The sequence below is a fragment of the Dolichospermum planctonicum genome, from assembly GCF_005402965.1.
GTDB lineage: Bacteria > Cyanobacteriota > Cyanobacteriia > Cyanobacteriales > Nostocaceae > Dolichospermum > Dolichospermum planctonicum.
On sequence record NZ_BJCF01000002.1, the window covers coordinates 56,174 to 171,516 of the forward strand.

Below are 115,343 nucleotides of genomic sequence, written 5' to 3' on the forward strand. Positions count from 1 at the left end.
TATTCTCGTAGATTGCAAGTCCAAGAAAGACTAACTCGACAAATTGCGGAAGCACTGCAAACAGTTCTCGAACCCAAAGGTGTTGCTGTGGTCATGGAAGCTAGTCATATGTGTATGGTGATGCGCGGAGTGCAAAAACCCGGTTCTTGGACAGTGACTAGTTCCATGGTGGGTGTATTCCAAGAAGAACAAAAAACTCGTGAGGAATTTTTCAACTTGATTCGTCACCAAGCGTCCTTCTTTTAGTGAAGAATGGGTAATGGGTAATGGGTAATAGGTAACAAAAATTTTCCCATTACCACTGACTACTGACTACTGACTACTGGCGAATTAGCAAGCCTTTCAAACAATAAAGCCACTTTAGCTAAATTTTTGTGACCTGGTGAGTGTTCGACACCACTGGATAAATCAATACCATTGGGTTTAATCTGCGCTAACGCAGTCAAAATATTATCTGGTGTGAGTCCTCCCGCTAAAAACCAAGGAAGACTGGGACTAAATTCCTGATTTAACTGATACCAATCTAAAGTTTGTCCTGTTCCTCCTAGTTGTTGTGGATGGTAAGCATCAAGTAGTAGAGTATCTACATAATCGGTGTAATTTCTGGTGGTTTGTAGATGCTCTAAACTGCGGACTCGGAAAGCTTTGATAATTTCTACTTGGGGGAGAAATTGACGTAATTGATGGCAAAATTCTGGTGTTTCTTCTCCATGTAACTGCACACCAGTCAAACCAGACTCCGTAACTACTTGACTAATTTCTGAAATAGTGGTATTGGCAAAAACGCCGATTTTATCAATATTTTGGGAAATGGGAGTAATAGCGGTCTGAATTTGAGCTATAGTAACGTAACGAGGAGAATCAGGAACACAGATAAATCCTAGTGCAGTTGCACCCAGGGACGCTATGGCTATAGACTGCTGTGGTTGAGTAATGCCGCAAATTTTAACACGCATTTAATAGTGAAGCAAAGGCTTAATATCTGAAAAGTTACAAATAATCACAAATGTATATTAATTTAACTTAAAAAGTTTTGCTTTGTCTGATGTAATTTTATAATTCTGTAATATTCATTTTTTCATTGAGGAGAACACACCTTCATGTCATCAATCTTATTAGCCGCAGCATCTGTTCCTGTTACACCGGTGTGGAGTCCTACAGTAGGCATCATTATCAGCGCCAGCAGCGCAGTTGTGCTTTTATTCACTTTTGCACTGAAATCTGCTAAAGTTGGACCTGGGATGCCTATATTACCTGTAAGTGTACCAGGATTCATTGGGGCAATGGCTTTTGGTCATGTAATTGGTATTGGTATTGTGTTAGGACTGACTAACATTGGTCGTTTGTAATTGGATTAATATTCTTTTTTGTCATCAGCAATAGGTAATGAATTTACTTGTTGCTTTTTTGAACAAGATAAGATATTGATCTCCCTGACTTCTCAGAGAAGTCGGGGGTTGAAACGGATATATGGCTTTCTCTATAGTGATCAAAATCGGGAAATTGTCTATCCTAGAGTTAAGTAGGTTGGCGTGAAAAATTGTCGTTATGACAAGGGAACAGGTAACAGGTAACAGGTGACAGGTAACAGGTAACAGGTGCTACGCCACGGGGACAGGGAACAGGGAACTCTTAACTGGGAACTCTTAACTGGGAAGAGGTTTTGGGCAACTTGACTTTTCGTTACTTATGTCGTTTTTTTTCCGTTCACCTACTTATACCTACATTTCTGACTATAAAAAAATTTCTGGAAATATCTAATAATGCAAACAAATTGGCAAATAGGTTCTTTATTTGGCATTCCTTTGTTTTTAGACCCCTTATGGTTTCTAATTTTGGGGTTAACAACTCTCAATTTTGGTTTAACTTACCAACAATGGGGGACTGTCGCGGGTTGGGGTGCTGGTTTAATTATGGCACTGCTGTTATTTGTTTCCGTGTTGCTGCATGAATTAGGACATAGTTTGGTGGCACAATCCCAGGGAATTAAAGTTAATTCTATTACTTTATTTTTGTTTGGGGGAGTTGCGGCCATTGAGGAGGAGTCGGAAACTCCAGGACTGGCTTTTCAGGTAGCGATCGCAGGTCCTGCGGTAAGTGTGATTCTATTTTTTCTACTGGGTCTAATAGCGACTGTAATTCCTGATAGTAACCTCCTGAATGAAATGACGGGAGATTTATCGAGAATTAACTTGGTTGTGGCTTTATTTAATTTAATTCCTGGTTTACCTTTGGATGGAGGACAGGTTTTAAAAGCTGCTTTATGGAAAATTACAGGAAACCGTTTTCAAGCAGTACATTGGGCTGCAAGGTCTGGACAAATTTTAGGTTACAGTGCGATCGCTTTAGGGTTTATTATTGATTTTTTGACTGGGGAATTTATCACGGGTTTATGGGTGGTTTTGATTGGCTGGTTTGCGGTTCGCAATGCTAACAGTTATGACCGTTTAACTACATTGCAGGAAACGCTACTAAATCTAGTAGCAGCTGATGCTATGACTCGTAATTTTCGGGTTGTTGATGCTAATCAAACTTTGCGACAATTCGCTGATTTATATCTTTTAGAAACGACTGTACCTGAAGTTTATTTTGCTGCTGCTGATGGTCGTTATCGCGGTTTGGTGGGGATTAATGATTTGCGAACTACGGAAAGAAGTGAATGGGAAAATCAAACTTTACAAACTATTGTTCATCCATTAACAGCAATTCCAACTGTTGTGGAATCTACTTCTTTAGCGGAGGTAGTTAATAAACTGGAAGCTGAACAGTTACCCCGAATTACCGTTCTTTCTCCTGCTGATACTGTTGCTGGAATTATTGATAGGGGGGACATTGTTCAAGCATTAGCACAAAGGTTAAATTTACCTATTACTTCATCGGAAATCAAAAGAATTAAGGAAGAGGGTAATTTTCCTCCCGGTTTACAATTAGGGATGATAGCGAAATCTGTGGAAAAATGAAATTGTCTGCATCAGGATAACCAGGATTTAAGGATTTTCAGGATGAAATATCAAAAATTAAACGCAGATCAACGCAAATAAACGCAGATAATTTTCTCTTTGTTCTCTTTGTTCTCTTTGTTCTCTTTGTTCTCTTTGTTCTCTTTGTTCTCTTTGTTCTCTGTGTTCTCTGTGGTTCGATAAAAAAAAGAAATTGTCTGCATCAGGATAACCAGGATTTAAGGATTTTTAGGATGAAATATCAAAAATTAAACGCAGATCAACGCAAATAAACGCAGATAATTTTGACATTTTCTCTGTGTTCTCTGTGGTTCGATAAAAAAAAGAAATTGTCTGCATCAGGATAACCAGGATTTAAGGATTTTCAGGATTTTTAGGATCAATTACATCCTGATTCTGACCAGAAAATGCTATGATTAAAATATAAATACTCCATGACTATATCAATATCAATTTTTACTATATCAATTTTTCAACTATGTCCAGACTCCTCGTTACTCAATACCAAGCGGAAGTAGAAAAAATCATTCAATATGGTGGTTCTCGCAAAGAAACATCCATTCGCGTCGCTTTCCAAAACCTCTTAAACGAATATTGTAAACCCCGTGATTTTCTCCTCATTCCCGAACTAGATTACAAACTACCAAACGGGAAAATTGTTTATCCCGACGGGACAATCAAAGATGCTTTGCGTTTAGATTGGGGTTACTGGGAAAGTAAAGACCAATACGACAAATTAGACGAGGAAATAGAAAAAAAATTAAATAAAGGTTATCCCGATAGTAATATACTATTTGAAGACTCTCAAACTGCGGTTTTAATTCAATCTGGACAAGAAACCCAGCGCGTGACTATGCGCGATGCTGACGCGGTAGATAGTATTATTAATAACTTTATTAATTATGTCCGTCCTGAAGTGCGGGACTTTCGGGAAGCAATAGATACATTTAGGCAGGATTTACCCATTATTTTAGATTCTCTCAGAAAGTTGATAAAATGTCAAGAGGGTAATAATATATTATTTGAAAACGCCAGAGATAAGTTTTTTAATATTTGTCAAAAGTCCATAAATCCTGAAATTACTTTGTTAGATATTCAGGAAATGATCATCCAACATATTTTAACAGAAGACATCTTTATCAATATATTTAGTGAGTCACAATTTCATCAAGAAAATAACGTTGCGCGGGAATTACAAGGGGTAATTTCCACCTTTTTTACTGGAAGTTTAAAGAGAAATACCTTAGGAAGTATTGAAAGATATTATGCAGTAATTAGACGCACTGCTGCGAATATTGTTAATCATCAAGAAAAACAGAAGTTTCTCAAAGCATTGTATGAGAACTTTTATAAAGCTTATAATCCCAAAGCTGCGGATAGGTTAGGAATTGTCTATACTCCGAATGAAATTGTCCGGTTTATGATAGAGAGTACAGATTTTTTAGTACATAAACATTTTGGAAAGTTGTTAGCAGATAAAGATGTGGAGATTTTAGATCCTGCGACGGGAACGGGGACTTTTATTACGGAGTTAATTGATTATTTACCAACCCATAGTTTACAGCACAAATATAAACATGAGATTCATTGTAATGAGGTGGCTATTTTACCTTATTATATTGCGAATTTGAATATTGAATTTACCTATAAGCAGAAAATGGGGGTGTATGAGGAGTTTGAAAATATTTGTTTTGTGGATACTTTGGATAATACGTCTTTTGAGGGTAAGCAAATGGATTTGTTTGCTATGACTGTGGAGAATACTGCGAGAATTAAAAGACAGAATGATAGAACTATTTCTGTGATTATTGGTAATCCTCCTTATAATGCTAGACAAGATGATTTTAATGATAAAAATGCTAATCGTTATTATACTGCTATAGATAAGTTAATTAAGGAATCTTATATTAAATATAGTAAAGCGCAGAATACTAATATTGTTTATGATATGTACACTAGATTTATTAGATGGGCTGCTGATAGACTAGGTAAAAATGGGATTATTGCGTTTATTACTAATTCATCTTTTATTGACGCAAGAGCATTTGATGGTTTTAGAAAAGCGGTAAGTGATGATTTTAATTATATTTATATTATAGATTTACATGGTGATGTGAGGAAGAATCCCAAACTTTCAGGAACTACACATAATGTTTTTGGGATTCAAACTGGTGTCGCTATTATGTTTTTAGTTAAGAAACATAATAGTGATTTTAATAATTGTCAAATATTTTATATTCGTCGTCCAGATTTTGATACAGCAATTGAGAAATTAAGATTTTTATCTCAAACTAAATTTAATCAAATTCCTTTTGATCATATTAAACCCGATAAAAACTATAATTGGATAAATCAATCTGATAATGATTTTGAACATCTTTTACCTTTAGTTGATAAAGATGTGAAAGCGGGTAAAAAAGAAGAAGCTGTATTTAAGTTATTTTCTTTAGGTGTAGCAACGCACCGAGATGAATGGGTTTATGATTTTTGTCAAAATTCGCTAGAGGAAAAAATAAAATTCTCAGTTAAAATTTATCAAGAAAGTTTAAAAGATTCCAAATATCAAGATAAAGATAGAATTAAATGGGATAGAGAATTAACTAAATATTTAGAGAAAAAAATAAATAAAAGCTTTCAAATCGAGCAAATTATAAAAGGATTATACCGTCCTTATAATCAACAATATTTTTATTTTGATAAGCATTTTAATGGGATGACTTATCAATGGTTCGATATCTTAAATAAAACGGACAAAGAAAATAAGTATATTGTCGTACCAGGATTTTCATCGCCTAAAGATTTTCATATTCTAGCCTCACAAGCTATAATTGATTTGAATTGTCTGTCCGCAGGTTCTCAATGTCTCCCCCTCTACCGTTACGACAAAGAAGGAAAACGCATTGATAACATAACCGACTGGGGACTAAAACAAATTCAAACCCATTACCAAGATGAAACAATTACCAAAATAGACATCTTTCATTATACCTACGCAGTCCTACATAACCCAGCTTATCGCACCAAATACGAACTCAACCTAAAACGGGAATTTCCCCGCTTACCCTATTATGAAAACTTGCGAAAATGGGTTAATTGGGGAAAACAACTCATGGAAATTCATATTAACTATGAAACAGTTACACCTTATAACCTAACCCGTCTTGATATTCCCTTAAAAGACACCCCTTCGACTTCGCTCAGGGAACGTCAGAAAACTATTAAAGTTAAATTGAAAGCAGATAAAACCAAAGATAGTATCATCTTAGATGATGTCACCACATTATCAAACATTCCTAAAATCGCGTGGGAATATATGTTAGGTAATCGTAGTGCTTTAGAATGGATATTAGATCAATATAAAGAGAAAAAACCAAAAGATACCACCATTGCGGAAAAATTCAATACCTATCGTTTCGCAGATTATAAACAACAGGTAATAGATTTATTAATGAGAGTTTGTACCGTGAGTGTGGAAACGATGAAAATAATTAGAGAAATGTCTGAATCAGGATAACCAGGATTAAAAGATGTACAGGATGAAATATCAAAAATTAAACGCAGATGAACGCAAATAAACGCAGATAATAATGAATTGCCTTTTTCTTGGTCGGATTTGGAAAATTGAGGATATCCAAACTGTACCCTGTACCCTGTACCCTGTACCCTGTACCCTGTACCCTGTACCCTGTACCCTGTACCCTGTACCCTGTTACCTGTACCCTGTTACCTGTTCCCTGTTACCTGTTCCCTGTACCCTGTACCCTGTTACCTGTTACCTGTTACCTGTTACCTGTTCCCTTGTCATAACGACAATTTTTAATGCTAACCTACTTAATATTCATTAATATCTAATTCTCGGATCTACATAAGCATTGAGAATATCAATTAAAATACTCGCAGTGACAACAATTGCACCAAAAAATACTAACACACCTTGAACTGTGGGATAATCACGGTCAGAAATGGCTTGATATAAGCGATTTGCTAAACCTGGCCAGGAAAATGTGACTTCTGTTAAGATTGCTCCACCTAATAAGGAAGCAAATGTTAATCCTAAGACGGTTATTACGGGGATTAAGGCATTCTTTAAGGCGTGGGAGACTAAAATCTTATTTTCAGAGATTCCCCGCGCTCTAGCGGCTTCTACATAATCAGCCTTTAATGTTTGTTTTAAATTAACTCTGACAATGCGCTCAAAAATTCCACTGAGTAAAATTCCTAAAGTTAAACTTGGTAAGGCTAAATGATGTAAAGATATGAAAAATTGACTTAAATTCCCACTTAATAAACTATCAATTGTATATAAGCCAGTGATATTTGTGGGTGCGGGAAGGTTAGGGGGAAAGCGATTAGAATTGGGAAACCAACCGAGTTGAACTGAGAAAATTAATTGTAATAACATACCCGCCCAAAACATGGGTAGTGCATAAGTAATAATCCCAAATAAACGCCCGCTAACATCAAAAATAGTTCCCGGACGGGAAGCGGAAATAGTACCAACTAAAACGCCGACAATTAAGGCTACGGCCATACTAGCAAAGGCTAATTCTAGGGTGGCTGGGAAATATTGACCGATGATTTCGCCAACATTTTGGCCGCGACTGGTTAAGGAAGTTCCTAAATCAAAGTGAAGTAAATTACCTAAATAATTGAGATATTGTAACCAAATTGGTAAGTCTAAACCAAGTTGTTTTCTTAGTTCTTCTTTCGCGCTTTCTGGCGCTCTTCCTCCTAAAATTGCATCAGCAGGATCTCCTGGTGTGGCTCTTAATAAAAGAAAGACAATGGTAATAATAGTTAATAGTTGCAATGGCGCAAATAGTAACCGAGAAACTATGTAATATTGTAATGCTTTGGAACGCGACATATTTATTAATTAAAAATTCATTAATTAAAATTTCAAAATTCATAAAAACCTCGTTCCTGGTCTCTGACAAGGAATGCAGTTTTGAGGCTCTGCATCATATTATACATATTACAGCAAGTTCAGCTTGAGTGAGATACACTTTATGCGGGCAAGATGCCCGCACCACAAGAGTTTTATCATTAATATCTGTACTTCATAATACTGGGAACTGCTGTATCATATAATTAACAAGAGACAGAGCCTTAAAATGGCTTTTAAATGGCTTTCCCAGCCGGAGTCGGGGAACGAGAACAACTACTTTTTAATTGTTTGATAAATCAGGTTTTGGGTGGGATCAAGTTTAACGTTATTTACGCCTTTTTGAGCAAATACATAATCTTTATTTTGCCATAAGGGTATATAAGGAAGATCAGTTAAAACTTGGGTTTGAATGTCAGTAAATATTTTTTTCCGGGCTTGGGGATTTTGTTCTTTGCGTTGTTGATCTATGAGTTTATTCATGGTTTCACTATAATAGAATGAACCCTGAGATTGACTACCACCGATTTCACAACCTTTAGTAACTGAACCTTTTTCACAGGCTAAAAATGGCTGTACATAGTTATCTGGATCTAAAAAGTCTGGATACCAATCAAGTAAAGCGACTGGATATGAACCTTTGGAAATTTCTTTAAAGAAGGTAGCGCCTTCTACATTTTGAATTTCTAATTGTAATATACCATCCATTTTAGTATCGGCCAGGGATTTTAGGGTTTGTGCAGTTAAACCGCGAGTGGGTGAACTTGCGGGATACCAAACTTGGACTTTAGCAGGATTTTCTTTGGAAAAACCCGCCGCAATTAAGGATTTTTTGGCTTGTTCAAAGTTACCATCACCATATTTGTCTTTAAATAATGGTTGGGAAACGTTGAAGGTTGTGGGAATCATGCTATAAAGGGGATCAGCTTGGGAAAATAATACCCGATTATTTAATAATGGTCGATCAATTAATGATGCGATCGCTTTTCTCACTTCTATTTTATCTAAAGGTTTTTGATTACGATTTAACACCATATAACTAACTACACTACCTTGAGCGGTAATTGCTTGCCAATCTCCTTTTTTAGCACTTGCTTCTAAGCTCTGAATTTGGTCTGGTTGTAAGGATAGGTAAGCCACGTCTACCGCACCAGTTTTAAAAGCATTAAATAGGTTAACTGGACTGGTTTGAATTTGGACATTTACACCTTTATTTTCGGGTTTTGTTCCCCAATATTTATCAAAGATATCAAATCTTAAAGAATCAGTTCCATAGTTAGCTAATTTATAAGCACCAGTCCCTACAAAGGTATTGGGTTGAAATTTCCCAGGCCCAATTTCATAGGATTTTGGTGAAACTGCACAAACTCCAGAAAATGCTAACAAGGAAGGAAAAGCTGCAAAGGGTTTTTTGAGTTTAATTGTTAATTCATATTCTCCTGTGGCTTTCACTGAAGCTATGGTATCAGATAATAAAAAGGACGGTTTACCTTTATTTTCAATGAAACGTTGAATACTAAACTCCATTGCTTTGGCATTGAATGGAGTATCATCATGAAATACTACCTCTTTGCGAATAGGAATAGTATAAGTTAAACCATCAGCGCTAACTTTAGGTAATGCTGTGGCTAATTCTGGTTTAATCTCTGTACTACCTGGTTCATACTTATATAAGCGATCGCTCATATTAAATATTAAACTCAAGGATGATAATTCATACGCATCAGCGGGATCAAGAGTTCTTGGTTTTGCCGTTGTTCCTATAGTGATCCGACCATCACCTACAGGAGTATTAACAATACTAGATGATGGTGTATTTATTTGTTGTTTAGGAGTACAACTAACAACCAAGAATAGACATAAACAGAATAAGGATAGGAATTTTGTCATCCTACCCCACCGTTGTATTAACAGAGAACACCAAGTTATCATGGTCAAAATCTTTTCAATTAGCAGTCAGTCATTGTACCATATAAAGTAATTTTGCCTTCTGCAATGAGAGAGAAAAATTCAAGGAGTACAAACAGCCAGATAATTTGTACCCAAGTCTGGACAAAACTAGCGTAAAGTCTATATATTGGGAGTAGTCCTAATTATAGACAAATTATGGAAGACTCTCATAAGATAATTTCTATAGGAGATGCCGCTAAAAAACTTGGCGTTTCAGTTAAAACAGTGCGAAGATGGGCTGACGCTGGCAAATTGAGATTTGAGCGTAGCCCAAGTGGACATAGACGTTTTTATTTAGCAGACATAACAAGAATTACACCAAGGGATTTTAATCAACTAGAAGACCGCATAACTATTAATTATGCACGAGTTTCTAGTAATGACCAGAAAGAAGATTTAACGAGACAAAGACAGGTACTAGAGGCTTTTAGCAGTGCTAACGGGTGGCAATTTGAAACCATATCTGATTTAGGATCGGGACTTAATTACAATAAAAAAGGACTTCAGAAACTACTAAAACGCATTATGCAAGGTGATGTTGGTCGGTTGGTATTGACTCACAAAGATAGATTGCTTAGATTCGGATCTGAGATTGTCTTTACAATGTGCGAAGAATTTGAAACTCAAGTTGTAATTATCAATAAATCAATCGAAGAGACTACTTGTGAGCAAGAATTGGTAACAGATATGATTGAACTAATTACTGTTTTTTCTGCAAGACTGTACGGTTCGCAAAGTGATAAGAACAAGAAACTACTGGACAAAGTTTCTCAAGCTGTCCAAGAATATAAGTAGGTGAACGGAAAAAAACCGACATAAGTAACGAAAAGTAAAGTTGTCCAAAACATCTTCCCAGTTAAGAGTTCCCTGTCCCCGTGGCGTAGCACCTGTCACCTGTTCCCTTGCCCCAACGACAATTTTTAACGCCCACCTACTTAATTCACATAGTTCAATTATGCAACGCCGGCAATAGTTACCAAAAGACGGTAAAATCCTAAATTGAAAGCCTATAGTGACAATTAATCAAGTTGCTCTTGAGCTTTTATATCTATTTTAAAGCCATTATATCCTGATGTCGGCTGTTGTGATTACTTTAGAAACTCAAGCAAACTCTTCTGATCACTTAATTATTCAGCCACCCCTAGCTGGCCTATCTCTCCAGGGAATTATCCGTGTACCTGGAGATAAATCTATTTCCCATCGAGCTTTAATGTTAGGTGCGATCGCTTACGGTGAAACTCAAATTCAAGGGCTACTTTTAGGGGAAGATCCCCGCAGTACAGCCGCCTGTTTTCGGGCTTTAGGTGCGGAAATTTCGGAATTAAATACAGAATTAGTCACAGTTAAAGGCATCGGTTTGGGCAATTTCCAAGAACCTATAGATGTCTTAGATGCTGGTAACTCTGGAACAACCATGAGGTTGATGTTGGGGTTATTAGCATCCCATCCAGGACGATTTTTTACAGTCACAGGCGACAGTTCTTTGCGATCGCGTCCCATGTCCCGTGTCGTCAAACCGCTACAACAAATGGGGGCGCAAATCTGGGGACGTAAAGGAAATACTTTAGCACCCCTAGCCATTCAAGGACAAGCCTTACAACCGATTCATTATCATTCTCCCATTGCTTCGGCTCAAGTGAAATCCTGTATCCTCCTGGCTGGTTTAAACACTAAGGGAAAAACCACTGTCACAGAGCCGGCTTTATCACGAGATCACAGTGAACGGATGTTAAGAGCTTATGGGGCGGAATTAAGTATAGATTCAGACAGTAATAGCGTTACTATCACTGGTGGAGCGAAACTTTATGGACAAAAGGTAATTGTACCTGGTGATATCAGTTCAGCGGCTTTTTGGTTAGTTGCGGGTGCGATAGTTCCTGGTTCAAATCTGGTAGTGGAAAATGTCGGTGTTAATCCCACCCGCACCGGTATTTTAGAAGCCTTGGAACTCATGGGAGCAGATATTCAACTAGAAAATCAGCGGGAAGTCGCAGGAGAACCGGTAGCTGATATCCGCGTCCGTTCCGGTGGTTTAAAAAGCTGTACCATTGCTGGTGATATTATTCCCAGATTAATTGATGAAATTCCGATTTTAGCAGTGGCAGCAGTTTTTGCCCAAGGCACAACAATTATTAGAGATGCGGAGGAGTTACGAGTTAAAGAGAGCGATCGCATTACCGTGATGGCACAACAACTCAATAAAATGGGTGCAAAAGTTACTGAGTTACCTGATGGTATGGAAATTATTGGTGGTACTCCCTTAATAGGTGCTGAAGTAGATAGTCATACAGATCATCGTATTGCCATGAGTTTGAGTATAGCTGCTCTCAATGCTACTGGTAAAACTACTATTTACCGCGCTGAAGCAGCGGCTATATCTTATCCCAATTTCACCAGCACACTTAGGGAAATTTGTCAATAATTTTTTAGGGACAGGGTAACAGGTAACAGGTAACAGGTAACAGGTAACAGGTAACAGGTAACAGGTAACAGGTAACAGGTAACAGGTAACAGGTAACAGGGTAAAGGGTACAGGTAACAGGGTAAAGGGTACAGGTAACAGGTAACTCTTAACAGGTAACTCTTAACAGGTAACTCTTAACAGGTAACTCTTAACAGGTAACTCTTAACAGGTAACTCTTAACAGGTAACTCTTAACAGGTAACTCTTAACAGGTAACAGGTAACTCTTAACAGGTAACAGGTAACAGGTAACTCTTAACAGGTAACAGGTAACTCTTAACAGGTAACAGGTAACTCTTAACAGGTAACAGGTAACAGGTAACTTTACTTTTCGTTACTTTTCGTTACTTATGTCGGTTTTTTTCCGTTCACTTACTTACAGCAAGTAGCTTTGAGTGAGGTACACCTTGTGCGGGCAAGATGCCCGCACCACAAGAGTTTTATTATTAATATCTGTACTTCATAATATCGGGAACTGCTGTAAATAACCAAATTGTTGATATCTGACGCACCTGACAACAGATTTTTTAGTGTCACAATTGCGTAAGTCCTAATTATCCATTACCTAACTAACTGCATTGCTGAATTAAAAAATTGCCGACATAGGCCTTTAGTAATTAAAATGGTTGTGAATAAGTTTGTGACAGCTACCATAAAAATAATTAAAATTTCGTAGGATACAGCCTCTAGAGGTGTGACACCGGCTAATAATTGTCCGTTGGTGAAGGTTGGTATTGTCACCATACCAATTAACATCATTTGGTTTAAAGTCGGCATAAATGCGGCGCGAATAGCTTCTTTGCGGTAGGGTTTAATAGCCTGTTCGGGAGTTGCACCTAAGCTTAAATGGGTTTCTATTTCCGTAGTAAATTGATTGATGGTAGTAACCAAACGCTCCCCCGCTACTACGGCAGCATTCATAGCATTACCCAACAATATCCCAGCCAGAGGAATCAAATAGCGGGGTTCGTACCATTTATCTGGTTGAATAATTAAAAAGTTGGTGTAAAGCAATGTTAACGCCGTACTCACAAAAATTGCTATCCCAACCAAAGGTAACACCTGGGGGATGTTTCGGCCGATGCGATTACGAGTAATAATTGCAGTAATGGTGAGAATTATTGCTAAAATCCCTACTACTGCCCAAACATTATTCAGGGCAAAAATAAAGTCAAAAATATAACCCAGTACAAGGAGTTGGAGGATAGTTCTACCAGTAGCCACACTTAAATTTAATTCTAGTCCTAATTGTTCCCAGGCCGATATACCAATGGCAATGGCCATTAAGCCCATAGCTAAAGCCAAATCTACCATATCCAGTTTAATTAGTTCTGGCATAGTTTCTGTACCTCTTAACCAATGAAAACTTGACAAACTTATAGCTGTAACCAGTTCTGACGATTAAAAATCGCATACACAAACAAAGTCCGCAAATAAAATAAAAACTCATGATTAAAAGTGTAAATTCCATTCCCGCCTTTGATATTAAACAACAATATGCCACCATTGAAACTGAAGTAAGTGCTTCTGTATTGGCGGTTCTGGCTTCTGGCCGTTATATTGGTGGTCCAGCGGTTACAGATTTTGAACAACAGTTTGCAGCTTATCATGGTGTCAGTGAATGCGTAGCTTGTAACTCTGGTACTGATGCTCTATTTTTAGCATTACGGGCTTTAGGCATTGGTGCAGGTGATGAAGTTATTACTACACCGTTTACTTTTTTTGCTACCACAGAAGTTATCAGTGCTGTAGGAGCAATACCAGTATTTGTAGATATTGATGCCACTACGTTTAATTTAGATGTAGAGAAACTAAAAGCAGCAATTACACCAAAAACTAAAGGGATTATACCAGTACATTTGTTTGGACTGCCTGTAGAAATGACAGGATTAATGGCAATTGCCCAATCCTATAATTTAGCAGTAATTGAAGATTGCGCTCAAGCTACTGGTGCAAGTTGGGAAAATCAAAAAGTTGGTAGTATTGGCCATATTGGTTGCTTCAGTTTCTACCCTACTAAAAATCTGGGCGGTTGTGGCGATGGTGGGGCAATAATCACAAATGATCCAGCGATCGCTACTCAATTACGAGTTTTGCGAGAACATGGTAGTAAAGTGAGATATATTCATGAAGAAATCGGTGTCAATAGTCGTTTAGATGCTATTCAAGCGGTAATTCTGCAAATCAAACTGCGCTATCTCGATATTTGGAATCACAGACGCAAGGAAATTGCTGATTATTATTATCAACACCTGAGTCTAGTTCCTGGTATCACAGCCCCCCAAGAATCTCCTGGAGGGGTTAGTGTCTGGAATCAATATACAATTCGGGTATCTGGAGTAGAACGCAATGGTGGAAGTGGTAAATATCGAGATTGGGTGAAAAATCAAATGCAGGAACAGGGTGTTAATTCTATGATTTACTATCCCTTACCCATACATTTGCAGCCAGTGTATAAAAATTTAGGTTATCAACCCGGACAATTGCCAGTATCAGAACAAGTTTGTCATGAAGTTTTATCTTTACCCATGTTCCCCGAATTAGACCAAGAACAACAAGATAAAGTCATTGATACCTTAAAATCTTGTTTGTCTTGAATTATCGGGGAACATGGGAGTAGGGGAGAAATTTCCTTATTCTCCTGACTCCTGACTCCTAGTTATTACGCAAATATTCGGGTATTGACAGTAGCTAAGGATTCTACTAAACTACGGACAGCGGCAATCATGGCTATTTCGCTATTGAGTTGGTTAATAGCCGAACCGACACCAACACCAGCTGCACCAGAAGCGATCGCCATTGGTGCGGTAACATTAGAAATACCCGAAGCACATAGTACAGGCACAGAAACCGCACGGGAAATTTCATAAGCTGCGGCCAAGGTGGGAGCAGCCTTTTCTATTAATCCCAAAGTACCGGGGTGAATAGGGTTACTGCTAGTACCTCCCTCAGTTTGAATGATATCAGCACCGGCTTTTACCAAATCTTCCGCTAGTTGTACTTGTTGATCTAGGGTAAGGATATGGGGAACGGTTACAGACAGGGTAATTTCGGGCAGCAAGGCACGGGTTTGGTAAGTTAGATCTAAAACTTCCTCTGATTCAAATTTGCGCCCTTGAGCGTAGAAAGAATCGAAATTACCAATTTCAATCAAATCAGCGCCAGCAGCCACAGCCGTTACAAATTTTTCCGGTTCAACAGCAGATACACAAATAGGTAATTTAGTCAAACTTTTAGCCAACTTTACCAAATCTACATCAGCAGCAATATCTACAAAAGTAGCACCACCCAAATCAGCGGCTTTAACAGTCGCAGCGACACTAGCAGCATTGAAGTTATTCAAACCGCTAATTACTTTTAGCACAGGATGGGCGAATGCACGTTGGAAATCAGGATACATAGTCATAATTTTTATGAGAGCAGTTTCTTTCAGTAGGAATATTTTTACATCAAATCTGGCCAGATTTGATTTTGAAAAAAAATTGATGGCGATTAATGTTGCATACTAGAGTATTTATGTTCACTTTATCACTTGCCAACTTTCTATCTATAGTTACTTCTCCCGCCTGTATAATTTTCCCTGGGAGTAATCTAATGCAGTCCATCCTAAGTTTTAGATCATAACTTATATCATAACCTGGTTTTTTCCATTGCTTCTAATTGCATTTTTTTGGGGTTAATAATTCTAATTTATCCTCTAAAATCGTCCCTTTTAGATTTGCTCCCTGAAAATTTGCTCCCCTAATAGTTGCACCTTGCAAATTTGCACCTGCTAAATTCGCACCTTTTAAATTAGCCCAACTTAAATCGGTTTCTGTTAAATTAGCCTCCGTTAAATTAGCTTTAGATAAAAATGCGTTTCCTAAATGAGCTTTAGTTAAATTAGCTTGATGTAGGTTAGCTTGATAAAGTTGAGCATTGATTAATTCTGCTTCATATAAATTAGCTTGACTTAAATTAGCCGTAATTAAATTAACTGCCATTAAATTAGCAAAACTGAGATGACTACGAATAAGTTTTGACCCTGATAAATCCGCATTTTTTAAATTAGCATTTTGAAAATTTGTACCAATTAAATTAGCATCATTAATCATAGCATTTTCTAGATTTGCTCCGCTTAAATCAGCACCAATTAAATTTACATAACTTAAATTTGCTGCGGTCAAAATTGCTCCACTCAAATTAGCAATACTCAAATTAGCTTGACTCAAATTAGCTGCAATTAATTTAGCTTCATAAAAAATAGCATTACTCAGATTTGCCTGACTAAAATTAGTTCGCACTAACAAAGCATGAGCTAAATTGACCTGATTGAAATTTACCCCTGCGAGATTTGCCCCTCGCAGGTTTTCTCCTAATAAATTTGCACCACTAAGATCAATTTCAACTTGAGGATGTTGATTTCTCCATTCTATCCAAATAACTGCCCCAGATCGTAATAAATTAAGATGTTGTTGATTCGCCATTTTTTCCTCCTTGCTCAAAAATTAACAAAAATTAAAGAGTTTCATACCTCATTTGTATGATCAGAAAAAATCTTTAACTTTTAATTTTTAACTTTTAACTGTTTATTCGTTCCGCTTACCTTGAGGATTTTCCCTACCAGGTGAATTTTCAATTGCTGCTAACGCTCCTGCTGCTCCTGCTAAAATATCCTGTTCCGTTCCCCCTAAATAAAGTCGGCCAAAACTACCCACAGCTTGAACTTCCAGAATATTAATTTGTGCTGCCTTTTCCGCTTCATTAGCTGCTAGTGCCGCATAAGCTGCCGGTTCAACTTCTAATACGTACAGAGTTTGCCCCGCTAATAACAGTTGTCCTCGACGAGTACGGTTAATCAATTGAGTTTGATACGCGTCAATATTGCGGATAATCTGACTAGAAACCACACGGGGTTTGAGACATTCCTGCTTTTTCACGCCCAAAAACGCCAAAATCGCATCCCCAGCGGCTCGTGTTTCCCCCTGAGAGCCAGAATGTACCTCTAAAAGTCCGTATAAACGTTCTACTACTTGCACTCCGGGACGGACAGAAGCAGATTTGAGGGCTACGTCCGTAATCTTATTGATTTCGATACCAGGGGAAATCTCAATCCATAAGGATGTATCCCCTGGTAATGGTAAGAAACCCTGGGCTACTGTTCCCATATATGCAGCGTGTTGAGGTTGCAGGTTGTCTAGAAATACGAAACTGCGTAGTTCTATGCCCAAAGTCTTAATTCTCCAGTCATGACGGTAAATGTCTTTTATTGCAACATAAAGAGTTTACCGTGAAAGTGGACTGATTGGGTAATTTCAGCCCCCAACTCCTTGCTTGATAACTCACAAGATGTCTAATAACTCAAGTTGCTAGTTATCTAGTTGAGACTGGTAATAGGTAATGGGTAATTGGTAATTGGTGATAAAATCCCTGTTTTCATCCTGTTTATCCTTTAATCTTGGACATTCTGAAATACTAGAAGTCGGGAATCTAGTTGACTGTAAACTTGATAACTTCCTTACCATCGCGGTTTTTAATTACTCGTGCCGGTACCCCCACCGCTACTGAGAATGGAGGAATATCTTTAGTAACAATAGCACCAGCACCAATAACACTACCTTTGCCGATAGTGACACCATCCAAGACCTTTACACCATCTCCTAACCAGCAATCATCCTCAATTACGATTCCCAGACGAGTAACACCTTGGCTTTTGATTGACTTACTTGGATCTGCAAAATTGTGATTATTAGCGTATATCCCAGTATGGGCTGCAATTAAACATTGCTTGCCAATTTTAATATTTCCAGGTCCAGCAATACAAACACCAGGTCCAATAAAAGTATCTTGACCGATTTCGATATAAGTATGATCAAGTGACCCTATGACAACATTATGCTCAACAATAACTCCATTTTCTAGATGAATTCTATTATTTTCGTGTCCTCTTCCATCTATACGAACTCCTTTAAAAATATAAACTCTATTACCGATTTCAATAGAATCAGTGCCAATAAATTCAATGCCATCTTGAAGATAAACTGAGCTACCTAGCCGATAAAAAATAAATTTATAAAGTAAATTACGTAACTTTACACCACCAAAAATTGTTGGTATATCGCCAATAAAAGTAGTTAAAAAAAGTTCTTGAAGCCGCTTAAACTTGGAAAATATTTGTACTTTGTTCATAACCTTATTGCTGCTAACTAATGTGATATTGGAGATGGGCAGAATTATGAAATGCCTAAAAAATCTCGCTACTATATAACCATATATATTTCTATATCTGCATTTTCATCAAACAGATTTATAGAAAAATAATATGACCAATATGAAAACCCAAGGCAATTTTCAATCTGATATTTACTAACTGGAAATTAGAGAAAATACTTTTTGATGTTTAGAACTGATATACTGAGATTTAATGCTTTAACATCACATCAAATTGCTAACTATTGCTGCACATAATTTAGCAGTTTAACAAGCTATTATAATTCAGATATTCAGTTACAAAATACCAAAATATTTATTTCAATCGAATTACATTTTTTTACGCAATTGCAAAATAGAGGTGAAATTTTATCACTACCATCAAAATGTAATTATTGAATTATTCATCAAATTTCCTGATAAGTACAATCACCTCAAATCAGGGGGGAGTATCTCCAACTTCTGCCATCACATTAAAATTAACCATCGGAGCAAATAAATAAATACTTCCCCGATTACTATAACGGCTTCTTTGCAGCCAATTTTTAGAATCTGCCGCTGTTGTAATCATAGTATGTCAAAAAATTTACTTATGCACTTTTAATTTTCGTATAAAACGCCTTTATAGTGACATAAATAATGTCCTTCTATTATCTTAAAAGACATTTATGAAATAAATATGAAGTAATAGTAAAGTTTAAGGATAAATTATGAAGATTTAAAAATCAACAGAGATTTATCATTAATACAAGTGTAGCGGGAATGCTCTCTAAAAATGTATTTATGATCACAATTTTAATTTCCCAAAATATACTTTTCATTACAGCTTTAAAAAAAAATAATAGGGAGAATGGGGGGCAGAAGAAATAATTGTTTATTTGCTGTTGTGAAATCATGGTAGCTATCTCAGAGAACATTCAGAACCGATTAACTATACAAACTGTAGAAATTGCTCCCAACACCACCGCAATTCGCTCTCTTGATTGGGATAGAGATCGTTTTGATATTGAATTTGGGTTACAAAATGGTACAACCTATAATTCATATTTAATTAGGGGTGAACAAACAGTTTTAATTGATACTTCTCATCAGAAGTTTCGTCAACTTTATTTAGACACTCTCAAAGGTTTAGTTAATCCTAAAAGTATTGATTATATCATTGTTAGTCATACTGAACCTGATCACAGTGGCTTAGTAGAAGATGTTTTACAATTAGCTCCCAGAGCAACTGTTTTAGCATCGAAAGTGGCTTTACAATTTCTAGAAGGTTTGGTACATGAACCTTTTTCTAAACGCATTGTTAAAAGTGGAGATCGAATCAAAATTGGTCAAGATCATGAAATAGAATTTGTTAGTGCGCCAAATTTACACTGGCCAGATACTATCTTTAGTTTTGATCGCAAAACTCAAATTCTCTACACCTGTGATGCTTTTGGAATGCACTTCTGTGATGATCGCACTTTCGACGAAGATTTAGAGGCAATTGAAGCTGATTTTCGCTTTTATTATGATTGTTTAATGGGTCCAAATGCTCGTTCTTTACTAAATGCTATGAAGAGAATGGGTGAACTTGGTAAAATTAAAATTATTGCCAATGGCCATGGTCCATTGCTTTATCATAATCTTGATATTCTGACTGAATTTTATCAGAATTGGAGTCAGAAACAAACGAAAACAGAAACTACTGTTGGTTTATTTTATGTTTCTGGTTATGGATATAGTGATCTTTTAGGACATAGTATTTCTGAGGGTTTACAAAAATCCGGTATCGGTGTGGAAATATTGGATCTTAGCACCGCAGAAAGCCAAGAAATTCAAGAGTTAGCAGGAAGATCATCCGGTTTAATTATTGGTATGCCTCCTACTAGTGCAATTAAAGCACAAGCCGCAATTAGTTCTTTATTAGCAGTTGCTAAAAATAAACAAGTAGTTGGTTTATTTGAATCTTATGGTGGAGATGATGAACCAATTGATACCCTGAGACGCAAATTTATTGACTTAGGTATTAAAGAAGCTTTCCCAGCTATTCGTATCAAAGAAACACCTAATGAATCTATCTATCAACTGTGCCAAGAAGCAGGAACTAGTTTAGGACAATTGTTAGTACGAGAACGCAATATTAAACAAATCAAAGCTCTTGACGTGAATATGGAAAAAGCGTTGGGAAGAATTAGCAATGGTTTATATATTGTCACTGCTAAAAAAGGTGATGTTAGTGGTGCAATGATTGCTTCTTGGGTAACACAAGCTAGTTTACAACCTTTAGGTTTTACTATTGCTGTTGCTAAAGATCGCGCTCTTGATAGTTTACTACAAATCAATGATCATTTTGTTCTTAATGTTCTTGAAGAAGGGAATTATCAAGACTTGAAAAAACATTTTCTTAAACGTTTACTTCCTGGTATTGATAGATTTACAGATGTAAAAATCCAAACTGCTAAAAACGGTTCACCTATTCTTAGCGACGCACTCGCATATATGGAATGTGAAGTTATTAATAGTATGGAATGTAGTGATCATTGGATTTTATATTGCATTGTTAATGATGGCAAAGTTTCTAAACCCGATGGTATTACAGCAGTTCGTCATCGCAAAGTAGGAAATTACTACTAATTACAATAAATAATGGATAATAAACAATAAATAAATTTTTATTATCCATTTTTAATTGCATTTAATCCATTACTTATTTTTAATTGGTAATAATCTATTATCAATTAAAAATTGTTCATTATCTAGATAATTATTTACTCGTTGCAGATAATTAATATGTCAATTCCAGATTCTTTTTCTAACGCTGTTGAATCAGCTAAAAATTGGGTTTCTCAAGTTTTTTCACCTCAACAGGTATCTATGAATGATTCCCGACCCAGAGATGTACAAATTTTACCTATTGGTACTAATACAAAAGTTCTAAGGGCGCGTAGTAAATCACGGCTCAGATTTGAAATTGAATATGCACTAGAACGCGGTACTACTTCTAACTGTTATTTAATAGAAGCAGATAAAACTGCTATTACAGACCCACCAGCAGAAGGATTTACAGAAATTTATTTAGAAGCGTTACAAAAAACAATTAATGTTCAGAAATTAGATTACATAATCTTAGGACATTTTAACCCTAATCGTGTTCCAACGTTAAAAGCAATTTTAGCAATTGCGCCACAAATTACTTTTGTTTGTTCTCTTCCTGCTGCTAATAATTTACGTGCGGCTTTCACTGACCAAGATATTAAAGTTTTAGTTATGCGAGGAAAAGAAACACTAGATTTAGGTAAAGATCATGTTTTAAAATTTTTACCTACTCCTAGTCCTCGTTGGCCAGAAGCACTTTGTACCTATGATCAAAAAACGCAAATTCTGTTTACAGATAAGTTATTTGGCGCTCATATTTGTGGTGAAGAAGTATTCGATGATCACTGGGAAAGTTTTAAAGAAGATCAACGCTATTACTTTAATTGTCTTATGGCTCCCCATGCGACATATATAGAATCAGCTTTGGAAAAAATTTCTGATTTACAAGTGAGAATGTATGCTGTAGGTCATGGACCTATAGTCCGTACTAGTTTAATTGAATTAACAAAATCTTATCATGAGTGGAGTCGCGCCCAAAAAGATAGAGAAATATCTGTAGCACTTCTTTATGCTTCTGCTTACGGTAATACTGCAACTTTAGCACAAGCAATGGCACTAGGATTAACAAAAGGTGGAGTTGCGGTTAAATCTGTTAATTGTGAATTTGCTTCTGCTGATGAAATTCGTACTACTGTAGAACAAGCAGATGGTTTTATTATTGGAACTCCCACTATTGGAGGACACGCACCTACACCTATTCATACTGCTTTAGGTATTGTTCTTTCTACGGGTGATAATAGTAAACCTGCGGGAGTATTTGGATCTTATGGTTGGAGTGGTGAAGCTTTAGATTTAGTAGAAGGTAAACTTAGAGACGCTGGATATCGTTTTGGTTTTGATACTTTGAAGGTAAAATTTAAACCTGATGAGGTTACTCTTAAATATTGTGAAGAAGTCGGTACAGATTTTGCTCAAAGCTTGCGAAAGGCCAAGAAAGTCCGTGTTCCCCAACAAGCAGCAACCCCTACGGAACAAGCCGTAGGTCGGATTATCGGTTCTGTATGCGTTATTACAGCTAAACAAGGGGATTTTTCTACGGGAATGATGGGGGCGTGGGTGTCTCAAGCTACGTTTAATCCACCAGGAATTACGGTAGCGATCGCCAAGGATAGAGCGATCGAATCTTTATTATATCCCGGTGGTAAATTCGCGCTGAATATCCTCCCTGAAGGTATTCACTTGGAATATATGAAACATTTCCGCAAAAATTTCCAACCCGGAGAAAACCGCTTTACTAACTTCCCTACAGCGGAAGCAGACAATGGTTGTACAGTATTAACCGATGCTTGTGCATATCTAGAGTGTTCAGTACAGCAGCGGCTAGAATGCGGTGATCATTGGGTAATATATGCAACTGTAGATAATGGTAAATTACTCAAACCTGATGCGATAACTGCTATTAACCACCGGAAAACAGGCTCATATTATTAATTAGGAGAAGAAGGAAAAAAGTGTTTTCTGGGTGGTTTTAGAAACCCTAATTCTTTGTCTTTAACTCTTGTGGGGTGGGCTTCTAGCCCGCCCAAAAATACATAAACTAGGTGCTTTCTAGGTTAATTAAAGAATAAAAATCCGGTTTGTAATAAACCGACAAAAAACCCTAAAATACCACCTAAGGTTACAATGGCTTGTAATTCATTTCTGACAATTCCTTCAATAGCATCTTCTAGTTCAGCCGGTGATGTAGCTTTTACTCGTTCTACAATTACTTGATCTATAGATAAAATGGGAATTGTTTGCGCTACAATCATTTCTAAATCTTTCTCTAGGTACTTTTCTAAAATTAAGGTCAAATCCCCAGCAACTATTTCTAAAGAAGTATTGACAGCTGGTGAACTACTCAAGCGATTTAGTAATACAATAGAGATCCTTTCCCAGTCAGCGGATTCTGTTAATTCTTTGAGTAAATTGCTACCACTATTTTGCAGGTATTGACGCACATTATCCCTAATAGTTTTTCGCAGTTGACGTACAGTACCGACGGGGAGATTTTGTAAAGATAAATTCTGTAATAATCCCTTAATGCGATCGCGCATTTTTAAATCTTTAATTAATTCTTGTAATCGTTCATTGGTTGCTTCTTTTTCATCTAAGCAAAATGTCCGTAACCGAGTTAGAGTATTCTTTAAACCAAACAAATTTGCAACTACCCAATAAGTACCACTGGTTTTTTCTCGAAAGCTTTCATCAATAGTTTGAATTGTCCGATCTGTTAAGAAATCAATGATAATTTGTCGTAATCTATCAGGAGGTAAAACTATCTCTAATAACCAATCAGCTAACCGGATAGATTGTTCTTCAGTGAGTTGAAATTCTAGTAGTACCTTATCAAATATTTGGTTAATTTGAGTTTCTAAAAATGTTTCTTGTCGTGCTAATACCCTCAAAAGACGGGGTAAAGATTCACCCAATAAATCCCGTAAAATTCCCGCTACAATTTTAGTAGTGCGGGGGTTTTTATCATCTTTAATTTGCTCAAATAGCAAACGTAATAACCAAAGAACTCCTCCTTGTAACCGTTCAGGTTGTAAAAGTTTCCGCGCTAGATTTTGCAGTTCTTCTGGAGTCAGTAACGACTTCATAATCGCATTAGCAATATTTTGTCCTAACCGCTCTTGATTACTAGGAATTAACCCAGGAGTAAATGGTACTTTTTTCCCAAAAATATAAACTGGTTTGTAGGGACGAAACAACATTTTTATGGCTATGTCGTTAGTATAATAGCCAATTAATCCACCTAGAATTGGGGGTGATACATATAATAAGATTTGAGACAAATCCACGGCTTTTGGATTACCTAATTACTACTAATACTCCCATCATACCGTTCGCAATGGGATAGTGTGTAACTTCCTGAAAACCAACTTGACGCGCTAACTCTATCTGCTCCCTACCCGTGGGAAAACGGTCTAAACTAGGGCTAATATAAGCATATTCTTCCTTTAAACCAAGATTAGTGGCTATAGGAACTACACAATTATCTAAATACCACTGTTGCACAGCGCGTAACTGTTGATGACTGGGACGATGAAAGTCTAAAATCGCAGCTTTAGCTCCTGGTTTGAGAACACGGTATATTTCCTGAAGACTTTTGACAATGTTTTTAACATTTCTTAATCCATATCCCATAGTAGCTGCATCAAAATAATTAGTCTCAAAAGGTAAATTTAATACATCGCCCTCTAACCAATTAATCGGAGGTTGAGGATAATAATTTTTGCAGCGTTCTTGAGCATTATTCAGTAAATTAGGGGAAAAATCAACTCCATAAACCTTTCCTGTCATTCCCACACGACGTGCTAAACGAAAGGTTAAATCACCAGTACCGCAACATAGATCTAAGCTAGTATCACCAGGTTTAGCGGCGCTCCATTTGACTGTCATTTCTTTCCAAATTCGGTGTTGTCCTAAACTTAATTGATCATTGAGTTGATCATATACGGGAGCAATGCGGTTAAATATAGTACGAATTTCGTTAGTCATTTTTCAGGAAAAAGCATAATTTTAATTTAAACCTGATCATACCAACTGACGGTTTCAACTGGGGGATTTTTACCTTGTAGGGTGCGTTAGCGACTAGTAACGCATCGTTAATAGATTTAATTTATGAATATTGGTGCGTTATCAACACAGTCCAGGAAAATTAGTAATTTATTTTTTGTCAGTCCCTAATTCTCCATAGTGACCAGCTTTAGTGATATACTCGTATAAGTGACTCAATAATGGCCTATAACGAGTTGTTTAAAACTTATTATACGCAGATTTTTAATTGCTTTTTAATTGAATTATGACAGAAATACAGCCCAATTCTCAAAATCTTGAGGATACAGCTACAGAATTATTAGTGAAGCTGAGACAAAAACAGGGTTCTTGGGTAGAATGGGGACAAGCTATCGCTTACTTGCAAAAAAACGGTTATAATCCTCAGACTATCTTTGAAGCAACAGGATTTGAACCAATTCAACAGAATCAGGTAATTGTTGGCTCTCAAGTTTATGCTTCTATGGAAAAATGTGGAGCATCAGCAGAAACATTAGCATATTACAAGCAAAAAAGCAGTGATGTGTTATATGAATTGCGTGGACTAAATCAAGAAGACCGTGCTAATACCGCTGATTTAACCTTTGAATACAAGCTTGATGCGGATGTAGTCAGGGATATAGCCAAAGCAGTTAAAGATTTTTCTTGGTTTCCTAATTTACCAGAAGGCTTCAGTAAACATCCGGGGGATGCAGTCGCTTATCAATCTTGGAAATTCGCTAAACAAAAATCTGACTTGTCCGAGCGATCGCGCTTAATAGCTAAGGGATTACGTTTTGTCCATTCGGAGAGTGCTAGAAAGCAATTAGAACAATTATTAATGGATTTTAGCGTTGCTCCCAAAGTTGCTCCACCTATCCTCCCCTTTTACCGTCTTGAATCTGATGAAGACTTACCCCGGATTTTACCCGTCATAGGTGAGTTACCATTAACACCAGAAGTCTTAAAAGCTGTACCATTGATTACGGAGATTCAACCATTTCGGATTGTCAAATTTGCCGGGGAACAAGCTTGGGTATCTTTACCTGGGTGGAAAGTGCTATTAAATGCAGAAGATCCCGTTGTAGTCATTGGTAATAGTGATATTTTCCCTAACCCCCATCAAAGCAAAGTTGAAGCGATTATGATTGTCATAGATCGCGCTCAAAGAGAATGGGATATTTCCAACTACTTTGTTTTTGATAATGGGGAGAGTATTGACTTCCAATGGTTTGAAACTGCACCAAAAATTCCCTTATTGGGAAAAATGATTGTTTTAGTTCGGCCAAAGAAAGTTCTAGATGAAGAATTTACCAAAGATGCTTGGCAAATTGATGAATAATTGATCAAGAAAGGTAATAGCTAGGCTAACAAGAATCTACTAAGAAGGATTTAATTTATATACTTGGGCGGGCTAGAAGCCCACCCCACAAGAGAATGACTAATGACCAATCATCTATTATGAAACTAAAAGAAAATATTGCCGAAATTAGGGCTAAATTGCGTCCAGGACAAACGCAAATGGCTGATTGGCAATCGGGTCCATTGGCGGTGGCTGCCGTTCCTGGAGCGGGAAAATCAACGGGAATGGCTGCGGCTGCGGCCATTGCTATTGCTCGTCAATATCAATATTATTTAAATACAGGTAATAAAGAATATAAACAGTTAGTAGTTGTTACTTTTACCCGTTCTGCGACTGCGAATATTAAATCTAAAATTCGGGAAAATTTAAAAAAATTATCTTTACCACAAACAGGATTTGCAGTTTATACTTTGCACGCTTTAGCTTTAATTATTGCTAGTCGTTATCCTGATTTATCGGGTTTACAGTTAGAAAATGCGACCCTAATTACACCAAATCAAAGTCACAGATTTATTCATATAGCGGTAGAAAGATGGATTTTTAATCATCCCCAACTTTATCTTAAATTACTTGCAGGACAACAATTTGATGGAGAAGAAACGGAAAGATTACGTCGTCAGTCAGTGCTGAGAACCGAAGTATTACCAGATTTGGCTTATACTGTTATTCATGAGGCCAAAAGTTCAGGAATATTACCACAAGATTTATTAAAATGGAGTCAAATAAATCCAGATAAATATGATATTTTAACAGTAGCAGCAGGATTGTATACAGAATATCGAGAATTTATGAAATTACAGGATTTTATTGATTACGATGATATGATTTTAGCCGCTTTGAAAGTATTAGAAAATCCTAGCGCTCGTCGGATTGAACAAAATAAAGTTTTAGCTGTTTTTGAAGATGAAGCTCAAGATTCCAGTCCATTGCAAACCAGGTTATTAGAAATACTAGCTAGTCAAGAAACATTAAATTTAATCAGAGTTGGTGATACTAATCAAGCCGTTAATTCTACATTTACCCCTGCTGATCCAATTTATTTTCGGGAATTTTGTCAAGATTGTGAAAGTAAAAATAGACTAGCTAAAATGTCTCAAGCTGGTCGCAGTACACAAATAATTATTGATGCTGCTAACTTTGTTTTAGAATGGGTAAATCATCAGAACTTTGCTAAAAATAACAGCAGACAAACACCATTTATCAATCAGAAAATTTACCCTTTAGATATCAGTGACGGTAAACAAAACCCTGAACCAGTAGGGAGAGGATTAGAACTTTATACCCCCAAAGACATACATCATACAGTTGAACTAATTTCCCAAAGAGTAATTGAGTTATTTACAGAAAATCGTGAATCTTCCGCAGCGATATTAGTGCGAGAAAATCGTCAAGGAAGATGGTTAGCTACTGCTTTAGAACCAATATGTCAAGAGCATAAAATCAAACTTTATGATGTGGGAGAAAAAGAACGACGTTCTCATGTTCCTCAAGAGATTTTATCATTATTACAATTTTGCGATCGCCCTCATTCCGCTGATTATCTGAAAGCCACTTTAGATGTGCTTGTAGAACGTCAATTAATTCCTACCCAAGATATTAACACCCTAGCTATTGTTCCCGAAGAATTTTTATATCCAGGACCTTTAACCCCACTTCAAACAGAAATAGTTCAAAAAGCGGCTCATATTTGTCGGAGTTTACTTCGCGCTTATTTAGAATTACCTTTTTATCAAATAATTTCTTTTTTCGCTTTAACATTAAAATATAACCAAGGAGAATTAGCTACTGCTGACAAACTTGCAGAACGGGTAAATCAGCAAATTTTTAGTAATAGTTCTATGGGAAAGATGATATCAACTTTAATTGAAATTGTCAGTTCCGAAAAATTTGAAACGGTAGAAACAGAAAATATTGAAGAACAATATACCCAAAAAGGACAATTAACAATTATCACCATGCACAAGGCCAAAGGGTTAGACTGGGATTATGTATTTTTGCCATTTCTCCATGAAAACTTAATTCCGGGAAGATTTTGGATTCCCCCCCAGTCCCAATTTTTAGGGGATTTTAGTTTATCAGAAGTCGCACGCGCTCAAATTCGCGCTTTCCTTCATCAAAAACCCATACCTGATATTCAGCAAGCTGGAGAAGAATCAAAATATCTGAAAATTGCAGAGGAATATCGTTTACTTTATGTTGCTATGACGAGAGCAAAAAAACTGTTATGGATGTCTGCGGCTGAAAAAGCCCCTTTTACTTGGAATAAACCGGAGAATTTACAACCAACAACCCCTTGTCCAGTTTTTGCAGCTTTAAAACGTCAATTTATTCAAAATATCTGCAACAATTGACAATTGATAATTATTAATTAATAATTGATTATTAGCAATGAATAACTAACAACGAAATTTTATGGTCGCAACTCCAAGTTATAACTACATATCCCCCACAGAATATCTCCAAGGGGAAGAAAACAGTCCTATTAAGTATGAATACAGGGACGGAGAAGTCTACGCAATGGCAGGTGCTAGTAATACTCATGTAATTATTACACTTAATATTGCTTCAATGTTAAGAAACCATCTGCGTGGAAGTGGTTGTCAAGCTTATATTTCCGATACAAAGGCACATATTGAGTCAATTAATACCTATTACTATCCTGATGTCATAGTTAGTTGTCACCAAAAAGACAAGGCTTTTCATAACTTTCTGCGTTATCCCTGTTTAATTATCGAAGTCTTATCCCCTACCACAGAAGCCTTTGATAGAGGTGATAAATTTGCTGACTACCGAAAATTACCATCACTTCAGGAATATGTACTAGTGAGTCAAAACCGCATCAGTGTAGAAGTTTTTCGTCGTAACTCAGAAGGACAATGGGTACTTTATAGTTATGAACCTGGGGAAAATATTCATTTAGAAAGTATAAACTTTAACTGTTCTATAGCAGATGTGTATGAAGATGTAAATTTTGGAACTGCTGCTGGAGAAGATCTAATTGTTTAAACTTACGTCACTCTTGTGGATTAAAAAGATAAAAATTCATCACTTTAATTGTTGACCACACCTTTTACAAAATTTAGCATCTGTATCATGAAAAGCTAAACCGCAACCTTCACAAATAGTTTCCACCTGATTTGCTGTTTTTACTAATCGTTTAATTAGATCTCCAATTTGCCAAGGAATCAGCGCCACTCCTGTTAAAATCATTAATACTGTCAATAAACGACCTAATTCAGAAATGGGAATCACGTCACCAAATCCCACGGTTGTCATTGTCACAATTGAGAAATAAAAGGCATCTAAAAAAGTGTTAAAATTATGGGGATTAAGTGGATGTTCGACTTGATAAATTAACCCAGAGAAAACAAAAATTATGGCAAATAAAGTAAATAATATTCTGGCAAAAATTACACTATCTTCATTACTAATACTACCAATTAAAAATTTTTTGTCAATAAATCTCAGTAATCGTAAGATACGAAACCAGCGTAATAAACGGATAAAACTAATATCTGCTAATCCGATCAAAGATGGTAGAATTGCCATTAAGTCAATAATTGCATAAAAACTCAGAATATACTTAACTCTATCTTTCGTACTCCATAAGCGCAATAAATATTCCGCAGCAAATATCATTAATATACAAGTATCTAATATTCTTAACTCTAAGTGAGCATCTTCAGGAATACTATAGGTTTCTGCGACAAAAATCCCTGAAGATACTAACACTAATAAAGCGATAGTTAAACTAATTACTTTACCTATAGATGTTTCTATATCTGTTAGGTAAAACTCTACTTTTTCTCGATTTATCACCATTTTTCATCCAAAAAATTATGGGGAATAATTACAATTTTAAATTTAAACAAAACTCTTAGTTAAGTTATTTAGTTATTTGTTATTTTTCCCCAATTACCCATTAACTATTAACCATTACCATTAAAACCTTAAACCCACTCCACCTTGTAAAGATAAAGCCGTACTACCACTATTACGATCAGCATCAAAGGCAATAATAGCATTACCAAAAATCACAGTATTACTATTAGGAACAACGTAATCAATTCCTGGTTGCAAAGCAAAGCTAATTTTATTACCTACAGGAGAAACTGCATCACTACTATTGATGACTAATCCAGCACCTAAATAAGCATCAGTTTGCCAGTTGAGAGGGATATCATAGGAAACAGTAGGTACTATTGCTGTTCCTTTGCCAATTAAGGCTTGAGTGCGGAAAGAAATAGGGGTTTCCAGTAACTTATAACGAAAAGCCAGGACTGCACCTAATTGACTATCCTCCGTCAATCCAACAGTAGGACCAATGCCAACATAACTACCATAGGCTACTTGAGCTTGTGCGGGTTGAGAGTTGACAGCTAAACCCAAAACTGTGACTACAGACATCAGTCCAAACCAATGCTGAATTTTTTTCATCACACCACTCCTAGCAGAATCTAAATACTAAGTTAATTTGTGATTATTTGTATTTATGGACAACGAGAATGTAGTCCACCTTTAGTACAAATTAGGGCTAATTGTTGAGGATCTAAATTTTTAGCTTTACTAAAATCTACTCCTTGAACTGAAGCATTTTGTGAACCAAGATCAGGAGTTTCTACAAATTTGTCTGACTCTTGTTTACCTGTAAACAGAATTGCACCTTGAAAATCCGCTCCGGCTACATTTGCTCCCCGTAAATCGGTACGACTTAAATCAGCATTTCGTAAATTGGCGTTTTCTAAGTTAGCTGATTGCAAACTAGCGCCAGTAAGTCGAGTAGTACTGAGGTTCGCATCACTAAGATTAGCATAATCTAAATAGGCTTCGGATAAATCTGCACCTTGCCAATCAGTTTTAGTTAAATTTGCATAAGCTAATTGTGTACCGACGGCAGAAACACGAACTAAATGAGCCGCATATAAATTTGCTTCTGTTAAATTTGCATCGCTTATATCTGCATTAGTTAAGCTGGCATTTTCTAAGAGTGCATTGCGTAAATCTGCACCTACTAACTGGGCGCTACTTAAATTAGCACCAAATAACCGGGTATAGGATAAGTTGGCTTTGTTAAGAGTAGCGCGACTTAAATCACTTTGATTCATCAAAATACGACTTAGATTGGCATCAGTAAAATTAGTTTGCTTTAACTGAGCGTTACTTAAATCTGCCATGGTATCATCGTAAGTATCCCAACGTCCATCTTCGCCTACACTACGGAAACGACTACCTTGGAAATTGCCTTGGTTGAGATTTGCAGATTTCAAGACAATTCCTGATAAATCAACGTTGTTTAGTACCAATTTGAATGACGAATTTCCCCCAGATCCTTGAGAACCTAATTGAGCATTGCTCAAGTCAATATTGTTAATTTTGCCACCATAGATAGCTAGAATTTTGTTGATTACCTGCTGGGTGAGAATTAACTGATTTTGTCTAAATTCCCAGTTTGAACTTTTCCCCATAGATTCTATTTCCCCAGCTAAAAACTGATTCACGCGCTTTAATTCTGGCATGGCTTTTAGCCCTGTATTAGTTAAAGCTTGTTGAATCGTATCCAGGGTTTGGGGGTCTGTTTCTTTTACCAGTAAATCAACTAGTAATTTTATGGATTGTGTGTCATTCATGCTACCCAATGCTAAAACGGTTTTTTGACGCTCTTCATTGGTAACACCGTTGTTGGGATTAAGTGCTTTAATGAGTTCAACAAACTTTTGGCTATTAGTTTGTTCGCTTCTGCGTTGGCTTTCTTGGGTTTGGATATAGATTTGTGTACCTATTAAAGTTGATAATACAGCAATCATACTAGTCAGCCCCACCAAAAACAGGCTGAAATTAGAATTGCTTCTCTGGGAAAGGCTGGAAATAGATTGTTGACTGGAGAAACTATCTACATTATCTTCATGTATTTTTGATTCTTCACCAGACTGACTGAAAGTGCTTTTAGCGTCTATTGTATAAGTCCGAGCTAATTGGTCATGAAAGGATCGGTGATGCTTTTGTCCAGGCCAACCCTTTGCCTCTGCCAGGATAATTAACATAGTTAAAGATGTAAACAGAGATAAGTTGGGAAAAATAAAGCTGTAGCGCCAGAGCAGATAAGCTGCGGAAACTGGTACAGTCCAGCGCCCTAATCCTTCTCTGACTACTATTGCACTTAATCCGGGGGCTGCTCCTTCTGCATTAACCACCCGCACACCAAACCAACGCTTGGGAATGGTACTACCGGTTTGAGCTAATAAATACAATTGCCACCAGGAAAAGGTGGTGGGTAATAATACAGCTAGAGTCCACAGGATATTAGTCGGCCAGGCTACATTACGAATACCATAATTTACGGGTAATGCTAGAGGTCTAGCGATCGCTTTTTCTGTGACTACTAGGATCGGATTGAGGGGGACTCGCTGGATATCACTACGGGAATCTATATATGCACCCAAAGCATAAGGAACTAACCCACTGGCAATAAAGAGGGTTATTTCCACCGTCCAAGCCGCAAAACGCCTAGCTGTTAGTGATGTAATATTGACTTTTTTCGGTTCTTCTGGGTGGCTAGATTGATTACTGCTTCTCCCCATAATTGGATTCGCCATTGGATAATTACCTATTAGTTTATTTTATACCAGTGTCAGAGTGATGAAAATAGGCTATTGCTTATTTCCCTTTTTTGTCAGCAACAAAAAATTTGTATCCAAGATACACTAACCCCGCCAAAACTGCCAAACTAATTACAGAAGCGACTAAAGCAAATACTGTTTGCAGTATCCAAACAGTTAAAAGCATGACTATACCTGTAACTACCAGCTTTTTAATTGTTGATAAACTATTAAACCAAATTCTGCATCTTTCTAAATATAAGTTCCATTTAAAGAAACTTGTGATAGGTGTCTGTGCCTTTGGTCCTTGGGTATTAACTCCAGTGGACTTGATTTCTGCTTCTAGATTTTGCAGACGACGCTGTAAGTCTTCTTCTGGTTGAGAGTTCATATCACAGGGAGTGGGTAATAGGGTGGAAATTTAGGCGACTATCTAGGTTTAATGATAATTGTATGTTCTCGTCCAACTGATAACCGCTATATTGATTATCACTAATACAATTTAACGTCCAATGATGTTTTACTGAAAAAAGAAATATTCAGAAATTATGATTGGTACTTGGTTGCATTTATTTTGGATCATTTTAGTCGGCCAGATGCCCAGAATACAAGCCTTGACTAAATTGGGAAAATAAAATTTACCTGGGTAACAACTGGGAACATTGACTTTCATGGGAACTTAGGCAGATTTTTCTCCTTTTGACCAGTAAGTTCAGGATGTTTTAATTTTTTCCTATAGTAATTCTATTGAATTTGTCACTATCTGCATAACTACACTTATTTGCGTAGTTGCATAACAGTAATTACCTTTTTACTCATTAGACATCTCCTATTAGTGAGAGAATAAAAACTGGAAATCATCCCTGCTTTGTGTTGCTGACAAACCAAAGGAATCTTAAAAAATGTGCAAAAGAGTTACTTTAATTTTATTATTGCTGTTGAGCTTCAGCATAATTAATCCCAGTTTAGCTGAAGCTGCTGGACTTAAAAGCTTTGTAGATAGTGCTGATGGTTATCAGTTTAATTATCCTAATGGTTGGTTACAAGTGAAGGTTGCTGATGGACCTGATGTGGTATTTCACGATTTAATTGAAGTATCAGAAAATGTCTCTGTTATTATTAGTCCCGTTCCTGCTGGTAAAACTTTGTCAGAACTAGGAACACCTTCAGAAGTCGGTTATAAGTTGGGAAAAGCGGCTCTTGCTCCTGTTGATTCTGGCCGTACTGCTGAATTAATTAACGCGGCGCAAAGGGAAGTAGATGGTAAAATCTACTACTTTCTAGAATATGAAGTTAAACTTCCTAATGGACAAAAAAGACACAATATCTCTAGTGTGGCTGTAAGTCGTAGTAAGCTTTTTACCTTTAATGCGTCAGTACCCCAGAAACGCTGGAAAAAAATACAACGCATGATTGATGAAGTTGTCAGTTCTTTTACTGTGTATTAATTGTGTATTGATAATTAAAAATGGGGACGGGAATAGGGTAAATTACCAATTACTAATGATCAAGACTCAAGACATGAAAATTCCGCAATTTGTCCTTGCTTCTGCTTCCGTTGCGCGTCGTCGTTTACTACAAACTGTCGGTATTGACCCAATAATTTGCCCTAGTGATTTTGATGAGTCGCAAATACAACTCAATGAACCCGGGGAATTGGTACAAACTTTGGCCCAGTCTAAAGCGGAAACTGTAGTTTCCCAATTTCCATCAGCTTTGGTCATGGGTTGTGATTCAGTTTTGGCAATTAATGGTAAAATCCATGGTAAACCAGCAGATGATCAAGAAGCGATCGCTCGTTGGCAAGTAATGCAAGGTAATTTTGGCGACTTGTATACAGGCCATGTTTTGATTGACACTGCACAAAATCGGCATCTTGTCAACTGTCAAGTTACTAGGGTGTATTTTGCTAAAATGAGCGATCGCGCGATTCAAGCCTATGTAAAAACAGGTGAACCCCTCAAATGCGCTGGAGCATTTGCTTTAGAAGGGTACGGGAGTTTATTTGTGGAAAAAATCGAGGGTTGTCATAGTAACGTCATTGGTTTAAGTTTACCTCTATTACGGGAAATGATCGGAGAATTAGGATATGAAGTGACAGATTTTTGGGGATAGTTAGGTAATTATTATTCCCAATTTTTCTCAGAGAAAATGTTAGAAAATAGAGACTACTATCTGAATATGAAATTAGTTTCCGAAAACAAACCATGAGACGAGATGAGGTAATAGCAACTTTAGCAGCACATCGAGAAAAGTTGCAGGAATTGGGAGTAAAATCCCTTAATTTGTTTGGTTCAGTAGCGCGGGATGAAGCTCTTTTAGATAGCGATATAGACTTTTTAGTGGAGTTTAATCGTCCGGGTGGGTTGTTTCAACTTTTGCGAGTGCAGTATTATTTAGAAGATATTCTGGGATGTCCTGTAGATTTGGGAACTCAGGATGCTTTGAGAGAACATTTGCGAAAACCTGTATTCAAGGATATCATTCGTGCCTTTTAGAGATTGGCGGCTTCGCGTTCAAGATATTGTCTTATCTATCAATGAAATTGAACAAAGGACAAGGGATATAACCTTTGAAGAATTTGCAAAAAATCAAACGATTGTCAAAGCTGTTCTCTATGATTTTATCGTGATTGGAGAGGCTACTAGAAATGTACCGAACGATATTCAGTTAAGCTATCCTCTTATACCTTGGCGTTTGATGGGAGGAATGCGAAATGTGGTAACTCACGAATATTTTCAAGTTGATTTGAGTAGGATTTGGGAAACTATTCAAAATGATTTATCCCCATTATTACCACAATTACAAGAAATACTGGAGAGAGAAATATCAGAAGAATAGTTGATCTGGTGCAGATAGTTGTAAACTAACAAATAAATTGTATTTCCTAAATAATATGTCCTTTACTCCTTCCTTGCGCGAACAACAACATCCCCTAATTCGTCAACTAGCTGATTGTATTGAAGCAGTTTGGCATCAACACCTAGACTTATCACCATACCATTTACCTGCGGAGTTGGGATATGTGGAAGGTAGACTAGAGGGAGAAAAATTGATTATTGAAAATCGTTGTTATCAAACTTCCCAGTTTCGCAAAATGCACTTAGAACTAGCAAGGGTGGGGAATATGTTAGATATTCTTCATTGTGTGATGTTTCCCCGTCCAGAATATGATATACCCATGTTTGGCTGTGATTTAGTTGGAGGTAGAGGTCAAATTAGTGCCGCTATTGCTGATCTTTCTCCTGTAAATTTAGATCGGATTTTACCAGATGGTTATAATTCTCAACTGAGGGAATTAACTAAACCCAACTTTTCTCAACCTCGTGAATTACCAGAATGGGGAAATATATTTTCTGATTTTTGTCTGTTTATTCGTCCTACTTCTTCCGCAGAAGAAATAAGTTTTTTATCTCAAGTCAAGTCATTTCTAGAAATACATTGTACACAAGCAATTGCATCTAGTCCAGTGGCACCAGAAAAAGTAGCTCAAATTATTGCTGGACAACATAACTACTGTACAAAACAACAACAAAATGATAAAACCCGGAGAGTTCTAGAAAAAGCTTTTGGTACAGAATGGGCAGAAAATTATATGACTACAGTTTTATTTGACTTACCGTAAGCATTCAGCGGTAAATATTAAGTAGTGTGTGTTACGGTTATAGAATATTTAGGAGTTTGAGATATTAATAATTAGATATTAATAATTAGCCGTAATGCACCGATATATATCAATACATAAACTGCATTAAGCTGGCACTAACACACCCTACTATTTAAGATTACTATTTAAGATTACTTTATAAATTTATAAATCATCTCTGATAGCCAAATACTTGCCATTATTACTCTATTACTCTAACTGTAAGTTGTGTTACGTTTTCTCTCAATCAATAAATGTAGAATTTACATGAAGTGATCACCACTGATACTTCTCGGACGGGAAACTAAAGTTAATCAGCCAAATTTCTAGTTATCTAATTTAAGCCGATAACTAGTGATTATTAATTGGTAAAATTATCATCTATTTCCTGTGCTGTTAGATTTTTTATGTGTTTTGTAGATATTAAATCTTCTTGACGTTCTCACATAAAAGTAAGGGATTAAACAGATGTTTTAAAAAGTGCTAGTCATCTTAAAAAGACTTGCAAATTCTCCTCAATTAACTCTAAAAATCAAAGTTTTAAACTTTAATTTATTAATTGAATAAATTAAGGTCAAAGTTGATAGAGATTAAGATGATCATCATGTAGTTTATCCAAAGTCAATCATACCAATTAAACAATGGTTGTCAAAATCAAGCCATAAAAATGTGGATTTTCCATAGTCACTAAGTTAATCCATAAAGTGACTAATTCCCCTATAGCTAAGTTAATTTTTTTAGTTTCATCACCACAATTCGGATCAATAGGTAACATATCATGTCAACGGTGGATGAAAAATCGAAATTTAAGGTTGAACAACCTAAAGTTTGGTTAAGTGTTGCTGTAGCCTTACCAGTAGCATTAGCTGCCGGTTTACTAGCTACAACCAGAATGGAACAATTGAAAAAACTGACTTCTGCTGTATCTGTAGCACCAATTCCGAATACTATTAGCGCCATAGGACGTTTAGAACCAAAAGGAGAAATTATTAAACTCTCCGCTCCTGCAGGTTTATCAGGTAATTCACGAGTCCAACAACTTCTAGTTAAAGAAGGACAACGAGTACAACAAGGGCAGGTTGTGGCTATTTTAGATAACCGCGATACCAGTATGGCCGTAGTCGAAGAAGCCAAAGCCAAAATGCAAGAATCCCGCGCGAATTTAGCCCAGGTGCGTGCGGGTTCTCCTAAGGACGTTCAAGCCCAAAAATTCATTATTGCCCGATTACAAGCCCAATTGGCCGGGGAAAAGGAAGCTCAACAAGCCATGATTAGCAGAATTGCGGCTCAGTTAAGTGGTGAGAAAATTGCCCAAGAAGCCACAGTTACCCGTTTAGAGGCCGAACTATTGGGACAAAGGGAGTCTTTAAAAGCTACAGTTGAGCGCGTTAGAGCAGAACAACGCAATGCTCAAGTAGATTCTGGACGTTATGAATTTTTATACAAACAAGGTGCTATTTCTCAGCAAGAACGAGATAGAAGACAGTTAAATGCAGTGACAACTAATCAACAATTAATTGAAAGTCAAGCTAGTTTAAAACGGGCAATAGCTACTATAAAACAACAAATTTCTGAAGCTAGAGCTAATCAGGTAAAAACTCTAAATACTTTACAACAGCAGTTAATTGAAGCTACCGCTAACCGCAATAAAACTATAGCCACTTTGCAAAAACAAATAGACGAAGAAAGAGAAAAATTAAATCGTCTATTAGTAGTTAGTCCACTAAATGTTCAAGTAGCTCAAGCTCAAGTTACTAATGCAATTGCCTTAATGAGAAAAGCTCAAGCAGAACTTCGGCAAAGTTATGTTAAAGCTCCTAGTTCCGGTGAAATATTAAAAATTCATACTAAATCAGGGGAAATGATGGGTGTAAATGGGATTGCGGAAATTGGACAAACCGATCAAATGTTTGTAGTCGCAGAAGTTCCTGAAGATAGTATTAGTAAAATCCGTTTAGGTCAAACTGCTACTATTTCCAGTGATAATGGCACATTTAATGGTCAATTAAAGGGTAAAGTTACGGAAATTGGTAGAAAAATTGGCAAGAAAGATGTTCTCAATAACGACCCGGCAGCAGATATTGATGCTAGAGTTGTAGAAGTAAAAATTGCTTTATCTCCAGAGTTTAATAAGCAAGTTTCTGGTTTAACTAATGCTAAAGTTACGGTAGAAATTAATGCTAATTAACTTCCTATTTCTCTGAAAAATATTCAGGTTAAACTACTTAATTAATTGTTTCCAAAATCAAAAAAAGCTAAAAAATGGCAGTGAAAATACCTTTATCTTGGCTACAACTGACAAGAGAAAAAACTCGCCTAGCGGTAGCTTTGTCAGGTATTGCGTTTGCTGATATTTTAATGTTCATGCAATTGGGTTTTCGGGATGCACTCTATTATAGTAACGTCAGAATGCACAGCAGTTTAGCAGGTGATGTGATTTTAATTAATAATCAATCTAATGCTGTTTTATCAATGAAAAGTTTTTCCCAAAGAACTTTATATAAGGCGTTAGATTTACCCACAGTTCAATCAGTACATCCCATATATTTAGACTATACAAGCTGGAGAAATCCCGTTACAGGTCGCCCTCGCAGTATTTTGATTTTCGGCATAAATCCAGAGGTTAATTTGTTTAATTTACCCGGAGTAAATGAAAACTTAAATAAACTTAAACTTCCTGATGTGGTTTTATATGATCGTTCTTCTCGGGTAGAATATGGTCCGATTACTGATAGTTTTAATCAGGGAAAAATTGTCACTGCTGAAGTAAGAAGACGACAAGTTAAGGTGGGTGGATTATTTACTTTAGGAGCATCTTTTGGTGCAGATGGTAATTTAATTACTAGCGATCTTAACTTTTTGCGAATTTTTAATAATCGTCAACGGGGACTAATTGATATTGGGGTAATTAAGTTAAAACCTGGCGCAGATCCTAATCAAGTGGCTCAATATTTGCGAAGTTATTTACCTACAGGTATTAATGTTCTAACTAAGGAGGAATTTGTTGAATTTGAAAGAAATTATTGGGCAAGTAGTACGGCTATTGGTTTTATTTTTACATTAGGGACAATTATGGGTTTTATTGTGGGAACTGTCATTGTTTATCAAATTTTGTATACAGAAGTAACAGATCATTTATCTGAATATGCTACTCTCAAGGCCATAGGTTACACTCAAAATTATTTATTAACGGTGATCCTTCAAGAAGCTTTTTTATTAGCTGTTGTCGGTTATTTACCCGGATTTGCCTGCGCTCTTGTTTTGTACAATGTTGCTAGAGACGCTACTCTTTTACCCATATTCATGAGTTATAATCGCGCTATTATGGTAATCATGTTAACTATTTTAATGTGCTTTATTTCGGGAATGATTGCTATTCGTAAATTGGGTTCTGCGGACCCAGCAGATATTTTTTAATAGGTAATACATAATAGGTATTTAACTTACATATTACCTAAAATTAAAACTCTTGTGGGGTGGTTATCTTAACCGCCCTGGTTATGCTTAAAGGTTTATCAGCCCTGATTATTCCATCTTTCTTCTCAACTTTTCTATTATGATCAACAAAAAACCTGTAATAACTATTAAAAACATTAATCACTACTATGGTAGAGGATCTCTAAGAAAACAGATTTTATTTGATATTAATTTGGAAATATATGCCGGAGAAATTGTAATTATGACCGGTCCATCAGGTTCAGGTAAAACAACATTACTGAGCCTAATTGGTGGTTTAAGATCGGTACAAGAAGGAAGTCTAAAATTTTTAGGTGAAGAACTGTGCGGCGCAAGTCAAAGTAAACTAGTAAAGATGCGTCGTAATATTGGTTATATTTTCCAAGCTCACAATTTATTGGGTTTTTTAACTGCTAGACAAAACGTGCAAATGGCTGTAGAATTAAATCATCGTATTTCCCAATCAGCAGCTATTTCTCAATCAGAAGCTATGCTGAAATCTGTGGGTTTACAAGAACGTGTTAATTACTATCCAGATAATTTATCAGGTGGACAAAAACAAAGAATAGCGATCGCTCGCGCTTTAGTCAATCATCCTCCTTTAGTATTGGCTGATGAACCAACAGCGGCATTAGACAAACAATCAGGACGTGATGTAGTAGAAATCATGCAACGTTTGGCTAAAGATCAGGGAACTGCTATCTTACTTGTTACCCATGATAACCGGATTTTAGATATTGCCGATCGCATTGTGGAAATGGAAGATGGTCTTCTGACCCGTGATGCTCAAAATGTCGCTTTGAATCACGACTCTAAGACAAATAATCATAACAGTCTAATAACGTGAATTTGCTTATTAGTATATTGTCATTACAGGTGCTTTGCGGGTAGTTTTGAATGTCACATTCACCCCTTCACTTAATTGTTCCAGTACAAGCAGCGGCGTAGGTTTCGCCTTTTGATCCCAATGCATATAAACAATCCGACCTTGAATAGTCGGTTGCCAGGTATCGCCATTTTCACTGGGCAGCAGGTAAGTTTCTATACAATTAATTATTTGGGAGATAGTAGTAGAAGTGGCTTGAATTGGTAACTTAATTAATCGAATTTGTATTCGGAATAGTACCCGCTTCACAATTTTCGGTGCTACACCGGTTTCATATTCAATATCAAAAGTTTCATCTATTTGCTTACCATGATTGCTACTGGCAACTCCCACAGATCCTTGTCCCGATTGACCAGGACGCAGCGCCAAAGATATCTTATCTTTAACCTTGATTTTCATTTGATTAATCAGGGCTAAATGGAATACATCCTCTGACATCCGCATTCGCAGATAATCTAGATTAAAATGCCGTGAGTCAGCTAAATCGGGATTATTTTCCAGTTTGCGAATAGTTTCCAAAGCTAACTTCAGTTTTTTGTCTAATTCTTGTGTGCGGAATCTTTCAAAATTTAATTTTTTCTCACTCTGCTGCAATAAAATTTTACTATAAACAATTACACCAATCAGAGCTAAAACCATTCCTCCACTGGCAAATAGTAGCAATGGTGGACTTTGGGATTCATTGACAACTACGGCTTGAGTCGTTTTTGTGATCTTCGGTAAAGAAGATTGATTGAGAAAATTTGTACTAGACATAATTTGCAACCTTTAACTATAAGACTAATATTTGATTGTTGAAATATACCTAGTGCATTGCCAACCTTGGGCTGGTTTTCCAGGCCTGACTACACTACTTAAATTTTTTCAACTATCATTTACGATTGCTATATTAACAGGCTATCAGTATTCAGAATTTAGTTAGGGTAATGTAACATACATTACATTTTTCTTGACATTCCATAACCTACAATCAATGTTATGGTTTCCTCATGGTTATGCGGCTTGGCAAGGGTAAAAGCTGTATAAGTCCATGTTATTGCCAATGTATATGGTGATTATTGTGCAGTTTTTAGACTATTATTGGGATCTCATATATGAGATTACTATATTGAATATCAGAAATCCATAAGCTAATGCTATACCACTTTTATCTTTTCTTTGTTATTTTGTATTGGGGGGAACAGTTATTCCACATAAAGCCCGTTTAAATAAAAATTAGTTCAACTACTTTACCGTTCCTCAAGTTCAGTGCAAATTGCCAAGACAATTTATCATCTAAATGACCAAGGCAAATTTTCATCAATCTCATCTACGGAGGACTTACAACTATGCTGAAAACCAATAGTCAACCAATGATTATCTCTAGTTTTGTTAACCATGAGGAGCAAAACCGTCAAGCTAAAAATCAGTTTAATTTATTGCAAAAATTACGTCAATTTCTGGATGAAATCGAAATTGATAATCGTCAAGTCGCTAAATTGATTGCTAAACTTATTCCTGCCCAATGTCCGTTTGAGCGTGATATCGTGGTTTTTGGTCGCAAAATCGCCCACATTCCCCCTTTATGCAAATTTAACCCCCTGTATGACCAGTTTGTAGGCTTGCGTTTTCGTGCATTATGTTATTTAGTAGATAAGTGTGGAGAAGACATTCAATCTTACTGCTGAATAGAACATTAAATAGGCCATGGAAATTAAAGTCGAACATCAACCAAATCTTGCACATCTCAATCAGTTAGATGTATTCAATTGGCCAATTTGGGAAAAGGAAATATCCAAGTTTCCTTGGACTTACGATGATCAGGAAGTTTGCTACTTTTTAGCAGGTAATGTCATTGTCACTCCTCATGGAGGACAAGCGGTACAAATGGGTAAAGGAGATTTAGTGACTTTTCCTGCTGGTATGTCTTGTGTCTGGGAAATTATCAGCGATGTCAGGAAACATTATCGCTTTGATTAATTGTAATTTATTTTTACTAATTTTGATGCAACCCAAATAATCAATATCTGAGAGATGGGAATTTGATATTTTTTAGCGGGTTGCTATGAAACCATTGATCCTAAAATATCATCTACAAATAAATTATTTTCGGGGAATGCTAAAATTGACAATTTTTCCCCGCGACTTAGTATTTGAATGTCCCTATAACCATTTTCACTAGGGTAGCGATAGACAATAATTACTTGTTGATAAATATCAACTAACCAAACTTCAGTAATACCACTACTAGCATAGAGAGGAATTTTTACGTCTCTATCATATTCAATACTGCTATCTGCAACTTCAATTAATAAGAATATATCTTGGGGTTGGGGGTGTCCAGATTCATAAAAATCTGCACGGGTTTGTAGTAATGCGATATCTGGTTCAGGTTCAGATAAGTTATTCAAGAGAATCGGATTTTGTACCCTAACAATTACTTTTATTCCCAGAATATTGCTGAATAAGCGATTAATTCTGTCAACACAAGCTGCGTGTCTTCTACCAATTGGTGACATTTCTATAATTTCTCCATTAATCAGTTCTACTTTATCATTTTCTGACAAAATACCGGCTTCACTCATTTGATGGTATTGAGAAATATTAAAGCGAAAATTTTTAACCTGTGGTTTTGCTAATTGTAAGGTCATAATTAACTTTCTCCTATTTACCTTTATTTTTAAAATAGCAATAATATCCCCGACTTCTCAACTCAATTGATTATTTAGACTAAATTAGGCGTTTAGAAACCGGGTCTACAGAGACAAAACCCACCTGAGTGGGTTTAGAAAACTGTTTATAAAAAATCAAAAAATACGTCAGGAACTAATCTCAATTCACCAGATTTAAACCGGGAAATATCTATCCATAATGCGCGATGTTGACGTTCTGGTGTTTCTGAAAAAGTTAAACTTTCGATTTGGTAAAATTTGGAATCTGCAAAATCGCATTCATAGAGTTGAATGATTTCATGTCCTTGTTTACCGTTAAAAGTAAATAGGTTTTCGATACAACTTAGATAGCGAATATTGGTTAATTCGGCTTGAATTTCTTCTTGAAACTCTCTAATTAAAGCTATGCGGCTAGTTTCACCAAATTCTACACCACCACCTAAAGCGCGATAAAAGATTGATTGTTTTGTAGGATCATATCCTTCAGAAACAAAGATTCTATTACCATCTCGAATTAGTGCTAAAACAATTACTCGAATTTGACCTTCTTTATTCATGATAGTAATTAATTATAATGATCGTAGATTGAATCGGGGTGACTTTCACTATTTTCTATAGGCCAATCTGAATTTTCACCACCAAGGTATAGTTCTTCGATAGCGACATATTCTTGAGTTAGTTGTGTTAATGCGTTGATCAGAATGTCTAAAGCGATCGCATCACTTGTTCCCAAATCAAACCAACAACGCATCCATTCTCCTTCATATTCAAATTCACCCATATTGTGCATCAAAGCCAGTAAGCTTTTATCATAGCCTTTTGCATCATAATTCATATAGCTGATATCAATTCCTGTATCTTGTATTTGCAGATTTTCCGCATTAAATCCCCCCAATTTACCTAAATAAAACCAGGAATTAAATACTTCTTCTACATATTTTTTTTCTTGCAGAGAGGGAATGGTGCTAAACTTCAACCAAATCCAGACATCAAAAGGATTAAACTCGCGGAATTGAATTTGCATTTTTGTAATGGGTAATGGGTAATGGGTAATGGGTAATGGGTAAGAAATTCTTGCCAATAACTAATAACTAATAACTACTAACAGCTTGACTGCGTTCATATTCAATTTGTTCGACTAAATTAACAGGAAGTTGAGATTTTTTGGCTAATGCTTTGTCAAAATAAACTATTCCTTCCTTAATCAAATCCTGACTTTTTTCCCTTTTTCCTTTTTCCTGAAGAATTTGAGCTTTTAGATAGTAAATTTCTGGGTTGTCAGCAGTTGTTTTTAAAGCGCGGTTGACATAATCTAAAGCCTGAGAATATTGTTTCAAATCTCGATAAGCTAAAGCAATACCCCTATCTACTAAATAACCAGGTGCCGCATTTTTTTGCAACCGTTCAATTGCATCATCTGGACTGGTAAAAGGCAAATTTACAGCTAACATTAAATCCATATAGCCGCGAATTAAGTTTAACTCTGGATCATTGGCAGAAATTTCTTCCGCTCTGTCAAAATATGTATATACTTTTCGTAAGCGACTAAAAGCAGGTCCAGCACCATTGATAGTCCCTTCTCGACCGAGAATTAGCGCCCCCTCTAAAAAATGACTGGCAGCAATGTATAAATTACCACGTAATGGATCACTAGAAATAAGATTTTGTGCAGTTTCCAGAGTTTTTTGACTGTATTTTTCTAAACTGGCCCAATCTTGATCTCTATAAGCTAAACCAGCCTGAATCACATAAATTAAGGGTTCATTGGGTTCGCTAGAAATAGCTGCTTGTAAGGATTTTTTAGCTTTTGGGTAATTTCCCTCTTGGAAAATCGCTTTAAAAACAAATTCCGTATTATCACCAATTTTACGAGTTTCTTGAGTCCGAAATGGATCAGCAGCAAAGGAGGGATTTACAAATAGATTTAAAAGAATTGAAGTAGTAACAGTCACTTTTAAAAATATAGGAAATCGCCAAGATATGATGAATTGAGGAATTAAGAAATGTTTTAACATCGTCATCACGGGAATAATTACGGTTGAAATTGTTTTATCTATTACCTAAAATGCAAAACAGTGAATTATAAATTACGTCTATTGCCACCAAAATTTACCCTAACTTGGTAATCTTAACAGATGCTCTATCTTAGAAATCTAACTTATCACCCCACGGCTTGCCCCAAAGCAATTCTCCAAGCCATTAACTTAGAATTACCACCCCAGAAACTGGGTTTAATAATTGGACCTAGCGGTTCAGGGAAAAGCACCTTATTAGAAATTCTATCTGGACTAGCTGATCCTAGCACTGGTGGGGTTTTTTGGCGAGAGCAGGGACTCATAGCTGAACAACTGCAACAATTAGCAGGTTTAGTATTTCAATTTCCAGAACGACACTTTTGCGGGGGGACAATTTTAGAAGAGTTGCGCTTAGGACATCCAGAACTAGGATTAGAACAGGTTAAACAAGCATTAACAGAAGTTGGATTAAATAATTTATCTTTATCTGTATCTCCTACTAATTTAAGCGGTGGACAACAAAGACGGTTAGCTTTAGCAGTCCAATTAATTCGTCAGCCGAACTTATTGCTATTAGATGAACCCACAGCCGGTTTAGACTGGTCTATGCGTCGTCAACTGGTAAACTTATTAGCTAAACTGAAAAAAGATTGGACATTGTTAATTGTAACACATGATGCCAGTGATATGTTACCAATAGCTGATTATTGTTGGACATTAGATCATGGTATTTTAAAATCAGTTGAGCCGACAACTTTGGGAAATAAAACACAAGGAGTAGTGACTAATTTACCAGATTAATATTAACTTTCTTCTTCGTTGTTCTTCCTTCTTTGCGTCTTCGTGGTTCATTTAATTCATATTTTGTCAAGAAATAGGGAATTTAACCGCAGATAAACGCAGATGAATTTGATATCAATGTTCAAGTAAAAATTGGCTAAAATTAATGGGAAAAAGTGATTTTCAATAATGGATATAGAACCTTTATCTATCGCTAATTTACCGAAAATGGCGGAAATATGGGAAAAGACCCTAAATTGGCAACCGACAAATCTACAAGAAAACCAATTTCAACAACTTTATCAATTAATCATTGCGGGAAATCGCCAAATTAACTTAACTCGCATTACTGAACCTGAAGAATTTTGGGAGAAACATCTTTGGGATTCCTTGCGAGGAATTGCACCAAAACAAATATTTATTCCCGGTATTGACAGGGGAAAACGGATAATTGATATTGGTACAGGTGCAGGTTTTCCTGGTTTACCAATTGCTCTAATTTTTCCCAATTCTCAAGTTACACTTTTAGATTCTACGGGTAAGAAAATTGCTTTTATTGAGACAGTTTTATCAGCACTTACTCTCAATAATGCTAAAACTTTACTTGGGAGAGCGGAAGAAATTGGTCAACAGTATGAACACAGACAAAATTATGATGTCGCTGTGATTCGGGCTGTGGGAAATGTTTCTGTTTGTGCTGAATATAGTTTACCATTAGTCAGAAAAGGCGGTTTGGCGATAATTTATCGGGGTAGTTGGAGCGAAGCAGAAAATGAAAGTTTAGAAACTGCTGTTGAACAATTAGGTGGAGCAGTTGAATTAATTGAAGAATTTTCTACTCCTTGGAGTAATAGTATGCGTCATTGCCTTTATTTGCGAAAAGTCACCAACACACCAATTAGTTTTCCCCGTGGGGTTGGTATACCCAGTCAAAAACCAATTTAATCAGCGAATTTCTCGATTTTAGATTAGATTAGTGATTAGATATCTAATAGCGTGAGAGACTCAACGCTAACAGCGACAATAAACCTAAAATTCCCAAAATCTAAGTGTTAAATTTGTCTCAAAATGGGTGTTCTGTATGGGTTGCTTCTTCAACAGAAAGGCTGCTGACACCAACCGCTGTTGCTCTTGGTAAATTTGATGGTGTTCATCTTGGTCATCAAAGAGTAATTCAGCCAGTATTGCAGTCAGTATGGGGTAAAAGTGGGGAAAATTCAACCGACCCAGACCGAAAAAATCCGCGCCCTTACTCAACCGTTGTTACTTTTGATCCCCACCCCCATGAGTTTTTTACAGGACAACCCCGTGATTTATTAACACCACTGGATGAAAAAGTGCAACAATTGCGATCGCTTGGGGTAGAACAATTGGTATTATTACCTTTTGATAGAGAATTGTCCGCTCTTTCCCCGGAGGAATTTGTGGATAAAATTCTGGTTCAACAACTCCAATGTCAACAAATTAGCGTTGGCCAAGATTTCTGTTTTGGCAAAAAGCGTATGGGTACAGCCCAGGATTTGCAAATACTCGCAGCTAAATACAATATACCCGTGACCATAGTTCCTATAAAAAATGATACAGACAGCTTGTCCACAACAGATGATACTCGTATCAGTACATCCTTAATTAGGGAAAGTTTAGAAGTAGGTGATATTCCTAAAGCAAATCGTCTACTGGGAAGACCTTATACTCTTACGGGTGAAGTAGTAACAGGTCAGAAATTAGGTAGAACTATCGGCTTTCCTACGGCGAATATCCAACTACCAAAGGATAAATTTTTACCTCGTCATGGTGTTTATGCTGTGGAGGTGATGATTCATAACGAAACTCCAGATACAGACTCTATTCCGCAATTAGGGGTAATGAATATCGGGAACCGTCCCACAGTTAATGGTATAGATACTCGTGTAGAAGTACATTTTTTAAATTGGTCTGGTGATTTATACGGAAAAATTTTAGAGATACAACTAGTAAAATTTTTGCGTCCTGAACAGAAATTTCCCTCTTTGGAAGCGCTGAAAGATCAAATTCAACTTGATTGTACAGCAGCTCAAGCAATTTTTAATTCTTAATATTGCGCGGGGAATTTTTAATGTCAACTTAAACATTACAGCGATTTTTAAGTAAATGAACCAAGTTTGAAAATCTTACGCAAAGGAAGAAAGGAATATAAAAACAAAAGTGTGGTACAAGTACATTAAAATTGCTGTAATAAGAAAGGTAAAAAGTGCATCTACAAATAAAAAACCGCTTATTTAATATCAAATATCATGGGAGGTATAACCTCCCAAAAAGTATTTCTATTATATAGCACTTGCGAAAAAATTTTTAGAAGAAGATCATGGTTTTAAACTTTTTGAAATTAATTATAAAATCTGTGATTGAATAATATATTTAAAAGTAAAACCATTTCCAAAAAGCTGTTTTTTGCTTTCCTCTCCTTGTGTCGGTGGTTTAGCAACTTCAGAAATTTTTAATTCTCATGCTAGATTAGAATTTTTACGTGGTAATACTGTAGGAAAGGCTAAACTATTAAACAAGTTTTTAGTCCAAACTCAGAAACAAACCTTCTACATTTCCCCCCAGTGAGAAATGGTTATAATAAATTTATTCAGGACTTACGTATAAAGTATTGATGATTTAAAAAGTACTCAGGACGCACTAAATTCCGTAAATACCGATAAATTAACCAAGCTAAAACTCCTAAACAGAGATTGAGCGTAATATCCCTAATTATAAACCAAAAAATTGCCGGTTCAAACCAAAGTTCCCACCGCAAAGGGCTAATTTTTCTATACAAAATCAAAAATCTAAATATAGAATTTCCACCCAATAAAAACATTAATAATACTAAACCCTTTTGCCAATTACGCACTGAGGATCTATGTCCAGAAATTAACACTAAAGGACTTTTACCCTGTAATTTTCTCAGTAATTTTTCCCACCGCAAAAACATCCATAACAGCAAGGGAAATAAACCATAAGTAAGTAAGTATAAGGGCTGTGGAAACCTGCCAGCAATAGATAAAATATTAACTAAAGCATGAAAAAAGACAGAATTTAACCAAGCGGTAAAAATCAAATTCCGATCTTGATCGCACCTTGTTCTAGTACCAAAATATACCGCCAAAGCGTAACCCCAAGGAGCGGAAAACATCACATGAACTGGTGTACCAATAGTCCTTTCTAAAATTGAGGATGTACCATTAAATAGATAAATCCAGGTTTCTTCTGCTGCAAACCCTAACGCTACTGCTATAGTAAACAAAAATACAGTAGTACATCGCAAATAATACTGACGTTGTAAATAGCAAATGGGCAGAATAACTGCTACTAATTTACAACCTTCCTCAATTGGTGCTATTGCTAATATTTGCCGGAAGATCATACCAGAAAAATGACGCTGTATCTGTTGCCAGTTTAAAAGCCAGTTAGCAGTGTTTTCCAGGGCAAATTCCAGCCCAAGAGCCACAAAACCAGATATAGCGCCAATAATGAACAATATGAGTAAATTTAACACAGGTGGGGCAGCCGGGGTTCTGCGGTAGTAGAACCACAAAAACAGTAAGGGGGGAATCACTGCCCATAGCACTAGTAATAAATTATCCACTCACCTGAGCAATTACAGTACGATGACGGGGACTATTGCTAGTAATAGTAGGAGCGTTAAAGCCGGACTTAATTAAAGCCTGTTCAATGTCCAAACTAAAATATTCGTCTAAATAAGGTTCGGTGCTTTTGAGCAGTGTCAAAATATAAGGTGGCATTTTTTTGTAATTTTCTGCTTTGGGGTTCATGTCCATAATTGCTAAGTGGCCACCTGGACGTAAGATACGTCTAGCTTCAGTAAAAATCCTGTAGTTTGCTGATTGTGGTAATTCATGACACATCAGACAAATAGAAACTAAATCAAAGGTAGCATCTGTAAATCCTGTAGATTCTGCTTGAGCGTGAACCCAGTTAATTTGAGTTTGACGTTCTTGACTACGATAATTAGCTACAGCTAAGAAGTAAGGAGATAAGTCTAAACCGGTAATTTTGGCTTGGGGATAAGCTGATTGTAAGGCAAAGGTACTTAATCCCACCGCACATCCTAAGTCTAATATATTTTGTGGTTGGGGATAAATTTTTTCTTTGAGAATATTGTGGTAACTTTGACGCAGTTTAGTGTCACCTTGAGAACCGGCTTCAGTCCAGATACTAGCATGAACGGTGCGAGCAGCCACTTCTAATTCAAAAGCTGCTGGCCAACTTAAATTTCCGTGTTCGTAGGCATGAAATGGCCGCAAATAGTATTCTGGGTAATTAATTTGAATTTGGGGATTTTCAACTTTTGATAAGTCTTTTACCCAGTCACGCTGTTGCAGTTTTTCTACTTCCTCTGTCCAGGGTACACCTATTTTTTCTGCCCGTTTAATCATCATTTGTCGGGCTTGGTGTTTGGCCAGGTTTGCTAGGGGTTTAATCGCTAAAATGCCATTAATGAAGCGAGAAGCTAAATCAGGGGCATTGTTGATGGTAGTTGTCATAAATCAATTTTGGTAAGTAGCCTTTACATACATTAAAGCCTAAGGATTTGATGAAATTCAATACTTACTTGAAATATAGGAATAATATTTGATTTTTGATAGCTTGCGTGGCGTAGCCATACAAGACTCAGTAGGTATCAATTCTGTCTTTTCTGTTCCCTGTTAAGAGTTCCCTGTTCCCTGTTAAGAGTTCCCTGTTAAGAGTTCCCTGTTAAGAGTTCCCTGTTCCCTGACCACACAAGTAAATTCACAGAATCAAACCGGATTCCTATATTATCTTGAAATATTATCTTGAAATATTATCTTGAAATATTATCTTGAAATATTATCTTGAAATATTATCTTGAAATATTATCAAAGTGGTTGTAATTTAATAAACCTTTAATTTACGTGTTGGTGAATGAAGGTATGAATTTGTCTCACGCAAAGACGCAAAGGCATGAACAGTAAGGAAATAAAGAAATAAGGAAATAAGGTTACACCAGAAATTCTTGATTTTTAAGGATGATTATTACTTCTCAGCTTTTGGGCTGCAAGATAGATTTTAGTCCATTCACTTAGAACTTGATGGGTTTTACGTTGTAGTTTTTGGGCTATTTCTTCTATGGAATTACCAGCTTTACACAGGTTGAGAACTTGCTGGGCTAAAGGGGTTAATTGTTCTTCAAGTTGTTGCCATTCTGTTGCAGTTAACCCTAAGTTATCTTCTTTTAAGGATGTGGAAAGCCAGTTATCTACTAATTCTGGTTGACCTTTAATCGCAAAAATTCGCACAGCATGATAACTAATTTTTTCTCGCAGACGATATACTTCTTTAATAGGTTTATTAAGTTGTTTGGCAATTTGTTCTTGAGATTTACCTTGCAGATATAACTGCAACCAATCTACTGCTAGTCGTCCAATATTTGCTAATAAATATTCTGCAAATTCTTCTTGTACGAGTTGACGGTTAGCTTGTTGTTCTTCTAGATATTGGATTTCTTGATATTGTGCGATCGCTTGATTATCAATTAAGCTAACAGGATTATCGTTATTTTCTGCTATAATCTCCTCGGAAACAAGTCTCACTAATTCACTGGTAGGTACTTGTGTTAAACCCCCTCTCTGGATTCTTCTTAGGTAATTAACAAACCTGTACATTAATATTGGTTGATTCCGAACTGGACGTAAACAATATTCTTCAATACTAGCAAATAACAACATATCTCGCAATCTTTTATCTGTTGTTAATGCGCTAATTTGGCTCATTTGTTGTTGAATATAGGAATCACTTTGTAATAATTCCTGAAGCACTTCTTGAAGTACATCAACAACACTACGTTGACGATCTCTGCTTAGAGATATCCAAGACTGAATTTTATTTCTAATCGTAACTACGCTACCCAAACGACTAATAAGTTGACAATAAGCCTTTTCTCTGCTCATTCCTAAATAGCGTTTGTGCAAAATTCGCCACCGATATTCTATTGCTTGTTTAGCAATTTCTAATTCTTTGGGGTTAAGTAAATTAAACCGGTTTAAATCTATTTCCAACAGCCAGGAAATAATACTTTCTCTATTAGCCTGACTTTGTTCTGGACAGTCTGTAGCCAGTCGTTGTTGCCAATATTCAGCTATATCTACCCCATTTTGTGTCATAGCAATATTGCTCTCCTCGAAATTAGATTTGGCGATTTAGTGGCAATTAATAACTCCTAATTTATTATGTATAAGATTTCTAGAGTGATTGACCGCAGATAAACGCAGATAAGAATAGATGATTTAATAGACATTGCCGGTAAAGGATGTAGAGAGGTTCTTCTGTTAGGGATTCTCGGCTCTACAATCTTTACCGTTAGATGTTTATGAGAGGATGTTTTAAAAGCGAATATAATTCGCTACTACACAAGCCAATTTCACTTGGGTGGACTAATGAAAAACCAAGGATTTCTAACCTGCATAAGCAGGTTTTATCTGTGTAGCCGTGATTGACTATGGCCGATTTCAGTATTAATTTAGACTACTGCATTCATCCTCTTACCCCTTACCCATTGATAAAGTATTAAATTAACCCCTGTTAGAGGCAGCAATGATGGGATTTTCTACGGAATCTCTATACTGTTGTACTTCTGCTGTATAAGCGATTGGCAATACAGCCTCTACGTTTTCATGGGGACGGGGAATAATTACCCAAGATTCTAAAGTACCACCATAAACTTTTTCTACAGCATCTACACCGGCAGCCATAGCGGCTTTCACTTCGGAAACGTCACCACGAATGTTAACTGTAAACCGGGCGCTACCAACTCTGATATAACCAACTAGGGTAACTCGTCCTGCTTTCACCATTGCGTCTGCTGCTGCGAGTACAGCGGGAAAACCCTTAGTTTCTAATGATCCGACAGCCTGTAATGACATTTTTCATCTCCTGTTTTGAATATAAAGTTATGGAGGGCTACAAATTATTTGTATGAAGGAATACTTCAATTTTTGATAGCGCACTTACTTAGAAAATACGGAAAGGTTCGGATTTCGATGTGAAGTGAATGGGTAAGACCGTTTCTACGTTTTCCGGAGGGTTGGGAATAATGTAGTGGGTAATAACCTGACCACCATAGATTTCTTCACCCGCAGTAATACCTGCGGCCACGGCTGTTTGGACTTCGGCAACGTGTCCCCTGACGGCAACTATCAAGCGACCACCTTCGGCGATACCATAGTACACAATGGTGACACCCGCTGCTTTGACCATGGCATCTGCTGATGCTAAAACCGAGGGAAAACCTAATGTTTCAATTACGCCAACTGCCATTGGCATGGGCTGAATCTCCTACGTTAGGGATAATTGATTCTTATTTTACGAGGATTGTGTACCGATTTTTATTTTTGTGGAAATTTTCTTTTTTAATTAATTACTGGGTATTGTTGCAAGTGGTACGCGCTGATGTAAACTGGGTTTTATGTTTCCAAGTTTTCTCCCCCCCGCAGTTGGGCAACTCACACAAACCACATCTATCGCTTTGGCCCAAAATATCCAACGTCAGGCGATCGCTATTCCCTGTATAAATGCAACTACTGATACTACTTATGTCCATCAAGGTCAGGGTGGTACACCGATTTTCTTAATTCATGGTTTTGATAGTTCTGTCCTTGAATATCGGCAAATTTTGCCTTTACTAGCTGAAAATAATGAAGTTTGGGCGGTGGATTTATTAGGGTTTGGCTTTACGGATAGATTACCGGGAATTACTTATAGTCCTGAATCAATTAAAACTCACCTTTTCTCTTTCTGGCAAACCTTAATTAATCAGCCTGTGATTTTGGTGGGTGCGTCTATGGGTGGTGCGACCGCTATAGATTTTACCCTTACTTATCCAGAAGCAGTAAAAAAACTGGTGTTAATTGATAGCGCGGGGTTGAAAGCTAATTCCCCATTAAGTAAGTATATATTTCCTCCTTTGGATTATTGGGCTACGAAATTTTTACGAAATCCGAAGGTACGCGATCGCATTTGTAGAACTGCTTATAAAAATCCTAGTCTAATCTCTGCGGATACTTTATGTTGCGGAGCCTTACATTTACAAATGCCGAATTGGACTCAGGCTTTAATTGCTTTTACGAAAAGTGGCGGTTATGGTGCTTTTAAATTTCCACAACTGGCCAAAATTGCACAACCAACCTTAATTTTATGGGGTGATAGTGATAAAATTTTAGGAACTGGGGACGCTAATAAATTCGCTAAAGCCATTCCTCAAAGTCAGCTAATTTGGATTAAAAATTGTGGGCATATTCCCCATTTAGAACAACCAGAAATTGTCAGTCAACTTATGTTAGAATTTCGGAAATAATCTGATTAACAAGATCCCAGATTTCTTCAAGAAGTCCGGGATGTGATTCCTAATTTTAATCATATAACCAAGTATTTTTAGAAAAATCTTCACTATCTTGATTTGGTTTTTCTTGAAGTCTTTCTATGGATCTATGGGATTTTTTGTATTGAATGGATTTAGAAATTTGACTAGTTTGTTGACTAGGTTGTTTAAAAACTTTGATTTCTTCTAACAACTGAGAATTAGAATCTGCTAATTGTAATGCTGTTTGTTTCGTTTCATAAAGTTCTTCTGTTAAGCGTTCTGTTAATGCTTTTTTTTCAGAAATTACCATTTGTAAAGCATTAATTTTCTGAATGAGAGTAGATTCTTTTTGTTTTAATGTATCCACGGTTTTTTGCAATTCTTTTATAATTGCTTCTAGTTCCGACTGATGATTAATTCTGGTAATGGGAGTCTCAGGAGTTTGTATTTGTGGTTCTAATACTGGTTCAGCAATAATTTCAATTATTGGTTCACCTTGAAGGGGTATAAATTTCTTGCTTTCTTCCTGTGTTAAATTAGAGATATTTTTTTTAGCCATGAGATTATGAACTCCAATTATATCGTTATTATTCCAGTATAAACCTGGAAGTGACAAAAAAACATAGATACCCAACTTCTTCCATAAATATGAATTGATCTGGATTTATCTGACACAGAGTGGTTTCAGGTTGAAATCATGATGACTGTGAGTATCAGCAAGGTTAAATATCAAACTGTCTTGACTTCCAAGTTTTCTGGAGTGATTTCTAAAGTTGATAAAACTTCTTCCTCAAATAATTCTAAATCAAACCAAAAAGTAGTACCAATACCAACCTCACTGACTAAATTAACTTGACTGTGATGTCTGTCAATAATATTTCTGACAATTGATAAACCTAAACCTGTTCCTTCCAAGGTATGAACCCTATTTTCCACGCGAAAGAAGCGGTCAAAAATCGCTTGTTGATCTTCTGGGGCTATCCCAATTCCCGTATCACTGATTTCAATTCTCACTTTACCAGGTTGATGATGAGAATTAGAATTATCATCTAGTTGATAAGCTCTGATAACTACCTTACCACCTGCGGGAGTAAATTTGAGAGCATTACCAATTAAATTACCAAAAACTTGCAATAATAAATCGTAATTTCCTAGAACTAAAGGTAAATTAGGAGTTAATTCCTGGAATAATTCCACACCTTTATCTTTAGCATTAAGTTGATAGGTACGTAATGTTTGTTCTAGTGCTTGTGGTAAATCTACTTTATCAAAATTATAAGTCCGTCCAGATTCAAGTTTTGATAAATCCAAAACGTCATTAACCAAACGGGTAAGTCTGTCAGTTTCATTATTAACTGTTTGTAAAAATTCCTGTCGTTCTTCAATTCCCAAATCTTCGCCATAATCATGTAAGGTTTCAATATAGGTTTTGATATTAAATAATGGTGTTCGTAATTCGTGGGAAATATTGCTAATAAATTGGCTTTTGGCTTCATTTAATTCTACTTCACGAGTAATATCCTGGACAGTAATAGCGATACCTTTAATACTTTCCCGTTGTAGGTTTAAAACAGTTGTTAAAAGAATGCGAACTGTGCGTTGAGTTGGTTGTTTAAGTGGGATACGAAATTCAGCACTTTCACATTCACCCGCAGCCATTTCATATAAAGTCCGGGATATTTCCATTTGCACACTTTGGGGTAGATGGCGTAAAATATTATTACCAACAACATTGACATTTTCCCAACTAAAAATACGTCTGGCCGTGGGATTGACTAATATTACCTGCATATTATTATCAATCAAAACTGCACCATCAGCAATGGTAGAAACTAAGGTTTCTAACTTAGCTTTTTCTGCGGTTAATTCTTCAATATTTTGTTCTTCATAGCTTTCTAAACGCTCGGCCATTTCATTAAAACTAAGAATTAGTTCACCTAATTCACCTCCTAATGGTATATTTATGCGTTGTTTAAAATTACCAGCAGCAATTTGTTTGACACCTACGAGTAATTCTTTGATAGGTTTAGTAATAGTTAAAGCATTAATTACCCCCGCTAAAATTACCATCACCCAAATGGTGATAAAAACCGCCAGGGTAACATCACGGGTGAAATTAGTGGATATGACTGCGGTTTGGTTGGGATTAATACCCACCGCTAACAGACCTAAGTATTTTTTATTGACTATCAAGGGAACAAATACATCTGTAACTATCCCGTCAGGAGTATTATGTTGTCTAACCAGAGGCTGATATTCATCACCGGGATAATCTTCTGGTAATTGTATCCGGCGCTTAATACTCAGGGAATCTTCCACTTCTGGCTCCCAAAAAGGAATACCAAAGAAAATTTTCCCAATTTCGTCAGCGTAAAGCAGATAGCGGACGCTAGTGGTGCTGCTATAAAAGCGTTCGGAAAATTGGGCTACCTCAGTCAAATTATGATCAGCAATTAGGGGAGCTACATTAGCTGCTAACAATAACCCTAAATCACGGCCAAAGCGGGTATCATTAAAACGTGCATCTTGTTGAATTGTGTTCACAGCCCAGAAAGTCAAACCACTCATGACCAGGGAAACCGTCAAGGTAGCGACGGCCAGAAGTTTGGTCTGAAGCGTGAACTCTGACCACCAATTAGCGATCGCTTTTGATACACCAGAAGCAAATTCATCTCGGAAATTTCTGAAAAGAGCCAGCATTTTAAAATTCACTTGTTAGTAGTTCCTTGTTTTCTATCCCAAAAACTCAAAATCAAGGGTTAATTTCCTGAAATTTCTAGGAATTGAGGCTGGGGACAGAATATACTTTTTCCTTTACCTCTTCTTTCCTTATTTAACTATGTTTTTGGCCTAATCACGAAAACTCTGATGTTTAGCTTCATTAAATACTCAAATCCCCGATTTCTATGAAAAGTCAGGGATCTATATCACTTTTTCACTTCTTTACTAAAATATAAGCATTTGTATATTCAGGTAATTTATGAATGTACTGCTGAAAATCTTTTTCACTCGCAAAAGTTCCCGCTAAAAAATCAAGTTGATAAAGGTTTGGTAAAAATGCTCCACCTGTATCCGCAATTACGCCCATTTTTAACCGTTTTTTCCCACTCTGATTATCTTCAATCACAATTATTCTCCCTAAACCAATATTCAGAACATCTCCAGCAAATGTTACTCCTGGTTTAATGGATATTTTGGCTTCTATTTTATATCCATAGCCTTTAATTGCATCAACTTCTTTAAAATACCAGTACCGCTTTTGTGAAGTTGCTTTTACTCCCCGAATATAAGACATTCCGTTATTTTTATCTACATTTAAAAATTCTTTAGTTCCATCAGTAAAATTAACTAATACTGTTCCCTGCATTAGTGCTGCTTCTAAACCATTTCTGGTTAAATAAGCAATAGGTTTAACTTTACCAAATTCTTTACCTCCTGGTTCATAAATACCTGACAAAACATCTTGTTTTGTATAATTAGTGTAAAATTTATCCTGGCTTAATTCTTCTTTAAGAGCATAAATTGGTGTATTATATTCAGAGGTTTTTTCTCGAGAACCAGGATGGATAAAAGCCGCATATTTTGTAATTCTTAATTGTTTCTGTTGAGGATTTTCTGGGTTATGCGCTGACCATTTAATCACGCGAAAATTGGCGTTAATAAAATTTGGATCTTGTAACCTAGTTGTGTGATTGTTAGCAATATCTTCTTCTAAAACTGTGATCATGAAATCTAATGTTTTCAGAATATCTTTAACGGTAACTCCTTGAGTTATTAATATTCCCGTTCTTTGAATATCTGGATCTTCTGAACTATATTTCTCAAAATATTCTCTGGTATTTGTGAGTACGGATAATAAATCACCCTGATGAAAATTTATTTGATTATTTGGTAATTTTACCGTCGTTAATACCTGATTAGAATTTATACTATATTGATATTTTTGCCATTCATTGATAACTGAATACAATATAGATTTATTAGATGGTTTTTGAGTCAATAAATTATTAGATAATCCTACAATTGGAGAATCTACTATTGGGGACAATGATAAATTTTCTGTAGTCTGTTGTTTTTGAATTGGCTGTTTATTCATGAAACCAACTACCAATAAAGTGGTAATAAATGCTGTAATTTTGAATTTTTGATTGAATAAGATCCGCATAATTTATCAAGATAAACAATGATTACCCTCTATTCTAACATTGTTCCCTGTTATGGGTTAAGTATTCTCAACCGTCGTAATAATCTAGTCAGTGGTGGTTCGGGTTTGAGTTTAAAGGCTAGAATTTGAGTCTGCTGTAACCCTCTGAAGTTATTATCGCTGATCAGAATTAGTGATTGTTCTCCGTTGGGTAATTTTGCTCCCAGGGTTAACCCTTCAATATTATCTAATGATACATCTAATCTCCGTAAATCTAATAATAGTTCTTTCTCTACTGGTTTAATTTCAGAGGTGTCAACTTTTGCAATGCTCTCGAAATTACGAATATCCGTAGCCTTGTTTAAGGAAATCTGAAATAAGAAAACTGTAAATCCGAAACCTGTAAAACTTCTTTCTATACTGATAAAATGTCCTTGATTATCAAGTGCTAATAAATCTGATAAACCACTAGCAAATTTACGAGTGGGATTAAAGAAAGGTTTGACGGGTTGCGTCTGGTAGAGAAATTCCCGTTCTGGCTGCTTGGTTAAGAGGTTATATTCTAAAATCCGACAAGAAGTACCAATACCGCTTTTAGCTTCCTTACCATCTTGAATTAAAGCGTTTTCAGTCGCTGTAAACAGAAATTTTTCATCAGGTGTTATGGTGAGACTCTCAAAACCTAAGTTACTGCGGATACCTTTTTTCTTTTGTGGATCTGGTAAAAATTTATCTGGTATGGGTAGGGTACTAATTGTTTGTCCAGACGCCAGGGAAAATTCATCAATAAAGGGATTTACTTGATTGTATATATTTCCTTCAGAAGCGACAAATATAGTATTTTTGCTAGTGAATGCAATTCCTTCCGTATCACTAGTGTCTGGTAAGAATGGTTGGTTATTTTTATTTAATAATTTTGTTACATTTACGGGAGTAACGCCATTATCAGTTAATTTACCTTCGCTAAGGTCAATTTTAAATGTATAAAAACGAGGAGGTGCTTTTCTTCCTGTATCATCGGAAATTACGTAATATAAATTATTTTTAGCATCATAAGTAATTCCCGATAAACCACCAATTTCAGTTTTTTGGAAAGATAAGCCTGTGGGTAGGGTGGCTTCTCCAATAAATTCTACACTACTGACGATTAAAGAGGGAGAGGGGAAATGACTAAAGAAAGAACCGATAAGAATGATCACGAGGAACAGTTTCTGGGGCTTGGGGAGACGTATCATAAACATAAAATAATAGAAGTAAAATTTTTTATAGGTTTATTACCACATTACCACAATCACCTGGAAAAAAAACTAACTAGCCAATCTTTGACGGTACGGGTGGCGCGACAGTCATCTTCATTGTACTCTTGAATTATTGATAATAACGTGCGATCGCCTGTTTCTAACCACTGATCATACCAATAAATACATTTAGCTCCATTAGCTTCCTGTTCACGCCATTCAAAACCTAACCAACGAGCGATAGTTTTTAACGCGTAACTATCTATTGGCAAAACTAAGCTTTGAGTTAATTGTTCATATATGTCAATAAACCGATTGAGGACGGGACGGATTTCGCTATAGGGTGTATGGTAAAGTTTCCCAAGGCGTTGAACTGTATCCACTTCATAAGCACAAAAATGATAAATTGGTGCTTGCGGATATTGACTGACTAAAGCTAAAAATTGCTGCCAAATTAATTGTTCTTGATCTGGTGTTTCGGCTAAAAAGGAGTAAAATCGTTCAGTGTTGGCAATTCTATCCACAACTAAAACACCTAAAAGATAATTTAAATTTAAATCTGGCTGGGCTTCAATATCAAAATAAAGTTCAATGGGGGCTACAAAAGTCAGATATTCTGGAGAACAAGGATCAGGAAGGGTTAAAGGTTGTTTAGTTAACACAGATTGGGCTTGAATAACTAATTTACCAGCTATATTACTATCAAACCCTGTCAGGTTTTCTAAGGTGCTGGGCTGGGTACAAGCAAGTGCTTCTAAACTGGTAATATCCAGATTTTGTAGTTGTGTGTAGCGAATAGGTGTTACACCTGGTAATAAAGAAAGGTGTTGTTGAGCTTGAGCGATTCCATAACAGTGATTGTACCAATGACAAAGGTTACATTTTTGCCGGGAAATAAAAACTTCCGGCGGATTTACAGAATCAATTACTTGAGTATATTCAGTGAGAATATCCAACATTTGTGGTATCCATTTATCTAAATCCACCAAATGTGTTTTGTCTTTATTTCGCAATATCAACCCTGCTTTCTCCAAAATTATACCCTGAACCGTGGCTAAAACTTGGGCATGAAAAGCAATCACTACTTGATATTCCTGTTTAGGACGTTTACCCAATTCAATATTTACCGGCACATAGTTCCAGTTTCCAAACCGAGACTTTCCCGGCTGTTTGACAAGTAAATCCGGGCGACTAAGTAAGGTGTATTTTTCATTGTAAGTGGTTAATAGTACACCATGATGAATATAACTTACACCTCGCTGCATTAATTCTACGGTAGCCGCTGCTCCCGCTTGCCAATTTCCTGAAGGATAATCAGGCTCATAGTAACTTAATTTTGTGACTATTCGCTGATGATTCAGGTTTTTGTCTTGTTGTAACTTTAATACCAACTCATTGCGAATATCTCGCTGATGATAATCACCGTGAGTGTCTAAAAAAGAACGTCGCTGACAGCGTTGAAATTGTAGTAAAAGTTGAGCATTAATTAACATCCTTTTAAATTAACAATAATTTAGAGGATATGGAAGTACCTGTAACCGCAAAATTAATTATATTTTTCATGATCCAAGGGAGTGGCTAATGGATAAACTGGAGAATTGATCAATATGTAACAATATGTAAATTTATGATCTATCTCCTGATAAATTATGGTATCATGAAGACTGTATGCGGGTGTAATTCAGTGGTAGAATGTCATCTTCCCATGGTGAACGTCGTGGGTTCGAGTCCCATCGCCCGCTTTTAATAATTACAGCAGATTTGATCAGATAAAAAGTATTAGAATACTGAGGCCTTGGTGAATAAAAGGATGAATTTACCTCACACAAAGGCGCAGAGGCGCAAAGAGTAAGAATTTGAGAAGGGGAATTTTTGATTTTCGCAACTAATTCAGGCGTTGCTGAATTGGGGTATGAAATTGAAAAATCAAAAAAATGAAACTCTTACCCTCTGAGACTGGAGCGCCTCTGCGTGAAATAAAATCATACTCTTAATCAGCAACGCCCTAATTCAATAATGCTAGAAACAGAAACCGAATATCTCATAGTGTTAAAACATCCTCTTATTTCCTCTTATTTCTCTGATTTCATTGTTGCCATTTTTCTATATTTTCGATTATAAGATGCAATACCAAGCTTAAAAGCTTACTGAATAGGCTTTTGATGATTTATTAGTATTTATTTACTAGTAAAGAGGTAGAATTTAGTATTACCAATTAGTGGCATCAAATGGGTAGAATATGACAACAGTATTATAAAGTAGGTATAGCCAGCACGTGAAGATATTCGTATATCACACCCCCGAATTGACCCCCATTGATACAGTACCAGAATGCGCGATCGCTGTTGATGTTCTGCGGGCAACTAGCACAATGGCAACAGTTTTAGCCGCTGGAGGTGAAGCTGTGCAGGTTTTCAGCGATTTAAATAAACTCATGACGGTGAGTGAAGCATGGCCTCCAGAAAAACGATTAAGAGCCGGAGAACGGGGTGGTGCTAAAGTGGCTGGTTTTGACTTAGGTAACTCACCCTTGGATTGTACAGCAGATTTAGTGGCGGGACGACGGTTATTTATTAGTACCACGAATGGTACAAGGGCTTTACAAAGGATAGAGAACGCCCCCATTGTTCTTGCAGCGGCTTTGATTAATCGGGCAGCGGTGGTGAAGTTTCTCTTGGAAAAGCAACCGGAAACAGTTTGGATTGTTGGTTCTGGTTGGGAGGGTAGTTATTCTCTAGAGGATACAGTATGTGCTGGTGCGATCGCTCATAGTATTTGGCAAAAAACTAATTCTTCCCTGGAGGAAATCAGTGGTAATGATGAATTGATTGGTGCAATCGGTCTTTATTCCCAATGGCAAAATGACTTATTAGGACTACTACATCAAGCTAGTCATGGTCAACGATTATTGCGTTTGGAATGTTTAGAAGACCTGAAATATTGTTCCCAAACCGACATTTTAGATGTTTTGCCAATTCAGCAAGAACCAGGTGTTTTAAAAAGTTGGAATCAGTAACCGAAAAATTATTTTTTCTCAAGAATTAATTGATCTGAATTGGGATTTACAAGATTTGAGAATGTCCGGGATTTGATTTAATTATCTATATTTTTTCATCCTGATCATTCTGAAATCCTGGATATCCTGATTCAGACATTTTTATCTATGATATTACTGAATAGTTGACAGCGGTACACCTAACCAACCGACAAAGTTCTCCATTTCCCTAGAAGAGGGATTTTCCACAGATTTAAGTTGATATTTACCAGGAATTGGTGCTGCTAGGGTGATAGAATAAGTCCGCAATTCATCTTGATGGAAAACAGTAACTTGGATCAAATCATTTGCTTGATAATCCTTCAATCGTGCATTTAACTGATTTCCTACCTTAATTCCATCAATAGCTAATAATTCATCTCCCGGATCAATTCCTGCTTTTTGTGCTGGTGAATCTGCTTCCACAAATTTAATTATTTCTCGACCATTTTCGCTATTTATCCTCACACCTAAATAAGGTTCTTCGTTCTTTTCTTCTACTAATTGTAAACCAAAATGTGGCAAATATTGATTAAATGGTAAATCTTCGAGTCCATGAAGATAACGTTTAAAGAAATCTCCTAAATCCATACCTGCTACAGATTCAATTACCTCCTCTAATTGTTCAGGAGTATAACCAATTTCTGCCTTGCCAAATTGCTGCCACATTTGCCGCATGACATCATCTAAAGAACGTTTATTTTCATGATTAACGCGAATTAATAAATCTAACAAAAGTGATACCATTTCCCCTTTTAAATAATAGGAGATTTGGGAATTACCACTATTAGCATCTGGACGATAAAGTTTAATCCAAGCGTCAAAACTTGACTCCGATAAAGGTTGTACTTTGCGCCCGGGAGTCATTAAATATCTGGTAATTTCCTTACTCAAATAGTTTAAATATGTCTGAGTATTATAAATACCTGCCCGTAAAGGAATAATTAAATCATAATAACTGGTTGTTCCCTCACAAAACCATAAAGATGGTGTATAGTTTTCCTGATCATAATCGAATATTTCTAAACCTTGGGGACGAATTCTTTTCACATTCCATAAATGAAAAAATTCATGGGCAACTAATTGTAAAAACGGCTCATATTTATCTGGAGTCTGAAATCCAAATCTTTGATAAATTAAAGAACAAGAATTTTTATGTTCTAAACCACCAAAAGCTTGCTGAAATAAATGCAGTAAAAACACATATCTATCATAAGGTAAACCACCAAACATTTGTGCTTCTACTTCAATGATTTTTTGGAAATCATTAATCATTGTTTGTGGTTGAAAATTACCTTTTCCCCAAATTGCTAACTCATGGGGTTTATCCAAAACCTCAAACTTATATAATTGATGACAACCAATTTCAAAAGGACTATCAACTAAAGTATCAAAATCTGCGGCTAAGAAAGTATTTTTTGTTTCTGAAACAGTTGGTAAAGCAGTGGTTATTTGCCATTGGGGGTGAGGGGGAATCACAGTTATTTTTAAGGGTAAATTCTCCCAATTAGGGAGTCTGAAAAACAGTGCTGCACCATTAAAATAACCGTGAGTGGCATCTAAATGATTTGTTCTTACTGATAGTTCATTGGCGAAAATACGATAAGATATAGTTACCTGAGAAATATCACCTTTTTCTACTTGCCAATGATTTTTACTAACTTTTCGCCAGGGTAAATTTTCAGTATTAGCAAAAGCGGTAAAATCTTGTAAATTTCTTTCATATTCCCGCACCAAATATGATCCAGGTGTCCACACTGGCATTTTTAAATCAAGAATTTCTGAAGGATAATTAACAATGTGTAATGTGACTTCAAACAGATGGATTTCTGGTTGGGACATTGCCACTAAATAATGAATTTGGGGAGATATTTCTGGAAGTTGAGCATTTAAACGTAGTGCGCTTGGTTTAGTCATCTTGTTTCAGGAATAAAATTGTCAACATACACCAAAAGATTTTTAACTCTGTTTCCTATTCTCTATTTCTTGGTGGGGGTAATTCATGAATTACCCCCACTGTTTTGTATAAGTTCTGTAATTCATGATTACGCGTATGAATTAGATAAAATGAGTATTATTTCTCTTTAGCAGGTTTGAGAGAAAATAACATCTCCATTTCAGTCTTTGATTTACTAGGGCTATTCACAGTCACACCAACGCCACGCATAGAAGTTAAGATAGCAGTAGCATCTGGAGTTAGGGGTTGACTTTGGGCGGATAAATGCTCAATTATGGCGGTGGTTTTGTCCATATCTAAATAGAAATAACCACCATTGGGTTTTTGCAAAGAACCCGTAACAGTTTTAAAGGTATCAGTCTGATCAAGTGCTGTACCTTGACGATTTGCTAGAGTTTCCGCAATTGGTCCGCCAATAGCTAGAAATACAGTATCATTATCTAGCCAACCATGGGAAACAAGAGCGCCTTGTAGGGGAATTTGCCATTCTGTAATGTTTTTACCACCGATATTTTTTTGGGCAATATTGAGAGATTGTTGTTTAGCAAGATTATCAAGTTTAGTGAGAGTGGCTTCAGCAGTTTTGCGATCGCTTGTATCTAATACTAATGCACCTCCAAAACCGACATTAGCTAATAAACCTTGATTAGATTTTACAGCACCTAAGCCAAATTCTCCATTCATCCACCCAAAAATATCTTTATCTAAATCAATTTGTGCAGTTTTTAGTTGTGTCCGAGCTTGTTGGATTCCTTGATTTAATTCAGGATAATCTTGAGATTGTTGCACAAAAGTTTGCCAACTTTTACTAATACCTTGTCCACTAGCTAAAGCGAAGGTTTCACTAGGAAATTGTCCCACAATTTTTGCTGAAGTAGTTTGATATTCAAATTTATTCAGTTGGGGATCTAAATTCACAGTTGCTTTTAATCTCAGTCCTGCATCATCTACTCCCATACCTGCTACCAATGATTTCACCTGCTTAATTTGTGCCAGAGATTGGGGAGGTAATTGTTTAGACTGGGAATTTAATTTTTGTATCATGTTGGCATAATCAGGGACATAAATTTGAGCCAGACTATTTTTAACATCCACACCTTGGCTGAGAATATCGTATGCACCTTCCTTAGTTGCAAAGGAAGGTTCACCTTTATAGGTATCAATGGCTTTTTCTACAGTTTGTCTATTTACTGTTAACAGTAAGTGGTCATTATTCAAAACGGTTGTATATTTTGGTTGACCTTGACCTTTGGTTTCGATAATTTTTTCACCTTTATAGTCTGATTCCTTAGCTGTGATGTTTTTTTGATCTTTTAACTTATTAGCAAATTTCAGCGCAGCTATTTTGTCCTTAATACCTACTACTAATAAAATATTTGGTGCAGGGGGTGAGCCTAAGTTAATAGGAGGTGTCTTTTTTTCATCTGGTGGTAGTACCGCAATCATCACACCACCAACCCAAGGTTTGATATCTGCTTCGTAGGAGATATTACTATCATTCCATATTTGTTGGTTAAAAGCCTGTAACCTTTTTGTCAGTAATTTCTGTGCTTCAGGTGTACCGAATTGGTGCAACTTATTCCAGGCTTCAGGATTAGTGTCAATATAAGTTGCCATTAATGCGGTTTGTGGTACTAATTTAGCACTGCCTAAAGGGCTAGAGCTATCTGTATTACTCTTAAGATATATATAAGCTGCTATACCCCCTGCTAAGATTACAGCAGTACCAATTACAGGAATTAAAAACGATGATTTCTTGTCAGACATTGGTGAACTATCCTGATTTTATTGAAATTTGTGACAGATGATATGAAATACTAATGGGTGGCTGGAGATTCCTCCAATCCAGAACAGATGGAAATCAAGTATATTTTCAGATTTTTCTCAGTTTACTTAATGCCAGCAGATATGGTATATTGAGTATAAAAGAGTTAAACACACCCCGATCATAAACACAGTTTACAATCAAGTGGTAGAAAAACTTTAACTCATCGGTTTTCAAGCTTTAACCATTTTTTATGACTAATTTCCGTTAAATTAACCGTATTTACCGATAAAATCTGGAGTTTATGCTCACCAATAAATTGGAATTAGCTTTAAATAATACTCCTCTATGGTTAGAATTGAATCCGCAAATGATATCTTATTGCTTTAGCAACAACTCACATTCCTCTAGACGGTTCAGGACTATAAGGCTAGTAATAATCAATGTCGCAGTTTCATTTTGATATCGAAAAAACCGGACATAAACGGTTTGAGTTACCAGGAGCAAAACCACACTATAACCCTGACCGACCCGGACAGGTAGAACATATTTTTTTGGATCTGAGTTTGGATATCCCCAACCAAAGATGCTACGGAACTTGTAGTATTCGCTTATTACCGATTCGTAATGGTATTGATAGGTTAACTTTGGATGCTGTCAATCTCCAGATTAAATCGGTACAAGTGGATGAAGTTGAGCAAAATTTTGAATATGATGGGGAAAAGCTCTGTATTCACCTATCACAACCTACAAAAATCGGTCTTCGTCTGATAATTGCGATTAATTACTGTGCTGAAAAACCCCAGCGGGGAATTTACTTTATTCAACCAGACAAACACTACCCCGACAAACCCACCCAAGTCTGGACTCAAGGAGAAGACGAAGACTCTCGCTACTGGTTTCCTTGTTTCGACTACCCGGGACAGTTATCAACTTCAGAAATTCGCGTTTGTGTTCCTAAACCCCTAGTTGCTATCTCCAACGGGGAAATAATTGACATGGTAGAAGAAGGAAAACATAACAGCTACCATTGGTCACAACAACAAGTTCATCCTACTTACTTAATGACTTTGGCCGTTGGTGACTTTGCGGAAATTCGGGATGAGTGGCATAATAAACCCGTTACCTATTACGTCGAAAAGAGACGAATTGCAGACGCTCGACGCAGCATGGGTAAAACTCCCCAAATGATTGAGTTTTTAAGCGAAAAGTATGGTTATCCTTACCCTTTCCCCAAATATGCTCAAGTTTGTGTAGATGACTTTATTTTTGGAGGAATGGAAAATACTTCCACCACTCTATTAACTGACAGATGCTTACTAGACGAACGAGCCATATTAGACAACCGTAATACTGAAACTTTAGTCGTCCACGAACTCGCACACCAATGGTTTGGAGATTTGGTAGTCATTAAACATTGGTCTCACGCTTGGATTAAGGAAGGTATGGCTTCCTATTCCGAGGTAATGTGGACAGAACAGGAATATGGTCCCCAAGAAGCCGCATATTACCGCTTATCGGAAGCGCGAAGTTATTTCAATGAAGATAGCAGTCGCTACCGTAGGCCAATGGTAACTCATGTTTACCGAGAAGCCATCGAACTTTATGACCGCCATATTTATGAAAAAGGATCTTGTGTTTATCACATGATTCGGGCAGAATTAGGAGATGAGTTATTTTGGCCAGCTATCCAAACTTTTGTCCAGGACAATGCTCACCGCACGGTGGAAACTATAGATTTATTAAGAGCCATTGAAAAAGCCACTGGACGGAATTTGGCTTTCCTTTTTGATCAATATGTCTTTCGCGGTGGTCATCCTGACTTTAAACTAGCTTATTCCTGGGATAGTGATGCAAATTTGGCTAAGGTGACAGTCACCCAAACCCAAGCTAAAGCCGAAAGTAAGGATTTATTTAATCTCAAAATTCCTATTGGTTTTGGATATAAGGAAAATCCACAGCTAACAACTTTTACCGTGCGGGTACATGACAAAGAACAAAGTTTTTACTTTCCTTTAACAGAAAAACCCGATTTTATTAGTTTTGATGTGGGGAATAATTACTTAAAAACCGTTACTTTAGAATACCCAATTTCTGAATTGAAAGCCCAGTTAGAATTTGATCCCCACCCCATTTCTCGCATTTATGCAGCAGAAGCTTTAGCGAAAAAAGGCGGATTAGAAGCAACTCAAGCTCTATCCTCTGCTTTGAAAAATGATACATTCTGGGGTGTGCGTGTTGAAGCTGCTAAACAATTAGCAGAAATTAAACTAGATCAAGCCTTTGATGGTTTGCTAGTTGGCTTAAATGATCCTAGTCCCTTTGTGCGTCGAGCCGTGATTAGTGCTTTATCACAAATAAAAACTCATAATAGCTATAAGGCTGTAAAGGGTTTTGTCCAGGATGGGGATGAGAGCTATTATGTAGAAGCTGCCGCTTGTAGAACTGTTGGGGCTATAGCAGCAGCGCATTTAGAAGATAAACCCCATGAAGATAAAGTAATTAAACTGCTAAAATCTGTATTAGAGGAAAGAGCGGGTTGGAATGAAGTAGTTCGTAGTGGAGCTATAGCTGGTTTAGCTGAATTTAAAGCCTCGGAAGCAGCTTTAAATTTAATACTAGAATACACAAAAATAGGTGTACCACAACCCTTACGGCTCTCCGCAATTCGCGCTGTCGGGAAAATTTCCACTGGCCAAACTCCTGCTAATATAGAAAGGATTTTAGATCGATTATCGGAAATTGCCAGAGAGACTTTCTTTTTAACTCAGGTAGCAGTTTTGACAGCCTTGGGACAAATGGAAGCCCCAAAAGCGATCGCCATTTTGCAATCTTTAGCGAATCAAACCGCAGATGGGCGTGTCCGTCGCTACGCTGAAGAAGAAATAGCCAAAGTGCAAAAGAATATTGGCACAGACAAAACCCTGAAGCAATTACGGGAGGAACTAGATCAAATCAAACAGCAAAATCAGGAATTGAAAAGCCGTTTGGAAAATCTAGAAGCCAAATCAAAGTAAATAAGCTGTTACCCAGCTAAATTCTACAATCCTGACGTGGCTAAATCTTGTGGTGCGGGCATCCTGCCCGCTATAATTATCGTTAGGTAGTTATTACTTTAAGTGGTGTAACTTTCTTTTTCTTAATCAGGATCACGAAAATGGCAAGGAATCAACTAAAATTCAATTTGACTCCTTGAGATTCCTAAATATATTACTTTATCTATGAATCAATCTAACTTTCCACGTGCCAATACTCTAAAATCTGCTTATAATGCTTGCACTTTAGAACCACTAGAACCTGCGGAAATTTCAAAATACTATGTTGATTTATCAGCAGTACGTAAATCTTCAGCCGTTGAGGGTGTAAGCACAACTTTAGACTTTCAAGAATCTGGAGATTATACCACTATTTTATTTACTGGACATCGAGGTTCAGGCAAAAGTACAGAATTAAAAAAGATTCAAAGTCAATGGGAACAAAACTATCATGTAATTTATTTAGAAGTAAATGAAGAAACAGATATTAATGATGCTAACTATACAGATTTATATTTAATTGTCATCAAACAAGTTGAATTTACTTTGCGAAAATTAGGGTTAAAGTTTGATCAAAAATTATTAAATAGTTTTGAGAATTGGTTTAAGGAAATTACCGAAGAAAATGAAGAAAGTGTAGAAAAATCCGTTAGTGTAGAAGCAGAAGCCAGTTTAGAAGGTGGTGCGCCATTTATTGCAAAATTAATGGTGAAGTTATTGGCACAAATCAAAGGTTCTGATAAACAAAAAACGACAATTCGCCAAACTTTAGAAAAAGATATTTCTCGACTCAAGGCAGATATCAACCTATTGTTAGATGACGCTTCTAATAAATTGAGAAAAAAATATCCAAACTATAAGGGATTATTAATTATTTTTGATAACTTAGATCGCACTCCTCCTCAAGTTGCAAACCATTTGTTTTTTGATTACGCAACCCAACTACAAGAACTGCATTGTACAATTATTTATACAGTTCCTATTTCTGTTTTGTGTTCGCCGAAAAATCCCCTAGCATTGTTTAATGGTAATCCTCACACTGTGTCAATGGTGAATATATACCAATTTGAGCGAAATAGGCGTGATTTAAACTATAATCAAATTGGATTAGATGCCATAGCAAGTTTAATTGAAAAACGAGTAGATGTTGATGCTGTGTTTAATTCCCGTCAGGAATTGCTAGAATTAGCTCAAGCCAGTGGTGGTCATGTGCGTCAACTAATGCAAATGATGAGGTCAGCTTGTCTCACAGCAAGCACGAAGAAGCATCCTAAAATTTTAGCAGAAGATGTGACTTATGCTATCAAACAACAACAATTTAGTTTTGAAAGGTTTATTCCTGAAGAACATTATCCAGTGTTAGCGCAAGTTTATCTGAATAAAGATGTCAGTAAAGATGATAATGGACAGTTAATGCTGTTTAATACTTCTGTTTTAGAATACAATGGCGATAACCGATGGAATTATCCTAACCCAGTGGTGATGCAAAATGAATTATTCCGAAAAGCACTGGCAGAAATTACAACATGATTTTAACGCCGAATTGGGGCAATTTATCGCTCTAAATCAAGATATTTTGGCGGAATTATTGACATTTATAGATTTTTCGGAAAAGTTTACTTTGGGATTTATTGAGATTAATTTCCCTCCTCATGGAGAGTTATTAATTGAGGCATTAAAAACAAATTCCCCATGTGAGGAAATTCAATTTGTAATTCTCAAATTTGCTGATCCTAATTTGCGCTTTTTACGTGATGCTATTATTCAGGAATTAGCAAAAATTGAGAAAGAAGCAAATAAAAAGTTAATATTAATTATTCAAGGTTTAGAAAAATCTATTGGTGTGTTTGGTGAATATCCACCCTTTTTACAAGATTTGAATTTTGTCAGAGACGCTTATAAAAAAACCGTTCCTTATCCTATATTATTTATTTTACCAGATTACGCTATTAACCGTTTAGCTAAATTTGCCCCTGATTTTTGGGCGTGGCGTTCTGGTGTATTTAGATTTAAAACTTTAGAAAAAACTAGAGAAAAAGCGATTACTCAAACTTTAGAATCTCATATAAAAATTGATAGAGTAGAACCACAGGAAAAGCAAGAAAGAATTGAGATTTTACAAAGTTTATTAATGGAATATAAGCCTACTGGTGAGCAAACGAATGATGGTAATTTACGCAGGTATAGCAATATTTTATTAGAATTGGGAACAGCTTATATTAGTCAGCATCAACCGAAAACAGCGAGGGAATATTTAGCAGAAGCTTTGCAAATTGCGGAAAAATTAGCACAGGACGCTTTACACATTACGGAAAAATTAGCAGATGTTAATTTTAAGCGTCAGGTTTTGAATAAAATTGGTGATGCTTTTGCTGAGGAAAGAAAATTTGCAACAGCGATTAATTATTATCAACAGGGTTTAGATATTGCGCGGAAATTAAAGAACCGTGATTATGAAGGTTATGCTTTGTTTAATTTAGGTAATGCTTGTTTCAATTTACGGCAATTTTTAGAAGCTAAAGAATATTATCAACAGTGTTTAGAAATTGCTCAAGAGTTAAATGATCATCGTAAACAAGCCGGAACTTACCACCAGTTGGGAATGGTAGCCCAAGAAATGGGGGAATATGCCCAAGCACGGGACTATTATCAACAAGCTTTAGATATCTTTAGCGAATTTGGGGAAAGATATCACCAAGCCTCAACTTACCACCAGTTGGGAATGGTAGCCCAAAAAATGCGAGAATATGCCCAAGCACGGGACTATTATCAACAAGCTTTAGATATCTTTATCGAATTTGGGGATAGATATTCTCAAGCCTCAACTTACCACCAATTGGGAAGAGTAGCCGAAGAAATGCGGGAATATGCCCAAGCACGGGACTTTTATCAACAAGCTTTAGCTATCTATATCGAATTTGGGGATAGATATTCTCAAGCCTCAACTTACCACCAATTGGGAAGAGTAGCCCAACAAATGGGGGAATATGCCCAAGCACGGGACTATTATCAACAAGCTTTAGATATCTTTATCGAATTTGGGGATAGATATTCTCAAGCCTCAACTTACCACCAATTGGGAAGAGTAGCCCAACAAATGGGGGAATATGCCCAAGCACGGGACTTTTATCAACAATCTTTAGCTATTTTTATCGAATTTAAAGATCGCTATTCTCAAGCTAAAACCTACCACTGTTTAAGCACACTTGCAGAGGCACAGGAAGATTATACAGAAGCTAGAACAAATTTACAAAAAGCGTTAGAGATATTTATTGAATATAAAGATGAATATTGGGGGAATATTGCGAGGGAGAATTTAGAGAGATTACCAGAGTGATGCTAAAAGATAGAGTTTTCAGATTCATTCAGACGCTATCTTTGTGGGATTAACAGCTATTATTTCCGAGTAACGAGCAAAATCCTTGGTGTTAAATGTCAGAATGTGAGTTATCCCATGAACAAGCATTGCAGCTACAAGTTTCGCATCATGCACATTGATACCAATAACAGAATGAGTAATAACAAGCCCTTCCCATTCTGAATAAACTGCTTCGGTGTCTAAAGCAAGATGAAAAATAGTTTTTAATCGTTTTATTTCTACTTCTGCTTCTATTGCTGTACGTCCTAATCCATTTCTCTCAATGGGACGAGTGTAAACATTCCAAAACTCAATTAAGTTTTGCGGGACGATATGTAATGTTTCTCCCTGGCCTAGCAATTTATTGATAGCATTGACAGCATCACTATTCATGGGATGAGATAAATCAACGCTACGTAATAATATATTTGTGTCTATAAGATAAGGCATTTAACCCCTGTCACCATAAATACTTTCGCGGCTGATTGCTTCATCAGAAAGGTTTGGGAAATTCAGATTTTTGTGACTCTCTACCCATGCTTGAAATGCAGCTATCTTTTGTTCTGGAGTAGCAGTTTCATCAACCTGAGTTTCTTGTTGCGGTTTTACCAATTGCGTTAGTATTCTATCTAAATATGGTTTAATTTCTTCAGGATTACGGTTAGTTATATCAACCAAAATTTGAGTGATTGTTTCCAAATCCTGTTTATGTGATTCTTGTAAAAAATGCAAAACGTCTGTATTCATAACTTGAGTTATTTGTGAATATTTTTACCTAAATTCCTAAACTTCCAGGACGGGGAAATCCCGCCTCTACATCATAAATTATTTGGCTGGGGGTAAAGTTCCACCACTAGCAGCCGGTGGTTCAGTGTAATCGCAAAAGATATTGACCCCTATTTTCAGGATATATAAAACTATCACAGTGGCGATCGCCGGATCAAGAGGTAAACCACTGGATGAAGCTAAACCCACTCAGAAAACTATCACACCAGTGAGTAAAGGAGAACTACTGGGATTTTTGGTATATTCTTTGATTTGACCACGAAACCCGTCATCACCACAAAGTTCATTTCGCAAGGCTTTGAGGGTGATTTGTAACGGTGACTTATCTCTCCCCATCATAGCTTGACCATTTTTTGCCTGCCATAAATCTTGAAAAGCCCTTTCCATGTCGCCATTGTGCCTTTCTAAATGATCCATTGCTTCGGGGTCCAGGGGTATAATCGGGCATTAATTCCCGCATAGCTTGGATTTCACTATTAGTGATTTGCATAACTAATTCAGATTTTTTACTGAGTGGTGACAAAATTAACTACATTATAGAAAAGGTTTAGTCATTAAGAAATGATAAAATGTCACCAATATACACAAAAAGTTTGTACTTTTATAAAGTATAATTAAGAAAAATATCAATATATCTAGCTCAAGAGGCTCAGTTAGTTAGCTACTGCTGCTAGATGCGGTTAAAGTTTTTTTCTCAAGAGAAAACTACCGTGATCCTGTACAAACAACTAAGTTAGCACGGGATCATGGCGACGGTGTAAAATTCCCAGTTGGAGAGGCAAATAAAGGCGTGGGTCAGTATCAATCTACTGAATTAAAACAGTATAATCCAGAAGCGATCGCTCGTTACTTTCGTTACCGTCCCTGGCTGGTTTGGGGACGACTACTGAGCATCATCTGGTCTTTTGCGGGATTTGTATTTAGTCTCAAGTGGGACGAATGGCAAGAACAAATCGAAGAAAATCAAGGACAAAGAGCTATTGAGTTAAGAAATTTACTCACCCGTTTAGGTCCGACATTTATTAAAGTTGGTCAAGCTCTCTCAACCCGTCCTGACTTAATCCGCAAAGACTTTTTAGCAGAACTAGTAAAGCTACAAGACCAGTTACCACCTTTTGATAATGCTCTAGCATATCAGATTATTGAAACAGAGTTAGATCGCTCCATTGGCGAGATTTTCCGCGATCTTTCCCCTCAGCCGGTAGCAGCGGCCAGTTTAGGTCAAGTCTACCACGGACACCTGGTCAGTGGGGAAGAAGTGGCTGTGAAGGTACAACGCCCCAATTTACGCCCCTTACTGACAAAAGACCTGTACCTCATGCGTTGGGTTGCCAGTTGGCTCGCGCCCTGGCTACCACTGAATCTCGGTCACGATTTAACTTTAATTGTAGACGAGTTTGGCACAAAGTTATTTGAGGAAATTGATTACATCAATGAAGGGCGCAATGCGGAAAAGTTTGCCCATAATTTCCGTAATGACCCCCAAGTAAAAGTTCCAGGTATTTATTGGAATTATACCAGTAATCATGTTTTAACTCTGGAATGGATTAACGGCTTTAAACTCACAGACACTCAAAATATCCAAGCCGTAGGTTTAGACCCAGAAGCAATTATTCAAATAGGTGTAACTACTGGGTTACAACAACTATTAGAGCATGGTTTTTTTCATGCTGATCCTCATCCAGGTAATTTGTTCGCCATGTCCGATGGTCGCATGGCTTACATTGATTTTGGCATGATGGATCAATTGGAGGAAACAACCAAAGAAAGTTTAGTTGATGCCTTAGTGCATTTAGTAAACAAGGATTACGCCGATTTAGCAGCAGATTTTGTCAAATTGGGCTTTTTAACTGCAAATACCAATATTGCCCCCATTGTACCAGCATTGGAAGCCGTACTAGGAAACGCTATTGGTAAAAATGTCAATGACTTTAACTTCAAAACCATTACTGATGAGTTTTCGGAATTGATGTATGAATATCCTTTCCGTGTCCCGGCGAAATTTGCTTTAATTATTCGTTCTCTCGTGACACAAGAGGGTATTGCGCTAAGTCTCAACCCCAATTTCAAAATCGTAGAAGTTGGTTATCCTTACATAGCACGGCGGTTATTAACTGGAGAATCTCCCGCACTACGGCGGCGGCTATTGAATGTATTGTTTAAAGATGGTAAATTTCAATGGCAACGGTTAGAAAACCTGATTACCATTGCTCGTACTGATAGTCAATTTGATGTTTTACCAACAGCGCGAATGGGTCTGGAATTTATACTCTCAGAAGAAGGTAAATTCTTACGTCGTCAGTTGGTATTAGCCCTGACCGAAGATGACCGTTTACACACGGAAGAAGTCCAACGCTTATGGGATTTGGTCAAGGATGATTTACCACCAAATCGCTTACTAAATGTGGCAATTAGCCTGTTAACAGAGTTTTCCAAAGAAAGTGTAGCAGCTATTTTAGCAAAGTAATTTGTTACCAAATAAAAACGAATTTTAATAACAACCAGGAGTTTTCATGTACTATTACCCTTTACAACCGCCCTACTTTTTACTATTAGTTGGTTTTCTCACGGCTTTAACTTCTGGTCTGGCTCTATCTGGGACATTAAAAGTAATTGTCCAGCAATGGCCTGATGATAAGTCTACTCAAGAAAATACTAATACTCGTTCTTTTTATAAACAATTATTAGTCCCATTTATTGGTATTACAAGTGGTGTTTGTTTATTTCTTGCTTGCGGTTTAGAGATATTCGGTTTTCCCTCTGAACTGGCTTTGGGTGTGGGTTTACCAATAAGTTTGTTAACTTGTGTATTTCTTTGGTGGCAATTAGGAGGTTTGCTAGATTATGTGAAAAGTCAAGGCATGCAATCTCTAGATTTAGATTCTTGGTCTTAATAGATGTTTGAAAAGTCATCAAATGTATAAATAAAACCCTTTTGTAAACCTCTCCTGGCTTAGAGGAGAGACCTTTAAATACCCTCTTTTCTCTTAGTCAAGGGGGTTAGGGGGTTTTATTTATGTAGACGCGGTTTCTAACCGCCAAAACTTCTCAGTTCATTCAATGAAAATACTTCCAAAACGATAACCTTTCCCATAAACAGTATAAATAAGTTGAGTTTTATTCCCTACTTCTACCTTACGACGCAACAGACGAATTAAAGCGGGAACAACATTACTATTAGGTTGTTCCTCATGTTGCCATAAATGCTGTAAAATTTGGGCATGAGTTAATAATTGTCCAGTGTTTTCCATAAAGTATTGTAATAACTGACTTTCTTTTTGCGAGAGTTCAATCATTCTTCCGTGACGATAAGCTATTTGATTTTGGATATCAAGTTCTAAATCTCCTACAATTAATTTTCCCGTTATATTGCTATGAGATTCTGTACCACCACGACGCAATAAAGCCCGAACTCTTGCTAGTAATTCCCGCAATTCAAAAGGTTTTACCAAATAATCATCAGCACCCGCGTCTAAACCTTGAACTCTATCATCAAGAGTATCTTTGGCCGTCAGAAATAACACAGGAGTTGTTTTACCTTGAGAACGTAATTCCTGGCAAATCTCCAACCCCGTTTTTCCTGGTAACATCCAATCTAAAATCAGTAGATCATAACTGCCTATTTTTGTCAAATTGCTGCCACTGATGCCATCATAAGTAGTATCAACACTGTAACCTTCACGGGTTAAAAGACGACTTAAAGGGTCAGTTAGTTCAATTTCATCATCAACTAATAAAATTTTCATTTTGTTGGTAATGGACAATATAGATATATTCTCAATATAGTGAATTATAAACACATTAAGGACATCAAAAAAAGAATGTTAACTGTTGCCATACCAAAAGGTGTATTACTTAAACCTACTCTTCAGCTATTACAATCTGTGGGATTAGATTTTAGTGCTTTCTTAGAATCAGGAAACCGTCAATTGCAAATTCCTGATACTAGTGGACAAGCCAAAGGGCTGTTAGTCCGAGCGCAAGATGTGCCTGTTTATGTAGAATATGGTCAAGCACAGTTGGGAGTTGTGGGTTACGATGTTATTAGAGAAAAACAGCCCCAAGTAGCGCAATTAGTAGATTTAAAGTTTGGATATTGTCGAATGTCTGTGGCTGTAAAAGCAAACAGTTCTTACAAATCTCCTTTAGATTTACCTGCACATGGTCGGGTTGCTTCTAAATATGTAAATTGTGCGCGAGAATATTTCCAAGGTTTAGATTTACCCATAGAAATTGTCCCTTTGTATGGTTCTGTGGAATTGGGTCCAATTACGGGAATGTCAGAAGCAATTGTTGATTTAGTTTCCACAGGCAAAACTTTAAAGGAAAATGGTTTAATTGAAATTGCCACTTTGTATGAAAGTACAGCGCGGTTAATTGTTCACCCTTTAAGCTACCGTTTGAATACAGGTAATTTACATCAATTAATTGAACAAATGCGGTTAGAAATACTCAACCCAGTTTAATTTATTAGTATAAGCAATTAGTAGGTTGGGTTGAAGAATAAAAACCAACATTTTCGAGATTTTTTTGGATTTCCCAAAGCCTCAACCCAACCTACAAAATTATTCACCTTTTTCTATTTTGCTGACCGAACTAAGTTGATCTAAAATTGTCAAAACTTCTTGTTCAAATGCAACTTGAGCGCGGTTAGTTTTACCCCCAATATATAAAGTTTCACCTTTTTGTAAAGCCCAAATTTGGGAATGGGAAAAATAACTCATGACTACACCCAACATTAATAAACCAAAGCCAGTATAAACAATGGGAATACCCGGATCAAATTTAATTTGTAAACCTGTACTACCAATGACATCAATAATTTTTAAATTAACTCCATTTACAGGGATAGACATTCCTGCACGCACAGTATTAATTAATTTACCTTGAGCATCATAAATTAATACCATTCCTTGTAAATCTTTAGCTAATAGAGAAACACCTTCACTTAAATCAGGCTTTGTTGGTATCCAAGTTCCCCAAATTCTACCTTTACCTTTGGTGTCTAATTGTGCCATTGGTAATTGGAAAATTGGACTTTTATTTAATCTTACCTGAACGCTGGAAATTCCCCAATCTGTTTGATAGAAAACTACACCATGATAACGCAGAGGTTTGTTAACATAAATCTTCTCATGATTAACTTCTTCACCCTGATTATTCAGCACAGACATATCTGAATAAAATTGGTCAATTCCTCCCGTTGGTGTGTAATCAATCCAAAAGCGATTTACACGCACAGACCAATCTTTTAACACATCTTGAGAAGACCAAGCACCAGCATCAACAATATTTTTTACTTGGAATGTATCCCCACTAGCAATCATTTCTTGAGCCATAAATCCCGTCATTGATCCACAAATTCCGCCTAATAAAATGGCGACAATACCAATGTGAACAATGATCGGACCAATCCGACCAATTATACCTTTACGAGCATAAAGAATATCATCTTTCTCTTGAAAAATTCGATAACTTTTTTGCTGCAAAATTGGCATAATTGACTGTAGGGAAACACCATCTAATTCAGCACTCAAAGCTAATTTTTGAAATTGGCGAGGTTCTTCGTAATATTTCCATTTTTGAGCAGCTTTCAGGGCTGGTAATTGACGAGTAAAAGTACAAGCTGTTAAACTCGTTCCAAATAGAACTAATAAACTCAAAAACCACCAAGTTCGATATACATGATCTAACCCGACTACTTGAATAACTTTCCAAGTGAGAAACCCAAATAAAGCGGGATGTTCTGGATAGTTAGATTGGTAAAATGCAGGTAATTGTCCTTGTTCAATGACAGTACCACTAACACTAAATAAGGCAATTACTAATAAGAGGATAATTGCCAAACGTAAATCAGTTAATATGGGTAAAATTTTTCGCCGCATAAATTTCCCAGGTATTAACCACCAAATTAATTCTGTGGATGTTGTTTGATCTAAAGTCATTATTTAGAAACTACTAATAGGGATACGAGAAACTAAGGAAAAAACACCAAAACCTACTAATAATGCCCCGCTAACAGGATTTATCCAGCCAGACCAACGGCGCAATTCTAATAGTTTTTTAATACTAGCAGTAAACGTACCTGCTAAAATTAATGGAGCTACATATCCCGCTGTATAAGCAAGTAGTAAAACAGCACCTAAAACTAAATCTTGGCTATTAGCAACCCAACCCAATAAACTCGCTAAAACTGGTGTGCTACAGGGGGAAGCAACCAACCCAAATGTTAACCCAATGGAGTAGGAACGCACTCCGGGTGGCAAATCTTCAGAAATCCAAGTGTCATTTAAAGAAGGAAATTGTATGGGTAATGCTTCTAATAAGTTTAATCCCATAATAATAGCAATAATACTGACAATAATTGGTAAACCAATTCCTATTTGACCGTAGACTTTACCTATTAAACCTGCTATAATGCCCATTCCTGCCAGTGTAGTTGCTAATCCTAACGCAAACCAAGTTGATTGAACTGCTGCTTGCAAGCGGGTTTTAGCTTCATAACCACCAATATAGCCAATAGTAATGGGCAACATAGACAGCATACAGGGCGTGAGACTCGTAAGCAAGCCCGCAGTAAAAATAATGCCAATACTCACAATACTTAAGTGGGTGAGTTGGTTAGTAACCAGGGTATTAGCAAATTGTTCCAGTTCGTAAATTCGGGTTTCTAGAATTTCTAACATGAGTATGTTTAAGTAAAAAATGCTTACTCTGGTTGAATTTTAACATATTTTGGGTGATCAAGTGATGAAAACAAGTAAATATTAATTAGGATTAATTAGGGTGTTGCCAGATATTTTCCCGGATTTTTGTGAAAGATTGATGAATTTATAGTAAAGATTGCCCATAATCAGGTTAATTATCCTGAAGATTATTTTAGGATAAAATCAACATCAAATATCCGCATAAAACAGAAAATAGTAGTTGAAAAGGAATCTACCACCATGGCTCAGAAAACCAGCAAAGTTTTACAACAATCTGGAGTTATTCCCTATAGAATAATAGAGGGAAAAGTAGAAATTTTATTAATTACAACTCGTAAACGTCAAGGTTGGGTGATTCCTAAAGGGGGACTTTGTAAAGGTATGAGTCCTCATGAGTCAGCAGCAAAGGAAGCATGGGAAGAAGCGGGAGTTTTAGGTAGAGTCACAACGGAAAAATTGGGTAATTATAAATATCGAAAACGGGGGAATATCTATCGAGTAAATTTATTTTTATTACCTGTAGAAGAAGTATTAGAAGATTGGCCAGAAGCCACTGCAAGAGAAAGAAAATGGTTAGAAGTTAACCAAGCTGCTGAATTAGTGAAGGAAAATTCACTAAAAAGAATTATTCAGACTTCATTAATAATGAACCAATAAAAGAGTATTTAAATTATCTCAAAGGACAAATTATGACTTTTGAGATAATTATGGGTAAAATGGTCTACTAAATTTGTATCACTTAATTCTAAATTATAAAAATCTACAAACTCATGATCAAAATATGGTCCTGCGTGCCAAGTTCCCACATCTAATTTAATAAAACAACTTCCGGGAATCTGAAAAGCCGCAATTTTTGATAATTCAGGTTCATTTATATTATTGTTAGGTGGACAAACTACCATGAACCAATCTTTACCATCTAAAGAACCCAAACATTGAGTACATTTGACATGACGAGTAATGTGGTGAAATTTTCTACCTTTTTCCTGTAACCGCATAATATAAAAACGGGGAATACCATTTTGTAAATTTAATTGTGCATCTTCTTGATCAAAATTTTTGCCATCTTTACTTACATATATTACCTGTCCATAGGGTTGAAAATTCTCTGGTGTAATTAATTGAGATGGTAATTTTTGTATTTTTGATAATGTACTCATAAGTTCTTGACTAAATATTTAGGTGTGACTGAATTAAATTAGAAAAAACCAAGATTTGAAATCTCAAACTTTGCGACTTTGCAACCTTGCAGCTTGGCGCGAAAAATACAGCAAGTTCAGCTTGAATGAGCTACAATGCGGGCAAGATGCCCGCACCACTGTAATACCGAGAAAAAGAGAGAGGAAATATATTTTCCTTCCTCTAATTTCCAGTTAGCAAAATTTAGATTTTGCCAATGTAATGTAGTCCTAAAATAATACCGGCTCCCAAGATATGTCCAAAAGAAGCAGTTGCTAATACAGCGGGTAAACCAAAACCACCGAAAAATTGAGGCGCTGGTAATTCTGGTTTAGCGTTAGGCTGCTGAATGGTAAATTTGCCCACAGCGATCGCAAAAATATTGGCTACAATCATAATGATGCCAATATTGGGACTCCATTCTAACGTTGTTGTAGCTGTAGCCAACAAAGTTGAAGTTAACATCTAAATTTACTCCTGATATTTGGGGATACTTAACAATATCATCTAAATATTCGGTAATAAAAATCTATATCATTGCTTACTTTGTAGCGAAATTTAACATTTGTTTGCAATTCACAATAGAAACAATCCTTGTACTGAATAGCCAGTTTTAGTGTTTGATCATACTTATGGTATCTGGAAGGGCTGATAATTGGTAAGATAAGAGTAATTACTTCCTGAACTTGATCATGTCCTCAACTCTTAACTCTTTACCACCTGCGCTGAAAAAAATTGTCGAACGCTTTCAAAGGGCTACAGAACCCAAAAGACGCTATGAACAGTTAATATGGTACGCTCAAAAACTGCAAGAGTTTCCTGAAATTGACAAACTCCCAGAAAACAAAGTTCCCGGTTGTGTTTCTCAAGTATATGTCACCGCATCTTTAGCAGATGATAAAGTAATATTTCAGGGTGATTCTGATTCCCAATTAACCAAAGGATTATTAGCATTATTGATAGAAGGATTAAATGGATCAACACCTACAGAAATAGTCCAACTTACTCCCGATTTCATTCAAGAAACTGGCTTAAATGTTAGCTTAACGCCTTCTCGCGCTAATGGCTTTTACAACATTTTTAAAACTATGCAAAAAAAAGCTTTAGAATGTAAGTTAGAAAGTTAGAGATGAGGAAATAAGTAAATTCTTTTTAATTATGAACTTAATCAGATGTCTACTAATTTATTAACAAATCCCGCTGCTGCATTTGGTGGTAAAGTACAGGAATATCCTTGGCAATGGGAAAATCAGGAATTACGAATAGTATATGAAACCATTGGCCAAGGTTCACCCATTCTATTATTACCAGCCTTTAGCAGCGTTTCTACCAGGGCAGAAATGGCAGAATTAGCCAGACTACTCGCACCCCATTTTCAAGTCACAGTCATAGACTGGCCTGGGTTTGGTGACTCTTCCCGACTCGGTTTAGATTACAGACCAGTCATATATCAGCAATTTTTGGCGGATTTTGTCAAATCTGTATTTAATACGACAGTTTCCGTAATTGGTGCCGGTCATGCTGCTGGTTATATTCTAGAACTAGCCTTTAAAGAACCGCAAATACTTAACAAAATTGTATTAATAGCCCCAACTTGGCGTGGACCTTTACCAACAATGGGTGCAAGTCAGGAAATAGCGGCTATGGTACGGGGAATTATCAGATTTCCCATTATTGGTCAATTCCTGTATAAGCTCAACACAACACCATCTTTTTTAAGATGGATGTACACTCGTCACGTTTTTAGCAATGGTGACAAACTTACACCCGATTTTATCGCTAAGAAATGGCAAAGTACCCAGAAAGTAGGAGCGAGATTTGCTTCAGCGGCTTTTGTCACAGGTAATATTGACACCTTTTACACTCAATCAGAATTTCTTTCTCTAGCTCAATCTTTGTTTGTACCAATTATGGCGATTATTGGCGCATCTAGTCCGACAAAATCACGTCAGGAAATGGACGCATTAGCAGCTTTACCAAAAATAGAGAGTGTGGTAGTTCCGGGTTCTTTAGGACTTCATGAAGAATTTCCAGGAGAGGTTTTTCAGTTTATACTACCATTTTTAAATCGGTTATCATAGGCAAGATTATCAAAGTTGCTTTGACATTATGATGAATTCAGAAACATTCAATTCAATACCAGTAACCGTTTTAACTGGCTATTTAGGTGCTGGTAAAACCACCTTATTAAACCATATTCTCACTTACGAACATGGTAAAAAAGTCGCCGTCATTGTTAACGAATTTGGAGAAGTAGGTATTGATAATCAATTGGTAATTGATGCGGATGAAGAAATATTTGAAATGAATAATGGCTGTATTTGTTGTACAGTGAGAGGTGATTTAATTCGCATTATTGGCAACTTGATGAAACGTCGAGATAAGTTTGATCATTTAGTCATTGAAACCACTGGATTAGCTGATCCTGCACCTGTAATTCAAACCTTTTTTGTAGACGAAGATTTGCAAAGTCAATTGTCATTAGATGCAGTGGTTACAGTTGTTGATTCCAAGCATATTTGGCAACATTGGGAAGCAGACGAAGCCCAGGAACAAATTGCTTTTGCTGATGTGATTTTATTGAATAAAACCGATTTAGTTACAGCAGAAGTTTTAGATGAATTAGAAACCCGGATTCGGTCAATGAATGCAATGGCAAAAGTTTACCGCACTCATAATTCTCAATTAGCAATGTCAGCTTTATTAGGAGTAAAAGCATTTGATTTAGATCATGCTTTAGAAATTGATCCTAATTTCTTAGGAGAAGATGCTCATGTTCATGATGAAAGTGTTTATTCAGTCGCTATAGTATCACCTGGGACTATCAATGGTGAAAAATTAAATGTTTGGCTATCAGAATTACTCAGAACCCAAGGAACAGACATTTTCAGAATGAAGGGAATTTTGAATATTGAAAATGAAGATAACCGCTTTGTTTTTCAGGGAGTACACATGATATTTGAAGGTAAAGCAGATAGACCTTGGAAAGCAAATGAAACTCGCAAAAATGAACTTGTATTTATTGGGAGAAATTTAGATGAAGCACAGTTAAAAAAAGATTTCTTTGCTTGTATGAGTTAAGTGAATAAAATTCACAGCTATACAGACAAAACCCACATAAGTGGGTTACAAATCTAGTAAACTTAGTCCACCTCGGTGGACTTTGATGGTGTAGTAGCTACTTCTATTCGCCTAGTATTTCTGATCAATAAAAGATAACAAATATGAACCTAACAACCAGCAAATCTCCAGAATTTACTCAACACTATTCCACAAAACTTACAGATTATGTCACCGCTTTAGCTTGGTCTTCTCAAGCAGAAATACTGGCTGCTAGTTCCGCTGCTGGTGAAATTATTTTATGGGAAAATCACCAATTAATTACCTTACAAACAGCTACAAATCAAGCAGTAAATTGTCTAGCATTTTCCCATGATGGTAAATATATAGCCATTAGCGGACAAGATGGAAAAGTAAAAATTTGGTGCGAAAATCAATTAATTACAACTTTAGAAAATGCACCTGTTTGGGTTGATCAATTAGCATGGAGTTATACCAATAATCAACTAGCTTTTAGTTTAGGACGTTATGTGCAAATTTGGGATGCAGACACATCAGAAGTCGTTGTCACTCTTAACTTTAATGATTCCTCTATTTTAGGAATTGACTGGCGTAAAGATGGCAAATATTTGGCTATTAATGGTTATAAAGGTGTAAAAATTTGGTCTACTCAAGATTGGAATGCAGAACCATTTATCCTTTCCATGCCTACCGCTAGTATAACAACAATTTGGTCAGGTGATGGTGAATATTTAGCCTCTGGAAATATGGATCGCACTCTCACCGTTTTACAATGGGAAAATCCTGATCCTTGGGTCATGCGCGGCTTTCCCGGTAAAATTCGTCAACTAGCTTGGTCAGACCTCAAAACCCCCACAGGTGCGCCAATTTTGGCTGCTTCCAGCGTTGAAGGTATAGTAATATGGGATAAGTCCGTAGATGAATCTGTGGGTTGGGAAGCCCAAGTATTAACCAATCATCTGGATATTATTCAAGCAATATCTTTTGCACCTCAAAGCTTGATTCTCGCTTCCGCTGGTGCTGACGGTTGGTTATGTTTATGGGATGAAAATAGGGAAGTATCACAGATTTTTACCGATACAGAAGCAGGTTTTTCTACTCTATCTTGGCATTCCCAAGGACAATTATTAGCCGCAGGTGGTGAACAAGGAGAATTAATTATTTTGTCGACTTCTTTGGGGAACTAAAAATTTAACCCTGAAATTGTGTAGGTTGGGTTGAAGAACAAAACCCAACACATTCATTAATGTAGAGATAATTTAGAGAATTTGTGATAAAAATTTCTTAGTTCTCTCTTCTTTGGGATTAGTAAAAAAAGTGTCGGGGGTAGAAGATTCAACTAATAAACCGCTATCCATTAGTACCACTCTATCAGCAACTTCTCGCGCAAATCCCACTTCATGGGTAACAACTACCATTGTCATTCCCTCACTAGCGAGATTTCCCATGACATCTAAAACTTCTCTCACCATTTCTGGATCTAATGCTGATGTCGGTTCATCAAATAGCATAATCTTAGGTTGCATTGCTAATGCACGCGCTATAGCCACTCGCTGTTGTTGTCCACCAGATAATTGTCCGGGATATTTTTGTGCTTGTGCTAAAATTCCCACTCTTTCTAATAATTGCATTGCTAATTCTTCCGCTTTTACTTTGGATATTTTGCGGACATATATTGGCGCTAAAGTGATATTTTGTAAAACTGTTAAATGGGGGAATAAGTTAAATTGCTGAAATACCATTCCCACTTCTCGACGAATTGTTTCAATGTTTCTTAAATCATGACTGAGGATAATTCCGTCAATACTAATAATTCCTTTTTGATATGCTTCTAAAGCATTAAACGTACGAATAAAAGTTGATTTCCCTGAACCAGAAGGACCCATTAAAACAACTACCTCTCCTCTTTCTACACTTAAACTTATACCTTGGAGAACATGAAATTTACCATACCATTTATGGACATTTTCGGCAATTATTATCGGTTTTATTTCTGTCATATTTTACTCTTTTTTGAATTTGAATCTTTTTTAACTAACCACAGAGGCACAGAGGACTCAGAGTAAAAGAGGAAGAAGCGTTCAGCTTACTCTTTGGAGAACATGAAATTTACCATACCATTTATGGGTATTTTCGGCAATTATTATCGGGTTTTTTTCTGTCATATTTTACTTTTTTTTGAATTTTTTTTAACCAACCACAGAGGCACAGAGGACTCAGAGTCAGAAAGGAATAGATGTTTTATTAAGTTTCATTAAAATTAGTTATTTAATTGGTTTTCTAATTTTTTAGCAGCTAAGGACATTGAATAACAAAATAGCCAATAAATCAAACCAATAAATAAATAGACTTCTGCATATCTTCCTAAAAATTGCGGTTGGGCTAATATGGAACGTGCCATTCCTGTTAATTCCACTAATCCCACTAATGATAAAAGAGATGTATCTTTAAATAAGCCAATAAATTGACCCACAATTGCAGGAATAACTGCGCGTAATGCTTGAGGTAATATTACTAATGTGAGTAATAAGGGTGTATTTAATCCTAATGCTTTTCCTGCTTCTATTTGTCCCCTGGAAATTGATTGTAGTCCTCCACGCACGTTTTCGGCCATGTATGCTCCACTAAATAATATTAGTCCCACAATACTTCTGAATAATCTATCTAAACGCAAATCTGCTGGTAAGAATAAAGGTAACATAACTTGGGCTAAAAACAAAATACCAATTAATGGTAATCCTCTGACAATTTCAATATAAAGAATAGAAAACCACCGCACTACAGGTAAATTACTTGTTCTTCCTAATGCGAGTAAAACTCCTATGGGGAAGGAAAGCACAATACTAATTATTGCTATTAATAGGGTTAGTAATAAACCATTCCATAAATTTGTAGATACAGCTTGTAACCCTAAACCACCACCAATTAACCAGATAATTATCGGAAAGGATAATAACCACATTAGGGAAAGCCAAGGTGTGATAATTTGAGCAAATTTTTGACCAATTATCACACCTAAAATTATTAAACCTGTAATTAATAATAAAGACAAACGACTAGTTAATGGTAGAGGTAAAATTAATAATAAAACCCCAACAATAAAACCAAAAATTAGAGAATTGCGTTTTGTGAATATTGCTTCTTTAGTAAAAGCACCCCCAGTAATTGCGGTTAAAGTTGTAGATATTCCCAAAACCAGCCAAATTCGCCAATATAAATTCTGGGGAAACCTTCCCACCAAAAATAAATGTAAATTAACTGCAACTACTTGCCATTGTGCCTTAGTAATTAACCAAATTGCAAATCCTTGAAATAGCCAAAATAGAAAAATCGAACAAACAACAGTTAATAAACAATTGTACCAATTATTAAACAGATTTTCTCTTAACCAAATAAACTTAATCATCATAGAGATCCTAAATAAAATATTTTCCTATAGCGTACCATAAACATAAAATCTCTTCCTCTCTTCCTCTGTGGCCTCTGTGCCTCTGTGGTTCGATAAAAAATAAATCCTGTTCACAAATCAAATAAAATTGCTATTTTTTATCTTTCCTGAATTTGAACAGAACGATTAAATAAATTCATAATTAGAGAAATAACTAAACTCAAAATCAGATAAGTAATCATAATCAATAGCATTACCTCCACGGCTTTTCCAGTTTGGTTAAAAGTAGTAGAAGCAACAAAATAAATATCAGGATAACCGATAGCGATCGCTAAACTGGAATTTTTTGTTAAACTGAGATATTGACTAGTTAATGGGGGAATAATCACCCTTAAAGCTTGAGGAAAAATTACCAATTGCATTGCTAAACCTGGCTTTAAACCCAGAGATGTTGCTGCTTCCCATTGTCCTTGAGGAACTGATTTAATTCCCCCCCGCACAATTTCCGCAATAAACGCACCCGTGTAAAAAGTTAACCCTAATAACAAACTAGAAAACTCTGGAGACAAGGTAAACCAAGGAAATTCAATGCCATTTTGACTAAAGTTAGCGAAACCGAAAACAGAAATTTTATTTTCGGCTTTGGGGAAACTCAAGAAAATTGCAAAATACCAAAATAGCAATTGTAATAATAATGGTGTATTCCGAAAAATCTCCACATAAACAAAACTAATCTTCCTGACTAACCAATTATCTGATAGTCTAGAAATTCCCGCAGTAATTCCCACAATTGTAGTTAGTAAGATACTCATTATTGCTATTCGTAAAGAATTAATTAATCCCACTAATAAAGCATAATTATAAGTATCCGTTGGTTGATAATTAACGATAGTTTCACCAATATCAAAAGATGCTTGTTGCTTGAGAAAATTAAATCCAAATTGAATTCCTAATTGCTGTAAATTCCGTCTGACATTACTCCACAATATCACGACTATAAATACTGCTAAAAATACAAAAATTAACTGAATAGCATTTTGCCAAAAACGATGATCACGCCATAAAGGAGGTTTAGAATTAGTCATTATTTTAATTTAGTATTATAGTATTACCGGAAGGGTGGGGAATAGAGTAATCCTCCTTTTGTCGCTAATTGATTTTGACCACGAGGGAGATTTAGTTTTGTCTTGGTTCCCAAATTGCGTTCATAAATTTCGCCATAATTACCAACGTGTTTAATAATTCTGGCTGCGAAATCATTTGTTAAACCAATTCCTGCTCCCAAGTTTCCTTCTGTTCCTAAAAAACGTTTAATATCGGGATCTTTACTATTTGCAAACTGTGATAAATTTTGAGAATTAATTCCCAATTCTTCACCTTTGATCAAAGCATAAACAGTCCACTTAACTATATCACTCCATTGAGTATCACCCTTAGCAACTGCTGGCGCCAGGGGTTCAGAAGAAAGAATATCATCTAAAATGATGTTATCTTCCGGTTTCGGTAGGGTTGCGTACCGGGAAACCAAACCAGAACGGTCTGTGGTGACAGCATCACAACGTCCTTCTACATAAGTAGCAAAGGTAACATTTACATCCTCAAAAACAACGGGTTTATAAGTCAAATCCCGTTTCCGCATTTGGTCTGCTAAATTCTGTTCGGTTGTCGTCCCTGTTTGGACACAAATAGCTTTGTCTTTCAGGTCTTTAATAGATTTAATATTCCTATTTTTGCGCACCATAACCGCCTGACCATCATAAAATACCACAGGTGCAAACTCTAAACCCTGAGCAGTCCCACGGCTAAAAGTCCAGCTGGTATTGCGACTCAAAATGTCTACTTCTCCAGTTTGTAAAGCTGTAAATCTCTCTTTAGCGTTAAGGGGACGGTATTCTACTGCGTCTGGATTATCAAATATCGCCGCTGCTACAGCCCGACAAATATCAACATCAATACCGCTATATTTACCGTCAGTCCCCACAAAACTAAATCCCGGTAATTCACCGCTAATTCCACAAACAAGCTGACCACGGCTTTTAATGCGATGACCGATCACGCGAGTAACCTGTCCTTGGGGAGTATTAACCTTACCCCCTGGCGTTTGCGGTTGATCACTACAAGCAGTTAGAGAAAATATTAACTTCAGTGTGACAATACCAGATATAATAGGTCCAATAGTAAATAATTTCCTAGACTTCATAAGTAAGCAATGAGCGATATTTAATCCCGATCTAATCTAAGTTTTGCACAAAAACGTCAAAAAAGCACAAGATATATCAAAGATCTATCGAGGATCACATTTAATTAAAACCAAACTTCCCAATTAACAATATGCTAAATTTTCTCAATTCCTTTCTCGGTCGTCATCCAGAGCGCGTCAAAGCCAATGTAGAGATTTATACTTGGCAAACTTGCCCCTACTGCATCCGTGCGAAAATGCTACTATGGTGGAAAGGTGTTAATTTTACAGAATACAAAATTGACGGTGATGAAATAGCCAGGGAAAGTATGTCCATACGCGCTAATAATCGCCGCAGCGTTCCCCAAATATTTATTAATAATCAACACATTGGCGGTTGTGATGATCTGTATCGTCTAGATACGAAAGGTCAACTGGATGATCTTCTTTATTTACACTGATGATGACTTGGTTTAAATAAACCAAATCACCCAAATTTAACTAGATGTTGTAGTGCGGGCATCTTGCCCGCTAGAATTATACTTAAATGTAGTACCGCTAGAATTATACTTAAATGTAGTACCGCTAGAATTATACTTAAATGTAGTACAGTTTATAGCTATATCATAATCATAGCGATCGCCTGATTTTTAGCTGTTCTAATATTGTATCAGATAAAATAAAAACAAATCAACCAGAGGCAGTGATTATGATCACCCAAATCAGTGAAATCAAATCTCCCACTGAACTGGTAATCTCTTGGGAAGCCTTACCCGATGATTTTCAGTTAGAGGACGAACCGGTGGAAAATACAGGACAGCCACTTTTGGCTGGTGCTTTGCGAGAAAGTTTAGAAATTGGGGGTTTTATTCAACCGCAGATGTTGATAGCCTCGAATTTTGGTTTATGTGCGACATTAGACGGTAAATTTATTGCTAAAGCACCTGATTGGTTATATATTCCCGCAGTCAAAGAAATTTTACCTGAACGCAAAAGCTACACACCGAATTTAGAAGGAGATATTCCCGCTATAGTTATAGAATTTTTATCAGATCAGGAAGGTGGAGAATATTCTTTTAAACGCACATATCCACCGGGAAAATGGTTTTTTTACGAGCAAATTTTGCAAGTTCCCATCTATGTAATTTTTGATCCAGATGGCGGTTTATTGGAATTATATCAACTGGAGAATGGTCGCTACGAGTTAAAACAACCCGATGAAAATGGTCTACATTGGATTGACGCAATGGGCTTATTTTTGGGAACTTGGTGGGGGGAAAAAGAAGCTAGAACTGGATATTGGTTAAGGTGGTGGAATGAAGCAGGTAATTTACTACCTTGGTCTGTAGAAAAGATTGTAGAAGAACGTCAACGGGCTGAACAAGAACGTCAACGGGCTGAACAAGAACGTCAAGAGAAAGAACGGCTAATAGCGTACTTAAAATCCCAGGGGATTGATCCGAGTAATTTACCTTAAATAGTAGGGTGCGTTAGCTGTCTTCGTAACGCACCTAATTGAAATCAATAATAACTGACCACAATAATAAATATAAATCAATAATAAATATAAATATATGCTGGAATTACCAGAATATTTAATACATAGAAAATGGATGAATCACGCCCTAGAATTAGCACGAGCAGCGGGTGATGCGGGTGAAGTTCCCGTTGGTGCTGTAATTGTTAACACAAATAACCACCTGATTGCTGTAGGAGAAAACCGGAAAGAACGGGATCAAGACCCTACCGCACACGCGGAAATTATGGCGATTCGCGCTGCTAGTCAAATTTTACAAAGTTGGCGCTTGCATCAATGTACATTATATGTCACTCTAGAACCCTGTCCGATGTGTGCCGGTGCTATAGTTCATGCACGATTGGGAAAATTGATCTATGGAGTGGACGATACCAAAACTGGCGCAATTCGGACTGTTCTCAACATCCCTGATCACCCTGCGTCTAATCACCGTCTAAAAGTGCTAGGAGGTATTCTGGAATCAGACTGTCGAGAACAATTACAAAATTGGTTTGCTACCCAACGTCAGCAAAAATAACAGACACAGATAAAACTGTCCAGATGGGAAAACAAAAACTACCCAAGAAAATATACGGTGGACATAAGCAATTTGTGTAATTTTTTATTCTTCTAAAAACTAGCCACCGTAATGATTAAATCAGACTCTGCTTCTACTACCCGTCATTCACAAACCATAAATAAGTCTGTAAGTTCTCACCTCAACTCCGCTCGGAGGCCTTTGATAGCTCACAGTATACCAGGGATTTCCCCTTGGTTAATTCCTTTAGGGTATTTTATTGGACGTTATATCATTCTGCCATCTTTCTTTAGGCAGATTAAAATTACTGGACTAGAAAATATCCCCAAAAGTGGTCCGGTAATTCTTGCTCCTACCCATCGTTCTCGCTGGGATTCATTAGTTTTACCCTACGCTGCTGGTCGTCATCTCACAGGTAGAGATATGCGATTTATGGTGACAATTGATGAATGTCAGGGGTTACAAGGTTGGTTTATTCTCAGAATGGGCGGTTTCCCGGTCAATACTCAACGTCCAGCGATCGCTACTCTCCGTCATACAATAGAGTTAATGCAACAAGGGGAAATGTTAGTTATTTATCCTGAAGGTGATATCCATCGTGATGGTCAAGTTCACCTGCTGAAGCCAGGAATAGCCCGTTTAGCCTTAAATGCTGAATCTAAATACCCAGGGCTGGGGATTAAAGTTATACCTGTTAGCATCCAATACAGCGAATCCTATCCTCACTGGGGTGCAGATGTCAACATTCGCATTGATGAACCTATCAAAGTCACAGATTATCTAAATGGAAATTTCAAGCTGGAAGCTAAAAGGCTCACAGCAGATTTAACCCATCAATTAAAACAATTAAGTCAGGAGTCAGGAGTCAGAAGGAACATAGAACCAGAAAATTCCTCCCCTGCTTCTCCTCCCTCCCCCTGCTATACATCAACTACTTCCCGTGTCCAATCCAATTACCAATTCCCAGTGATTAAGTTTGCCCACATCCAGGGCAGCGTAGTCAATAACTTGTAATTCCCAGTTACCTTGTGCGGGTAGGGAAAGTAATTGTTTCAGGGCTGGATGTGATCGCACTGTGTAAGTATTTTGTAATTGGTTACGACGGCCTAATGTGCGACTTTGCAATAAAATCCGCTGATTGTTAGGAGCAATTAAATAAATTTCTAAATCTCCTAAAAAATCATGGGTGATATTAACCGTAACTTGGATATCACCAATATTAGCAGCTTCATTAATAGCGATCGCACTTTTAATTCCCTCTTGATCATTATCAGGAATATTCACAACTTGAGTATTTTTTACCTGTGTTTGTTCATTAGTAATTTGGGCAACGACACCCATTTGTTTTGCTAGTCTCACAGCCTTAGCTGCATTGACTTTCCCATAACCAAACCATTGACTATGACCATTACTATCATAAGTACCCCCATCAATATTCAATTGAGGATCAGGGCTATTATCAATAATTTTATCAGCAGTATCTTGAAGAATCTGTTTAACTTGTTGAGCCGTTAAATCAGGATTAGCTGATAATACTAAAGCTGCTACTCCTGCGACTATGGGAGTGGCGCTAGAAGTACCACCAAAGTTATTAGTAAAGTTTCCAGCATCATAACCTGCTGCTCCTAATTGATCTGCAGTCAAGATTCCCAACCCAAACAGAGAAGAGACAATTGCCGGTTGTGTATAAACAAAACCGGTTTCTTGAAACCACATTCCCGGAGGAGCATTATTACTAGGAGCGCAAACAGAAATATTATCTCCCCAATTACTATAAGCAGCTTTTTTATTCAAACTAGTGGAAGCCGACACGGTAATTACATCAGGATGAACTGCAAAACCGCTTAACCAATTTGTGTTACCTTTCACAATATTTTTCGGCCAATTTTGTTCATTGATAGTCCCATTAATCGGACGGTTAGTATTTCCGGCTGCAAAAACAATTACACATCCTTTACCATTGCGTCCATTGGTAGCAGCATGACTAATAGCTGCCCTTTGACGGATAGAAAGGGGAAAATAAACAGCAGAAGCTCCCCAACTACAAGAAATTACACTTGCTCCCTTTTCCACCGTCCAATTAAAAACATCCTCAATTGATTGATCATCTAAAAAACCGGTAGTCCGAATGGGCATCATTGCACAACCAGGAGCAACTCCGACAATTCCCGTGCCATTTTCTTCTGCTACAGCTAGTCCCGCGCAAGCAGTACCATGACTAGTTTCTTTTTCTCCTGGTAAGGGTAAAAAATCATTTTCTTTTAAATCTCTAGGAGCAACAATTTTACCATTACCTTGAAAATCTGGGTGATTCAAGTCAAAGGAATCATCTACTACAGCGACGATAATAGAACGAACACCGCGAGTAGTATCCCAAGCTTGTTCTACGGAAATGTGAGAACCCGCTACCAATTGATTCCCCCCATTGTGATTGAGATACCACTGTTGAGGATAAAGGGAATCTTTGGGCCGATAATGAGGTTCTTGTTGAATGATAATATTTGGTTCTGCGGCTAAAACTTCTGACAGTTTTTGTAATTGATTCGTGATTTTAATTGGGTTTTGTTTAGCTTGTTTACTCACCAGAAAAATAAAAGTATTCGACATTCCTACAACTGGTTGATCTTGAACTAAATTAAATCTATTGGCAATAATATTAATTTTATTCATATCTACCCAAGTAGCAAATTGAATTGTGATTTGATCACTTAGATAAACCAAACTACCGGGATTATTTTCAAGTTTATAAACATGACTCACAAAGTCTACATTTTTATCAGCACGTACTTGAGACATTACTGTTTCTAGCTGCTCAGGAAAAACCGTATACAGTTCTAACTTTGCCTGGGATATACTGCGCCGCCATACACATCCACGTATTTGTGATACTTGCTCACGTGTAAAGTTAGCATTAGGACGGATAGTGAAGCGATATAATGTTTTTTCTAGTATCAACTCTTCGCCACTGCGTTGTAAAATTAATGCTTCGTCGCTATTTGTGACATCTGGTTCGAGAAAATCTGGAGAATTAATATTATCACTCATAAAAAATTGGGATTAGTTGAAAATTAATTGGCCTCTTGGCTCTTGCCTGTTTAGTCCTTTGCCAGAGAAATTTTTTCAGTCACTTGACTTTATCATCGGTACAAAGAGAGTTAAAATACATCAAGTTTTTCAAATTTTTTCCATAATTATTTTACTAATTAACCTCATGAATGTTGCTACGGATCTATTAATTCGCTTTAGCTGCTTATCATTTATAGCGTTTTTAGGCATATCATCATCTGCTGAAGCTCAGGTAAAAAAGCCCTCAGTTCCTATTAATCCTGTTAGTGAAACTAAACCGACGACTGGGGATAAGACTAACACCCTCAGTCCCGCTGGACAGGGTAATAATATCTTGAGTATAGCGGCAGGCGATCGCTTAATGAAAGAAGCAGATCAAGCGATTTCTAGTCAAAACTACGCTTTAGCAGCCAAAAAACTCCAAGAAGCACGCCAGGTTTATAATCAGTTATCCAGCTTTTATCAAGAATTAAATTCTAGTTTTGGAGGTATTGACATTCGTTTATCCGATTCCCAGCGCCAAAAAGCCTTAGCAACTGCCCAAAAGCGAGATGAAGCCAGCTACCAGTTAGCCTTAGTATATCGAGCGCAAAATCAGCCAGAACTAGCCATACCTTTGCTAGTGCAAATCATTAAAAGTCAAAACCCCACGAGGGAACTGGGGGGAAAAGCTTATCAACAATTATTTGAATTAGGTTTTGTGGATGCACCCTATTCTCGTCCAAACAAAAAATAATCAGCATAAGTTAATTAGCAACAACCAAGAGTTAGATATCTGTTAATAATAGAGAAGTAAAGTTTTTTCAGGAATTGCGATGATGAGTCCGCAACAGGTAGAGGGAATGATCAAGGCACAACTGCCAGATGCCCAAGTGCAAGTACAAGACTTGACGGGTGGTGGTGATCACTATCAGGTGACAGTAGTTTCATCGCAGTTTGTAGATAAGGGACTAGTGCAACAACACCAGCTAGTTTATGGCGCATTGAAACAAGCCATGTCCAGCGAAGCTATTCATGCTTTAGCTCTGAAAACCTACACTCCCGAAGCTTGGCAAGTAGTAAACTAATTTGAGATTTAGGATTTTGCCTTGAACAAAATCTAAAATTGCCTTGAATTTTGACTTTTAACTTTTAACAACGCAGGAAATAACTAATCATGACCCCAGAACTTAAAGAAAGAATTGATACTTTGGTAGAAGAAAACAAAATTATGGTTTTCATGAAGGGTAACAAATTAATGCCCCAATGTGGTTTCTCTAATAACGTTGTGCAAATTCTCAATACATTAGGAGTTCCCTTTGAAACTCTTGACGTACTTGCAGATCAAGACATTCGTCAAGGAATCAAAGAATATTCCAACTGGCCAACAATCCCCCAAGTATATATTAATGGCCAATTCGTTGGCGGTTCTGATATTTTGATCGAAATGTACAACAAAGGTGAATTACAACAAATGGTAGAAGTAGCCCTGGCTTCTTAATATCAACTATTAGGTGTAGGTTGGGTTAAGGAACGCAACCCGACACCTTATTTTTATTAGATTTGCAATTTTAAATTAATGCTCATAAGTTGAAAATTATTTATGCCTAAATTACCACATTTTTGATGAAAAATATGAATAATAAAACAAATATAGAAGACTGTGGTTATACATTCATAGGTACAGCGGTTGATAATTTAATTCGCCATTTTGAGGGTCAATCATCTGTACAATTATATCCTGATTTTCGAGAACGGCGAGAACGTGCAAATGAATTATTATTTGATTTAGTTGGTAAACAACCTGGTTGTTTTTATATTCGTCGTCAAGGGACTGGAAAAGAACCAGGAGAAGAAATTTGGGAATTAATTATAGCCACAGACCAAGATAATTTTCAATTACCAAAAAGACTGAAAAAATTAGGAAAGACTTTAGGATTTAAAGCTGCTGTTCGTCAAGACGGATCTGGAGGTTTTAAAATTTTATCAGCTTATTTATTACCAGAATTGCGGGGAATTGTTGACGGTTATGCTGTACTTTATTGGTTATGTTTAATTCCTAATTATCAAGAGCGTCTTGATATTCCCACACGATTATTGGCAAAAATAAAAAATATACCAATTTGCGGAAATCATGTTCCTACAGAAGATCAACTTCAAGCATGGAAAGCTTTTTTAAAGGTTGAAGAAAATATTGCTAAATCTCGTCAATTTTGCGTATTTTTTATCAATAAAAATAATAACCGCTCAAATTCTCGACAAATCACTTTAGAAATTAAAATTAATTCGGCTACTTTAGATGGTTCTGAAGAACATTTTTTAGGTTTAGAAAACTTTTGGGAACGGGTCAAAAAAGCCAAAAATCAGGAAGTTAAATTTTTAGATTCTGTCCCCACAGAAAAAAATCGCCGTAACAGTCGTCAATTAGGAACTATTGAAAAAATTGATCAAAAACATAATCTTATTAATATTCGACTAGAAAGAGAATTAATTGAATATATAGCCAAAGGTAATTATCAACTTCCCAATAATGGTTACATATTTTTTGATGCTGCTGGAGACATCAAACAAATCGAACGTAAAGAAAAAGCTTTAGAACAGTTAAGACAAGGAAGGACTCAAAACCCCTATTTAGGTAATTTTCTATTTGACGCTTCTCAAGCGAGAACTATTACAAAAAGAGTGAAACTGAAATCACAAGATTTATTGTTGTCTTCTGCTAATGCTGGACAAAAAACCGCAGTGGAAAAGGTACTTTCCGCAGAAGATTTAGTTTTAATTCAAGGACCACCCGGTACAGGAAAAACAACAGTAATTGCAGAAATTTGCTATCAGGTAGCATTACGCGGGGGACGGACATTAATTACCTCACAAGCGAATTTAGCGGTTGATAACGCCCTCAGTCGCTTAGTTCATAATCCCCTTATTCGTGCTATTAGAAAGGGAAGAGCCGAAAAAGTTGGAGAAGAAGGACAGCCATTTTTAGAAGATCAAGTAATTAGTACATGGTTACAAAATACCGCTACTGACTGCGAAAATAATCTCAGTCAACGTCAGGGAAATATTACAATTTTAACTCAATTATTACCATTATTACCACGATTTACAAACTATTATATATTTGAAGAACAGTTTAATCAGCAACAAAATGAACTGAAAGCAGAAAAAGAGAATTTAAAGACAATTTATCAAAACCAAAAAACTAAATATGATCAAATTTTATTAAATAAAAATGAAATTGCATCCTTAATTACTGGTTTAGGGAATATACTAAAAAATTCCCAAAATATAGACTGGGAATCTCTAGAAATCAAGGATTTCTTAACCCATATTCAACCCTATACAGAAAATAACAAACAAGTAGAGATTTTCCGAGAAAATGTAATTCAAGCTATTAAATGTATTGAGGAACTTGGTTTTGTCCGTCCTGATTTTGGTGTATTTGGTTTAGCAGTTTGGTTACAGGAAACCATTATAACTCAACTTTCTGAATTTAAAGCTGGATTAAAAGATATTAATAATCTCGCTTTAGCTATTGCGGAAGTAGCGGAATTAGTTGATATTTTTCAACAAAATTCTGTATCTTTACAGAAATTAGAAACAGATTTGCAAAAATTTAGTATTCACAATAATATACAACCAACAATCCAAATCTGGGAAAATCGTCAACGGGAAATTGATTATATTGTTGAAGCAGTTGTAGAATGGAAATCTACAGGTTATAATAATTTATATCAAGTTTTGAAAGAATGTCAACAATCTGATTTACTTTTAACAGAAAATATGGTAAATTTACCATTAGGTTTATTGATGTTTGCTCAAAACTTAAAATTACCTATTGTTCCCAAAAATTATAAAATCAGTTTACCAGCTTGGGGAGTATTAACAAAAGCCATAGCTTATGAAATAGAGGGAAATTTTACTGATAGAAAAGGTAAACAGCATAATTTTAGTTATTTTTTACAACAAAGTTTTAATCAAATTCCCATAGTATTATCAAAAAGTGATCAGACTCAGTGGCAAAAAACCTATCAAGAGTTAAAAAATTATCAAATTCTTAACCCTAAACAGAGGAAATTGCTAATTGAAAATATTCAAGTTTTTTTAATTAGATTGGAAAAAACTTATGGTAAGTCCTTTGAATGGAATAATATTGAAGCTACTCTTAACCGCATTACCCAAGAACTACTAGAGATGATCTTAATTAATGCGCGTCAATGTGTTTTAAAAGTCAAAACCGAAGCTCAACAACAATTGCAAATTTTAAAACAGCAATTTCAAGAACTTCCAGAAAATGTAATTTCTTCCCAACAAATATCTGAAGCTAAAACTCAGTTAGAAAAGAGTAAACAAGCTGCTAATTTAAAACTTGCAGCAGTTATTAATAATTTACAAGCAATTCATAAACAGCAAAATATACCTCATCAATTAAGAAATTTCACAGAAAAGTATCTAACTAAACAAGCAAATATTTGGGAACAACCACAGGAATTTTCTCAACAAGTTAAGTTTTGGGAAAATCGTATTTATGAATTAGAAACTCTGATTTCATCATTAGCACCCTTTACCATTTTAGAAACAATTAAAGACGCTTTAAATCAGCAATTTATAAATTTGCAAGAACAAACTGATGTTTATCAAGAGCAACTTGAACAATTACAAATAGAAATATCTGATCTAGAAGACAAATTACAATTACAATTATCAGACAATTTAATTATAGAACGGAATTGGTGGGAGTCAACTTGGCAAATTATACCAGATAAATTTAAGCCAGAATTATCTCACCATGATTTATTTAATTTAGAGTTTTTAACCAAGGTCATAAATAAATTAAAATCATGGAAACAACAACTCCAAAACGAAGAAAATTATCTAGATAAATATCAAAATTTTGTTCAAGATTGGATTACAAAATTACGTCAACCTTCCGAACAAGATAGTAATGATTTAAGACGAATTTATTTAGATAATGCTAACGTTGTCGGTATTACTTGTGTTCAAGCTGCAAATTATAGTTTCTCCGAAGAATTTCAATCTTTTGATGTTGTAATTATAGATGAAGTTAGTAAATGCACTCCCCCAGAGTTACTAATTCCCGCGTTGAAAGGTAAAAAATTAGTCATGGTAGGAGATCATCGGCAATTACCTCCTATGCTTGATACTAGCACAGTGGCAGAAGTGGCGCAATCCATGGGTAATTCTAGAGAAGAATTGCAATTTTTAGAAGAATCATTATTTAAAAGTCAGTTTGAAATTGCTGATAAAAGTATCAAGAAAATGCTGAATACTCAATATCGAATGCACCCCATGATCATGGGAGCAATTAATCAATTTTATCATGGTAAATTAGAATGTGGCATTTTAGAACCTGATAGGAAACGCGCTCATAATTTAGCAGGGAAAATCATTCAACCTGATCATCATTTATGTTGGGTAAAAATGCCTAGAGAAAATGAATTTCAAGAAGAACGCAATGGCACTTCATTTGTGAATACTAAAGAAATTGATGTAATTGAAAATATTTGTCACCAATTTGAGCAGGTTTGGTTTCATAAAGTTGCGAATGGAGAACCAAAAAAAGAAATAGCTGTAATTACATTTTATGGCGCTCAATTAAGAAAAATTGATGAACGTTTGCAATCTGAATTTTTTCCCTCTTTACAAATTAGAACGGGTACAGTTGATAGATTTCAAGGTATGGAAAGACCAGTGGTAATTGTGAGTATGGTCAGGAATAATCATCAAGGAGATGTGGGATTTGCAAATAAACCAGAACGGGTGAATGTGGCTTTTTCTCGCGCTCAAGAATTGTTAATTATTGTCGGTTGTCACGATTTATTTACAGGTAAATCTGGTACAGTAGGTAATATGTATTCTGAGGTTGCAAACATTGTTAATCATCATGGAGGTTTTATTGATGTTTCCTGCTTCTGTAGTTAAAATAATTGATAATAATTTGAAATATTTAGTTGATAAAATTGAAGCTGAAAACCCTTATTCATCGGTTTTATTAGCACGTCAATTTTACTATCATGTAACGCAAAATTTCCTAGAATTAACTATTAAAGAACCTCGGAAATTTAATGTTTTAGAAGAGTTTATTATTCGCGCTGGTATGGAATTTAATCCCCCCCCTACAGCTAATGAATTAGCATCTATTTTAGGACTTGATTCTGTATTTGTTAAAAGTACCATTGCTAATCTTCAATCTTTACAAACTCTAGCAAATACACCGCAAATTACTGTCACCCCAGAAGGAAGTTTATTCTATAAACAAGGTTCTGTTCCTAAACCTCCATATTCCGTCCAAATTTATGCCATTACTGATAATTTACTAGGAACAATTACATTTCAATATGAACAATTAGATCATATAATAATTAACCAAAACCAACTAGATTTAATTAAGTTTATCAATATTCAACAAGAAACTCCAGCACTTTCTAATTTACAACTTGCGGATATTCAGGAAATTATTCAATCTTCCGATTTAGCTCTTCATGTCCCCACAGCAGGTAAATTTGTCACTGATTTTAAATTGCGAGGTAGTAAACAAACTATTGCCAGAAATATATCACTATTTGTGATTTTTGATCAAAATCAAAATAAATTAGATATTCAAATCAGAAGGGGAAAGGAGATTTTAGAACCCGCCACAAAAAAGATTCAAGAACTATATCATCAAGAAAAAATATCTCTCGAGAAATTATCTCAATATCCCAATTAATTACCATCACTTGTAACCAACAACAGCAAAATTCCCCTCAGCAGCATCAAACTGAGGGGAGTATCAAAAATTGTACTACAGTCGCTGTCGTCAGATGGTAGCTACTTGATCAAATCAGAATCTACCTTTAGTAGTAGCGATGTTGTCTTTCTGGTTCCGGTTGAACCATTGTAAAATTAGATACATCATGCAAGTAGCGGCTGGCTTCCTCTTCTAAGCGATGAATCCAGTAGGGTTCAATGATATTACTATGTCTGAGTGCGGCTAGGTATCCATCCAAATACATCCGCATATCATCCATACGATAACCGCGATTCCATAATTCGACGAAGGCGTCGGTAAGTCTTTGGTAGTAGCGGATGGTTTGTGTGTCTTGGAGCATAACTGCTGTATTAGTCTCTTGGGAATGAGAATTGTAGATGATGATTCACGCTCAATGAAGTATCACTTCCTGCTTATGTATTAACTCATAAGTAATATTTTGACTTTGGATCAAACCCCTCAGCAGCTAAAAACTTAATTAGATCCTAGGCCAAAAAACTGGACATAAGGTGATTTTGTAGTGTGTTTTTACGATTCTTTGTCAAAAGTTAGATTTAGCAATCTAGCGTCGTGTTAACCTGGTATTGATAATCACAGAGGCTAATTGATATTGCTCCAATTTTTGTGCGTCTTTCTTGAGGAATACAAATTTAGCCATAGTCCAAACCTGTATAATCAAGTTTTATAAATTCTTAGCCACCTCATGGATAGAAAACAAGTCTTGTTTAACTAAGAGTCATAATCAGGTGTGAATTTTATCCTACTCCCTTTGATAAATGATTGTTATCTGAGTTTATCATATCTCTTTAGGAGTAGGACAAATGACTCAAATTAAAGTTTAATCATAGGTAGAGGTTGGCAAGTAAACAATTTTATACCAGTTACCAGAAATTACTAAACCACCCTAGACAAATAGCAATTTGAGTTTAGAGAATGTAAATGTAATAATAATTTAATAAAGCCACCTGCTTTATTGCAAATAAAGTAAAAAATAAATTTTTTGCAAGGTTTTCTTGAGGGAAATGTGAAGAATATCTTCATTGAGGTAACAAAAACTACAAAACCTTGACCACGAGATTGTTAATTTGAGATTCATCAACGCTAAGGGGTTTTGCCACTGTGGGTTCGGTTTGTATTGAAATTGTTGAGGGGAATCCCCATCTGAGATCGTTATTGGGTTGGCACTTGCAACAACTAGAATACCGAGTTCATCAAGCTGCCAGTATTTATCAAGCAAAAGAAGTATTTCAAAGCCATCAACCAACTCTAATCATTTTAGATGCGGATTTATCCGATGGCGATGGTATGGAGTTGTGCCGCTGGTTACATCGTCAACAACAGCCTTTAATTTTGATGTTATCTGCTCGTACCAATGAAGCCGATATTGTTGCCGGTTTAAAAGCAGGAGCAGATGATTATTTAAGCAAACCCTTTGGAATGCAGGAATTTTTGGCTAGGGTTGAGGCCATTCTTCGTCGTCACCGCACACCTAATGCACCAGCTTATTTAGATTATGGCAGTTTGCAAATTGATTTAGTCCAGCGTCGGGTTCGTTTCCAAGGGGAATTTATTGACTTGACCCCCCAGGAATTTAGTTTATTGTACGTCTTAGCACAAGCTGGAGGAGTGCCTTTAAGTAGATCAGAATTATTGCGTCGTGCTTGGCCTGACGCTATTGATAACCCGCGTACCATTGATACTCATGTTTTATCGCTGCGGAAGAAGGTGGAACTTGATCCTCGTCAACCCAGTTTAATCCAAACTATTCGTAATGTTGGATACCGATTTAACATGGAAATTTTGAATGCTAATATCGCTCAACAACAAGCGAAATTACCAAGAGAAAGATTTACTAATCAACTTCCCGTATTAACCGCTCAAAGTTCTTGATTCCAGGGAACTCTTAACAGATAAAATGACCACTGATTAATAACTAATTGTCCATTCTTCTAATTCTTGGCTTTCTGCTGCTGTCAGGGTGACTGCTAAGTTTTCCCAATCTACTTCAGCCGCAGGTTGATTAACCACTAATTGACCTTGCTGAAGATGTAAAACATGAGTACAAAACTCCTGCACTAAATCCCTTTGCCGATTTACCATCAAAATTGCCGAAGAATGGGCTTGATTTGATTGAGTGAGGATATTAATTAAATTAGTAATTGCGGGAGCGTCTAACGCCGACGTAGGCTCATCTAATAGTAAAATTTCCGGTTCGGTAACTAAAGCGCGAGCGATCGCAATTAACTGTTTTTGTCCTCCAGAAAGTTGTACTTCTGTCCGTCCTAACCATTGTTCAGGAATTTGCAGTTTTTCCCGCCAATAACTGACTTTTTCCTGAATAGTTGGTTTAGGTAAACCACGCAAAATTAAAGGATAAGCTAAATTTTCTCCCACTGTCATCCCCAACAGTTTAGATTCTTGTTGCACAAGCATTATCTGTTGACGAAGTTGAATTACAGGAATTTTGTCATATTCCTGATTTTTAAAATATATTTTCCCGCTAGTAGGTTCATTTAGCCGATTAATCAGACGTAATAAAGAAGTTTTACCAGCACCAGATGGACCAACAATAGCGAAGCGATCGCCTGGTGATACTCTAAAAGAAATATTCTGTAAAATCGGATATTGATGTTGATTCTGTAAACGTCTAGATAAACTAACAGATTTTAGTATAAGCATAATAATAGACTACATTTTTAATGTAAGTAATTAAGATTTTAATGTAATTTAATACATTCTTAATGTAATTTAATACATTCTTAATGTAAAAATTTACAATTTATATTGTAACCTTTCTTGGTTAAATTGAGATAATTACAGAATTAAATTATTGGCATTGCTAAATTAAAGCATCAAATCAGATATACAATGCCAAATAATTTATTGAAATTTAATCACCCAAATACTTATTACCCATGACCCATAACTAATGCAGCTTGAATAGTCCAAATATCTACTAACAGCAATAATAAAGTCAAAGCTAACAAAATTAAATACATCCAAGGCTGTGATAAAGGACGAACATCTTGAGTATCAATACCAGTTTTTGCGGCGACAATATTGATAAACTTAGAAAATCCAGACATTCGCATAGGTAATAAATAAGCCTTACCATCCTGAGTAATAAAATAATATACTAAACCACCTTGTCCAGTCGTTCGTGGCTTTAACTCTTTTACTTCCGACCATGATAAACTCCAACCGCGACGAAAAAACTGAGAAAACCAAACCGAGTAAGTAACCTTAATCCCTTCCTCATCTAAAATCACCCTTTCAGTCAAAACAGCATATAACAAAATAAAACCGCAACCAATTCCTATCCATAATAACCAGGGAGGAATAGTTGCGGCTGTTAACTGAGCTAAAAACGGTAAAGGAACCGTTAACGCTAAATATAAACTTAACAAAGTGATCCGAATCAGAGGAGAAAGACGAAAAACAGAGGTTAAACCATTAGTTAAATTAGCCGTCATGGTGCTACAATCATTAACGATATATTTATCGTAACGATAAAACCACCAAAATTTGACAAAACCATCAACATAAAACTCTCTGCATCTAAAGCGTCTTGGCGTGAGAAAAAAAGCCCTGATGTAGCCTAAGATTGTTGTAAAATTCCCAAAACAGGAGTTAACTCAGTATTATTAACTTGGGGATTTAACAAACCACCAGCATAAACACGGGGATTAGTTTGGGAGATAATAGTATAAGATTGGCGAACATGAGTATTCACAGCTACAGTTGTTGCATCATACATTTGCATGGCAATTTTAGGATAAAAACCAATGCCAATAATTAACACTAGAAAAGAAGCAGCAATGAAAATCTCTCGTGGCCTAGCATCAGTATACACAGTTTCCGTTGGTAAAAGACAATCTGTACCAAAACAAGCAGTCCCTTCATCTTCTTGATTTTGAATACTTGCATTGTTAATATCACAGATCAGGTCTGCACCAGAACCGTAAAATACTTGACGTAGCATGGAAAGGAGATAAATGGGTGTGAGGATAACCCCTACAGCAGCGAGAAAAACCGTAACAGTGCAAAAAGTGGTAGTGTAAACATCACTAGTAGTGATACCCACAAATACAGAAAGTTCACCAACAAAACCACTCATTCCTGGTAAAGCTAAAGAAGCCATAGCTCCCATTGTAAATAGAGCAAATACTTTTGGCATTGCTTGACCAATACCACCCATTTCTGCCATCATCATAGTATGAGAGCGATCATAGGTGACACCTGCGAGAAAGAATAAGACAGAAGCAATTAAACCATGGGATATCATTTGTAACATTGCGCCATTGATACCCAAATCGGTAAAAGATGCAATTCCTATGAGGACAAAACCCATGTGAGAGATTGAGGAATAGGCCAAACGACGTTTCATGTTCGTTTGAGCGAAGGAATTTAAAGCACCATAGATAATGTTGACAACACCGAGAATAACGAGAATAGGAGCAAAGTAAACATGAGCGTCGGAAAGTATGTCAAGATTGAGGCGAATTAGTCCATATCCGCCCATTTTTAAGAGTACACCGGCTAAAATCATAGATACTGGAGAAGAAGCTTCACCGTGAGCATCAGGTAGCCAAGTATGTAGGGGAAAAATTGCCAATTTTACGCCAAAGGCAATTAATAAACCCGCGTATAGTACTAGTTGGAAGGTGAGGGGATATTCTTTGTGTGCGAGTTGAGCGATATCAAATGTGACATTTCCACCGCCATATAAACCCAGTCCGAGCGCTGCTACCAAGATAAATATAGAGGCTGCTGCGGTGTAAATGAGAAATTTAGTAGCTGCGTAGCGTCGTCTTTGTCCACCCCAAATACAGACTAGTAGATATACGGGAATGAGTTCCACTTCCCACATAATGAAAAATAATAGCAAGTCTTGGGCGACAAATACTCCAACTTGTGCAGAATATAACACAAGCATGAGAAAGTAAAAGAGCTTGGGTCTGCGATCAACTTGCCAAGCGGAAAAAATGGCAAGGGTGGTAACAAAACCTGCTAAAAGCACCAAGGGAGCGGAAATACCATCAACGGAAACCGACCAATTTAAGCCTAATTGGGGCATCCAAACGTAATTTTCTACGAGTTGAAAACTAGCATTACTGGCATCATAATGCTGCCAAAAAGCTAAACACATCAAAACAAAGTCTGCTATACCTACACCTAGCGCGTACCAACGGACAACCTTGCCGTCCTTATCAGGGAATAGGGGGATAAGAAAGGAAGCCAGGAGTGGAAATAGGACAATTGCGGTAAGCCAAGGAAATTGATCCGCTATCATGTCAATAGGAAAATATACTTATTTGTCTAATCAGATTATTGTACTAAACTTTTTAACAATTTCTTTATAAGTTTTTACCCAAGGTGAGTATAAGAAAATATTTACTTAAAAATATCTTATGATGAGGATTGAAAAGTTTAAAAAATTGGTTTGTCTAGATAATAGTTTAAAATTATACCATTTGTGTGTAATGCTGGCGCGATCGCCTTTTCTTCCGTAATTAAAAAAGTTAGCGATAGCGTAACTTCTCTAATTACCGTATTTTAGCAGAATTATATATGCTTCAACTAGCAGCAAAATCGGTAAATTTCCGTTTGTATGGAGCTTTAAAACCCAAAACTATATCTTGTTTAGGAACTCCAGCTTCTACTAATTCATTAGCTACTCCGATTTCTGTGCCATCGCGTTCAATCCAAATTTTGCCATCTTTAATTTCTACGTAAATAATACAACCAAATATTCGCGTTAGTTCTTGCCAACCAATATTAATAACTTGATAATGATCACGATCCGTATCAAATATCAATTTGACTTCTGTTTGATTATTTGGGCGATTTCTTGCGTGACCTTCCAGAATTGTTTGGACTATTTCTTTGTAATTTAGTCTCTCCATATCACAATCTCCTCTTGATCTGGGTTAAAAATCAGTAATTTTAGGTCATATTCGCCAATTATTCTTTGAATAAACTTCCGACTAAAAAACTCATCATAAACATCTATTGTCCATCCATCTTTTGTCAGGGCTGTTTTAACTGTATTATGAAATAAATCTTTAGCTGGCATACATAAATTAAACTTATTTAACCACTGTTAATAGCATAATATCTCAGATGAAAGGTTCAAAAGGCAATTAAAGATTTAGAAAGATAAATTATAGTAACAAAACCCAGTTTATACAGAATTAGGTTTATCGATTTGTGAGGAAACAAGGGAAAGGCTATCAACCACGACAAAAATGTAGGGTGCGTTAGCGACAGCGTAACGCACCGAAAATCAGTAAATAAACATACATAAGGTGCGTTACATTTCATTAACGCACCCTACAAGATCAGGCGATCGCACTTGTGGTGCGGGCAAGATGCCCGCATAATCTGTACCCCACCCTGATGGTAATATACAGTATGATTGAGCAATTCACCTGGTGTTGGGTTTCACTTCGTTCTACCCAACCTACTTGGACGACTTTGACTACTTCTGATATTGTATTCCCAGTCTCCAGACTGGGAACGACAAATTTACCCAGCCTACTTTTTTAGAAGTTACTAAAGTTAGTAATTGCTTCTGTGATTTTACTCACAACCTCATCTACAGATATCGCTCCCAATTCCCCAGAAGCCCGGGTACGAATACTCAAGCTGTTGGTTTCCACTTCCTTTGCACCTATTACAGCCATTACGGGGATTTTCTCCTTCTCTGCGTTGCGAATTAACTTACCCAAGCGATCGCCACTGGTGTCTACTTCCGCACGAATACCGAATGCAACCATCTTCGCAGCCACCTCTTTACTAAAATCTAACTGCAAATCACCTACGGGTAATAACCTAATTTGCACAGGTGCTAACCATAACGGGAAATCACCTGCGTACTCTTCAATCAAGATCCCTATTAACCGCTCTAACGAGCCAAAGGGAGCGCGGTGGATCATTACTGGGCGTTTACGCGAACCATCTTCAGCGACATACTCTAAATCAAACCGTTCTGGTAAATTATAATCTACTTGCACAGTTCCTAATTGCCATTCCCGTTCTAAAGCATCACTGAAGATAAAATCGAGTTTTGGACCATAGAAAGCCGCTTCACCAATTCCTTCAAAATAGTCCATTCCTAATTGTTGCACAGCGCGACGAATTGCCCCTTCTGCTTGATCCCAAACTTCATCACCACCAATATATTTATCACTGGCTGGGTCACGAAAACTCAATCTAGCTTTAAAATTCTTTAATTGCAGACTTTTGAAAACGCTCAAAATCAAGTCTACAACATTGAGAAATTCACCATCTAGCTGTTCGGGAGTTACAAATAAATGAGAATCATCAACAGTAAAACCACGTACTCTGGTTAAACCACCCAATTCTCCCGATTTTTCATAACGGTAAACTGTGCCAAATTCCGCCAACCGCATTGGTAATTCCCGGTAAGAGCGTAATTCACTCTTGTATATTTGGATATGGAAAGGGCAGTTCATTGGTTTGAGAACAAAACCCTGTTCTATGGCTTTTGCTTCCTCATCCTCAGCCATTAACGGAAACATATCTTCCTTGTATTTCTGCCAGTGTCCTGATGTTTTAAATAAATCAACTCTGGCAATGTGGGGAGTAACAACAGGTAAATAGCCCCGTTTTAACTGTTCTTTTTTGAGGAAGTCTTCTAAAATTGTCCTTAATAAAGTCCCTTTGGGAGTCCACAAGGGTAAACCAGGTCCAACTAAATCGGAAAAGACAAATAATCCTAGTTCTTTCCCTATTTTACGATGGTCACGGCGTAAAGCTTCTTCTTTGCGACGTTTGTACTCGGCCAGTTGTTCGGGAGTTTCCCAAGCAGTGGCATAAATGCGCTGTAATTGAGCTTTTTTCTCATCACCGCGCCAATAAGCACCTGCAACGCTTTCTAATTCTATAGCTTTGGGATTAATTTCGCTGGTATTTTCTACATGAGGACCAGCGCACAAATCCCACCATTGGTCTCCTAAATGGTAAATTGTGATGGGTTCTTGTTTGATATCGGCCAGAATCTCTAGCTTATAGGGTTCTTTAATAGCTTCAATGCGCTCTTGTGCTTCCTCGCGGCTGACTTCTTCCCGAATTAATGGTAATTTACGATTAATAATTTTGACCATTTCTTTTTGAATGGTTTTCAAATCCTTATCGCTGAAGGGTTCTGGGCTATCAAAATCATAATAAAACCCATTTTCAATCCAAGGACCAATTGTGACTTGCGCTTTGGGAAACAGCTTTTGTACTGCCATGGCCATTATATGGGAAGCTGTGTGGCGAATCTTCTTTAATGTTTCTGACTCGCTGGTACGGGGTAAATAGATTTTTTCGGCTGCTGGGGTTTCTTGATTTGGCGACATTGGCTGTTAAACTTTTGGCGAAGTGTTAAAAATAGAATTGACAAAAAATATCTTTACAACATAAATAATAGTCTACTGGCTATGGTTTCTCCTAAATTTAGCAAAAAACTGCACTTAGCTCCTAGTCAGGACTCTAGTCCTCTCTTTGGGACAGATGATTTTTTTTGTCAGGTTGATTTCTTCCTTTAGAGGTATCTAGAGTTACTCCCAAGGGGCTTTACAACACCATTGCCAAATTTATATAATTGTGATCTGTACGCTATTGTTACAGATTTTTTCAGATAGGAAGTTATGAACTGATTGTTAAGAATCGTAAATAACGTTAATATAAAAAAAATTAGGAAATATGCTTCTCATATATGGAGGAATCAAATCTACCAAATGCTGATTTACTGGAAGCCGTCTTACAACCGCTGTTAGAGGATTTTCAATATTGGTTTGAGCGATATCACCAAATTCTGGAAAATGAGAAGATCCCTTTTATGAGTGAAGAAGAGCAATTTAACTTACTAAAACGAGTTGAAAATGCACAAAATGAACTCAACACAGCCAAGATATTGTTTACAGTCACAGGTAAACAAGTGGGAATTGATATGGCAACCGTAACACCTTGGCATCAATTAGTTACAGAATGTTGGAGTGTGGGAATGCGTTTAGGTCAATTAAAGGAATTGTAAAGCCTTTGAAACAATCTAAATCAATCTAAATCAATCTAAATCAACCGGAAATCGTCAGAATACCAGACAATTCTTAACATTGTTTTCATAAAAAAATAATGTCTCTCATGTTACCTTAATCTCAATATAAAGATTGCACTAGATAACATAGGGGCATAAGTACAGGATTTTACATTCTCTTTTACCGTAGATAGTTTATTTACGGAGTTTAAGTTTTACAAAAAAACATTCTCAACCTTGCTATTCTGGAGGAAAACTCGATGCTACACCTACTCTATATTTTAGCTTTCACCGTTCTGGCATTTATGGCCGTTGGTAATTTAATTCGGAATTTGATTATGTTCAGTTTTGACAGGGAAAGGACTTATTCTAGCAACCAATCATCACCAGGTGGTTTTGGTTATTATGCAGCTAGAAGGCAATATGTTCCCCACCCTGAATTGTTAGACAGTGCTGGTAATATAATTAAAGAACCTTTGTTGGTAATGCGTTCCATTAATGTTGAAGATGCGCGAGAACAGTTAGATGCTCTTTATGAATCTTCCCCTAGTCAGAAAATTGATCATTCAGAAGGAGCTTAATTAATACTCTACCGCATTAAGTATGATTCTAGCGGACAAGATGCCCACACCACAACATTCTTGAGTTGGTAACAACTTATGGAAAGATGAACAGGATTGATCATGTATTTTATCGTCATCCTGTAAATCTTTAAATCCTGTAAATCCTGATTGAGAGTATTTAGGCTTCAATCACTACCCGTAGATTACCGCGTTTTTTCGCAACCCGACAAGCAGTAGTGCTACCAGAACGCTCAAATTCTAAATCCAAAATAGTCCCACCAACACGCAAATTATGTAATGATAAACGATTGATGGATTCTGGTAAAGCCGGGTCAATAATTCGCAAACAATTATTTTGCGCGTCTGGGACTAAATTGACTATCATTTGCAATAATTGAAAGATACTACCTGTAGCCCAAGCCTGGGGTGTACAAGCAACAGGATACTGTACTGGTGCATTATCACCTTTCATTTCATAACCGCAAAATAGTTCTGGTGGTCGTTGATAAGGTTGCTGGGAAGTCATGTCAAATAATCCTTGAAATAATTCCAAAGATTGATCAATTAAACCTAAACTTCTTAATCCCATGGCAATTAAACTATTATCATGAGGCCAAACTGAACCAATGTGATAACCCATGGGATTGTAAGCTGGTGATAAACTACTTAAAGTTCTAATTCCCCAACCATTAAACATATCCGGCGCTCGTAATCTTTCGGCTACACTGTAGGCCTTTTCTGGGAGAAAAATTCCTAAAGATAAACAGTGTCCAGGGTTGGAGGTAATACTGTCCACTGGTTTACCTTCTCCGTCTAAAGCTAAAGCACAAAAATCTTGATCTTCTATCCAAAAATCTTCATTAAAACGAGTTTTTAAATCTCTAGCTTCTTCTAACCAAATTTCTGCTAAATCTAGCTGTTTTTTCGTTTTTGCAATTTCGGCTAATTTAACTTTAGCAGCATAGACATAGGCTTGAACTTCACATAGAGAAATTGGACCTATGGCTAATTCTCCTTTGAAGTTAACAATACAATCACCAGAATCTTTCCAACCTTGGTTATTTAAACCACGTTTTGACCGCCGATAATAACTAAGATAACCAGTTTTTTGCATATTCCGATCTATCCAATCCATGGCGGCTAAAGCATTCGGCCAAAGTGCTTCCAAGGTTTCTTGGTCATGAGTCCAGACGTAGTATTCAGCATACAACATTAACCACAATGGAGTCGCGTCAATTGTCCCATAATAGGGTGTATGGGGAATTTCTTCACACCGCGCCATTTCTCCTAAACGCAATTCGTGTAAAATTTTTCCTGGTTCTTCTTCCTTCCATTCATCTTCGTTTTTCCCTTGATAATCAGCTAATAACATCAATGTTTCTTTAGCAATTTGGGAATTTAACATCAATGTTTGGGAAGCGGTAATAATAGAATCCCGGCCAAATAACGTTGAAAACCAAGGTACACCCGCAGAAACAGTTTTATATTTACCAAAGGATTGGCGTAATAAGTAAATATCTTGTTCTGCTCTTTCAATAACTCGATTGAAAAGACTTTTATCGGAACTAATGCGGGTAATTTGTTGTACCCAACTTTGCTCCTCCATCATCTCCGAGGCTTTGGCTTGTGCTAAGGTAATAGCTGGATTTACCGTTGAACCACCATTGTTATTAATTAACAAGTTCAAACGATAACCGAGTTTTTGGGTTTCGTGAGAGCCTAATTCTAGCCGCCAAATCGCAGTATAACCTTGAAAATCATCCGGTTGTCGGTGTTGGAATTGAATCCGCGATTCCATGATCGAATTATCTAAACCTTGATAGGCTAGAGTTAGGGATTCTTCTTTTTGGTGTTGAGATTGTACGCAAGGGATTAAGTCAATTTCTGGATTTTTTGGTTCTACTAAACGTAAAATTTGTCCCCGTTTTTCCCGACTATGACCCCGAACTTCAAATAAATCTACAAAATCTGCATCAAAGCTGAGACTTAGTTCAAAATTAATGGTGGTAGTGCTGTAGTTCGCTATTTCTATTTCTTCAAATAGTGCGCCATTGAGAACAATTTCCCGATGTATCCCAATTGTATCAGGTTTTAACTCCTCTGTGATTTTGGGATTTGTACATAAAACCGATAGAGCAAAACCCTTGTCAGTAGTGCTACTCAGTAATACAGGCGATCGCCCATTAATCTGTAATTCTAAACGACTCAAAAACCGAGTATCACGACAAAACAGCCCCATGCTAGAATTACTTTCATCCGGGGAACAACTAGAAATATTCCCCATAGTATCCGTCACCAAAAATAAATCATCATCTTTAACTGTCAGCGTTGGTTGTGGTCTTTCACTGACAACACAAGGCCATTCTGGAATTGGTAATTTTTCTGCGGAAATAAATGTTTTTCCATCTAAAACAATTTTTTCTGATAGTTTGCTTGGTGTAGTCATATTTATTAATTTATCTGATATCATTAGTTGAAGTTACCTGTATAGGTGTAAATTGGTTTAGTTTGATGCGGTTCAATTAAAGGGGAAAATATTAACGTTACAACAATGAATCTCTCTAAATGTATACCTTTTTTTTTAAAAGTCAAGGCTGAAAAATGACTATTTTTCAAGAGTTTCTTCCTTGCTAAACCTTGAGAGATGCTAAAGGTAGAGAATACTTACTCAGACACAAAATCTGATGTAAATTATAAAAAAGCTGGGGAAGGATGCTCACAGCCTCAGAACTATGTAACTAGTTAATTACCTCTACTTAGTTTATAGTTCACCTAATCAAAAACCTATGTGTAATTATAAAGACCAGGAATCTTCTATTATGTCTACAACATCAGAAATTGCAGTGGAATTTCGTAATGTCAGTTTTGAAATTAATCACCGTCCTCTATTATCTAACTTAAATATTAGTATTTATCAAGGAGAAGCCTTAATTTTATTGGGGCGTAGTGGTAGCGGTAAAACCACAACTTTAAAATTAATCAATCATTTACTTTTACCCACCCAAGGGGAAGTTTTAGTAGGTTCAAAATCTACAACTAATTGGGATGCTATCAAATTAAGAAGACGTATCGGTTATGTCATCCAGGAAACAGGGTTATTTCCCCATTTTACCATCGCGGAAAATATCGGACTTGTACCATCTTTAGAAAAATGGCC

General features: G+C 36.5%; 105 protein-coding genes, 1 tRNA gene and 1 pseudogene (2 of these 107 running past the window's edge). 53 read left to right on the forward strand and 54 right to left on the reverse strand.

What is annotated here, in order from left to right:
* On the forward strand, positions 1 to 246 hold the 3' portion of the coding sequence (gene folE, locus FFO06_RS01425; RefSeq protein WP_137906427.1) for a GTP cyclohydrolase I FolE. It extends 462 nt beyond the left edge of the window; the window shows 246 of its 708 coding nt (coding positions 463-708); the start codon falls outside the window, past its left edge; it ends in the stop codon at positions 244 to 246.
* Positions 247 to 305: 59 nt separating this feature from the next.
* Here the strand turns inward: folE and FFO06_RS01430 are convergent, their stop codons facing one another.
* Positions 306 to 956, reverse strand: a complete 651-nt coding sequence (locus FFO06_RS01430; RefSeq protein WP_137906428.1) for a phosphoribosylanthranilate isomerase — start codon at positions 954 to 956, stop codon at positions 306 to 308.
* 144 nt (positions 957 to 1,100) lie between these two features.
* Between FFO06_RS01430 and FFO06_RS01435 the strand changes: the two genes are divergently transcribed.
* The 3 genes from FFO06_RS01435 (at position 1,101) to FFO06_RS01450 (ending at position 6,474) form a co-directional block, all read left to right on the forward strand.
* Positions 1,101 to 1,349 carry a photosystem I reaction center subunit PsaK gene (locus FFO06_RS01435; protein WP_137906429.1) on the forward strand — a complete coding sequence of 83 codons (249 nt, stop codon included), beginning with the start codon at positions 1,101 to 1,103 and terminating at the stop codon, positions 1,347 to 1,349.
* A gap of 414 nt (positions 1,350 to 1,763) precedes the next feature.
* The gene (locus tag FFO06_RS01440; RefSeq protein WP_137906430.1) at positions 1,764 to 2,960 is read left to right on the forward strand and encodes a site-2 protease family protein; all 1,197 of its coding nucleotides are present in this window, start codon (positions 1,764 to 1,766) and stop codon (positions 2,958 to 2,960) included.
* A gap of 478 nt (positions 2,961 to 3,438) precedes the next feature.
* Positions 3,439 to 6,474 carry a type ISP restriction/modification enzyme gene (locus FFO06_RS01450; protein ID WP_137906431.1) on the forward strand — a complete coding sequence of 1,012 codons (3,036 nt, stop codon included), beginning with the start codon at positions 3,439 to 3,441 and terminating at the stop codon, positions 6,472 to 6,474.
* 327 nt (positions 6,475 to 6,801) lie between these two features.
* On the opposite strand, the gene FFO06_RS01455 is transcribed toward FFO06_RS01450, so the two are convergent.
* Positions 6,802 to 7,827 (reverse strand): ABC transporter permease, encoded by a 1,026-nt coding sequence (locus tag FFO06_RS01455; RefSeq protein WP_137906432.1) that lies wholly within the window; start codon positions 7,825 to 7,827, stop codon positions 6,802 to 6,804.
* Positions 7,828 to 8,121: 294 nt separating this feature from the next.
* Positions 8,122 to 9,735, reverse strand: a complete 1,614-nt coding sequence (locus FFO06_RS01460) for an ABC transporter substrate-binding protein (protein WP_137906433.1) — start codon at positions 9,733 to 9,735, stop codon at positions 8,122 to 8,124.
* 216 nt (positions 9,736 to 9,951) lie between these two features.
* Between FFO06_RS01460 and FFO06_RS01465 the strand changes: the two genes are divergently transcribed.
* Positions 9,952 to 10,590, forward strand: a complete 639-nt coding sequence (locus FFO06_RS01465; protein WP_137906434.1) for an IS607 family transposase — start codon at positions 9,952 to 9,954, stop codon at positions 10,588 to 10,590.
* Positions 10,591 to 10,867: 277 nt separating this feature from the next.
* Positions 10,868 to 12,217 carry a 3-phosphoshikimate 1-carboxyvinyltransferase gene (aroA, locus tag FFO06_RS01475; protein WP_137906435.1) on the forward strand — a complete coding sequence of 450 codons (1,350 nt, stop codon included), beginning with the start codon at positions 10,868 to 10,870 and terminating at the stop codon, positions 12,215 to 12,217.
* A gap of 601 nt (positions 12,218 to 12,818) precedes the next feature.
* On the opposite strand, the gene FFO06_RS01480 is transcribed toward aroA, so the two are convergent.
* Positions 12,819 to 13,595, reverse strand: a complete 777-nt coding sequence (locus tag FFO06_RS01480; RefSeq protein WP_137906436.1) for an ABC transporter permease — start codon at positions 13,593 to 13,595, stop codon at positions 12,819 to 12,821.
* Positions 13,596 to 13,705: 110 nt separating this feature from the next.
* Here FFO06_RS01480 and FFO06_RS01485 point away from each other — a divergent pair, with 110 nt between their 5' ends.
* Entirely contained in the window at positions 13,706 to 14,854 is a 1,149-nt protein-coding gene (locus tag FFO06_RS01485; RefSeq protein ID WP_137906437.1) for a DegT/DnrJ/EryC1/StrS family aminotransferase, read from the forward strand.
* Between the two features lie 65 nt (positions 14,855 to 14,919).
* Here the strand turns inward: FFO06_RS01485 and FFO06_RS01490 are convergent, their stop codons facing one another.
* The 5 genes from FFO06_RS01490 to FFO06_RS22235 all read right to left on the reverse strand — a co-directional run bounded on the left by FFO06_RS01490 (position 14,920) and on the right by FFO06_RS22235 (position 19,017).
* Positions 14,920 to 15,663 (reverse strand): DUF561 domain-containing protein, encoded by a 744-nt coding sequence (locus FFO06_RS01490; protein ID WP_137906438.1) that lies wholly within the window; start codon positions 15,661 to 15,663, stop codon positions 14,920 to 14,922.
* Between the two features lie 250 nt (positions 15,664 to 15,913).
* Positions 15,914 to 16,723 carry a pentapeptide repeat-containing protein gene (locus FFO06_RS01495; RefSeq protein ID WP_137906439.1) on the reverse strand — a complete coding sequence of 270 codons (810 nt, stop codon included), beginning with the start codon at positions 16,721 to 16,723 and terminating at the stop codon, positions 15,914 to 15,916.
* 102 nt (positions 16,724 to 16,825) lie between these two features.
* A complete protein-coding gene (gene ccmP / locus FFO06_RS01500; protein WP_028083111.1) occupies positions 16,826 to 17,467 on the reverse strand; it encodes a beta-carboxysome protein CcmP in 642 nt (213 codons plus the stop codon).
* 259 nt (positions 17,468 to 17,726) lie between these two features.
* On the reverse strand, positions 17,727 to 18,425 hold the full coding sequence (locus tag FFO06_RS01505; RefSeq protein WP_137906440.1) for an acyltransferase: 699 nt from the start codon (positions 18,423 to 18,425) through the stop codon (positions 17,727 to 17,729).
* Between the two features lie 460 nt (positions 18,426 to 18,885).
* Positions 18,886 to 19,017, reverse strand: coding sequence for a hypothetical protein (locus FFO06_RS22235; RefSeq protein ID WP_255501491.1), 132 nt, complete (start codon positions 19,015 to 19,017; stop codon positions 18,886 to 18,888).
* 323 nt (positions 19,018 to 19,340) lie between these two features.
* On the opposite strand from FFO06_RS22235, the gene FFO06_RS01510 reads away from it, so the two are divergent.
* Both FFO06_RS01510 and FFO06_RS01515 read left to right on the forward strand, forming a co-directional pair.
* Positions 19,341 to 21,059 (forward strand): diflavin flavoprotein, encoded by a 1,719-nt coding sequence (locus tag FFO06_RS01510; RefSeq protein ID WP_137906441.1) that lies wholly within the window; start codon positions 19,341 to 19,343, stop codon positions 21,057 to 21,059.
* Positions 21,060 to 21,299: 240 nt separating this feature from the next.
* Positions 21,300 to 23,012 (forward strand): diflavin flavoprotein, encoded by a 1,713-nt coding sequence (locus FFO06_RS01515; protein WP_137906534.1) that lies wholly within the window; start codon positions 21,300 to 21,302, stop codon positions 23,010 to 23,012.
* A gap of 122 nt (positions 23,013 to 23,134) precedes the next feature.
* Here the strand turns inward: FFO06_RS01515 and FFO06_RS01520 are convergent, their stop codons facing one another.
* Both FFO06_RS01520 and ubiE read right to left on the reverse strand, forming a co-directional pair.
* Positions 23,135 to 24,364 carry a DUF445 domain-containing protein gene (locus FFO06_RS01520; protein WP_137906442.1) on the reverse strand — a complete coding sequence of 410 codons (1,230 nt, stop codon included), beginning with the start codon at positions 24,362 to 24,364 and terminating at the stop codon, positions 23,135 to 23,137.
* 10 nt (positions 24,365 to 24,374) lie between these two features.
* Complete coding sequence (ubiE, locus tag FFO06_RS01525; RefSeq protein WP_137906443.1) at positions 24,375 to 25,064, reverse strand: bifunctional demethylmenaquinone methyltransferase/2-methoxy-6-polyprenyl-1,4-benzoquinol methylase UbiE; 690 nt, start codon at positions 25,062 to 25,064, stop codon at positions 24,375 to 24,377.
* A 304-nt stretch (positions 25,065 to 25,368) separates the two neighbouring features.
* On the opposite strand from ubiE, the gene FFO06_RS01530 reads away from it, so the two are divergent.
* The 3 genes from FFO06_RS01530 to FFO06_RS01540 all read left to right on the forward strand — a co-directional run bounded on the left by FFO06_RS01530 (position 25,369) and on the right by FFO06_RS01540 (position 29,469).
* Positions 25,369 to 26,442, forward strand: coding sequence for a RuBisCO accumulation factor 1 (locus FFO06_RS01530; protein ID WP_137906444.1), 1,074 nt, complete (start codon positions 25,369 to 25,371; stop codon positions 26,440 to 26,442).
* Positions 26,443 to 26,561: 119 nt separating this feature from the next.
* Positions 26,562 to 28,814 (forward strand): ATP-dependent helicase, encoded by a 2,253-nt coding sequence (locus FFO06_RS01535; protein ID WP_236097046.1) that lies wholly within the window; start codon positions 26,562 to 26,564, stop codon positions 28,812 to 28,814.
* Positions 28,815 to 28,875: 61 nt separating this feature from the next.
* Positions 28,876 to 29,469 (forward strand): Uma2 family endonuclease, encoded by a 594-nt coding sequence (locus FFO06_RS01540; RefSeq protein ID WP_137906446.1) that lies wholly within the window; start codon positions 28,876 to 28,878, stop codon positions 29,467 to 29,469.
* Positions 29,470 to 29,508: 39 nt separating this feature from the next.
* Here the strand turns inward: FFO06_RS01540 and FFO06_RS01545 are convergent, their stop codons facing one another.
* From FFO06_RS01545 to FFO06_RS01560, 4 genes are all read right to left on the reverse strand, one after another.
* Entirely contained in the window at positions 29,509 to 30,285 is a 777-nt protein-coding gene (locus tag FFO06_RS01545) for an ion transporter (protein WP_137906447.1), read from the reverse strand.
* 120 nt (positions 30,286 to 30,405) lie between these two features.
* Positions 30,406 to 30,900 (reverse strand): hypothetical protein, encoded by a 495-nt coding sequence (locus FFO06_RS01550; protein ID WP_137906448.1) that lies wholly within the window; start codon positions 30,898 to 30,900, stop codon positions 30,406 to 30,408.
* A 53-nt stretch (positions 30,901 to 30,953) separates the two neighbouring features.
* Entirely contained in the window at positions 30,954 to 33,056 is a 2,103-nt protein-coding gene (locus FFO06_RS01555; protein ID WP_137906449.1) for a pentapeptide repeat-containing protein, read from the reverse strand.
* A gap of 61 nt (positions 33,057 to 33,117) precedes the next feature.
* Positions 33,118 to 33,450 carry a hypothetical protein gene (locus tag FFO06_RS01560; RefSeq protein WP_137906450.1) on the reverse strand — a complete coding sequence of 111 codons (333 nt, stop codon included), beginning with the start codon at positions 33,448 to 33,450 and terminating at the stop codon, positions 33,118 to 33,120.
* Positions 33,451 to 33,961: 511 nt separating this feature from the next.
* Here FFO06_RS01560 and psbP point away from each other — a divergent pair.
* The 5 genes from psbP (at position 33,962) to FFO06_RS01585 (ending at position 36,684) form a co-directional block, all read left to right on the forward strand.
* A complete protein-coding gene (gene psbP, locus FFO06_RS01565) occupies positions 33,962 to 34,507 on the forward strand; it encodes a photosystem II reaction center PsbP (RefSeq protein ID WP_137906451.1) in 546 nt (181 codons plus the stop codon).
* 73 nt (positions 34,508 to 34,580) lie between these two features.
* Positions 34,581 to 35,174 carry a Maf family protein gene (locus tag FFO06_RS01570; RefSeq protein ID WP_137906535.1) on the forward strand — a complete coding sequence of 198 codons (594 nt, stop codon included), beginning with the start codon at positions 34,581 to 34,583 and terminating at the stop codon, positions 35,172 to 35,174.
* 92 nt (positions 35,175 to 35,266) lie between these two features.
* Positions 35,267 to 35,557 carry a nucleotidyltransferase family protein gene (locus tag FFO06_RS01575; protein ID WP_137906452.1) on the forward strand — a complete coding sequence of 97 codons (291 nt, stop codon included), beginning with the start codon at positions 35,267 to 35,269 and terminating at the stop codon, positions 35,555 to 35,557.
* Positions 35,547 to 35,900, forward strand: a complete 354-nt coding sequence (locus FFO06_RS01580) for a HepT-like ribonuclease domain-containing protein (protein ID WP_137906453.1) — start codon at positions 35,547 to 35,549, stop codon at positions 35,898 to 35,900. The genes FFO06_RS01575 and FFO06_RS01580 overlap by 11 nt, the downstream gene beginning before the upstream one ends.
* Positions 35,901 to 35,955: 55 nt before the next feature.
* Entirely contained in the window at positions 35,956 to 36,684 is a 729-nt protein-coding gene (locus FFO06_RS01585; protein WP_137906454.1) for a phycocyanobilin:ferredoxin oxidoreductase, read from the forward strand.
* 655 nt (positions 36,685 to 37,339) lie between these two features.
* Here FFO06_RS01585 and FFO06_RS21065 read toward each other — a convergent pair.
* Positions 37,340 to 37,480, reverse strand: coding sequence for a hypothetical protein (locus FFO06_RS21065; protein WP_162501164.1), 141 nt, complete (start codon positions 37,478 to 37,480; stop codon positions 37,340 to 37,342).
* A gap of 3 nt (positions 37,481 to 37,483) precedes the next feature.
* Between FFO06_RS21065 and FFO06_RS01590 the strand changes: the two genes are divergently transcribed.
* The 3 genes from FFO06_RS01590 (at position 37,484) to FFO06_RS01600 (ending at position 41,008) form a co-directional block, all read left to right on the forward strand.
* Positions 37,484 to 38,893: an HlyD family efflux transporter periplasmic adaptor subunit gene (locus tag FFO06_RS01590; RefSeq protein ID WP_137906455.1), complete on the forward strand. Its 1,410-nt coding sequence runs from the start codon at positions 37,484 to 37,486 to the stop codon at positions 38,891 to 38,893.
* A 74-nt stretch (positions 38,894 to 38,967) separates the two neighbouring features.
* The gene (devC, locus tag FFO06_RS01595; protein WP_137906456.1) at positions 38,968 to 40,122 is read left to right on the forward strand and encodes an ABC transporter permease DevC; all 1,155 of its coding nucleotides are present in this window, start codon (positions 38,968 to 38,970) and stop codon (positions 40,120 to 40,122) included.
* A gap of 139 nt (positions 40,123 to 40,261) precedes the next feature.
* A complete protein-coding gene (locus FFO06_RS01600) occupies positions 40,262 to 41,008 on the forward strand; it encodes a DevA family ABC transporter ATP-binding protein (protein ID WP_137906457.1) in 747 nt (248 codons plus the stop codon).
* A 9-nt stretch (positions 41,009 to 41,017) separates the two neighbouring features.
* On the opposite strand, the gene FFO06_RS01605 is transcribed toward FFO06_RS01600, so the two are convergent.
* Complete coding sequence (locus FFO06_RS01605; protein WP_137906458.1) at positions 41,018 to 41,803, reverse strand: hypothetical protein; 786 nt, start codon at positions 41,801 to 41,803, stop codon at positions 41,018 to 41,020.
* Positions 41,804 to 42,375: 572 nt separating this feature from the next.
* Here FFO06_RS01605 and FFO06_RS01610 point away from each other — a divergent pair.
* Complete coding sequence (locus FFO06_RS01610; RefSeq protein WP_137906459.1) at positions 42,376 to 42,714, forward strand: Mo-dependent nitrogenase C-terminal domain-containing protein; 339 nt, start codon at positions 42,376 to 42,378, stop codon at positions 42,712 to 42,714.
* Positions 42,715 to 42,733: 19 nt separating this feature from the next.
* Positions 42,734 to 43,006, forward strand: a complete 273-nt coding sequence (locus FFO06_RS01615) for a cupin domain-containing protein (RefSeq protein WP_137906460.1) — start codon at positions 42,734 to 42,736, stop codon at positions 43,004 to 43,006.
* Positions 43,007 to 43,089: 83 nt separating this feature from the next.
* Here FFO06_RS01615 and FFO06_RS01620 read toward each other — a convergent pair whose 3' ends face one another.
* The 4 genes from FFO06_RS01620 to FFO06_RS01635 all read right to left on the reverse strand — a co-directional run bounded on the left by FFO06_RS01620 (position 43,090) and on the right by FFO06_RS01635 (position 45,713).
* Positions 43,090 to 43,677 carry a Uma2 family endonuclease gene (locus tag FFO06_RS01620; protein WP_137906461.1) on the reverse strand — a complete coding sequence of 196 codons (588 nt, stop codon included), beginning with the start codon at positions 43,675 to 43,677 and terminating at the stop codon, positions 43,090 to 43,092.
* 146 nt (positions 43,678 to 43,823) lie between these two features.
* Positions 43,824 to 44,255, reverse strand: coding sequence for an NUDIX hydrolase (locus tag FFO06_RS01625; protein ID WP_137906462.1), 432 nt, complete (start codon positions 44,253 to 44,255; stop codon positions 43,824 to 43,826).
* A gap of 8 nt (positions 44,256 to 44,263) precedes the next feature.
* The gene (locus tag FFO06_RS01630) at positions 44,264 to 44,722 is read right to left on the reverse strand and encodes a DUF3531 family protein (RefSeq protein WP_137906536.1); all 459 of its coding nucleotides are present in this window, start codon (positions 44,720 to 44,722) and stop codon (positions 44,264 to 44,266) included.
* Between the two features lie 67 nt (positions 44,723 to 44,789).
* On the reverse strand, positions 44,790 to 45,713 hold the full coding sequence (locus tag FFO06_RS01635) for a Sll0314/Alr1548 family TPR repeat-containing protein (RefSeq protein ID WP_137906463.1): 924 nt from the start codon (positions 45,711 to 45,713) through the stop codon (positions 44,790 to 44,792).
* 120 nt (positions 45,714 to 45,833) lie between these two features.
* Here FFO06_RS01635 and FFO06_RS01640 point away from each other — a divergent pair, with 120 nt between their 5' ends.
* The 4 genes from FFO06_RS01640 to FFO06_RS21070 all read left to right on the forward strand — a co-directional run bounded on the left by FFO06_RS01640 (position 45,834) and on the right by FFO06_RS21070 (position 49,085).
* Positions 45,834 to 46,514: an ABC transporter ATP-binding protein gene (locus FFO06_RS01640; RefSeq protein WP_137906464.1), complete on the forward strand. Its 681-nt coding sequence runs from the start codon at positions 45,834 to 45,836 to the stop codon at positions 46,512 to 46,514.
* Positions 46,515 to 46,682: 168 nt separating this feature from the next.
* On the forward strand, positions 46,683 to 47,438 hold the full coding sequence (gene rsmG / locus FFO06_RS01645) for a 16S rRNA (guanine(527)-N(7))-methyltransferase RsmG (RefSeq protein WP_199306375.1): 756 nt from the start codon (positions 46,683 to 46,685) through the stop codon (positions 47,436 to 47,438).
* Between the two features lie 104 nt (positions 47,439 to 47,542).
* Complete coding sequence (locus FFO06_RS01650; RefSeq protein WP_137906465.1) at positions 47,543 to 48,568, forward strand: bifunctional riboflavin kinase/FAD synthetase; 1,026 nt, start codon at positions 47,543 to 47,545, stop codon at positions 48,566 to 48,568.
* A gap of 355 nt (positions 48,569 to 48,923) precedes the next feature.
* Positions 48,924 to 49,085 carry a hypothetical protein gene (locus tag FFO06_RS21070; RefSeq protein WP_162501165.1) on the forward strand — a complete coding sequence of 54 codons (162 nt, stop codon included), beginning with the start codon at positions 48,924 to 48,926 and terminating at the stop codon, positions 49,083 to 49,085.
* Between the two features lie 22 nt (positions 49,086 to 49,107).
* On the opposite strand, the gene FFO06_RS01655 is transcribed toward FFO06_RS21070, so the two are convergent.
* From FFO06_RS01655 to FFO06_RS01675, 5 genes are all read right to left on the reverse strand, one after another.
* Positions 49,108 to 50,106 carry a PrsW family intramembrane metalloprotease gene (locus tag FFO06_RS01655; RefSeq protein ID WP_137906466.1) on the reverse strand — a complete coding sequence of 333 codons (999 nt, stop codon included), beginning with the start codon at positions 50,104 to 50,106 and terminating at the stop codon, positions 49,108 to 49,110.
* Complete coding sequence (locus FFO06_RS01660; RefSeq protein WP_137906467.1) at positions 50,099 to 51,025, reverse strand: class I SAM-dependent methyltransferase; 927 nt, start codon at positions 51,023 to 51,025, stop codon at positions 50,099 to 50,101. The genes FFO06_RS01655 and FFO06_RS01660 overlap by 8 nt, the downstream gene beginning before the upstream one ends.
* Before the next feature lie 498 nt (positions 51,026 to 51,523).
* Positions 51,524 to 52,663: a HetZ-related protein 2 gene (locus FFO06_RS01665; protein ID WP_137906468.1), complete on the reverse strand. Its 1,140-nt coding sequence runs from the start codon at positions 52,661 to 52,663 to the stop codon at positions 51,524 to 51,526.
* A gap of 408 nt (positions 52,664 to 53,071) precedes the next feature.
* A complete protein-coding gene (locus FFO06_RS01670; RefSeq protein ID WP_137906469.1) occupies positions 53,072 to 53,422 on the reverse strand; it encodes a carbon dioxide-concentrating mechanism protein CcmK in 351 nt (116 codons plus the stop codon).
* A gap of 88 nt (positions 53,423 to 53,510) precedes the next feature.
* Positions 53,511 to 53,822 carry a carbon dioxide-concentrating mechanism protein CcmK gene (locus FFO06_RS01675; protein WP_137906470.1) on the reverse strand — a complete coding sequence of 104 codons (312 nt, stop codon included), beginning with the start codon at positions 53,820 to 53,822 and terminating at the stop codon, positions 53,511 to 53,513.
* Between the two features lie 142 nt (positions 53,823 to 53,964).
* On the opposite strand from FFO06_RS01675, the gene FFO06_RS01680 reads away from it, so the two are divergent.
* Entirely contained in the window at positions 53,965 to 54,852 is an 888-nt protein-coding gene (locus FFO06_RS01680) for an alpha/beta fold hydrolase (protein ID WP_137906471.1), read from the forward strand.
* A 55-nt stretch (positions 54,853 to 54,907) separates the two neighbouring features.
* Here the strand turns inward: FFO06_RS01680 and FFO06_RS01685 are convergent, their stop codons facing one another.
* The 5 genes from FFO06_RS01685 to FFO06_RS01705 form a co-directional block, all read right to left on the reverse strand.
* Positions 54,908 to 55,417: a hypothetical protein gene (locus tag FFO06_RS01685; RefSeq protein WP_137906472.1), complete on the reverse strand. Its 510-nt coding sequence runs from the start codon at positions 55,415 to 55,417 to the stop codon at positions 54,908 to 54,910.
* 170 nt (positions 55,418 to 55,587) lie between these two features.
* Positions 55,588 to 57,558 (reverse strand): two-component system sensor histidine kinase NblS, encoded by a 1,971-nt coding sequence (gene nblS, locus FFO06_RS01690; protein WP_137906538.1) that lies wholly within the window; start codon positions 57,556 to 57,558, stop codon positions 55,588 to 55,590.
* Positions 57,559 to 57,793: 235 nt separating this feature from the next.
* On the reverse strand, positions 57,794 to 59,023 hold the full coding sequence (locus FFO06_RS01695) for a hypothetical protein (protein ID WP_137906473.1): 1,230 nt from the start codon (positions 59,021 to 59,023) through the stop codon (positions 57,794 to 57,796).
* A 50-nt stretch (positions 59,024 to 59,073) separates the two neighbouring features.
* A complete protein-coding gene (locus tag FFO06_RS01700) occupies positions 59,074 to 60,237 on the reverse strand; it encodes an esterase-like activity of phytase family protein (protein ID WP_137906474.1) in 1,164 nt (387 codons plus the stop codon).
* A gap of 56 nt (positions 60,238 to 60,293) precedes the next feature.
* The gene (locus FFO06_RS01705; RefSeq protein ID WP_137906475.1) at positions 60,294 to 61,733 is read right to left on the reverse strand and encodes a TM0106 family RecB-like putative nuclease; all 1,440 of its coding nucleotides are present in this window, start codon (positions 61,731 to 61,733) and stop codon (positions 60,294 to 60,296) included.
* Positions 61,734 to 61,910: 177 nt separating this feature from the next.
* Between FFO06_RS01705 and FFO06_RS01710 the strand changes: the two genes are divergently transcribed.
* Together FFO06_RS01710 and FFO06_RS01715 are read left to right on the forward strand one after the other, a co-directional pair.
* Positions 61,911 to 61,982, forward strand: a tRNA-Gly gene (locus tag FFO06_RS01710).
* 533 nt (positions 61,983 to 62,515) lie between these two features.
* Positions 62,516 to 63,256, forward strand: a complete 741-nt coding sequence (locus FFO06_RS01715; RefSeq protein ID WP_137906476.1) for a 2-phosphosulfolactate phosphatase family protein — start codon at positions 62,516 to 62,518, stop codon at positions 63,254 to 63,256.
* 153 nt (positions 63,257 to 63,409) lie between these two features.
* On the opposite strand, the gene FFO06_RS01720 is transcribed toward FFO06_RS01715, so the two are convergent.
* Both FFO06_RS01720 and FFO06_RS01725 read right to left on the reverse strand, forming a co-directional pair.
* Entirely contained in the window at positions 63,410 to 65,191 is a 1,782-nt protein-coding gene (locus tag FFO06_RS01720; RefSeq protein WP_137906477.1) for a M61 family metallopeptidase, read from the reverse strand.
* A 157-nt stretch (positions 65,192 to 65,348) separates the two neighbouring features.
* Complete coding sequence (locus FFO06_RS01725) at positions 65,349 to 66,998, reverse strand: DUF3352 domain-containing protein (RefSeq protein ID WP_137906478.1); 1,650 nt, start codon at positions 66,996 to 66,998, stop codon at positions 65,349 to 65,351.
* Positions 66,999 to 67,439: 441 nt separating this feature from the next.
* Here FFO06_RS01725 and FFO06_RS01730 point away from each other — a divergent pair, with 441 nt between their 5' ends.
* The 3 genes from FFO06_RS01730 (at position 67,440) to FFO06_RS01740 (ending at position 73,368) form a co-directional block, all read left to right on the forward strand.
* Positions 67,440 to 70,013: a M1 family metallopeptidase gene (locus FFO06_RS01730; RefSeq protein ID WP_137906479.1), complete on the forward strand. Its 2,574-nt coding sequence runs from the start codon at positions 67,440 to 67,442 to the stop codon at positions 70,011 to 70,013.
* 204 nt (positions 70,014 to 70,217) lie between these two features.
* Entirely contained in the window at positions 70,218 to 71,561 is a 1,344-nt protein-coding gene (locus FFO06_RS01735; protein WP_137906480.1) for a P-loop NTPase fold protein, read from the forward strand.
* Entirely contained in the window at positions 71,521 to 73,368 is a 1,848-nt protein-coding gene (locus FFO06_RS01740) for a tetratricopeptide repeat protein (protein ID WP_137906481.1), read from the forward strand. The genes FFO06_RS01735 and FFO06_RS01740 overlap by 41 nt, the downstream gene beginning before the upstream one ends.
* 24 nt (positions 73,369 to 73,392) lie before the next feature.
* Here FFO06_RS01740 and FFO06_RS01745 read toward each other — a convergent pair whose 3' ends face one another.
* The 3 genes and pseudogenes from FFO06_RS01745 to FFO06_RS01755 form a co-directional block, all read right to left on the reverse strand.
* Positions 73,393 to 73,839 carry a type II toxin-antitoxin system VapC family toxin gene (locus FFO06_RS01745; RefSeq protein WP_137906482.1) on the reverse strand — a complete coding sequence of 149 codons (447 nt, stop codon included), beginning with the start codon at positions 73,837 to 73,839 and terminating at the stop codon, positions 73,393 to 73,395.
* Entirely contained in the window at positions 73,840 to 74,136 is a 297-nt protein-coding gene (locus FFO06_RS01750; protein WP_051347516.1) for a hypothetical protein, read from the reverse strand.
* Positions 74,137 to 74,214: 78 nt separating this feature from the next.
* Positions 74,215 to 74,665, reverse strand: a pseudogene (locus tag FFO06_RS01755) (hypothetical protein).
* A 300-nt stretch (positions 74,666 to 74,965) separates the two neighbouring features.
* Here FFO06_RS01755 and FFO06_RS01760 point away from each other — a divergent pair.
* Complete coding sequence (locus FFO06_RS01760; protein ID WP_137906483.1) at positions 74,966 to 76,642, forward strand: ABC1 kinase family protein; 1,677 nt, start codon at positions 74,966 to 74,968, stop codon at positions 76,640 to 76,642.
* A gap of 46 nt (positions 76,643 to 76,688) precedes the next feature.
* On the forward strand, positions 76,689 to 77,069 hold the full coding sequence (locus FFO06_RS01765) for a hypothetical protein (protein WP_137906484.1): 381 nt from the start codon (positions 76,689 to 76,691) through the stop codon (positions 77,067 to 77,069).
* Between the two features lie 159 nt (positions 77,070 to 77,228).
* Here FFO06_RS01765 and rppA read toward each other — a convergent pair whose 3' ends face one another.
* Positions 77,229 to 77,921 carry a two-component system response regulator RppA gene (rppA, locus tag FFO06_RS01770; RefSeq protein WP_137906485.1) on the reverse strand — a complete coding sequence of 231 codons (693 nt, stop codon included), beginning with the start codon at positions 77,919 to 77,921 and terminating at the stop codon, positions 77,229 to 77,231.
* A 75-nt stretch (positions 77,922 to 77,996) separates the two neighbouring features.
* Between rppA and hisG the strand changes: the two genes are divergently transcribed.
* Positions 77,997 to 78,641 (forward strand): ATP phosphoribosyltransferase, encoded by a 645-nt coding sequence (gene hisG, locus FFO06_RS01775; protein ID WP_137906539.1) that lies wholly within the window; start codon positions 77,997 to 77,999, stop codon positions 78,639 to 78,641.
* Between the two features lie 99 nt (positions 78,642 to 78,740).
* On the opposite strand, the gene FFO06_RS01780 is transcribed toward hisG, so the two are convergent.
* Entirely contained in the window at positions 78,741 to 80,120 is a 1,380-nt protein-coding gene (locus FFO06_RS01780; protein ID WP_137906486.1) for a cytochrome c biogenesis protein, read from the reverse strand.
* A 3-nt stretch (positions 80,121 to 80,123) separates the two neighbouring features.
* Complete coding sequence (locus FFO06_RS01785) at positions 80,124 to 80,861, reverse strand: cytochrome c biogenesis protein CcdA (RefSeq protein WP_137906487.1); 738 nt, start codon at positions 80,859 to 80,861, stop codon at positions 80,124 to 80,126.
* Positions 80,862 to 81,122: 261 nt separating this feature from the next.
* Between FFO06_RS01785 and FFO06_RS01790 the strand changes: the two genes are divergently transcribed.
* On the forward strand, positions 81,123 to 81,539 hold the full coding sequence (locus tag FFO06_RS01790) for an NUDIX hydrolase (protein WP_137906488.1): 417 nt from the start codon (positions 81,123 to 81,125) through the stop codon (positions 81,537 to 81,539).
* 8 nt (positions 81,540 to 81,547) lie between these two features.
* On the opposite strand, the gene FFO06_RS01795 is transcribed toward FFO06_RS01790, so the two are convergent.
* Both FFO06_RS01795 and psaK read right to left on the reverse strand, forming a co-directional pair.
* On the reverse strand, positions 81,548 to 82,042 hold the full coding sequence (locus FFO06_RS01795; protein ID WP_137906489.1) for an ureidoglycolate lyase: 495 nt from the start codon (positions 82,040 to 82,042) through the stop codon (positions 81,548 to 81,550).
* 223 nt (positions 82,043 to 82,265) lie between these two features.
* Positions 82,266 to 82,526 carry a photosystem I reaction center subunit PsaK gene (gene psaK, locus FFO06_RS01800; protein ID WP_028083052.1) on the reverse strand — a complete coding sequence of 87 codons (261 nt, stop codon included), beginning with the start codon at positions 82,524 to 82,526 and terminating at the stop codon, positions 82,266 to 82,268.
* 227 nt (positions 82,527 to 82,753) lie between these two features.
* Here psaK and FFO06_RS01805 point away from each other — a divergent pair, with 227 nt between their 5' ends.
* The 4 genes from FFO06_RS01805 (at position 82,754) to FFO06_RS01820 (ending at position 86,329) form a co-directional block, all read left to right on the forward strand.
* Positions 82,754 to 83,188: a SufE family protein gene (locus FFO06_RS01805; protein WP_137906490.1), complete on the forward strand. Its 435-nt coding sequence runs from the start codon at positions 82,754 to 82,756 to the stop codon at positions 83,186 to 83,188.
* A 45-nt stretch (positions 83,189 to 83,233) separates the two neighbouring features.
* Positions 83,234 to 84,142: an alpha/beta fold hydrolase gene (locus FFO06_RS01810; protein ID WP_137906491.1), complete on the forward strand. Its 909-nt coding sequence runs from the start codon at positions 83,234 to 83,236 to the stop codon at positions 84,140 to 84,142.
* A gap of 28 nt (positions 84,143 to 84,170) precedes the next feature.
* Entirely contained in the window at positions 84,171 to 85,142 is a 972-nt protein-coding gene (locus FFO06_RS01815) for a CobW family GTP-binding protein (protein WP_137906492.1), read from the forward strand.
* Positions 85,143 to 85,285: 143 nt separating this feature from the next.
* Positions 85,286 to 86,329, forward strand: coding sequence for a WD40 repeat domain-containing protein (locus FFO06_RS01820; protein WP_137906493.1), 1,044 nt, complete (start codon positions 85,286 to 85,288; stop codon positions 86,327 to 86,329).
* Positions 86,330 to 86,401: 72 nt separating this feature from the next.
* Here the strand turns inward: FFO06_RS01820 and FFO06_RS01825 are convergent, their stop codons facing one another.
* From FFO06_RS01825 to FFO06_RS01845, 4 genes are all read right to left on the reverse strand, one after another.
* Positions 86,402 to 87,142, reverse strand: coding sequence for an amino acid ABC transporter ATP-binding protein (locus tag FFO06_RS01825; RefSeq protein WP_137906494.1), 741 nt, complete (start codon positions 87,140 to 87,142; stop codon positions 86,402 to 86,404).
* 260 nt (positions 87,143 to 87,402) lie between these two features.
* Positions 87,403 to 88,548, reverse strand: a complete 1,146-nt coding sequence (locus tag FFO06_RS01835) for an amino acid ABC transporter permease (RefSeq protein WP_137906540.1) — start codon at positions 88,546 to 88,548, stop codon at positions 87,403 to 87,405.
* A gap of 140 nt (positions 88,549 to 88,688) precedes the next feature.
* The gene (locus FFO06_RS01840; protein WP_137906495.1) at positions 88,689 to 89,615 is read right to left on the reverse strand and encodes an amino acid ABC transporter permease; all 927 of its coding nucleotides are present in this window, start codon (positions 89,613 to 89,615) and stop codon (positions 88,689 to 88,691) included.
* A 23-nt stretch (positions 89,616 to 89,638) separates the two neighbouring features.
* Complete coding sequence (locus tag FFO06_RS01845) at positions 89,639 to 90,730, reverse strand: amino acid ABC transporter substrate-binding protein (protein WP_137906496.1); 1,092 nt, start codon at positions 90,728 to 90,730, stop codon at positions 89,639 to 89,641.
* A 131-nt stretch (positions 90,731 to 90,861) separates the two neighbouring features.
* Between FFO06_RS01845 and grxC the strand changes: the two genes are divergently transcribed.
* The 4 genes from grxC (at position 90,862) to FFO06_RS01865 (ending at position 93,777) form a co-directional block, all read left to right on the forward strand.
* Entirely contained in the window at positions 90,862 to 91,170 is a 309-nt protein-coding gene (gene grxC, locus FFO06_RS01850; protein ID WP_137906497.1) for a glutaredoxin 3, read from the forward strand.
* A gap of 248 nt (positions 91,171 to 91,418) precedes the next feature.
* The gene (locus tag FFO06_RS01855) at positions 91,419 to 92,186 is read left to right on the forward strand and encodes a Uma2 family endonuclease (RefSeq protein WP_137906498.1); all 768 of its coding nucleotides are present in this window, start codon (positions 91,419 to 91,421) and stop codon (positions 92,184 to 92,186) included.
* Between the two features lie 136 nt (positions 92,187 to 92,322).
* Positions 92,323 to 92,763: a tRNA adenosine(34) deaminase TadA gene (tadA, locus tag FFO06_RS01860; RefSeq protein ID WP_206753555.1), complete on the forward strand. Its 441-nt coding sequence runs from the start codon at positions 92,323 to 92,325 to the stop codon at positions 92,761 to 92,763.
* 111 nt (positions 92,764 to 92,874) lie between these two features.
* Positions 92,875 to 93,777, forward strand: coding sequence for a lysophospholipid acyltransferase family protein (locus FFO06_RS01865; RefSeq protein ID WP_137906500.1), 903 nt, complete (start codon positions 92,875 to 92,877; stop codon positions 93,775 to 93,777).
* On the opposite strand, the gene FFO06_RS01870 is transcribed toward FFO06_RS01865, so the two are convergent.
* Complete coding sequence (locus FFO06_RS01870) at positions 93,691 to 95,808, reverse strand: S8 family serine peptidase (protein ID WP_137906501.1); 2,118 nt, start codon at positions 95,806 to 95,808, stop codon at positions 93,691 to 93,693. The two genes, FFO06_RS01865 and FFO06_RS01870, sit on opposite strands and share 87 nt — an antisense overlap.
* Positions 95,809 to 95,974: 166 nt before the next feature.
* On the opposite strand from FFO06_RS01870, the gene FFO06_RS01875 reads away from it, so the two are divergent.
* The 5 genes from FFO06_RS01875 to FFO06_RS01895 all read left to right on the forward strand — a co-directional run bounded on the left by FFO06_RS01875 (position 95,975) and on the right by FFO06_RS01895 (position 102,538).
* Positions 95,975 to 96,565 carry a hypothetical protein gene (locus FFO06_RS01875; RefSeq protein WP_137906502.1) on the forward strand — a complete coding sequence of 197 codons (591 nt, stop codon included), beginning with the start codon at positions 95,975 to 95,977 and terminating at the stop codon, positions 96,563 to 96,565.
* Between the two features lie 79 nt (positions 96,566 to 96,644).
* Complete coding sequence (locus FFO06_RS01880; protein ID WP_137906503.1) at positions 96,645 to 96,896, forward strand: BolA family protein; 252 nt, start codon at positions 96,645 to 96,647, stop codon at positions 96,894 to 96,896.
* Positions 96,897 to 96,985: 89 nt separating this feature from the next.
* Positions 96,986 to 97,309, forward strand: a complete 324-nt coding sequence (gene grxD / locus FFO06_RS01885; protein WP_137906504.1) for a Grx4 family monothiol glutaredoxin — start codon at positions 96,986 to 96,988, stop codon at positions 97,307 to 97,309.
* A gap of 125 nt (positions 97,310 to 97,434) precedes the next feature.
* Entirely contained in the window at positions 97,435 to 101,751 is a 4,317-nt protein-coding gene (locus FFO06_RS01890; RefSeq protein WP_370743414.1) for an AAA domain-containing protein, read from the forward strand.
* Positions 101,729 to 102,538, forward strand: a complete 810-nt coding sequence (locus FFO06_RS01895; RefSeq protein ID WP_199290942.1) for a hypothetical protein — start codon at positions 101,729 to 101,731, stop codon at positions 102,536 to 102,538. The genes FFO06_RS01890 and FFO06_RS01895 overlap by 23 nt, the downstream gene beginning before the upstream one ends.
* Before the next feature lie 127 nt (positions 102,539 to 102,665).
* Here the strand turns inward: FFO06_RS01895 and FFO06_RS01900 are convergent, their stop codons facing one another.
* Positions 102,666 to 102,920 (reverse strand): DUF6761 family protein, encoded by a 255-nt coding sequence (locus FFO06_RS01900; RefSeq protein WP_028083035.1) that lies wholly within the window; start codon positions 102,918 to 102,920, stop codon positions 102,666 to 102,668.
* Positions 102,921 to 103,699: 779 nt separating this feature from the next.
* On the opposite strand from FFO06_RS01900, the gene FFO06_RS01905 reads away from it, so the two are divergent.
* Positions 103,700 to 104,470, forward strand: coding sequence for a response regulator transcription factor (locus tag FFO06_RS01905; protein WP_137906506.1), 771 nt, complete (start codon positions 103,700 to 103,702; stop codon positions 104,468 to 104,470).
* A 36-nt stretch (positions 104,471 to 104,506) separates the two neighbouring features.
* On the opposite strand, the gene FFO06_RS01910 is transcribed toward FFO06_RS01905, so the two are convergent.
* The 6 genes from FFO06_RS01910 to thrS form a co-directional block, all read right to left on the reverse strand.
* Entirely contained in the window at positions 104,507 to 105,259 is a 753-nt protein-coding gene (locus tag FFO06_RS01910) for an ABC transporter ATP-binding protein (RefSeq protein WP_137906507.1), read from the reverse strand.
* Positions 105,260 to 105,489: 230 nt separating this feature from the next.
* Complete coding sequence (locus FFO06_RS01915) at positions 105,490 to 106,053, reverse strand: hypothetical protein (protein WP_137906508.1); 564 nt, start codon at positions 106,051 to 106,053, stop codon at positions 105,490 to 105,492.
* Between the two features lie 125 nt (positions 106,054 to 106,178).
* Positions 106,179 to 107,873, reverse strand: coding sequence for an NAD(P)H-quinone oxidoreductase subunit 4 (locus FFO06_RS01920; RefSeq protein WP_137906509.1), 1,695 nt, complete (start codon positions 107,871 to 107,873; stop codon positions 106,179 to 106,181).
* 283 nt (positions 107,874 to 108,156) lie between these two features.
* Complete coding sequence (locus FFO06_RS01925; RefSeq protein ID WP_137906510.1) at positions 108,157 to 108,486, reverse strand: XisI protein; 330 nt, start codon at positions 108,484 to 108,486, stop codon at positions 108,157 to 108,159.
* Positions 108,474 to 108,656: an element excision factor XisH family protein gene (locus FFO06_RS01930; RefSeq protein WP_137906511.1), complete on the reverse strand. Its 183-nt coding sequence runs from the start codon at positions 108,654 to 108,656 to the stop codon at positions 108,474 to 108,476. The genes FFO06_RS01925 and FFO06_RS01930 overlap by 13 nt, the downstream gene beginning before the upstream one ends.
* A 469-nt stretch (positions 108,657 to 109,125) precedes the next feature.
* A complete protein-coding gene (thrS, locus tag FFO06_RS01935) occupies positions 109,126 to 110,946 on the reverse strand; it encodes a threonine--tRNA ligase (RefSeq protein WP_137906512.1) in 1,821 nt (606 codons plus the stop codon).
* Positions 110,947 to 111,305: 359 nt separating this feature from the next.
* Here thrS and FFO06_RS01940 point away from each other — a divergent pair, with 359 nt between their 5' ends.
* Both FFO06_RS01940 and FFO06_RS01945 read left to right on the forward strand, forming a co-directional pair.
* The gene (locus tag FFO06_RS01940; protein ID WP_137906513.1) at positions 111,306 to 111,623 is read left to right on the forward strand and encodes a DUF2605 domain-containing protein; all 318 of its coding nucleotides are present in this window, start codon (positions 111,306 to 111,308) and stop codon (positions 111,621 to 111,623) included.
* Between the two features lie 260 nt (positions 111,624 to 111,883).
* Positions 111,884 to 112,204 (forward strand): DUF2973 domain-containing protein, encoded by a 321-nt coding sequence (locus tag FFO06_RS01945; RefSeq protein WP_137906514.1) that lies wholly within the window; start codon positions 111,884 to 111,886, stop codon positions 112,202 to 112,204.
* Between the two features lie 160 nt (positions 112,205 to 112,364).
* Here FFO06_RS01945 and FFO06_RS01950 read toward each other — a convergent pair whose 3' ends face one another.
* Complete coding sequence (locus FFO06_RS01950) at positions 112,365 to 114,632, reverse strand: amylo-alpha-1,6-glucosidase (RefSeq protein WP_137906515.1); 2,268 nt, start codon at positions 114,630 to 114,632, stop codon at positions 112,365 to 112,367.
* A 373-nt stretch (positions 114,633 to 115,005) separates the two neighbouring features.
* On the opposite strand from FFO06_RS01950, the gene FFO06_RS01955 reads away from it, so the two are divergent.
* Positions 115,006 to 115,343, forward strand: the 5' end (the start) of a protein-coding gene (locus FFO06_RS01955; RefSeq protein ID WP_137906516.1) for an ATP-binding cassette domain-containing protein. Its footprint extends 430 nt past the window's final position; only the first 338 of its 768 coding nucleotides appear in the window; the start codon lies at positions 115,006 to 115,008; its stop codon lies beyond the right edge, outside the window.

Coding starts and splice junctions, on each gene's coding strand:
- FFO06_RS01430 (WP_137906428.1), bottom strand. CDS start 956: ATGCGTGTTAAAATTTGCGGCATTACTCAACCACAGCAGTCTATAGCC.
- FFO06_RS01435 (WP_137906429.1), top strand. CDS start 1,101: ATGTCATCAATCTTATTAGCCGCAGCATCTGTTCCTGTTACACCGGTG.
- FFO06_RS01440 (WP_137906430.1), top strand. CDS start 1,764: ATGCAAACAAATTGGCAAATAGGTTCTTTATTTGGCATTCCTTTGTTT.
- FFO06_RS01450 (WP_137906431.1), top strand. CDS start 3,439: ATGTCCAGACTCCTCGTTACTCAATACCAAGCGGAAGTAGAAAAAATC.
- FFO06_RS01455 (WP_137906432.1), bottom strand. CDS start 7,827: ATGTCGCGTTCCAAAGCATTACAATATTACATAGTTTCTCGGTTACTA.
- FFO06_RS01460 (WP_137906433.1), bottom strand. CDS start 9,735: ATGACAAAATTCCTATCCTTATTCTGTTTATGTCTATTCTTGGTTGTT.
- FFO06_RS01465 (WP_137906434.1), top strand. CDS start 9,952: ATGGAAGACTCTCATAAGATAATTTCTATAGGAGATGCCGCTAAAAAA.
- aroA (WP_137906435.1), top strand. CDS start 10,868: ATGTCGGCTGTTGTGATTACTTTAGAAACTCAAGCAAACTCTTCTGAT.
- FFO06_RS01480 (WP_137906436.1), bottom strand. CDS start 13,595: ATGCCAGAACTAATTAAACTGGATATGGTAGATTTGGCTTTAGCTATG.
- FFO06_RS01485 (WP_137906437.1), top strand. CDS start 13,706: ATGATTAAAAGTGTAAATTCCATTCCCGCCTTTGATATTAAACAACAA.
- FFO06_RS01490 (WP_137906438.1), bottom strand. CDS start 15,663: ATGACTATGTATCCTGATTTCCAACGTGCATTCGCCCATCCTGTGCTA.
- FFO06_RS01495 (WP_137906439.1), bottom strand. CDS start 16,723: ATGGCGAATCAACAACATCTTAATTTATTACGATCTGGGGCAGTTATT.
- FFO06_RS01505 (WP_137906440.1), bottom strand. CDS start 18,425: ATGAACAAAGTACAAATATTTTCCAAGTTTAAGCGGCTTCAAGAACTT.
- FFO06_RS22235 (WP_255501491.1), bottom strand. CDS start 19,017: ATGATTACAACAGCGGCAGATTCTAAAAATTGGCTGCAAAGAAGCCGT.
- FFO06_RS01510 (WP_137906441.1), top strand. CDS start 19,341: ATGGTAGCTATCTCAGAGAACATTCAGAACCGATTAACTATACAAACT.
- FFO06_RS01515 (WP_137906534.1), top strand. CDS start 21,300: ATGAATGATTCCCGACCCAGAGATGTACAAATTTTACCTATTGGTACT.
- ubiE (WP_137906443.1), bottom strand. CDS start 25,064: ATGACTAACGAAATTCGTACTATATTTAACCGCATTGCTCCCGTATAT.
- FFO06_RS01530 (WP_137906444.1), top strand. CDS start 25,369: ATGACAGAAATACAGCCCAATTCTCAAAATCTTGAGGATACAGCTACA.
- FFO06_RS01535 (WP_236097046.1), top strand. CDS start 26,562: ATGAAACTAAAAGAAAATATTGCCGAAATTAGGGCTAAATTGCGTCCA.
- FFO06_RS01540 (WP_137906446.1), top strand. CDS start 28,876: ATGGTCGCAACTCCAAGTTATAACTACATATCCCCCACAGAATATCTC.
- FFO06_RS01545 (WP_137906447.1), bottom strand. CDS start 30,285: ATGGTGATAAATCGAGAAAAAGTAGAGTTTTACCTAACAGATATAGAA.
- FFO06_RS01550 (WP_137906448.1), bottom strand. CDS start 30,900: ATGAAAAAAATTCAGCATTGGTTTGGACTGATGTCTGTAGTCACAGTT.
- FFO06_RS01555 (WP_137906449.1), bottom strand. CDS start 33,056: ATGGCGAATCCAATTATGGGGAGAAGCAGTAATCAATCTAGCCACCCA.
- FFO06_RS01560 (WP_137906450.1), bottom strand. CDS start 33,450: ATGAACTCTCAACCAGAAGAAGACTTACAGCGTCGTCTGCAAAATCTA.
- psbP (WP_137906451.1), top strand. CDS start 33,962: ATGTGCAAAAGAGTTACTTTAATTTTATTATTGCTGTTGAGCTTCAGC.
- FFO06_RS01570 (WP_137906535.1), top strand. CDS start 34,581: ATGAAAATTCCGCAATTTGTCCTTGCTTCTGCTTCCGTTGCGCGTCGT.
- FFO06_RS01575 (WP_137906452.1), top strand. CDS start 35,267: ATGAGACGAGATGAGGTAATAGCAACTTTAGCAGCACATCGAGAAAAG.
- FFO06_RS01585 (WP_137906454.1), top strand. CDS start 35,956: ATGTCCTTTACTCCTTCCTTGCGCGAACAACAACATCCCCTAATTCGT.
- FFO06_RS21065 (WP_162501164.1), bottom strand. CDS start 37,480: ATGTTACCTATTGATCCGAATTGTGGTGATGAAACTAAAAAAATTAAC.
- FFO06_RS01590 (WP_137906455.1), top strand. CDS start 37,484: ATGTCAACGGTGGATGAAAAATCGAAATTTAAGGTTGAACAACCTAAA.
- devC (WP_137906456.1), top strand. CDS start 38,968: ATGGCAGTGAAAATACCTTTATCTTGGCTACAACTGACAAGAGAAAAA.
- FFO06_RS01600 (WP_137906457.1), top strand. CDS start 40,262: ATGATCAACAAAAAACCTGTAATAACTATTAAAAACATTAATCACTAC.
- FFO06_RS01605 (WP_137906458.1), bottom strand. CDS start 41,803: ATGTCTAGTACAAATTTTCTCAATCAATCTTCTTTACCGAAGATCACA.
- FFO06_RS01610 (WP_137906459.1), top strand. CDS start 42,376: ATGCTGAAAACCAATAGTCAACCAATGATTATCTCTAGTTTTGTTAAC.
- FFO06_RS01615 (WP_137906460.1), top strand. CDS start 42,734: ATGGAAATTAAAGTCGAACATCAACCAAATCTTGCACATCTCAATCAG.
- FFO06_RS01620 (WP_137906461.1), bottom strand. CDS start 43,677: ATGACCTTACAATTAGCAAAACCACAGGTTAAAAATTTTCGCTTTAAT.
- FFO06_RS01625 (WP_137906462.1), bottom strand. CDS start 44,255: ATGAATAAAGAAGGTCAAATTCGAGTAATTGTTTTAGCACTAATTCGA.
- FFO06_RS01630 (WP_137906536.1), bottom strand. CDS start 44,722: ATGCAAATTCAATTCCGCGAGTTTAATCCTTTTGATGTCTGGATTTGG.
- FFO06_RS01635 (WP_137906463.1), bottom strand. CDS start 45,713: ATGTTAAAACATTTCTTAATTCCTCAATTCATCATATCTTGGCGATTT.
- FFO06_RS01640 (WP_137906464.1), top strand. CDS start 45,834: ATGCTCTATCTTAGAAATCTAACTTATCACCCCACGGCTTGCCCCAAA.
- rsmG (WP_199306375.1), top strand. CDS start 46,683: ATGGATATAGAACCTTTATCTATCGCTAATTTACCGAAAATGGCGGAA.
- FFO06_RS01660 (WP_137906467.1), bottom strand. CDS start 51,025: ATGACAACTACCATCAACAATGCCCCTGATTTAGCTTCTCGCTTCATT.
- FFO06_RS01665 (WP_137906468.1), bottom strand. CDS start 52,663: ATGACACAAAATGGGGTAGATATAGCTGAATATTGGCAACAACGACTG.
- FFO06_RS01670 (WP_137906469.1), bottom strand. CDS start 53,422: ATGTCATTACAGGCTGTCGGATCATTAGAAACTAAGGGTTTTCCCGCT.
- FFO06_RS01675 (WP_137906470.1), bottom strand. CDS start 53,822: ATGCCAATGGCAGTTGGCGTAATTGAAACATTAGGTTTTCCCTCGGTT.
- FFO06_RS01680 (WP_137906471.1), top strand. CDS start 53,965: ATGTTTCCAAGTTTTCTCCCCCCCGCAGTTGGGCAACTCACACAAACC.
- FFO06_RS01685 (WP_137906472.1), bottom strand. CDS start 55,417: ATGGCTAAAAAAAATATCTCTAATTTAACACAGGAAGAAAGCAAGAAA.
- nblS (WP_137906538.1), bottom strand. CDS start 57,558: ATGCTGGCTCTTTTCAGAAATTTCCGAGATGAATTTGCTTCTGGTGTA.
- FFO06_RS01695 (WP_137906473.1), bottom strand. CDS start 59,023: ATGCGGATCTTATTCAATCAAAAATTCAAAATTACAGCATTTATTACC.
- FFO06_RS01700 (WP_137906474.1), bottom strand. CDS start 60,237: ATGATACGTCTCCCCAAGCCCCAGAAACTGTTCCTCGTGATCATTCTT.
- FFO06_RS01705 (WP_137906475.1), bottom strand. CDS start 61,733: ATGTTAATTAATGCTCAACTTTTACTACAATTTCAACGCTGTCAGCGA.
- FFO06_RS01720 (WP_137906477.1), bottom strand. CDS start 65,191: ATGACTAAACCAAGCGCACTACGTTTAAATGCTCAACTTCCAGAAATA.
- FFO06_RS01725 (WP_137906478.1), bottom strand. CDS start 66,998: ATGTCTGACAAGAAATCATCGTTTTTAATTCCTGTAATTGGTACTGCT.
- FFO06_RS01730 (WP_137906479.1), top strand. CDS start 67,440: ATGTCGCAGTTTCATTTTGATATCGAAAAAACCGGACATAAACGGTTT.
- FFO06_RS01735 (WP_137906480.1), top strand. CDS start 70,218: ATGAATCAATCTAACTTTCCACGTGCCAATACTCTAAAATCTGCTTAT.
- FFO06_RS01740 (WP_137906481.1), top strand. CDS start 71,521: ATGAATTATTCCGAAAAGCACTGGCAGAAATTACAACATGATTTTAAC.
- FFO06_RS01745 (WP_137906482.1), bottom strand. CDS start 73,839: ATGCCTTATCTTATAGACACAAATATATTATTACGTAGCGTTGATTTA.
- FFO06_RS01750 (WP_051347516.1), bottom strand. CDS start 74,136: ATGAATACAGACGTTTTGCATTTTTTACAAGAATCACATAAACAGGAT.
- FFO06_RS01765 (WP_137906484.1), top strand. CDS start 76,689: ATGTACTATTACCCTTTACAACCGCCCTACTTTTTACTATTAGTTGGT.
- rppA (WP_137906485.1), bottom strand. CDS start 77,921: ATGAAAATTTTATTAGTTGATGATGAAATTGAACTAACTGACCCTTTA.
- hisG (WP_137906539.1), top strand. CDS start 77,997: ATGTTAACTGTTGCCATACCAAAAGGTGTATTACTTAAACCTACTCTT.
- FFO06_RS01780 (WP_137906486.1), bottom strand. CDS start 80,120: ATGACTTTAGATCAAACAACATCCACAGAATTAATTTGGTGGTTAATA.
- FFO06_RS01785 (WP_137906487.1), bottom strand. CDS start 80,861: ATGTTAGAAATTCTAGAAACCCGAATTTACGAACTGGAACAATTTGCT.
- FFO06_RS01790 (WP_137906488.1), top strand. CDS start 81,123: ATGGCTCAGAAAACCAGCAAAGTTTTACAACAATCTGGAGTTATTCCC.
- FFO06_RS01795 (WP_137906489.1), bottom strand. CDS start 82,042: ATGAGTACATTATCAAAAATACAAAAATTACCATCTCAATTAATTACA.
- psaK (WP_028083052.1), bottom strand. CDS start 82,526: ATGTTAACTTCAACTTTGTTGGCTACAGCTACAACAACGTTAGAATGG.
- FFO06_RS01805 (WP_137906490.1), top strand. CDS start 82,754: ATGTCCTCAACTCTTAACTCTTTACCACCTGCGCTGAAAAAAATTGTC.
- FFO06_RS01810 (WP_137906491.1), top strand. CDS start 83,234: ATGTCTACTAATTTATTAACAAATCCCGCTGCTGCATTTGGTGGTAAA.
- FFO06_RS01815 (WP_137906492.1), top strand. CDS start 84,171: ATGATGAATTCAGAAACATTCAATTCAATACCAGTAACCGTTTTAACT.
- FFO06_RS01820 (WP_137906493.1), top strand. CDS start 85,286: ATGAACCTAACAACCAGCAAATCTCCAGAATTTACTCAACACTATTCC.
- FFO06_RS01825 (WP_137906494.1), bottom strand. CDS start 87,142: ATGACAGAAATAAAACCGATAATAATTGCCGAAAATGTCCATAAATGG.
- FFO06_RS01835 (WP_137906540.1), bottom strand. CDS start 88,548: ATGATTAAGTTTATTTGGTTAAGAGAAAATCTGTTTAATAATTGGTAC.
- FFO06_RS01840 (WP_137906495.1), bottom strand. CDS start 89,615: ATGACTAATTCTAAACCTCCTTTATGGCGTGATCATCGTTTTTGGCAA.
- FFO06_RS01845 (WP_137906496.1), bottom strand. CDS start 90,730: ATGAAGTCTAGGAAATTATTTACTATTGGACCTATTATATCTGGTATT.
- grxC (WP_137906497.1), top strand. CDS start 90,862: ATGCTAAATTTTCTCAATTCCTTTCTCGGTCGTCATCCAGAGCGCGTC.
- FFO06_RS01855 (WP_137906498.1), top strand. CDS start 91,419: ATGATCACCCAAATCAGTGAAATCAAATCTCCCACTGAACTGGTAATC.
- tadA (WP_206753555.1), top strand. CDS start 92,323: ATGAATCACGCCCTAGAATTAGCACGAGCAGCGGGTGATGCGGGTGAA.
- FFO06_RS01865 (WP_137906500.1), top strand. CDS start 92,875: ATGATTAAATCAGACTCTGCTTCTACTACCCGTCATTCACAAACCATA.
- FFO06_RS01870 (WP_137906501.1), bottom strand. CDS start 95,808: ATGAGTGATAATATTAATTCTCCAGATTTTCTCGAACCAGATGTCACA.
- FFO06_RS01875 (WP_137906502.1), top strand. CDS start 95,975: ATGAATGTTGCTACGGATCTATTAATTCGCTTTAGCTGCTTATCATTT.
- FFO06_RS01880 (WP_137906503.1), top strand. CDS start 96,645: ATGATGAGTCCGCAACAGGTAGAGGGAATGATCAAGGCACAACTGCCA.
- grxD (WP_137906504.1), top strand. CDS start 96,986: ATGACCCCAGAACTTAAAGAAAGAATTGATACTTTGGTAGAAGAAAAC.
- FFO06_RS01890 (WP_370743414.1), top strand. CDS start 97,435: ATGAAAAATATGAATAATAAAACAAATATAGAAGACTGTGGTTATACA.
- FFO06_RS01895 (WP_199290942.1), top strand. CDS start 101,729: ATGTTTCCTGCTTCTGTAGTTAAAATAATTGATAATAATTTGAAATAT.
- FFO06_RS01900 (WP_028083035.1), bottom strand. CDS start 102,920: ATGCTCCAAGACACACAAACCATCCGCTACTACCAAAGACTTACCGAC.
- FFO06_RS01910 (WP_137906507.1), bottom strand. CDS start 105,259: ATGCTTATACTAAAATCTGTTAGTTTATCTAGACGTTTACAGAATCAA.
- FFO06_RS01915 (WP_137906508.1), bottom strand. CDS start 106,053: ATGACGGCTAATTTAACTAATGGTTTAACCTCTGTTTTTCGTCTTTCT.
- FFO06_RS01920 (WP_137906509.1), bottom strand. CDS start 107,873: ATGATAGCGGATCAATTTCCTTGGCTTACCGCAATTGTCCTATTTCCA.
- FFO06_RS01925 (WP_137906510.1), bottom strand. CDS start 108,486: ATGGAGAGACTAAATTACAAAGAAATAGTCCAAACAATTCTGGAAGGT.
- FFO06_RS01930 (WP_137906511.1), bottom strand. CDS start 108,656: ATGCCAGCTAAAGATTTATTTCATAATACAGTTAAAACAGCCCTGACA.
- thrS (WP_137906512.1), bottom strand. CDS start 110,946: ATGTCGCCAAATCAAGAAACCCCAGCAGCCGAAAAAATCTATTTACCC.
- FFO06_RS01940 (WP_137906513.1), top strand. CDS start 111,306: ATGGAGGAATCAAATCTACCAAATGCTGATTTACTGGAAGCCGTCTTA.
- FFO06_RS01945 (WP_137906514.1), top strand. CDS start 111,884: ATGCTACACCTACTCTATATTTTAGCTTTCACCGTTCTGGCATTTATG.
- FFO06_RS01950 (WP_137906515.1), bottom strand. CDS start 114,632: ATGACTACACCAAGCAAACTATCAGAAAAAATTGTTTTAGATGGAAAA.